The organism is Mucilaginibacter phenanthrenivorans (genome assembly GCF_024721155.1).
In the GTDB taxonomy this organism is placed as follows: domain Bacteria; phylum Bacteroidota; class Bacteroidia; order Sphingobacteriales; family Sphingobacteriaceae; genus Mucilaginibacter; species Mucilaginibacter phenanthrenivorans.
In genome coordinates this window covers 634388-749730 of record NZ_JAHVAP010000005.1, presented here as the reverse complement: position 1 = coordinate 749730, position 115343 = coordinate 634388, and the positions used below count along the sequence as shown (strand labels likewise).

The window sequence follows — 115343 nt, the reverse complement described above, 5'->3', positions numbered from 1 at the left end:
CAGCGACGAACGTCAGTGGACATGGATGGACGAGGGTTTAAACTCCTTTGTTGAATACCTTACCGAAGAGCTTTGGGATAACAAATATCCAAGTAAAAAAGGTGCTGCCTATACAATTGTTGACTACATGAAGCTGCCTAAAAATGAGCTGGAGCCAATCATGACCAACTCTGAAAACATTGTGCGCTTTGGCCCGAATGCTTATACCAAGCCGGCAACGGCTTTGAATATCCTGCGCGAAACCATTATGGGCCGGCAGTTATTTGACTATGCATTTAAGGAATACGCAAGACGCTGGGAATTTAAGCACCCAACCCCGGCCGATTTCTTCCGCACCATGGGCGATGCCAGCGGCGAAAACCTGGATTGGTTTTGGAGAGGCTGGTTCTACGGCACAGAAGCCTGCGATATTTCACTTGATTCTGTAAAGGTGGCCAAGGCTGACCTTGATGGAAAAATGCCCGACTTTAACAGGCGTTCGGCAAGGAAAGTAGATGCTCCGTCCCTTAATACATTCGACGATATCTCCAAAATTCGTAACCGCGAAGATAAAGGCATTAAATTTTATGTAGAGAAGGATACCGCGGTACATGATTTTTATTACAAATATGATCGCGGATTGGCTGCTGTTGATACCATTAAATTTAACAACATGACCAAGGAACTGGCAACCCCGCAACGCAGCGCAACTGCCGAAGCTATGACCGACGAGGATAAAACCAAGTATGCCGGTAAATATTTCTACCAGCTTGATTTTAGTAATAAAGGTGGTTTAGTGATGCCGATCATCGTTGAGTTTACCTTCGCCGATGGCACCAAATCAATCGACCGGATCCCGGCACAAATCTGGAGGCTAAACGAAAAGCATGTATCTAAATTTTATGTACAGGATAAGGAAGTAGCCTCTATTAAGTTAGACCCGATGCGCGAAACAGCGGATATTGACGAAAGCAATAATTACTGGGGCAAAATGCCAGAACCATCAAAATTCTCTATCTTTAAACAAAAAGTTAATGCAGCAGCAGCAAGAGGCCAGTCGGTGGGTGTAAACCCTATGCAGGTTTCAGGCGGTAAATAAAGATCAAACAACAAACCAAAATCTATTTACAAGATCCGTTAATCATGAAGATGGTTAACGGATTTTTTTGTGACTTTCTTTCCCAGATCGTCATTGCGAGGAACGAAGCAATCTCTGCACATGCCAATCAAGAAGCAATAGTATTTTGGTAATCGTTCAGCGGCTGGAAGTACACATCACCATAAAGGTTCGTTGATTGTCCTTCGTAGAGGTTGCTTCGTTCCTCGCAATGACGCGGTGGAAATTAATCTATGAGAAGATTCTCCAAATACTTATACCCGCTTCCAGTATTAATCATCAATACCGTTTCTCCGGATTGGATCCATTTACTGGACTTTAACTTTTTAAAGGCTTGCCAAAGAGCGGCGCCTTCAGGTGCTATCAGCATACCCTCGTTGCGTGCTATTTCTTTTACGGCAGCGTTCATTTCAGCATCATTGATGGTAAGTGCGGCTCCGTTACTGTCGCGTAATACCTTCAGGATCTGTTTATCCGCATAGGGTTTTGGTACCCGCAGGCCGTTGGCTATGGTGAAACCGCCGTCGGTAAATTCAGAAATCTGCTGGCCGGAATTGAACGCGCTAACTATCCCGTTACAGCTTTCAGATTGTACGGCAACCATGCGCGGGCGTTTGCTGCCGATCCATCCTAACTGTTCCATTTCGTCAAATGCCTTCCACATGCCAATCAGGCCGGTGCCGCCGCCGGTTGGATATAAGATAACATCCGGCAGCTGCCAGTTAAACTGCTCTGCAATTTCATAGCCCATGGTCTTCTTTCCCTCGAGCCGGTAAGGTTCCTTTAAGGTTGATACCTGGAACCAGTTGTTTAGCAAAGCCTGCTCGTTAACCAGCCGGCCGCAATCGCTGATGTTGCCATCAATCTCAATAAGTTCCGCGCAATACAGCCGACATTCATCCTTAAAAACCTGTGGGGTTTGTATCGGCATATATACAATTGCCTTGATATCCGCCCTGGCCGCATATGCAGCCAAAGCGCCGCCCGCATTACCTGCGGTGGGCGTGGCGATGGTATCAATACCTAGTTCCTTTGCTTTTGATACAGCGGCGCTTAACCCCCTTGCTTTAAATGACCCGGTCGGGTTGCCGGACTCATCCTTCCAAAAAACCGCATTATCGCCAATAAACTGCTTCAGGTTTTCAATTGGGATTATGGGTGTGAAGCCTTCGCCAAGCGTAACGATGTTCCGCTCGTCGATAACCGGCAACAACTCCTTATACCGCCACATGGTAGCGGGGCGGGTTGATAAAATTGCTTTATCCAGGCCTCCGGATAGGTCATATTTTGCAAACAATGTTGATTTACAGGCCTCGTTAACACAAACCGTATTTATAACCGCAGCATTATGTATGGTACCGCATTCGGGGCACGTTAAATTTAATAGGAGGGAGTGGGTTCCCGTTTCAATGTCACTGAGCATTTTCTGTAGATTAGAGAGTTAAGGATCAAGAAATTAAGAGCCAGGAATCAAGAGGCAAGAATCAGAAAATCTGAAATTGCTGAACTTTTAAATCCCTAATTCGATTTCTCAATGCTTATTTGTTATTACTTAAGAAGTCATAAAGTCGTTGCCTCATCCTTTTATCTTGATTCCTGGCTCTTGAATTCTTGCTTCTATTTTGAGGCGAAAATATCACCCGGATTCCAGGTCGGCCTTGCTTCATCCTGCGCCACCAGGTAGCCTATTATGAAGTTGAGCTGTGCGTATTTTTTACCGGCGGCAAAATCAAAAATGCCGTTAATGTCATCCTGCGGTTTGTGGTAGTATTTTGCGCGCCATTTTGCCACAAACTCGTTCAGGTTATTTTTACCATCGGCAGTTTTGCTGCCGTATTTGATGTGCAGGGCGGGGATGCCGTTCACCACAAAGCTGTATTGATCACTTCGGGTAAAGCGGGCCTGTTTTGGTTCGGGGTCGGGCTCTACACCAAGGCCTAAATATCCTGCTGCTTCATCGACCTGTTTGGAAAGGGACGAATGCTCGGCGCCCAAAGCTGTGACAGAAAGCAACGGTGCGATAATGGTTGGCATGTCGGTATTCACATCCGCTACGATGCTTTTAACAGGCACGGTTGGGTGCGATGCAAAATAGCCGGAGCCAAGGTCGCCCAGTTCTTCGCCTGTTAACAATACAGTAAGGATTGAACGTTTTGGTTTTTGTTTGATGCCCTGGTAAATTTTGGCGATGGCTAAAACGCTGGCCACGCCTGATGCGTTATCGTGGGCTCCATTATAAATGGAATCGCCCTCAACCGGCTTGCCGATACCGAGGTGGTCCAAATGCGCGCTGTGCACGATGTATTCGTTTTTTAGTTTTGGGTCTGATCCTTCAATTTTACCGATGACGTTGTAACTCAAAATATCCTGGTAAGTTGACGTGTAAGCAATATTTGCTGTGGAATTTATAGTGAACGATGCAGGTGTGCCACCTTTCAGTTGAGCTAAAAGCGCAGGCATAGTTTTGCCGGATTGTTGCAACAAAGTATTAAACACTGAATAGCTAAACATCCCCAGCACCTTTACCTGGTCGGAATAATAGATTCCCGAAATGGCAACCTTTCCATCTCTTCCGATAACGCTGTATGAGCCACCTTTTGTGTTACGCATCTTTGCTGTTGAGTCGGTTGAGCAAATAATAACACCAACAGCGCCATGGTCGGCTGCGGATTTCAATATAGTGGATGGGCTCATGGTATGTGCCGAAACGGAAGACGAGAATTTGTCGGGAGCGCCGCGCACAACCAGCACAATTTTTCCCTTAACGTCAAGTCCGGCATAATCATCATAACCAACAGATGGTTCACTTGTACCATAGCCGGCAAACGCCAATTGGCCGTTTACAGTAACGTTGGCTATGGATGGATTTGGAAATACAGTATAATCAACACCAATTTTAAGAGCCGGGTTAGTCCCGGTTATTGAAACGGTGGCGTCCTTCAAAAATGCTTTGCGAAATTTTACTTCTTGTAACCATGTGCCGTTTTCACCGGCAGGTTTTACACCAACGCCTTTTAAACGACTAACAACGTAATCAACAGCCATTTGGTAACCCTCGGTTCCGGGTCCGCGGCCTTTTAGTTTGTCATCAGCCAGGTAGGCAATATCCGCCTTAAATTGTGCAGTATCAACTTTGCTTAATGAAGCTTCGACTTCGGGGCTTAATTTTACTTGAGCAAATCCTGAACAGGAAAGCAAGGTGAGCGCAGCAAACAAAAGGGTTTTGGCTGGTTTAATTCTTATCATAGAAGGTCAGTTATAAACTAAACCGACAAGTTATTAACTAAGTAGCTTAACTGCAAGTTATTAATAAGATTGTGACAACCAGGATTAATGGATTTGAAGGATTTAAGGGATCCCTTAAGGATATTTTGAAGATAGCATCCTTAAAAATCCCTCAAATCCATTAATCTGGTCTACTATTGACCCTTGGTTTTCCAGTACATATAAGCAATGCCGCCCACAACCATAATAGCCAATACGATAAGCCCAACTTTGCCCTTACGTTTATCCTGCTTCATAAGCCATGCTAAAAGCGCAACAAAAGGAAGTACAATAATGATCCAGAAGATAAGTGATGGTATGTTCATTTGGTTAAGTCCATAGTCGATGGTCCATAGTCCATAGACTGTATTATTAATATGAAATATAATAGTTATGGACTATGGTCCATGGTCTATCGACAATTCTCACATCGGCATCCTGGCCAGCGGCGTTACTTCCTGCCCTACAAATTCTCCCTTTAAATATTTATAATATCCGGCTATGGCAATCATGGCTGCATTGTCGGTACAATATTCCATTTTCGGGATGAAGCAGCGCCAGCCATTTTTTTCGCCCATTGCTAATAGTCCCTGGCGCAAACCAGTATTGGCTGATACGCCTCCGGCTAAGGCAATATCTTTTATTCCGTATTCCTTAGCTGCCTTTTGCAGTTTGTTTAATAAAACGGTCGCAATCCGTTTTTCAACTGATGCGCAGATATCATTCAAATTTTGCTGGATAAAATCAGGGTTTGCGGCAACGTTATCCCTTATAAAATAAAGAATGGATGTTTTTAACCCGCTAAAACTGAAATCAAAATTTGGAATTTGCGGCTCAGGAAACTTATAAGCATCAGCATTTCCCAAACGCGCATATTTATCAATTAACGGACCGCCGGGATATGGTAATCCTAAAATTTTGCTGGTTTTATCCATGGCTTCGCCGGCAGCATCGTCAAGCGTTTGGCCAATTACTTCCATATCAAAATAATCCTTCACCAGGACTATTTGCGTGTGGCCACCCGATACCGTCAAGCACAAAAACGGGAACGATGGTTTATTATCGCCGATAAAATGTGCCAGCACATGCGCCTGCATGTGGTTTATATCAATAAGCGGGATGTTTTTTGCCAGTGCAAAGGCTTTGGCAAATGATACACCTACCAGTAATGATCCTAAAAGGCCTGGTCCGCGTGTAAAAGCTACGGCATCCACAGCATTTTTGTTTACTTTTGCGTTCAACAGCGCTTGTTGAACCGCAGGAACAATATTTTGCTGATGAACCCTTGAGGCAAGCTCCGGCACAACGCCTCCATATGCCTCATGGATGGTTTGATTGGCAATTACATTGCTCAGGACCACCCCGTCCACACAAACTGAAGCAGAGGTTTCATCACATGAAGATTCGATTCCTAGTATTACGGGCACGTGTTATTAATTAGTGAATGACTGATTTAGTGAATGGGCGATTTGATAGGTTGATTTATTATACCATATGCTAAACCTTAAGATGCAAACGGTGTTTAATAATCACTAATTCGCTAACTCACTAATTCAAAATTAATTCTAAAAGGCAAAGTTATTAAAAAAGTACTCAAAATAGCGCTTAGTATAGTATTGGTTATCTTGTTGATCTTCAGCATTCTGTTGTTGGTGTTTCAATATAAGCCGGTACAAACATGGGCAGCAAAAAAAGCTACTGCGTACTTGTCAGAGAAATTAGGGACTAAGGTGGGCATCGCCGGGTTGTATATCCAGCCTTTTACCTCGATAGAGCTTGACAGCTTGTATGTATTGGATAAACAAAAGGATACGCTGTTAAGCACACCCAAACTGGAGGTTAATCTGAGTGGTTTTTCTTTAATCAGCAGCATCAGGAATAAGGTGATTGATTTTAAGCTGATCGAGCTAAACAACGGCTCGGCCTACCTTAAGAAACAAAGCGACAGTACGTCCAACCTACAATTTATTATCGACAAGCTTAGCGGCCCGCCGGATACTACAAAGAGTACACCATGGCAGGTAAAGTTCGAAAAGATCGCCATCAATAATTTTCATTTCCGTTTTAAGAACATGCTGGTTGATACCCTGATAAAGGGGATAAACTTTGATGATCTGGACGTTAGGAAATTTAGCGCTGTAATTAAGAATATGGATTTGGTTAACCACCTTTTTAAAGGGAATGTGACCAATCTAACGCTGCAAGAAAAAAGTGGGTTCTACCTCAAAAAATTTAATGCAGATGCTACTATTGATTCTAACCAGATCCTCGCGCAAAACCTTTTTGTATTAACCAATCATTCCAGCCTGAAAAATTATTTCAGGATGAAGTTTAAAAGTTTTGATGATGTGGGTGCTCATATCGAGGACAAGGTTTTTATGGATGGCGACTTTAAATCGTCAAAGATTTCATCGACAGACATTGCCTATTTTACCAACGGGCTGGAAAATGTAAGGTTTGATTTGGGAGTTGATGGCCGGATAAATGGATTTGTAAATAACCTTAGGGCAAAAAACCTTACGATAACCGGTGCCAAAGCCACTTATATAAGAGGTGATTTTAACCTGAAGGGGCTGCCCGATTGGGATAATACCTTCCTTGAGTTAAATTTCGACCAGATTGCGACTAATAAAGCCGACCTGGATTTTCTGTATAGTAATTTCGTTGGAAAACGTTACGCTAAGGTACCTGATATCATATCCAAATTCGGCAACGTTAATTTTTCGGGCAGGTTTACAGGGCTGCAAAATGATTTTGTGGCTTACGGAACTTTTAAAACAAAACTCGGTCGTTTTGACTCAGATATTAACCTGAAAATTAACAAGGCCGGGATCCCCTCATATAGCGGTAAGCTGACTACCTATGCATTTAATATTGGCGATTTGCTGGACGAAGAAACGCTTGGACGGGTTACTATGAATGCCAATGTTAGGGGCAGCGGCGATGAACTCAAAAATCTAAATGAAAATATTGATGCCAAAATAAGTGAGCTGAACTTTAAAGGCTACAATTACCATAATTTGGCACTAAACGGCAGCTTTATTAAGCAGGTTGCAAGCGCTAAGCTGTCGGTAAACGACAAGAAAATTAAACTTAACGGAACTGGCAGCGTCGATTTAAACCCCGTCTTACCGATTTACAGCTTTAACGGGAATATTGATAATGCTCATTTGCGTGATCTAAAGCTTATTAATGATACCGTAACATTAACCACCCAGGTTAACGTCAACTTTTCAGGTACAAGTTTGGCCAATATGACAGGCAAAGCTGAACTACGGAAAATAAGGGTTGTTGATCCAAGAAATAATTATGTGGTTGACTCTTTATATGTATCTGCGACGGGGAAAGGAAATCAACGCGCCATCAACCTTAAATCAGACGTTGCCGACGGTTACATAAAGGGGAGCTATGACCTCGCTACTTTGCCATCCTACTTTAAAACCATCGCAAAAAAATACATCCCCTCTTTAAAAACAGAGATAGTAACGCCCAGGCCCCAGGATTTTTCATTTAACCTTACGCTTAAAAACGTCGATCCGCTGCTCGCTATTTTTGAGCCTGATCTAAAAATTCCCGACCAGGGCACGTTTGTTGGCGAGTTCAATTCAGAAAAGAAAACCGCAACGCTTAATGCCTACATCAAAACCATTAAATATCAAAAAATGGTTTTTCATGATTTTATTATTGATGAAGGCACCGAAGACAAATTCCTGGACTTAAACCTTTCGTTAAGTAAGGTTAATATTACCGATAGTTTGTTTATAAAAAATATAACCATCAGTAATTTTATAAAGAATGACAGCCTTAATTTCAACGTCAAGTTATCAGATAAGGACGCTGTAAACCAGTTAGATCTATATGGCCTGGTTAAGTTTGGCCGCGATACAACAGCACAGCTGCACCTCCTGCCGTCTGACGTAATATTGGAGCATCAAAACTGGAAAATCCTTGAAAAGGTAAATATTAAGTTTTTAAATGGTAAAACCCAGGTGCAAGGATTTGAGTTATCGAACGGACAGCAGAAGGTTAAGATTGACGGCTTTATTTCGGATAACCCGGCTGATAAACTTAAGCTTACGTTCCAGAAGTTCAGTATGGCTACTTTGGACCAGCTTACCAAAACAGCGGGCATCCGGTTAAAGGGACACCTTAATGGCGATGTCAACCTAACATCTATTATGAAAACGCCGGGCATTGATGCCAAATTGGGGATCGACTCGCTGGCGATGAATAAAACACTGGTAGGGGACGTTAAAATTGAATCGACCCTGGGGAATGACCGTAAGCAGGCAGATGTAAAAATAAACATCACAAACAAGGGCCTTGAAACCATGAACCTTGCGGGTGTTTATCAAATTGGGCACGGTATAGAGGACAACCTGGACTTCGATGTAAAAATGAACCAAACCGAGGCTATAATTTTTGAGCCTTTTATTAAGGATCTTGTTTCAAATGTTAAGGGCACTGTATCCAGTAATTTAAAGCTATCCGGGCCGGTGTCAAAGCCTAAGCTTAATGGTAGTATTATGTTGAATAACACAGGCGTTACTGTAAATTATTTAAAAACGCCCTTTACTGTGTCAGATACGTTAGAAGTGAACAATAGTGTAGTTAAGGTCAACAATATGATCCTTAGGGATTTCAAACATGGTACAGGAGCTGTAAACGGGACGATTGATTTAAATGACCTGGCGAACCCTGATATTGAAGTAGATTTGGACGCGAAAAACCTGATGGCACTTAACACAACGTTTAAGGATAATCACGTGTATTATGGAACGGCTTACGGAACCGGAAGGTTTAGCTTTCACGGGCCGGTTGACAATATGAAAATTGATATTAAGGCCAGCACCGAAGCCGGAACCATATTCAATATCCCGCTAAACACGTCAATGACGGTTAGCGATTACGACTTTATAAAATTTGTTAGCCATAACGATACTACTAAGGCAGCGCCCCGCTCCCTGGCGTTTAATGGGGTTACCTTAAATTTTGACCTGACTGTTGACGAAAAAACAGTGGTTAAGATCACTACTGATTATGGTGTGCTGGAAGGAAGCGGGCAGGCGAAGGATTTAACATTGAAAATAAACAGCCTCGGCGATTTCGAAATGTTTGGGGGCTTCCTGATTACATCGGGTAAGTTTGAGTTCACAGCAAAGAATTTTATCAGTAAAAACTTTACTGTAAACCAGGGCGGAACCATCCGCTGGACAGGTAACCCGTCAAATGCCTCCATCAACCTGAATGCTATTTATGAAGTGCGTGCTGATATTCAGCCGTTGTACCAGGCCGCTGGTTCGCAGTCGCCGAAGGGTAGATCGCTTGAATTGGTGCAGGCGGAGTTGATCCTCACCAAATCACTGTTACAGCCGAACATCGATTTCGATTTTAACTTCCCGCTCGATCCGTCAATAAAGGATGATCTAAGTACCTATCTTTCTGACAATAATAACCGTAACCAGCAGGCTTTGAGTATTATCGTACGCCGTAATTTTTCGAGCGGGGCCAATAGCAACCTGACCAACCAGGTAGTGGGCACAGCAGGAGAGGCGATAAGCGAGTTTGCGTTTAATAAGCTGAACAGCCTGATATCGCAATCAAACATTAAAAACCTCGACTTAAACATCCGGTCGTTTAATGACCTTGGGATTTCTTATAGGGTACAGAATCGCCTGATCCTTACCGGCAGTTTATTTAATAACTCAACTGCAAGCAGTAATGACCTGTTTCAAAATAACACCAGCTTGTTCAATTCGAATTTTAGCCAGCTCACCAAGGATTTTGAGGCCCAATACCTGATCCGTAAGGATGGTAACCTGAGCGCAAAATATTCATACCGGGTTTTAAACAGTACTACATTAAATACCATTAGCGGCGACTTAACCGAACAGTATGTAAATGGTATAGGTTTAGTTTACCAGCGCGACTTTGACACCTTTGGCGAATTCATCAGGAATATCTTTAGGAGCCAGGTTAGGAAGCAGCCGGTTAAGCCAAGTCCTATCCCAGCAACCAACCCAACGCCGGCAGCTGTAGCGCCCAAGCCCGACGAGGATGAAGATCAATGATCGCGCATAATGGTATGATTCATTTTGTCTCTTTTTGTCCGCAGGTAAAATTCGTTATGGGGGTTTGATGCAATTTCGATCGGTACATTCTCAACCACTTCAAGGCCATAGCCGATAAGGCCCGCACGCTTTTTAGGATTATTGCTCATCAGGCGCATTTTCGAAACGCCAAGGCTCCGCAATATCTGTGCACCAACACCATAGTCGCGCTGGTCCATATCGAAGCCCAGCTCAAGGTTGGCTTCAACTGTGTCCATACCGTTCTCCTGTAAGTGGTAGGCTTTAAGCTTATTGATAAGCCCAATGCCGCGGCCTTCCTGGTTCATGTATACAATTACGCCTTTGCCTTCCTTGTCTATCATTTCCATAGCTTTTTGCAGCTGTGGACCGCAATCGCAGCGGCATGAGCCAAAAATATCGCCCGTAACGCATGAGCTGTGCACACGCACTAATATTGGCTCATCGGGTTCCCAGCTGCCCTTTACAAGCGCCAGGTGGTTCTCACCTGTATTTGCCTGCGTATAGGCTATCATATCAAAATCGCCGTATTTTGTTGGCATTTTTACAGAAACATCTTTGTGTACTAATGATTCGGTAGCCAGCCTGTATGCAATCAGATCTTTTATCGAAATAATTTTCAGGTCGAATTCCTTAGCCATCACCAATAATTCGGGCAGGCGGGCCATTTCGCCATCCTCCTTCATTATTTCGCAGATCACACCGGCAGGCTCAAATCCTGCTAAAACAGCAAGGTCGATAGCTGCCTCGGTGTGCCCGGTGCGGCGCAGCACGCCGCCATCCTTCGCTATCAGCGGGAATATGTGGCCTGGGCGTCCCAAATCTTCAGGTTTAGTACTTGGATCAATTAAGGCAAGGGTTGTCCTCGAACGGTCAGACGCAGAAATACCTGTGGTGCAACCAGCTAACAGATCGACAGAAACAGTAAAGTTGGTTTCGTGCGAGGTAGTATTGTGGCTAACCATTGGCTCCAGCTCAAGTTCCCTTGCGCGCTTTTTGGTAATTGGCGCACAAACCAGCCCGCGGCCGTGGCGCACCATAAAGTTTATGGTTTCGGGGGTGGCATTATGTGCGGCTGTTAAAAAGTCGCCCTCATTTTCACGATCCTCATCATCAACAACTATAATGGTTTTTCCGTCCTTTATAGCTTCTATCGCTTCGTCTATTGTGTTTAACATGTATGCTGCTTAATTGGGGATAAAATATGCTGCGAATTAATTCTTACCCCCGTTTTTTTAATTCTATACAAATTTAAATGATAATAAGATCATTCAGGTCTTTGCTGTGTAAATTAGTACGTTGGATCAGGCAATTGGTTGCCTGTGGTGTGCCTTTCTAATAAGTAATCCGGCTATGAACTATGAACCATCAACTATGAACCGACGACAGCCTTCTTCTTAAACAACCTGGCAAAAAAGCGCTTATACAGTTCCATATCAAATATTACGGAATCGGTAGCAGCTTTATAAGAGAGGAACATGCCTATGGGAGTTATGATAACGATAGCTATCCATGAGCCGATAACAGGCGATAGGTCCCCATCTTTAACAGACTTTTCGCCAATAGTGGATATGATATAGAATATCAGGAAGAATGCAACTGAAACCACTACCGGCAGGCCCAGGCCCCCTTTCCTGATAATGGCACCAAGCGGCGCCCCAATTAAAAACAACGCAATACAAGCGGCCGAAAGAGTGAATTTTTTCTGGTACTCCAGCTTGGCCCTGCGCACGTTTTTGCGAAGCTCGGCATCCCTGTCGGCACGGTTCTTTAGCAGGTCCTGGATAGATTTGGCTTCGCTTGTAGCATTTGCAATTGCGGCCACTTGCTCATAATCCCTTAAGCCTGTAAGGGGAGCCCCTGCAATCACCGGCTTCGTATTTTTTTTACTCTTATCACTTACGGCCTGTGTAGTGAAGTATTTTATATAGGCGGATATCAGCTTAAAGTTCTCCCGGGCGCCACTATCAATCTGCCTGCTTGTAAGTCCCTGGTTGTCTTTTAACTGCCCCAGGTCCATCATCTGGTAGGCTGATTTAAATTCGGCTTCATCCGTACGTTTCATTTTAAGACCCGAAATATCAAACTTTTGTTCAGTGGCCTTAAACCGGTAACGGATCAGCTTTTGGCGAAAGTTAAAATTATTTTCACCCTTATCTTCCCAATATTTTACGCCATCGGTGAGCTTTAGCACCAGGAACTCGCCATTGGGCGTCCGGTACATTTTGCCCGACTTTGCAATTAAAACCTCGGTGTTGGTTTGGGCTGCATTTTTGTTATAGATCATAATATCGTGCAGGGTTTGCCCGTCGGGGTCTTTCCGGTTTACCCTGATGGTGTACCCCGGGAAGCTATTGCTGAAAACTCCTTCTGGCAAAAAATTAGCCGACTTTTGCTGCCGGGCATCATATAACAACGAGAAATACTTAAGATTGGCAATCGGCAGCATATAATCCGAAAACAGGAATGCGGCAATGCTTAAAACCGAGATCACAACCAGCATTGGGTACATAGCGCGCCGTAATGAAATGCCTGCGGCCTTAATAGCTACCAGTTCATAATTTTCGCCCAGGGCGCCGTAGGTCATGATGGAGGATAGCAACACAGACAGGGGCAGTGCCATGGCCACGTTGGTTGCAGAAGCGTACATCATCAGCTCGAGGATAACATACCACTCAAAGCCTTTGCCGATCAGATCGTCGATGTACTTGAATAAAAATAACATCAACAACACGAACATCACTATCAGGAAGGTGACAATAAAAGGCCTGATAAAGGATTTTAGTACTAAAAGATGTATTTTCTTCATTAATGCAACCTGTTTGGCTAAAACGCTGTCCCCAAATAAATTGAACGGGGCACCGTCATGTGCTATTTCGCTCTAATAACGGCACATGTGGCGTTTACCATACAAAAGTAGAATAATTAAATTTCTTTATGCGCCTAAGGTACTGATGAGGTATTTTATCTGGTTATCCCAGATCAGCTTACGCTCGGCCAGGGTATCGTCTGTAGCGAAGTCGGTTATGCTGAGGGCGACATCGCTGGTAAGCTCATCCTGGATGATTTCCATCTCAAAATAGTACGATGGATCATCGTCGACCCATCTGAAGCGCACCAATTTGTTTTCTTTTACGGCAATCAGCTTGGCAGTTTGCTGCTCATCATCCCAGGTAAAGGTATAAACCTGGTCGCGCACGCTTACGTCATCGGCAAACCATTGCGTGAGGCCATTGGGTTCATTTAGAAAGCTATACAGTATCCGCGGAGATGATTTTATTTCATACTCGATATTAAATTTCTTCTTTTCAGACATTTGGGTTTATAATTGAAATACCAGTAAAGCTGTAAATGTTAACATTTTTTCTAAAGAAAGCGAATTTCTGCTATATTTGCAAACCTTTTTCGGAACCATCAATAATAATAACCCGGCGGGGTAGCTCAGATGGTTAGAGCGCAGGATTCATAACCCTGAGGTCGGCAGTTCGATCCTGCTCCCCGCTACATTAAATAGAAAGCTTTAAGTCGAAAGATTTGAGGCTTTTTTGTTGCGGTAATATTAGTTCATTTTGCTCGAGCGTGGGCACTTGCAATTGTGTCTTGGTTAAACGTGGACGCTTAGCTGGGTGGGAATCGGAGAATCCAAACTTATCTTTTATTTCGATAGGCTTAATTGTGATTACTGTGCGGCCAGGTAAATCTGGAATTCAGAGCCTTTTCCTAACTCACTCTTCAGCACGATTTTTCCGCCTGAATTGGTTACTATTTCCTTAACAAGGTATAACCCGATACCCGAACCTTCAACAGTATTTCCTACCCGGTTATACTTAGCAAAAACATCCTTATGTTTACCTTCCGCTATGCCAATACCATTGTCCCTTACGCTGATCACGACATGTTTTTTCTCCTTTTTCGTGCTTATTGTTATTTCTGGAGTGCAACCGGGCGAATGAAACTTAATGGCATTATTTACCAGGTTATAAACAATGCTCCTGAGTTTTCTCCGGGAAAACAATACCTGGGACACTTTGATGTTGGTGTTGATTACAGCGCCTGATTCCATGATCGTTCCGGCCAGGGTAAGACGGACGTCTTCCAGGACATTTTCAAAATCTAACAGCTCTTCCTCTGCTTTGTATTTATGCTTCAATTTGCCGGCATCCGTAAGCTCTGTTATAATGACCTGCATTTTTTTAACGGAACTTTCTAAAATTCCGAAAAACATAAAAAATGCTTTGGACTTATCGGTAGAAACCTTTTTGAGCTGATTGATCGTCAGCAGCAAACTGGTTAACGGGCCTTTAATATCGTGAGATATGGTATCCAGCAATGTTTCATGATCAGCTATGAGCATTTCCTGGTCAACCAGGTCTTTGATCCGCGCTGTTATTTCAACAAACGTGATGATTACGCCATTCGTTTTTTTAGTTTTCGTAATAACATAGGGTATAATGTTCATCTGATACCACCTCAGATCAGTTGTCTGGATCTCTTTTTCAAGGATCTCATTGCTGGTGATAACCTGTTCAATATTCTCCACTATGGTAGGGAAGCGAAAATTATCTTTAATGTCGTCGATGTTTCTTCCCACGTCATCAGTTTTCAGGGAGAACTGTTTCATGGCTGGGGGGGTGAATTTTCTTAAAATCAGGTTACTATCTACAAATAATTGCGGAATGATCGTATTTCTGAAATAATTCTCCAACTCATCATTGAGCTTAATGAGTTTTTTAATTTTTTGATCTTGATTAATCATACTATTGATATTAGTCGGAAACAGAAATATAACTTCCTAATCCATTCAATATGCTAACCCGGGCATATGCAACAGATGGCGGAAGTCAATATATCAGCTACTCACTACTTTTTGTAACGCTCTATAGTATCAACAGACCGCATTTGCGCCCTGTTGGGATCCTCACCTGCATCCCGGAAGGCCCGGCGCTGACGCAGCAGGTCCCAATACTGGTCAAGTTCAGATTTAACGGTGTGCATGTCTTCAATATCCTGATCAGTGGGTTCAGGCTTGCTGTATAAATGCTCTTCCTTTTCCGTAAGCTGCCTTATATGATCAATAACAGAATTATCTTCCCTTTTTTCTTCCATGATATTTTTATTTTTAAACATTGCCTTAAAGGCGGTTAATTTCTGTTTGTTCGTTTTGCGGACCGCGCGTCTCCTAACTGCATTTTTCAACCAGGAAGTCGTGGAGGTATTGTTCAAGTAAGTCAGTATTGTATTCGGTAATATCACCGTTATTTGATAGCTCTATCTCATTCTCATTAACAATAATGGTAAATACCGTGCCCTCAATAATTTCCGGGAAGTAAACATTGATCACGTCATACACGTGGGCGTATTCTATGCTCAGGCTGGAATCCAGTTTATTATTGATCTCATTGGCGAAGTCACTTTTCAAAATATGGAAAAGTGCTTCTGCACTTACAGGACGTACATTTTTAATAGTTGTCATTTTGTTTTGAATTATTTTACGGAGGTGGTTATGTAAACGCCTGAGCCCTACATGAAAATGAGCCGGATAAGTTGATAAAGAGTCTTAAGCGATTCGCTAATAGGCAGGAGTTGTACAGGTATAACAACTATAAGGAGATTTGTTTGATCGTGACGTGATTATATTTAGCGGGGACGCTTAACGGGCAGGTGTAAAATAATTTAAATGAGGGCAGGCCCCAATTGAAACCTATACGTATGATGATAAAAAAACGCCATTTAATAATGTGGTGGGCCTGCCGCCATTATTTTCACCTATACTTAACGACAATGAGCATGGGTACCCGGATGCATTCCTCCATAACCGGGTTCATCTTTCCTATAGCACTGCACCACAGTTACCCGGCGATACTTACACCAATCAGTATGACAGCGATGGCTACCCGGTTTCCGCAGATTTTAAATCCAATGAGGTAGGGAATTTAACTATTCAGTACTTTTATTATAATCATTAGGAGATTGCTTCTCGCTGTTGGATAGCGTGTCGCTTAACCGGGCGGGATTTACGGAAGCAGAGCGGATTTTTTGTTTCCAGACAGCAGAATGCTTGTTATATTTAGGTCGAAGTTGCTAAACTTCGACCAGTGAGGTACCAACATGGTCGTGAAGAAAACTCGTCGCCGTCACTGCTATTGGCGCGACTTTTTCTTTTTGAAGATACTGTTGAGGTGCCTGGTATAGGACAGTTGTAGATCCACTGATGCCAGGCTATATCGCTGATCGTAGGCATAAATCGTTTTATTGTTGATCAACATCAGGAAACAGACTGACCAATCCGGCTTTTGATAAACTGAACTACCCCGTAAAAAGGCTGTCGGATATATCTTAGTTTTCCCGCCCCCCGACAACTCGGGTTCATCTTCCGCATTCGCGCCTAATTTCAACATTCCCGATAATAACCAACGGTCATTAATAACCCAGGAATAGCCATATCCCACATTAACGCCAACCTGGAAATTCCGGATGGACTGGTTTCCGGGGATTGACATGCTGCTATCCAGCCCTAGCCGGTATAAATATGCACCCCCTCCTAAGATAAAACTGCCGGCAGATTGAAATTGTATTTCGCTTTGTTCATAAGCCGCCCTGCCTGAGAATTTATTCCCGTTAAAAATATAAGATCCTTCTGCGCCGATCTGCGTAAATGACAGATTAGGATAAACGAAGATTCCATGTGATATATCATTGTCATAAAAGCCTTTATATTTCTGAAGAAACAGATCCAGCATCAAATGAGTCCCATAATTATGAACCTGAAGGTCAGTGATATTGGTTTTGCCATACTCCGCCCCTTTCAACGGTACCAGCCCGACATCATAAAGTGCGTTAATTACCGTATTTTTTATGGCGATACCTACACCGACATTGAGCTGATTATTGGGCGAAAAAGTTTTCCCGCCCACGGCGAACGGCAGGGTATTGTCAGCTACATAGCCTGTCAACAATATCTTTTGGCTATAACTTTTAATATAGGATGTATCCCTCGCCGCAGTCTGCGCCCGGGATTCATAATTACAAACAATAAGAATAAATAATGCGAAACAGCTAAACTTCATAATTCATGCTGAAAAGTTACGCAAACTTGTTGGAGACCTTACGTCAAAAATATCGAAAACATTCTATCGTTTAAAAGGCGTTAAAATTTATATTGCAACAATGTAAAAAAACAACAGCCCTGATGAAATATGACTATTAAGCTGTAACTTTTAAAAAAAGCATGATGATAACATCCCAGTGAAAATAACCAGTTTGTTGCTTACAGCTTAGCTATTGACTTTGATCCACTCGTTTAATTTCAGGACATCCGCCTGTTGAACAAAAACTTTGGCCATGAGTATCCCCTTTACTTCGTCGTCCCTGTCTCCGCAGCAATCTTCCAGAATGGTGATCCGGTAGTCCTTATCAGCAGCTTCCCGCAGCGTTGATAAGACCACGCCGCTGGCCGCCATTCCGGTTAATATTAAATGCTGAATACCTTGTGCTCTCAAAATAACTTCCAGGTCACTTCCGGTAAAGGCACTGACACGACGCTTAACAACAATGATCTCATTAGTCGCTGGTGCCAGATCAGGATGTACCTTCAACATTTCCTCCATGTTAATCCCGGAAGATCTTTCCCTCATACCGCCAAACATTTTATTCCGGGTGCTGATCTCCGGAGCGCCTGTCCGGAAGCCCACCACCACATAGATGACCGGTATATTATTGTTCCGGGCGTGAGTAACGGCAGTAGCGATATTGCTTAGCAGTGGTTTCGGATCAGCAAGGCCGGCCAATACAGCTGCCTGCATGTCCATAACCAAAAGCGCGGTGTTTTGTTGCATAACGAATAGCCTTTAGTTATTCCCTTAAAAGGAACTGTGCAAAACTAACGGATTATAGGGTATTGATAGTGGGACAAAAGTCTCAAAATTGCTTTCTTGCCCGTATACGGCTAAGTGTCCTGCGGTTCATCCCCAGGAAAGAGGCAAGGTTGGAGAGCGGGATGCGCTGTAATAACTCGGGATTATTTCGCTCGATATACTGGTAACGCTCGGCCGGAGTGTACATTTTAAAGAGGTTACTATGCGCACTTTGGTCGAGCAACATACGGTTTAATAATCCCCTCCCAAAAACCATAATCCCGGGATCAGCGTAGCAAAGCGCCGTCAATGTTTCCCGGTTTAAAATCCAGATTTCGCTTTTTTCTCCTGCCGCTATAGTGAATTCCGATGGAATACCTTCTTTGCCGTTTTTATGATCTGAAGTGACGGTACCTTCCAAATGGAAGTGTATATTAATTTCCACGCCTGCTTTATTATAATAAGTTCTCAGATAACCACTTTCTACGAAATAGAAAGCGGTACAGATCTCTCCTGCGTTTAAAACAGCGGCACCTTTTTGTACAGCTTTATACTCAAAATGGCTCAGCAAGGTAGCGGTACTTTCCGGTGAATGGGGAATCAGGCGGCCAAGATATCCAAGCAGTTGCGCATTTGTCATCCCCCAAAATTACAAAATAAAGCCCCAGAATCGCTTTTGTTAAGCCAGGGCTATCAGTTCTTTACCGGATATGCCACACCTGATTGAACCCAGTTCGTCAATTATAAACCTATTGCCGTATAAGACCCCCGATATATCCAGTAAGGAGCTTGGTATCGACCTGCAAAAAAAAAATGGACCAGGCGTCAATGCAATTATGGAGTAATATAATGGGACAGGTAGCCGACTAGCTAATCAACAACAGCTTTAAAATACAAATTTGCATTATAAAGTGGCCCGCTTCGTTAGCAAAGCGGGCCACTTTCTGCGGGCCACAAGCCGGGAGACTTGCGGTGGCAAAGTTAAAAGGGAGACTTATCCTGATTAATTATTAGTTATAACTAACCGAATAACTGTTACAGGTAAAATTTAAGCCACTCCCGTTGTTTCCGTATGATGAAGTAATTTCGAAACCGAACTGAACATTGCCTAAGGTAATATTACCAAACCATCCCTGGTTTTTTATCCACGTTTCTATAGCCTTAACATCAACCGTTCCTGAATTGGTATTGCTGGTGCGTAAAAACGAATAAACATTGTTGTAGCCGTTGTTACCCCTGTAAACGTTCCAGGTATGGCCGCCAACGCTTACATTGGTGTAAACAGGTACTGCATTACCATTGGCGTTATAATTGTACGATATGGGTTTAACATTGCCGCTGCCGTTGGCACTGCCTGTGTAATTTAACCAAAGCATGGTTTCGTTTTGATTGCCGCTATCCCATATATCGTAAGCCGCTTCCCAGGCTCCGCTACCAGGTATGGTAAAATTAAAGCTGCTGGTGCATGAATTAAGGCTGCTTAACGTTACGCCAACATATTTTGATGAATTAGGATACGATTTAATGCCACCGGTATTTGGATGATTAGCCCATACACCCCAATTACTGTAAGAGTTAGCCCATATACTCTGCGCCCCGGCCCCGGAGCCCCAAATGTCATTGTTAAGGGTGTACCCGCCGTTGGACCACGACCCATATTGGGCGCTCGATGACCAGTTTGCCTTTACTTCGGGATCGGTGCTTTGTGGCTTACCTGAACTTTTTTTGCAGGCAAAAGCCATGCATGACATTGCCAATAGCAATAATGCTTGTTGTTTAATTCCCATGATTTTAATTTAAGGTTAATATTGGATTTATAAGCAAATGTATTTGCGCGCATTAACGCAGCATGGCTCGTTTAACTATGTTTATGGCTACAAATGTTAACTATTGCTTGTAACCATTATTGCCGGTATGTTTTATTAGAATTTTAATGTTTATTTGGATTTTAATAAAATGTTTGGATCATCCGGATGATGAATAGGTACCATTTTTATCCTGTTAAGCTTTTAAGCTTTGCTGTGCTTTCCTGCATTTTTATTCTCTATTCGTGCAAAAAAGATCAGGCAGGAAAAAGTGGCAAAATCGAGTTGTCAATGCTGGATTCTGTAAACAAGCTTCGAAGCCGTGGATGTAAATGCGGGCAGGATTCTATGCCACCCGTAAAAAAACTGACATGGAACAGCGTACTTGCTACCGCCGCGCAAGCGCATGCTACCGACATGTATACCAATAACTACTTCAGCCACATTTCGCCGGCGGGGACTTCGCCCATACAAAGGGCGATCAGCATCGGTTATACCGGGCAGTACGTAGGCGAAAATATTGCTGAAGGATATGCCACAATAGGAGATGTAATGCTTGCCTGGGAAAAAAGTGACGACCATTGCAAGGCTATGATGGATCCACTTTACATAGAAATGGGCGCCTATAGCTATAACGGGTATTGGGTGCAGGAATTTGGCCATTAAGCGATAGGTAGCGACAATCTAATCAACAACAGCTTTAAAATACAAATTTTACATTATAAAGTGGCCCGCTTCGTTAGCAAAGCGGGCTGCCTGTTTGCGGAACAAGAGCCGGAAGGCCGCGGTAGCGGAAAATCGCTTGCAGCAGCAAAGGGTGGAGTTTTGTTTACAGACAAGCAGAATACTTGTTATATTTTAGGTCGAAGTTGTGAAACTTCGACCAGTGGCGGGCATTCTGAAAAGTTAGACTCATTTAAACCTTTTGAAATAGCCATGTTTATTTTAGATATTGTCGTGGGAGTAATCTTAGTTTTGGTTCAAATAAAATTTGGAATATGAATTGGAAAACAATTGTTTAATAATGATTAATCTATAACTAATAATTAAATTGTGACAAAAATATGACATTTAAGATGGTTAGACTTAATTACATTAGTAACTTAATCCTACTCCGTATTCACACATGAAAGCAAATCGTCCTGTATCCATTTTTTCAAGAGGCACTGTTGTAATAGCTATACTCTTTATCGTCTGTATCATTAACAGCTGCAAACGCGACAGTAAAAGCGCTTCGCTGTTGCCAAGCGACATTGCCCAGGCCAAGGCGTGGTATGAAAGCTCGTACCCCTCGTCTGTTCCTACTAGCGGCTCGCTGGTTACCCAAAGCCTCAATGACAGCCGCGATTTAAGCAAGCTGATCAAGCCTGACTGGCAGCATGCCGAAAGTTATATTGCCGGCAATAAAAACGTAATTGAAATCCCGGTTGATCTTGCTACAAAATTCAGCTCAACGGTTAAAATTGGCAACAAAACCTTAAATAAAGCCTATAGCCGCAGCTATTACCTGCTGCTCAACGACGGTAAAAAATATGAGGCGTATATTTTAACAATCTTTGCAGATTCGGCCTACGTAAAGAATGACCTAAGCAAATTAGCTCATAACACTTACCGAAAACAGGATGCTGATTTTAGTGGTTTAGCGATATATTTTACGCCGAAAGGGGATTACTTAGGCGGCTACGCCTACAAAAACGGGCAGTTAGTTACACCCGCAACAACAACGCAGCAAACAGGTGGACAAAAGACACAAAGCGTTAGTAACGGAAATTTAAAGCCAGACGATATTGTGGAGACTTGCGAAGACTGGTACCAACAAGTAACGATTTATTACACGGATGGCACCTCGACCGTTGGCCCCTGGACATTCTGGGGCACTGTCTGTACCAGCAGTGTTAATGGAGGTAGTGGCAGCGGTACCAGTGGCGGCGGTACCAGTACCGGCGGCGGCGGCGGCGGTGGCGGCGGTGGCACATCTTCATCAACCCCACCTCCCCCTTGTCCCCCAGGCACTACAATAGGCATTCCGACAACTTCGCCTTGCGTTATGCCGCCATCAACAATTGACGCTATTAATAGCGGCAAGTTAAAAGTAGATTATATGCCACTTCCCGGCACATCAACACCCTGCTCTGTAAATACACCGCCGGTTCCATGCTTTACAATTAAACTAGACAGTCTAAAAAAACATTTTCCTTGTGCTGTCGCCTTGATAATTAATACTTTGTGTCAAATTGGCACCTATTCAGACTTAACGAAGGTTTTTACTACTTCAAAGAGACCGGATCTTACTTGGCAAGACGGTAATCTGGCCTGGAATAGCTATAGTCCCTTGGGGGGCAATAATTCTTATATGCTTGGACAAACAGCTGAAGACCCAGCATCAGGCATAGGCCAATCAATGATAATAACGCTTAATACCAATATGCTAAAAAATAGCTCCCAATTATTGATTGCGGCGACAGCTATACACGAGACGCTACACGCTTATATAAACTATAGCGTTAATACTGCAATGGACGGACTAAAAAATGGCTACAAGACAGGAGATTCTTGGCTATACGGACTTGACACCTGGATTTTCCTAAATGGCCTTCCTCCTAATTATTCAAGCCATCTTGCAATGATGACCGATTATTTTGATAAAGCGGTTGGCGCGTTAAAGACTTGGGATAACGGCGCTCATACTGACTTAGAATATGCAAGCGCAATGCTGTATGGCCTAACTACGTCTGATAGTAGCGCTACGGCCGCGGAAACTGCGAGCTTGCAGGCGGCAGCCGCCTCGATAAAAACGAAATATGGGATTACAGATGCCCAACTTAATACGTTTTATATAAATAACTTAACCGTTACTGGCAGCGCGACCGGAGCTTTAGGGAAATTGCCAACTAGCGGATGTAATCCATAAATCATGAAAAAAATACTTTTTATGCTGCTGCTGTTCCCAGTCGTCCAAGGCTTCGCACAGAAAACACAAAACACCAATCCTGTATATTATTTGTTAGATACAGCGAATACCCCGAGAAATGACAGAATGTGGAAGTTAACTACCGACGGTCGGTATAAATACTTTGCTATTCAATGTCCCTGTCTTGAAAATCACGGAAAGCCGACGTTTTTTTATGACGCTGTAAACAAAGATAACGCTGCACGGATTAATAAAAAAGAACTGCGGGTCATAAAATTAGCAAACCTTGATACGCTCATAGCACTGGCAAGGCAGATCGAGCGCAATAATTATGCGAGGGATTTTCCTATTTATTTAATTGAACCCCGTGGGGAGGGATATATTAAGCATGAAATGAGCTTTATGAATCCGACTGTACAAATAAGCGCCCTTCCGGATGTCCTGCCTTCTAAGCATGACAATAGCGCTTTTGAGGTACGGGGGTTAATAGAAGCTGATTCAAAGGATTTAGGCAACTATATCAACAAGTCAGTAATTACAGCTGGTAAGGTTGTGAGCTTCAGGATAGTTGAAGCCAACAAATTAGAGACATTGCTCATAGGTGCGGATTACCCTAATCAGGATTTTACAATTTTAATTAAGGGGAAAAATCTTAACAATTTTAATCCGGTAGCGTTTTACAAAGGAAGACGGCTGCGAGTGGTTGGAAAAGTGATCGAGTACGAGGGAAAGCCGGGCATTGAATTAAGTAATGAAAGTGAAATACAATTTTTGCCCCGAATTAAAAACTGATTGGTAGTATATGGCTTCGATGTATATAAAGTTGCCAATCAGTGGCTGTCTATTTGACCGGGTACGTATGAGAAAACTACCGGGTAGGCATATATAACCCCACGTTGTTCTAAACCTCTTGCTTGGACTGTAGAAACCTTCGGTTTAAGATAACCTATCTGTTGCATTTACAATCGCCTTCAAATCCTCTAAAAATTCGACATTTCGCGCGTTCCCTCTACATTTAAATAGAAAGCCTCAAGTCGAAAGATTTGAGGCTTTTTTGTTTTTTAGCATCTATTAATTTTACGTGAGTGTACATATTCACAAGTGTTTTTCTGTTAAGCATGGATGCTTAACAGGCGTTTTTTTTGTTTACAGGCAAGCAGAATGCTTGTTATATTTTAGGTCGAAGTTGCCAAACTTTGACCAGTGAGGTTATTGGGTGCAGGAATTTGGCCATTAAGCGATAGGTAGCGACAACCTAATCAACAACAGCTTTAAAATACAAATTATGCATTATAAAGTAGCCCGCTTCGTTAGCAAAGCGGGCTACCCGTTTGCGGAACAAAAGCCGGAAGGCTTGCGGTATCGGAAAATCACTTGCAGCAGCAGAGTGCGGCTTTTTTGTTTACAGATAAGCAGAATGCTTGTTATATTTTTTAGGTCGAAGTTGTTAAACTTCGACCAGTGAGAGATTTTTTATTGGATTATATTTTTTACTTTTCCTGCAAATAATACGTTATGGAATTTCTAAAAAAGATATTTGGTCAAAATAAAGATGAGCAATTGATTTATAAAGAGATAATTGAAAAAGCAGTAGATATTTGTTTTTTGAACTATCAAGATCCGGACAGAATTGCAGATGAAATTGAAAAACTTACAGATAACAAAAATGATGCTTTAATGCTTTATTTATTTATTCCTCATGTATTTTGTCGAATATTTCTACCTGAGATTCAATATTCTAAGTTTTATATTATTGTAAACAAAGATGAGCAAGATAAACAAGTTAATTTTTCAGACTCTATCTTATTTAATGAAATGCTTACCGTAATAAATAACAACTGGGACAGTTATGTTGGCAGAGATATCATGAAAACTTTATTTCATAGTGGCGATTTTAGAGCCGCAAATCAAATGCTTGGAAAAGGCTCGAAACTTGAGAATCTTAAAGCAATACCTCCAAGAATCACAGACAGAGATAGTATTTAATTAAACGTTATCTTTAATGATCCAAATTTTGGCCAAAATAGATAATTCTTCCATAAAATAGTTCGAGAATTGTCCAGTAACGGCTACAACTTAATAGAAAGTCTTAAGTCGAAAGATTTGAGGCTTTTTTGTTGCGGTGATACCCATTTATTTCTCGCGAGTGTGGACACTCACAATTGTTTTTCGTTTAAGCATGGATGCTTAATCGGGTGTTTTTTTTGTTCACAGACAAGCAGAATGCTTGTTATATTTTAGGTCGAAGTTGTTAAACTTCGACCAGTGAGGGTAATAATTAAAAACAAAATATGATATACGCCAAAAAATGCGGTAGGCAATTATAAATTCATCTTTTTTTAAAACCGTTCTGCTGGAATTAAATACTCCTTAAATGTAAAATTGAAATCGTCTATTTGCTGGTGGTTTAAAATGATTTCACTGCAAGGATAGGCGGCGTATTTTAATGCTTCAGGTAGCACCAAAAAGAATCGGTACATAAGGACGGCATTCAAGTATAAATATTTATCGACTGCTTCTGGAGTTAAAACAATGTTTAAACCAACCCCATCAGTTGCAGCGCTGCAACTGATTAGGCCATTAACTTCTGCATTTTCATTACCATAATATTGGCGTATAGCATTGAATAGGGCTGTTAAAATATAATAAGAACCTTCATTACTTCCGGTTCGGCATAATTCCGAATAATACTTAAAAAGTTGGTGTACAAAATCCCCTGCAGGGCCACTTAAATTTTCTGTCAGGTCTTTTACATATTCATCATTTGCTCTTTTCAATTCATAATTATGCGCCAAATGAAAGTCGTCAAAACATAAATTAATGACGTGAAAAGGGGATTTATTTTTCCATTGACCAATCGTAAAATCCTGCAACAGAATCGTTCTGCTTTTCAATTCTTTGCAAGTTTCAAAAGTGGCAGTCAAATAGGGCGGCAGGTATTCGTTGTCATTTACAGGTCTGTATGGAAGGCAACCATAAAACATAGGTTCATACCAAACATTGAATTTGCCGGGAGCAATAAGCTTGGGATAGGTCTTATTATAGGAGATTCGTGATTGGGAATCAAATAGTTCATTAGGCCTGTTCGTTTGTGCTCTGAAAATATCAGAACCGTTTAGTTCATTATATAACAGGGGTACAGCGTCAATGATATCATAGAATATACTGAACGCCTGTTCATAATTATCATTGTTAGCAGGTTTATCCAACAATAGTTGTAGGGTCTCGAACCGCTCCTGAAATTTTGAGAGATCACGATTCAAATAAGCATCCAGGCCCCTTTGTTTAAAAAGAGCCATTTGCAATTGTTTGTTTTCCGAACTCTGTATTTCTTCCATTAATAGTAGCGGACTTGAAAGGGTTTTAATTTTTTTCATTCAGGAAAAACGGCAGCTTGCTGGCCTCGTTAGTTTGTGCCTAAACGCCCGAAATAATAATGTGAATCATGTACCCTATGAATGATCAATTCCCCTCGCTGCCGTAAGCCTCCCCCCAGCTGCCGCAAATGTTTTGTAGCTGCCGCATAGCGCGTCGTTTGTGGCCCGCTGACAGTTAACAAAGCGATAGGTAATTGACAAGCCAATTCAACAACAGATTAAAAATACAAATTTTGCATTGTAAAGTAGCCGGCTTCGTTAGCAAAGTTTTTGAAATAATAAACTTCCTCATTTGGCATGCAAGCTATTCATTGATATTCATTTAACAATGTTTATCTTCATTGCTGTTATGAAACGTTGCCTTATCGTCCTGATCTTTTTTTTCGGCTTGTTAAACATGGTTTGTGGGCAGTCGCGCAATGCAACTGTTGATAGCCTTGTTAAATATGGCGTTATAACTGCGAAGCAGCGGCCAACGTTACTAAAGGAGTTTAAATATGGCGGACACTCCTCTGATCGTGTTGCAATTCTCGCAGGTATGGAAAGCATCATGATGCAAAAAACATTTCATATAAATCCTCATAAAACGGGAATTATGCTTTCGTATGGTGAAAGCCATCTCAATAAAAAAAGTCAGGATAGCATTAATACGACACTTCGTAATTTGTTGGAGAAAATTAAGAAGGCGGGCTTACTAACTGATAGGGTATATACCTACACACAAAAAGCAATAGACAGTGGCCACTATGTGGCTGAACTGCAAATGATCGGCACTTTGACAGAAATGAGTTCACGTTTGGAGCAGCTTGCGCCAAATAAATTACTGCCGGTTGTGCAAGACTTGCACACAAGTGGGGTTATTGGTGATTCGTCTTTTGTACGGTTGGGGAACGATATCAGGGATGGTAAAATAGAGTCGTCATTTCAGTTAAATGATTATTGCAAGTTGGATAGGGTATTTGACCTGGCAAAATACCCCGACGACCCGGATGTTTGGCTCGAGCAGATACATCGCGATATGGCATCAATGGTGCCCAGTCTTAATTTTACCAATTTTAGCTATACAACAATACCGGATACTTCATTTTCTATACCCGGAGTCCGGTTCAAGGTCAGTTTAGTTTGCAAGGGGCAAATTTATAAACATACCAGCCTCGCATTTAATAACTACAAAAACAAGCAGGGAAAAATTAGCCCTAAGGACATTTTTATCGAGGACTTCGACCGCATATTCAATAAGGTTTTAACAGATCAGCATTCACCGCTCAGACTGCACAGTGTCATGTTTGGTCCTGGCACCACCACAGATGATCATTTTCGCCACTTTGCCCTTATTGCACTAACAGCAGAGCAAACGGAAGTATTCATGAAGGAGCCCAATTTTTTTTATATGTCTGTAAGCATGGACGGCTATGATAGTACGCTAACATCGGCAAAGGTAGATAGCACCATAGTAGAATGGCGGAAAATTGGACTTTTCGCACATCTTTCAAACGCAGAAATCAGCACGGCAATCGACAATGCTGAGGCCGACAATCTATTTTCTATCAATAAATTGCTGGTCAATTTCCCCGGAGTAATTTATCCTTTAGATTCAAGTTTAATTAGCCCGCATTATCCTTATGTCAATTTATTAAGCCATCTGGCCAGAATCACCCATGGCGCATTTGCTCCGACAAAAATCAACCAGAGAAAAATAAATCACAGCATAAAATTACAATATTTATCCAAGGGTAAAATTCATTCGCATCTGTTCCACACGGCATATGGGTGGCTTGATGCTGGCTTTCCGGCGTTCATGAAGGGATTAGCCAAGGAAAATGGTTTACCGGGAAAATTCTACCAGATTAAAGACTCTAACGATGTAATTTACCTGACCACACAACAGTATGACTACGCCGTCACCCATAATTTACTGGATTTGGGTCGACAATAATTAAGGTGCGTATTTTAATGTTACTAATTAACTAACAAACAATATATTAAGCAAAAGGTTGTCCAAATAGTAACCAATAACTTCTCTAAAAAATTGTCATGAAAAATTTTGCCATAATAGCCATCCTCCTCATCTCAACCCTCTGCCACGCCCAGAGCAAAATAGACACAACCGGCTCAAAAATTTCTCCTGCCGATGCCCAAAGCATACTGGATCACCATAATAAGATACGCAAAGAAGTAGGGTCACCGCCCCTCACCTGGAGCACCCAACTTGCAGCCTACGCCCAGCAATGGGCCGACCATTTAGCCAGCACCAATACATTTTCGCACCGCCCCGATAACAAAAACGGCGAGAATATTTTTATGGGCAGCAGCGGCTACACCGCTTTGAACGCCTCCGAGAACTGGTACAGCGAAATAAAGGCTTATAAATACGAAAAATTTACAGGCAAAGGTGGCACGGGCCATTACACGCAAATGGTCTGGAAAAACACAACGCAAATTGGTGTTGGCGTGGCAATTGCCGCCAATGGCGATATCTACGTGGTGGCTAATTACTCACCTCCGGGTAATTATATCGGGGAACTGCCATATTAATTTGGGAATTGTTTGAGGTCTTGTCCTGAAATAGGTTTATACAAAAATGAAACATTCTAATAATCAGCATGTTTCATAGTGTTCCACGTGTTCCGTGCGGAAAAATGGAACGCTTTTGCTGCCGCTCCCCTTACTTTTTCTTCCGTTTCTCCAGCATATCCGCGATGCTGATGGATGAGCATTCAGCAATCAGGGCGGTTAAAATCGCGGGCGGAAACTCCTCCTCACTCGTAAAATTGATACACCCCTTCTGAATTTTGGCGTTGGGTAACAGGCCCGCGTATTTGGAATGAAGGGGCGTGTTCATATAAATGGGCATGCAATGCAGCGACATATAGTTTTTGACGCTGGCCAGCCCGTATTTCATGTAACAGCGTTCTTCATACAGGATCATTTCCTTGCCCATCATCGGTTTTATCACCGGGGTCACGGTCGGGTCGTTGGCCAGGATTGCTTCGTGGAAGGTTGTTAAGGTGGCCTGCCTTTCCGCCGGCGCAGTGCTGATGAATTCGGTTATGGTCATGGGTTTATTTTATCGGTTATTGATTCCCGAATATAGTTAAAAAAGCCGGAAGCAGGCCATCCGGCAATGCGATCCGGATCTGCCTGCTCCCCGTTTCACTTAATTACCATAACCTTCAAAAACGTAGCCTTTATACAAGTAGCGCCGTCAGTATCGCTCGTGTTTTGACTTTTGAACAACCTTTCCAGTTCCTGCTGCAGTTCCTGGCTTTTATTATTTTTTTCGGCCGCTTCAAAAGCATTCATAGTAGGCCCGTAGTAATTTTTAAACACCTGGACAAACTCAGCGGGCTTATAAGGCGCTTTAAAAGTGAAGGTTTCTCTGGCGAAGGAAATGTTTTCCTTCCTGACGCCGGTGGCTGTAAAACGTTCTGCCACGTTTTCCTCAATACCCCATAGCATCGGGCTGACAAAGCCCTCGGGTGGCGGCGGCACATAGGCCGAACTAATTTTGAGTATTTGTGCCACCAGCGTCGGGTCTCCGGGTATCCAGTTGCCCATAATAATTTTGCCGCCAGGACGGGTAACGCGTACTATTTCCTTAGCAACGTCAAACGGTTTTGGTGCGAACATGGCGCCAAATATGCTGACCACCAGGTCGAAAGAACTATCCTTCAACTCATGAAGGTCGGTTGCATCGCCTTCATAGAATTTACATTTGGTTAGCCCCTCAGTTTTTGCCCGTGCATTTCCTGCTTCAACCAGGTTAGCAGCAATATCAACACCTGTAACGTCTGCGCCAAGCCTGGCTTCCGGGATGGCGGTTGTGCCGTCGCCGCAGCCGAGGTCAAGTACCCTAAGGCCTTGGGTTATTCCCAATTTACCAACCAGCTCCTCACCGCTTTCGCGCATTGTTGCTGCAATTTGGGTGAAGTCACCCTTTTCCCATAGTGCTTTGTTTGGATTCATGTATTTAATGATTTAAACTTTTGATTGCCATTCTGTTCGTTTTATCATGTCAAAATTAAGTGTGCAGGACAAGAAAAATTTGTCTAAAAAGTCCAGAATAGTGACTTTAAAGTCCAAAATGATTAACTTTAGTTTTTAGCTGTTTAATGATCAATTTGTACGAAAGTGTGCTGCAGCACCCGAATTATCACCGTCAGTTTAGCTGCAATGAATCGCTGATCACCGTGTTTAGCTGCCCGGCCGAAGCGCGCCTGATGAAGAACAAATTTTCGGCGCTTTGGACGCAGTACAATTATCTCTTTTATGTGGTGGAGGGCAGGAAGATCTGGCATACGTCTGAAGGTTCTTATGACATTGGTACCGGCAGTTGCGTATTCGTCCGGAAGGGGGCATTTGTACTGGAGCAATTTTTCGATGTAGGTTTTTGCCTTGTTTTGTTCTTTATACCCGATGACTTTATTTGCCAAACCCTTGGCGAAAAATTCAGCGCGCCAGTTAAGTACGCTGGGTACAGGCAAGTGATCACCTTAAACTCCAGCGAAACCCTGGCAGGTTTCTTTCTTTCTATGGCGTCATATTTCAGTGAAGCCAGGGAACCCGCTCAATCTTTATTGGAATTAAAGTTTAAGGAATTGATCCTGACCATAGCAGATAACCCTGGCAATGTTGAGCTGCTGTCCTACTTTTGCTCACTGGTGAATGAGCCTGGCACGTTAGCCCTGGAAAGAATAATGACGGATAATTACCGTTATAATCTAAAACTGGAGCAGTTCGCCCAATTGAGCAACCGTAGTCTTTCTGCATTTAAAAGAGATTTTCAAACTATATTTCACACCACACCGGGGAAATGGCTATTGGAAAAGCGTTTATTATATGGTAAAAGCCTATTAAGCATTCGTAGCAAAAAACCGATCAGCGAAATAGCTTTTGAAAGTGGTTTTGAAACAGTCGCCCACTTCAGCAGGTCATTTAAACAGCGGTTTGGTATAACGCCGTCGTCAATGAACAATTATGATATAGAGGTGTAGGTTCGAGGCCAGCTCCCCGCTAAACCCCTGTAAACCCTATTTTTAACTATGGCGCAGGCTAGATGTTGCCGCCCGTCTAAATCGGCCTGTTGCTTAAAGTGACCTGCCTCAACAGATTAAATGATGCTGGTCATTTGCCTGCAAATTGTCGTTTGTACCTTTAGAACGGAATTAATTAGCATAAACGGTTGATTTTTAAAATATGTGGTGGCAATATCTTTTGGTTTTTATCGGTTCGTTTCTGTTTGATGTAGTGCCTTTCCCGCTTCCACCGGCTTTTACTATCATGGTATTTCTGCAAATCGCCTTTGGTTTAAATATTTGGTGGGTTATTGTTATCGGCGTTGCAGGGTCAATTGTCGGGAGGTATTTGCTTGCATTATATATCCCGTTTTTGGCGGATAGAATATTCAGGAAATCAAAAAATGAAGATGTTCAATTTCTTGGGGATCAAATGCGGGAAAAGGGATGGAAGGGCCAGGTAGCAATCCTTGCGTATACCTTGTTGCCCCTGCCCACTACGCCTTTGTTCCTGGCAAGTGGAATGGCAAAAATAAACATGTCTTATATAATGCCTGTTTTTTTTGTCGGTAAGTTTACAAGCGATGCCATTAGTGTACACCTGGGAAAATATGTTTCGACGAACGCTGAAAGCATAATCGCCGGAGGGTTTTCCTGGAAGTCTGTTTCCAGTTTGATAGTAGGCCTGATTTTTCTGTCTGCCATTTTATTTATCGATTGGCGCTCATTGATACAAAAGAAAAAATTTGTGTTGAATTTTATGATATGGAAGAAAAGGTATGCCGTTGGCGATGCGCATCCAATCAACGAAAATGCCTAAATCTTCCTGCCTGAGCCTTTTCAAGGTAGCTGCCGAGGAATCGAACCCTTCTGTAAAATAGTTCGAAAACTGGCAGGTATGGGCTACTAAACAACCCTAACGCTAAAATGCTTCTTTTTTTATCGCTTGTAAGGTGAATGTGCTACCTTTAAAAATGCATCACCAGGAATTTACCCCTCCGGAAGAGCTCCGTGATACCATAAAGTGTTTTTGGTATAACAGGAGAGAAGTTGGAGAAGCAGCATCAAGTTTTGAGGTACAGCCTGATGGCTACGCTGAAATTATCTTTCATTTCGGAAACGGCTGCAGTATTTATACCAATGAAACCCTGCAGCCATTGCCATCGCCGTTTATGATGGGGCTGCTCAATCAGCCTGCTGTTTTTTACACAAAGGGACGTTTGGAGATCCTTGGCGTCAGGTGCTTCCCATGGACTGTATTCGATTTGCTCGGACTGCAGCCCGGTAAGGATGGCGTACGCACCTTTGAACACCCTATTGCCCGGCTGCAACCCGCGCTGAGTAATTGTATCGAAGCAGGCAGGGTAGATGAAGCGCTGGATGTGGTAAAGCAATATTCCCTGGAGGCGCGGTCGGGGATTACTGCCGACAGTATGCTATTCAAAGCGGGAGTTGCAATGAGGGCGGCAAACGGTACTATGCCGGTAAGCCAGGTAGCGGAGGCGGCTCATGCCACGGTCCGTACACTGGAAAGGAACTTCAAGCAGTCGTCCGGCTATACGGTTAAGGACGTGTCGGGCCTGATCCGCTTTGAGCAGGTGCGAAACCAATTATGGCTTGATCCTAATACCAATCTTGCTGGCCTGGCTCATGAACTTGGCTATACTGATCAATCCCATCTGAGCAGGGAGTTCAAACGCTACAGCGGCACTACGCCGGCAGCATTCGCACGGGAGGCTAAGAAGCGGAAGCCTGTTTTAAGCGAGGATTTTGTCGCGTTTGTACAATCCTAGCGCAGCAGTATTCCGGAATTTTGTGCTTTCAATCATTCTATATGAAAGCAACACTTAAAAACAATAAATCCGAACAAGATCATACTATTTACGATGTAATTATTGCCGGCGCAGGGCCTGTAGGCCTGTTCCTCGCCTGTGAGCTTGCACTGGCAAAATGTTCAGTACTTGTGCTGGAAAAGGCCGAGGACCCGCATTCACCATTGAAGCAGCTTCCTTTCGGGATCCGCGGACTTTCGGCTCCAACTATCGAAACGCTTTATCGCCGCGGGTTGCTGGAGCAACTGGAGATACATAAGCGCCTTAAAAATCCACACCAAAATGTTGTACAGGGGCCTCGCCGGCAGGTGGGCCACTTTGCCGGCATTCCATTTCTTGAAGGTAATATTGATACCTCGCAATGGACCTATCGCCTGCCAGGCTCTACCGAAACCAGTTTGATTTCTGAAATGGAGGAGCTTGAAACGGTGCTAGCCCGCCGCGCTGAAGCCCTGGGGGTAGTAATCAGGCGTGGGCTTGCCATTGCCGGCTTCCATCAAACTGCGGACGGGGTAACAGTTCAGTCGGGCGAGCAATCTTTTAAAGGCAAATACCTCGTGGGCTGCGATGGCAGCCGGAGTGTTGTTCGCAAGGCAGGCGGTTTTGAATTTGCCGGTACCGAGCCTGAATTTACCGGCTATACTACCCGGGTTGACATTGTCGACCCGGAGAAGCTAAGCCCTGGCCGAAACGTAACAGCAGCGGGTATGTACCTGCAATCGCAGCCAGGCTATGTGGTGATCCAGGATTTCGATGGCGGGGCATTTCATGGTTCAGACAGGCCAATTACGCTCGAACATGTGCAGGAGGTGCTGCGCCGCGTCTCGAACACCGATGTTGCCATCAGCGCCCTGCATATTGCAACTACCTGGACTGACAGGGCACGACAGGCCACAACCTACCGCAACGGACGGGTGCTTTTAGCCGGCGATGCTGCACACATTCATGCGCCGCTGGGCGGACAGGGGCTTAACCTCGGGCTGGGCGATGCCATGAATCTTGGCTGGAAGCTTGCGGCAACCATCCAAAATAAAGCGCCGGAATGCTTGCTTGATAGTTACTATGACGAACGATACCCAATTGGTGAACAAGTGTTGGATTGGTCGCGCGCCCAGGTTGCGATCATGAAGCCGAACTCCGATGCCCGCGCGCTGAATTCAATCATCCGCGACCTTATGGACACACGCGATGGTGCTACTTATTTTGCAGGGCGGGTATGGGGTGTTAACTCAAAATATGATCTTGGCAGCAACCAACCTTTAGCAGGCCGCAGCGTTCCCAATTTTGAATTGGAGGATGGTACGAAGATTGGCGAACTGATGCGCGATGGTCGGGGAGTTCTGCTTGATTTTGGCAGGAACGCTTCTCTTAAAACTTTGGCGGGAGAATATGGCGATCAAATCAAGTATGTTTCGGGCAGTGCGAAGGAGCAATTAGGTTTGAGCGCCGTACTGATCCGCCCTGATGGGATTATCGCCTGGGCCTCTGACAACAATCTGGATTGCAGCGAACTTCGAAAGGCTGCCGATAGCTGGTTTGTTTGTAATTGAGGGATCGGGCAAAAAACTGAAGGTCAGATCAGGTTGACTAATGTCGGCTATTGTAAAAAACCTTTAACTATTTATTGAATGGAGTTTTTCGCTAAACAAACTTTTGTAAATTAGTTTTGCGGCATCCGGATGGGCGGCAAATCAAATGAAGATCAAAATCACAGCAAAATTAATTCTGGCTATAATAGTATTGTCGATAGCTATATTAATTGGAATTGTTTACTTATTCGGGATCTTAATAAAGTCATTAAGTACGACATGGGTCACTATCATATTTATTACCATGATGGTCACCGCCCTTGTATACGACCTGGTTATTAAAAAGCGAAAATCGACAGAACAACAGGATTTTTTAAACGAGACCGAACATCTTTTGGGTGATAGTTATGCTGAATTCATAGCATTTAAAAATCTGTATGCCCGTAATCTAAAGGCTTTTCGGATACAAAATGATGAATTGATAAAAAGCAATAACCAGTTTGATTTTAAAGATCTGAAACCGATAGAGATCTTATACCTTTTTGCGTCTTCCAAAAACCTTGTTTATATGACAGACTGGAAGGGAGAAGAAAACGAATATGAAATAGAAGCCTTTCTAGAAACACTATTGAAAAAGCCGGTATGGAAAAATGCAGCAGCTTTTCGTAATAACTTAAGTAATAAAAAACTGCGGGATGAGCAATTTATAATTGGCCTGCTGAAATCACTTGATAAGGATCTGCAAACAATTGATCAACGGCTGATCTTTCTCGATTTAGGTTGGGATGCTTATGTTTATATGTGTATAAATACCAAAGCTTATAACCAGGTAATGAATAAAGCACCAAAATTTCTTCATGGTGTAGGAAAGTTACGCTGATAAAATTGGAAAAGTGAAGTCTCTGCCAGGAGGAAAGCTTAAAATGGCCGGAGCTTAAGTGTGTAACATAGCCTCAATATTACACTCTAAATAGCAACTCAATTTTTAAATTGTAAAATGCTTCAGCCGCTGGCATCAACCTATTTTACAAGGCAACCCGAATTTAGATTTAAACTAAGCTCGGTATTAATATTTATCCCATTAGCGGCAGTTGCCTGGGGGATAAATATTTTAGGGCAGGTAACATTTTCCTCTCAAAATCTTATCCCATATTTAGTTCGCATAACAGTAACGCTGACAGCCGACCTGGCTTTGATTTATGTTAGTTCCCGTTTACTAAAACAAAATGGCCTGCCTGGAAAGGCGTTGGGATTATCTACCACTAAAGAAACAATTCCAGGGATACTTGGCGGAGCACTCATCGGCACGGTAGTGATGTTTTGTATTGCCGGCTTGTTATTTATATATGCCCCTTATCATTTTGTGCCCGGTCAAATTGGGGCTGGTCGGGTTTTGCAGGAGAGCGTTTCTTACTTGTCAGGCAATACGTTAGAGGAATTAATGTTCAGAGGTTTTCTCTTCATCATATGCTGCCAGCTGGCTGATTGGCGTAAGGCAGCTTTGATAATGGCATTACCGTTTGGCTTATTTCACCTGCAAGGCATTGGAATTAATCTTTATGGTTTAAAAATGGTTACGACAACAGCTTGTTATTCTCTTGTATTTTGCCTGTCGTTCGTGCTTTTTCGCTCCATGTGGGCCGCAATAAGCGTACATGTGATATCAAATATCTTATTACATACAATTACAGGTTTGGATGGAGCGAACAGGGCGCTGCTTAAGCCAGTACCCGATAAAAATTGGACAGGAACCTATGACGTTGGGCTATGGATCGCAGTATTAAGCACCCTGTTTATTTCAGGTATATTGTTCCTGCTGATCCTGTTCTTCAATAAAAGATATAAGTTGAAGAACTGAGACTTTGTAATTGAAAAATCGCCATATCACGTACTTATAACTCAGCGGGCATACTGCCTTGGCCTCCCATGTTCATCATAAACGAAATTGCGCCGGGCGAGTGTAGCAATTCTCCTGAATCGAGCGACTCCTGTGCTGCCTCGGTGGCCCTTGCCCGCATTGCTGTTTCATAAGCCGCAATTGCCGATTGCAAATCGTCAAAACCTGCACCTGTAAGGCATTCAGACAATTCCAGCGCATCCAGCATAGCCATATTAACTCCCTCACCGGCAAAAGGAGGCATCAAGTGAGCGGCATCGCCAAGCAGGGTTAAATTGGGTAGAGGTTCCCATGTTTGATCCAAAGGCATGCAATATATAGGACGCGTTACGAAAGGGACGGCAGCATTTTCAAATAACTCCTGCCATATTGCATCCCAGCCATCATATTCGGTTTTAAACCAATCCAACACCAGGGCTTTATTGCTAAAATCTATCCCGCTTTTTTTGGGCCAGCCCTCACCGGCTTTAAAACTGGTATAAAAAACCAGGCTACCGTCGCCTTTAGAACTTACAATCAGGGTTTTGCTATCGCCAAAGGCAAAGATCTTTCCACCTCTCAGTAACTTGTGCATCCGCGGGCTTGCCGTTTCTGAGTTGTATACCGAAGCTTCAACCACCATAATACCGGAATAAAAAGGTTTTATAGGTGTTACATATGGCCGGAGCTTTGAGTTGGCCCCATCCGCAGCGATAACAAGATCGGCAAATGCCGTAGTGCCGTTTTTAAACCTGAGTTTCCAGCCACGGTCCTGCTGCGACAGGGTATCAAAATTGCAATCCCAGGTAACAGTACCGGGTTGTAATGATTCCAGCAGAATCTTTTGTAAGGGTCCCCTGTCAATTTCCGGTCGACCAATTTCTTCTTCCGGTGTTGGCTGATCTTCAGCTATTATAGTAGCATACTTATCGATAATGCGCACGAGTTCGGCACCCGGCCTGTAATTTGCCAAAAACGCAGCTATCAACCCGGCTTCGCGGAGCGCCTTTAAACCTGATTCATCGTGCAAATCAAGCGTTGCGCCTTGTGCCCTGGCGTCTTTATGCAAATCCCGTTCATAAACCTTTACGTCGGCGCCGTTCATCTGCAAAAGTCTTGCAAGGGTTAATCCACCGGGCCCACCACCAACGATTGCTATTTTTTTATTTTCAATTAAGCTCATACGCTATTATATTATCATGTTACCGGTAAGACGATTGAGAAAGAAAATAATTTGAAGATATTTTATCGCATTTGTGCACCCTAAAGCTAACGGCCGGTCTGCTTACGGATCCGGCTGAGCGATTGCGGCGTAATTTGAAGGTAGGAGGCAATGTATTGCAGCGGAACACTTAGCGCCAGGTCCGGGTACCTTTTTACAAATTCATCGTACTTCTGCCGGGCAGTTCCGAAACTTAAAAACTCATTGTCCCTGATCTTATTGATAAGGGCAGCCTCCGTAAGCATTTTGGTTAGCAGGAATAATTTTGGCACTTCTTCAGTTAATCGGTTCCAGCCATTGCGATTAATAGTTAACAAACGGGCTTCGGTAACTGCCTGTATTCCTGATGGCGCGGGGTTGTTATCGTAGAAGCTTTCAAACTCCATTAAAAATTGATTTTTCCGCATAAAGTACTTCGTGGCTTCTTCAAGCTCATTCCCGGGGATATATACCCGGACTACGCCGCTGTCAACAAAGCCAAGCTTATCGGCAATATCGCCGGGCTTATAAAAATGTTCACCCGCTTTTAATACTTTAACTTCGAACGCAACGGTTATGCGTTCAATTTCATCAGCATTTAAAATGCCGCCAAACGTTAAAGCCTTGGCCAGGTTATCCATACTGCAAGCTATCGATTATTTTACTAATCCCAAACTGATCAGGCTCTCTGTGCAGGAAAGTACTGCTTCCCGATTGTCTATTGGCTGCCAATGCAGTATTCTTTTTGCCTTGCTGTTATCCACCTTTCTTTGGTGACCAAGGTCGAGCAATACCGGCTGCAAGGTTTTGTCGAACAAGGCAAACAGCCTGGTCAGGAAGTTTGGCAATATCATTTTAGGGATTTTCCTTTCGGGATATTTTTCTTTTAGGATAGTCGAAACCTCCTTAAAGGTCATGTAGCCTGCCGAGCTGATAAAACGCTCGTTTGCCGCTTCAGGAACTTCCATCGCCAAAATAAGCGACTCTGCTACCGAGCGGACATCAACCAAATCAAAACCGATATTCGGCAAGGCTGGAATACTACCGTCTAACATTTTTAGCACGATGTTGGCCGACGTTCCAAAATCCTCCTCCAGCACAGGGCCGAGGATAGCGCCCGGTAATACAGTTACCAGTTCCATGCCGCTTTTGTCTGATTGAATAAAGTCCCATGCTGCCTTTTCAGCAATAGTTTTGCTGCGCAAATAAGGAGTTGTGTCTTTTGAAATGCTGGTATCCGTCCATGTTCCTTCGTTGAAGGTGCCGCTTTGTTTTCCTTTTTTCTTGCCGTATAGTACAGCGCCTGATGATGATGTCAATACCACCCGCTTTACTTTATTAGCCGACGCCGCTTTTAGGATATTCAATACGCCATTTTTTGCGGGGAGGATCAGCTCATCTTCATGTTTTGGTAAGGTACGGGGAAAGGGCGAGGCAATATGCTGAACGTAATCCATTCCTTTGGTTAATTGCAGCCAGGCCGCTTCGTCAGAAAGTTCTGCCTGTGCAAAGCTTAAATTATCTGCGTTTTTGGTGTGAGCAGCTATGATCTTCCTGATTTCATAGGCCCGTTTTAAATCGCGCAGGGTACCGGTTACCAGGTAGCCTTTTTCCAAAAGCTGGATTGCAGTATGCGAACCCAGGAAACCGGAAATGCCGGTCAGTAACACTTTCTCTTTCATCATACAAAGGTAGATGGGTGTTTTCAGACCATCGCTTAACAAATGGTAAGAAAAATTCTTTCGGGCATTTTTAGCAGATGATTATAAATCATTTGCTAAATCGATTTTTCTTGCTAAATTTCACCTCCGAAACTATTGCCAATTAATCCTGATAATGAAACACTTTTTTACGCTCCTATTAGCCCTTGCCGGCTTGTTGCCGGTAAAAAATAATTATGCCCAATCCCTGGCCTCGAATGCGGACCGTCCCTGGAATTCCGATTGGATCTCCTCGCCTCATGATAACGGGCTGGAATACGGGGTTTATTATTTTCGGAAGAATCTTGACCTGGCGGCAAAGCCTGCAAGTTTTGTCATTCATGTTTCGGCAGATAACCGATATAAACTGTTTGTTAATGGCTCCCTGGTGTCACTTGGCCCGGCCCGCGGGGATACTTATTACTGGAATTACGAAACGGTGGACCTTGCGCCATACTTGGTCACCGGAAAAAATACAATAGCTGCCCTTGTTTGGAACGAGGCGCAATACCGCCCCGAGGCACAGATCAGCGTACGCACCGGGTTTATTATCCAGGGCAATTCGCCTGCCGAAGAAGTGCTGAACACCAATACAAGCTGGAAATGCATGCGCGATATGGGGCATCAGCCAGTCCCCGGATTTTTCTTTGCGGCCAGTAAAGGCGAAATGGTTGATATGAACCTGGCCGTTAAAGGAGATTGGACGGCCACAAATTATGATGATACCACCTGGCCATTTGCAGGCAAGATAATGGGCGGCACCCTTAAAGGCATGGCCTGGGGGATCGACTGGGCATTGGTGCCTTCCACCTTGCCGCCAAGGGAAATGACCTATCAGCGCATTCCTAAATTACGCAGCGCAACGAATGTTAATGTGCCTGCTGCATTTCCGCAAACCAAGACATCTGTAACTATCCCGGCCAATACGATGGCCGTTATATTGCTCGATCAAACCTTCGAGACAAATGCCTATGTAACCCTGAATTTTAGCGGTGGCAAGGATGCCGGGATTTCCTTAGGGTATTCAGAAGTGCTTTTCGATAAAGGCAGCAGGGGTACCAGGAAAAGCAACCGTAATGATGTTGACGGCAAAGACTTTATCGGGCGGATAGATAGCCTGCTCTCAAACGGAAGCAGTGGACAATCATTTACAACGCTTAACTTTCGCACTTTCCGATATCTCAGGCTGATAGTAAAAACAAAAGATGAGCCGCTGGTGATAGACGACCTGTATGGAACGTTCACCGGCTATCCATTTAAACAGGCCGCGGTATTTAATACGGATAATGCGGAGATTAAGCAGATCCTGGATATTGGCTGGCGTACGGCAAGGCTTAACGCATGGGAAACCTACACAGATTGCCCTTATTACGAGCAGTTGCAATACATTGGCGATACCCGCATTCAGGCTTTGATCTCTTATTATAACAGCAGTGATGACAGGCTGGCGCGTAACGCTCTTACAGAGATCGATCATTCCCGTTTGGCGGAGGGCGTTACCCGGAGCTGTTACCCAACCAAGGGCACGCAGATCATTTCCACGTTTTCTTTATGGTATATCTGCATGTTGCATGACTACTGGATGTACAAGCCCGACGGCGATTTTATTAAAGATAAGCTGGTTGGCGAAAGAACCATCCTTGATTTTTTCAGCAAATACCAGCAGCCTGATGGCTCATTAAAAAACACGCCTTATTGGGCATTTGTTGACTGGGCAGGAAATATGAGCGGCGATGTGAAAGGCAAAGACGGCAGCGCGGCCATCTACGACCTGCAACTGCTTTGGGCCTACCAATGGGCGGCAGAAATGGAAGCTAAAATCGGCCTGCAGGATTATGCAAATATCTACAATCGAAAGGCTGCGCAATTAAAGGCCACCATCCAGCGGAAATATTGGGACCCTGTTAAAAAGTTGTATGCCGATACCAGGGAGAAAACCGGTTATTCGCAGCATGTGAATTCGCTGGCGATCCTTACCGGTATGGTAAACACGGTGGATATGCCGGCCATGGCGAATTTGCTGCTGAGCGACAAAAGCTTAACCCAATGCACCGTTTACTTTCAATATTATTTAAACCAGGCTTTGATAAAGGCAGGTAAGGGAAATGACTATATGAACTGGCTGGGTATTTACCGCGAAAACATCGCCATGGGCATGACCACCTGGGCCGAGGACTCGAGCTTGAAAACGGTACGCTCTGAATGCCACGCCTGGGGCGCCAGTCCGAATATTGAATTTTACAGGACCGTATTAGGAATAGACAGCTACGCCCCCGGATTTAAGAAGGTAAAAATTGAGCCGCATTTGGGAACAATGACCAAGGCAAGCGGCGAAATTCCTCACCCGGATGGCAAGGTTGCGGTAAGTTACTTGCTAACAGGCAGTAAGTGGAAGATCAATATCAATCTGCCGCTGAAAACAACCGGAATATTAGTATGGAAAACCAAAACATACCTGCTTAAGGCCGGTGATAATTCGTTTGTGATTTAGAATTTACATGAGATAGTTCAAATAATCCAAGGCTACTGCAGTTGCTTTAAATGACAGCCTCGACAATGTTTATAAAACTTGAACTAAATGGTTTTGATTTAGTTCAAAGATATTCGGAGCAAATTATGTGAGCAGTGGCTGGTGCGATTCCCGCCTCGGGGCGGGGAAGGGTGGGGTTTCTCGAACTAGAATACCATTGATAATCAAGCGTAAAGCATAGCGCAGAAACCCCTCCCTTCGCCCTCCCAAGGGAGGGAATCGCACTTTCCCGCGCTTTTTTTCAAGCTTTCCGAATATTTATGAGGTTTAATCCAATTGAATTCACAAGCAGAATACTTGCGATAACCCCGGGTCGACGATATAATTTCGGCTTTGGCTTGATCTTCAATCCCGACGATAAAGATTGCTTATTTATGAGAATTGGCTAGCTATCTGAATAAAGATTTCCCTAAATTTGAGTTATAGCCAAATCCAATTAAACTATAATAATTATGGAAAACAACACAGATCACACTACCAAGTTATCTCATCTTAATGATCCGGCCAATGCAGCTAAATGTCCCTTTTTAAATGGATCGTTAAAACAAACTGCAGGCGGCGGCACCAGGAACCGCGACTGGTGGCCTAATCAATTAAAATTGAATATTCTCCGTCAAAATTCCTCACTATCCAACCCAATGGGTGAGGAATTCAACTATGCTGAGGAGTTTAAAAGTCTTGATCTGAATGCGGTAAAAAATGATATTTTTGAGTTGATGACCACATCGCAGGCTTGGTGGCCGGCAGATTACGGGCATTATGGTCCGTTCTTTATCCGTATGGCCTGGCACAGCGCAGGTACTTACCGCGTTTCCGACGGACGCGGCGGGGCCGGCTTCGGAACCCAACGCTTTGCACCGCTTAACAGCTGGCCCGACAATGCGAACCTGGACAAGGCACGTCTGTTGCTTTGGCCGATCAAAAAAAAATATGGCAAGAAAATTTCGTGGGCGGATCTGATGATCCTTACCGGGAACTGCGCGCTTGAGTCGATGGGCTTTGAGACATTTGGTTTTGCCGGCGGACGTGCGGATGTCTGGGAACCTGCTGAAGATATATACTGGGGCTCTGAAAAAGAATGGCTGGGCGATAGCCGCTATACCGAAAATCGTGAACTGGAGAACCCGCTTGGTGCTGTGCAGATGGGTTTGATCTACGTTAACCCGGAAGGCCCCAACGGAAACCCTGATCCGCTTGGATCAGCCCATGACATCCGCGAAACTTTTGGCCGGATGGCAATGAATGATGAGGAAACAGTTGCACTAATTGCCGGCGGGCATACCTTCGGTAAGACCCATGGTGCTGCCGACCCCGGCAAATACGTCGCTCACGAACCTGCAGCCGCAGGCATCGAAGAGCAGGGCCTGGGCTGGAAAAATACATTTGGCAGCGGCAATGCGGGTGATACGATCACAAGCGGACTAGAAGGCGCATGGACCACCACGCCGACAAAGTGGAGCAATAATTACTTTGAAAACCTGTTCGGCTTCGAATGGGAGTTGACCAAAGGATCGGGTGGGGCGCACCAATGGAAGCCAAAGGACAATGCCGGCGCAGGTACTATTCCCGATGCGCATGACCTGGCGAAACGCCACGCGCCATTTATGCTTACCTCTGATATTGCATTACGTGCAGATCCAATCTACGAACAAATATCAAGACGATTTTTTGAAAAACCGGATCAGTTTGCCGACGCTTTTGCCCGTGCCTGGTTCAAGCTTACACATCGCGATATGGGACCGCGTGCCCGTTACCTTGGTCCGGAAGTTCCAGCTGAGGAATTGATCTGGCAGGATCCTATTCCAGCTGTAACACATCAATTGATAGATGATAATGATATCGCTGCGCTAAAAGGTAAGATCCTGGGCTCCGGCCTTTCCGTATCGGAACTGGTATCAACCGCATGGGCTTCGGCATCAACATTCCGTGGTTCAGATAAACGCGGTGGCGCCAACGGCGCCCGCATTCGACTGGCGCCGCAAAAAGATTGGGAGGTTAACAATCCGGCACAACTGGCTAAGGTTCTGTCAACACTTGAGGGTATTCAGAACGAATTTAATAGCGCTCAATCCGGTGGTAAAAAGGTCTCTATAGCTGACTTGATAGTCTTAGGCGGAAGTGCAGCCGTTGAGCAAGCTGCAAAGGATGTCGGTTTTGATGTGAAAGTTGGTTTCACGCCGGGACGTGCAGACGCGTCGCAGGAACAAACTGATGTGGAGTCATTCGAGGTATTGGAGCCTAATGCAGACGGGTTCCGCAATTATTTAAAGGGCCATCATACCGCATCGGCGGAGGGAATGCTTATTGATAAGGCACAACTTTTAACGCTAACCGCGCCTGAACTAACTGTTTTGGTTGGTGGCATGCGTGCGCTGAACACCAACTTCAACCAGTCTAAATACGGGATCTTTACCAAACGCCCGGGAGCGCTCACCAACGATTTCTTTACCAACCTGATTGATTTTAGCATAAAGTGGAATACTACATCCGATACGCAGGAGGTTTTTGAGGGGCATGATCGTATTACAGGTGAACTCAAATGGACCGGTACCCGTGTCGACCTGATCTTTGGTTCCAACTCGGAGCTTCGGGCCATTGCCGAAGTATATGCCTGTGAGGATTCGCAGGAGAAGTTTGTAAACGATTTTGTTGCAGCGTGGGTTAAGGTAATGAACCTCGACCGCTTCGACCTGGTTTGATTTTCAAAACGATAATTATTCAGCTTTTAGCAACAAAGCCACTCCGAAAGGAGTGGCTTTGTTGCTTTGTTTAAGATGGATTACCTCTTATTTATGATTTAATAAACTCCAAAAGATCCTTATTGATGGTTGCTGCCTCCGTGGCCGGCATTCCATGCGGGAAACCCGGGTACGAGATCAATTTTCCATGTTTTAATAACTTTATGGCTTTTGCTCCCGAAATAGGGAATGGTACGATCTGGTCGTCCTCTCCATGCAGAACAAGTACGGGAATGTCTACACTTTTTAGGTCTTCCGTAAAATCTGTTTCAGAGAAGGCTTTAATCCCGTCATGATGTGCCTTTACGCCGCCCATCATTCCCTGGCGCCACCAGTTATCCCTGATGCCCTGCGAAATTTTTGCACCTTCGCGGTTATAGCCATAAAACGGGATGGTAAAATCCTCAAAGTATTGTGCCCTGTTAAATGCAGTGCCCTCACGGATCTCATCAAAGATAGCTATTGGAACACCGTCGGGATTTGTTTCAGATTGTACCATGATCGGCGTAACTGCGCTGATCAGCACAACTTTGGCTACGCGGCCTTTTCCAAGGTTAGCCGCATAATGGATGGCTTCGCCGCCGCCTGTCGAGTGGCCAATATGAATGGCATCCTTCAGATCAAGTGCCTCGGTTACCGCAGCAACATCAGCTGCGTAGGTATCCATATCGTGTCCATCTGATGTTTGGCTTGAGCGCCCGTGCCCGCGGCGGTCGTGCGCGATAACCCGGTAGCCCTGTTTAACGAAGAACATCATCTGCCCATCCCAATCGTCGCCGGATAAGGGCCAGCCATGATGAAAGAAAAGTGGTTGTCCTGTTCCCCAGTCCTTGTAATAAATTTCGGTTCCGTCTTTTACTGTAATTTTACTCATTGTTTTTCATTTTGGTGATTAAGAAATTTGGAAAATTGTGTTTCGAATGGAGAAATTGCAGGTGCAATAATTCTCGGATCCGATTTGCAATGGCCTGCTACTTTGTCTGGCTGACGAATGCGTGACCAAGGCTAAGCCAATGCGGTTAAAAACCTAAAATTAGAAATTTAAAGCTAAATTAGATAGCCGGACATTCAAAAAATCGCCCGAAATTTTATCAACCTTTGTTAAGCGTTATCTTTATATTTACGGGAATGCATACCCTGGCCGTTGTTCCTAAATTCTTACAGAAACATTAACCCTTGATTATTAACCATAACACTTAAATGCAATATCTGCAGTTTATGAGATCTAAATCTTTGCTGATCCTGGTGGTTTTGTTTTGGACATGCGCCGTTTTTTCGCAGTCGGTAAAACCTGTCGTTGATTTTTCAAAAGCAGATACCCTTGCAATGACCGTAAAATACCAGGATGATATTTACCGGCTCACCAAAGAGCTTACAAATCCATTCCCGGAGGAAATGCTTAAAGTAAGGGCGATTTTTAGATGGATCACAGAAAATATCAGCTACGACTTTAAATTCTATAATAAATACCCTTACAAAGGAAAGGAACCCAAAACATACACCTGCAAAGATGATGGCGAGGATTGCGACATCAAAAGAAAAGTATGGGAAACCGGCTATATCAATAAAGTATTAGATAAGAAGAAGGCTGTTTGCGAGGGCTATGCAATGCTTTTTAAAAAGATGTGCGAGATTGCCGGAATTGAGGCGGAAATGATACCGGGATATATAAGAACAGAATACTACCAGGTTGGCACTGTGGGAACGCTTGATCATGCATGGAACGCGGTAAAGATAAACGGGAATTATTACTTGTTGGATGCTACCTGGGCAGCGGGCGGCTGCGCTAAGAACGATGATGAAAAGCTAATATCTTTTCGCAAGCAGTTTGACGATTACTACTGGCTCACACCCGCTGATGAATTTGCGAGAAATCATTTTCCGGAAGATGCCAAATGGGTATTGCTTCCGCATTATACGAAGGAAAATTTTTCATCGAACCCATATTACAGCGCGGATGAAATAGCGAATATCAAACTGATAACGCCACCGTCGGGGGTTATTACACCAAAAAGAGGCGACACCATCCATTTTAAACTTAAGTACGCCGGGGATTTTCACGACTTGCAAATTAATTCAAATGCGTTCCGTAACCCCGAGATCTGGTACTGGGATTATATAACTAAAAGGAAAAGGGCACGACGCCAGGATACTTTAGCGATTAAGAAACAACAATATGTTAAATACAAGCAGAGGAACGACATCTACGAGTTTGATTATGTAGTTAAGGATCATACGCTTGAATATCTTGAAATCGCCCTCAATCACCGGCAAGTGATGCGGTTTAAAGTAAACGTATCCAGGTAAGGCTTCCTTAAGTTTTGTATATATGGTGCCTGCAATCGTCAGTTTTAAAGATAACTAGGTTTCGACTACAACAACAGCAGATTAGGCTACGCCTGCCTATATAATACAGCGCACCTTTGTTATATAATTAAAACATCGAAAAATGAAAATCATATTAACAGGTTCGTTAGGACATATTGGTAAACCACTAACAGAAGAATTAGTGCAAAAGGGGCATGCGGTTACCGTTATCAGCAGTAATCCTGCAAGGCAAAATGAGATTGAGGCATTAGGCGCAACTGCCGCCATTGGTTCGGTAGAAGACGCGGCTTTTCTTACAGCTATTTTTACCGGAGCAGATGCCGTTTACACCATGGTGCCGCCGGCTAACTTTTTTGATAAAAATCTCGACCTGGCGGCACATTGTCAAAAACTAGCTGATAACTATGCTGAGGCTATTATAAAATCCGGAATAAAGCGGGTAGTTCACCTGAGCAGCATTGGCGCTCATTTAGAAAAAGGATCGGGCCTTATTTTATTGCATCGTGCAGTTGAAGTTACGCTTGATAAACTATCGGGTGTTGACATTACGTTTATGCGCCCGGTCGGTTTTTATTACAATTTGTTGGGCTTTATACCCGTTATAAAAAATGCAGGTATAATTGCGTCGAATTATGGCGCGGACGATAACCTGGTTTGGGTATCACCCATAGATATAGCCGAAGCTGTTGCAGAAGAACTGGAAACGCCGCTTAACGGCAGAAAAATACGTTATGTAGCTAGTGATGAAATTACGGGCAACGAAACCGCGACGATATTAGGCGAAGCCATTGGCGTGCCCGACTTGAAATGGGTCCTTATTTCTGATGAGCAACTACAGAGCAATTTGGAAACTGCAGGCTTAAACCCGGCCATCGCCGCTGGATTGGTTGAAATGTTTGCAAGCCAGCATAAAGGGCTATTAAACGAAGACTATTACCGTAACAGGCCCGCCGAATTAGGAAAAGTAAAAACGACAGATTTTGCAAAGGAATTTGCTGCTGTATACAATCAAAAATAAGTATATTGTGATATGGCCAGCATGCAACCTCTCCGGATAAAAACGATAAGCGAATACCACCGGGTTATGGGTCTTCCCAAGCCTGAGCATCCGCTAATCAGCGTGATAAATTTTGAATCGATAAAATATATGCCGTTCGAGGAGTCGATAAGCGTGGTGTTTGATTTTTATTCCATTTCGCTTAAGCGTGATTTTAATGGACGATTTAAATATGGCCAGCAGCAATATGATTTTGACGAGGGGCTTATGTTTTTCATTTCTCCGGGCCAGGTTTTTGGTATTGGGATTGAAAAAGGCGTGGCCTTAACGCACACGGGATGGATGCTGCTTATCCATCCCGATTTTTTCTGGAACACGCATTTGGCCAAAACCATAAAGCAGTACGAGTATTTCAATTATTCGGTGCATGAGGCATTGTATCTTTCGGAAAAGGAAGAGACAATAATTACAGGCATGATGCAAAATATGGAGCAGGAATATCGCTCAAACATCGATAAGTTCAGCCAGGATATTATTATTGCCCAGTTGGAGCTGCTGCTTAATTATGCCGACCGGTTTTATAACCGCCAGTTTATAACAAGAAAAATAACCAACTATCATATCCTGGATCGTTTGGAAGACATCCTTGCGGAATATTTCAGCAGCGATACGTTAATAAGTAAGGGGTTACCCACCGTACAATATGTGGCCGACATGTTAAATGTATCACCCGGTTATTTAAGCGGATTGCTTAAAACATTAACCGGCCAGAGCACACAGCAGCACATTCACGATAAATTGATGGAAAAAGCAAAGGAAAAACTGTCTACCACGGGTTTATCTGTAAGTGAAATAGCATATGAGCTGGGCTTTGAACACCCTCAGTCGTTCAGTAAGCTATTCAAGATAAAAACCAATCTTTCGCCTTTGGCGTTCAGGCAATCCTTTAATTAAGCGAGCGTTTCCCGATGAAATATTCCGGATTTTGCGCTGCAATGGTCAGTCAATATGCAATGATCCTACTGAAATTAACAGGCGGCGCACATTTTTTAATCATCCAATTTCTCCACAAACTGTTTTCATTAGTTATTACACTGTTTGTTGGTTTCGTCAATTTAAACAATTGTTAATTTAACACTAAGCAAGTCCAAAAAATCGGTTTTTACTTAGGCAATTCGATTTAGCTAAGTATTTACCAATATCACTCCTTTGCCCAAATCCGCTCGCTGATTTACTGAATGTTAACACTTAATATCCACAATTATTAATAACTAAAGATACTTTGTAAATTTTTTTATAAAGTATTTGAATTGTAACATTTATTTTACTAAGTTTGATACTGACCAAATCATAATTCGAATAGTTGATGGAACTTAAAACTAAAAGCTTAAAAGGTGGGCAATTGAAGAACATGATTGTTAAGCGTCTTTATTTCGATAAAGCCTTATCATGTGCCGACCTAAGCGAACTTTTAGAAAAAAGTATCCCTTCCATATCGAAGGCAGTTAGTGAGTTGATTGATGAGGGTTTTGTGGTTGAACAGGGTTTTGCCCCCTCGAGTGGCGGGCGCAGGCCTTTAATATATGCCTTAAAACAGGAGGCCATGTATACTCTTACTGTGGCTATGGACCAGCTTTCCATGCGTATTCAAATGGTCGACCTGTTAAACAACCCGGTTTCTGAAGAGGTGATGACAGAGCTCAGGCTGCTAAACAATCCGAACGCTTTGTCGGCGCTGATTGAAAACATTAACGACTATATAATAAGTACCGGCATTCCGAAGGATAAAATTACCGGTGTTGGAATCGGGATGCCCGGATTTGTTGATACTGTTAAGGGTGTTAACCATACCTACCTTGATTCCGGCGGGGAAAGCATCACGCATCTTATCGCCATGAAAACGGGTATCCCAGCCTATATTGATAACGACTCGAGCCTTATTGCCCTTGCGGAACAAAAATTCGGCATTGCCAGGGCGCAGCGGGATGTTATGGTAATAAACCTGGGCTGGGGTATTGGCCTGGGCATGATAGTTAATGGCGAGATCTACCGCGGGAATAACGGTTTTGCCGGGGAGTTCAGCCATATCCCATTGTCTGAGGACGGTGCACTTTGTATCTGCGGAAAACGAGGGTGCCTGGAGGCGGAGGCATCAATGCTGGTTGTTGCCGAAAAGGCGATAAAGGGCATAAAAAAGGGGCACGTATCCAGTCTGAAGGCTGCTGATAAATACCAGGCGAGGCAGGTTGGCGACGCCATTATGGCAGCGGCCAATATGGGCGATCAGTTTGCTATTGAGTTGTTATCAGACGCCGGATATAAAATCGGTAAGGCACTTGCCATCCTGATCCATATCATGAACCCGGCAAGCATCGTACTGAGCGGCAGGGGAGCTATAATAGCGAAAATTCTGCTGGCGCCCATACAGCAGGCGCTCAATAAATATTGCATTCCGCGTTTGGCCAATGGCACGGAGTTGCTGATATCAGACCTGGGCTTTAATGCAGAGCTGACCGGCGCTGCTGTATTAGTTATGGGAAATTTCGACAAAGACACAAAAAACCATTTAATCACCTCAAATCAATAAAATATGGAAAAAACCAACTAGCAACTAAAAACCCAACTCAACAACTTATTTACAACTTAACTAAACTCAAACTTAGATGAAAAAAATATTACCGTTAATTTTACTATTGCCTTGCGTTGCATTGGGAGCTGGTAGCTTCACAAAGGCCAACAGCAGGGCCGCCATCAAAAAGAATGGCACAAGCCACAGTATTAGCACCGTGGCCCAAATTAAGGGAACCGTAAAGGACGGCGCCGGAATGCCTGTACCGGGCGTAAGTGTCGGCATCAAGGGTACATCCCGCGGAACGCAGACGGATGCGAACGGAGCGTTTACGCTTGAGGCTGCACCCGGCGAAGTATTGGTGTTCAGCGCCATTGGTTACATAAAACAAGAGGTAACTATAGGCAGCAGTGCAGTGTACACGATAACCCTGGTAGGTGATTCAAAAAGCCTTAATGAAGTTGTAGTAACAGCTTTGGGTGTTAAAAGAGAAAAGAAATCCTTAACCTATGCTTCCCAGCAGATAGGGGGGGATGAATTAAGAAAAGCGGCCAACACCAATTTTGTGGATGCCCTTAGCGGCAAGGCGGCCGGCCTTGATATCAAAATCAGCAACTCAGGTGCGGGCGGCTCTACTAAAGCGGTACTAAGAGGGAATAAATCTTTGATTGGGTTAAGCGAGGCCCTTTATGTAATAGATGGTATTCCAATGGTAAACAACAAAACGGCGCAGCCCGGTTCTTATGGTGGAACAGATGGCGGGGATGGTCTTTCAACAATCAATCCTGCCGATATTGAAAGTATCAGCATTTTAAGAGGGGGCAGCGCTTCCATTCTTTATGGCAGCCAGGGCGCCAATGGCGTAATATTAATTACCACTAAAAAAGGAAAAGCCGGTAAAGTATCTGTAGACTTTAACTCCAGTTCTATTTTCGATAAGGTATCAGGGCTTCCTGATTTTCAATATCGTTATGGCACAACAGGTGGAGATTACAGCTGGACACCTACCGGACAAACTGTTGTTAAATCAGATAGTTATCAAAAAAACTATATTAAAGACTTCTTCCAGACAGGTACTACTTTTACTAATTCAATAGCAATCCATGGAGGAACAGACAAAACAACCGTCTATTTTTCTTACGCAAATACGTCGGCAAGAGGTATCGTTCCAACAAATACTTATGATAAAAACAATTTTTCGTTCAACCAGAGTACTAAATTGTTAAATGACAAGCTTACTATAAGTTCCAATGTCATGCTCTCTGCCGAAAAATCTAAAAACCGCCCGGGGGCCGGTTACTATAACAACCCGCTCACAGGTTTGTATTTGTTTGCAAGGGATCGGAACTTTGACACCTACAAGCAAAACTACCAGGTATTTGACACCACCAGGAATATGTATAAAATGAACTGGTACTCCACTGAAGAAAAACAAAACAACCCTTACTGGGAAATTTATAATGATTCTAAACTGGAAACGTCAAAACGGGTGATTGCCAACGTGAAACTCGCCTATGAAATTGCGACGAATCTGAAGTTTGAAGTAAGAGGCAATATTGATTACAATGATATTCTGAGAGATTTCCGTTATGCCGCAGACGGCAACTCAGTAAGTGTTAGCCCCAATGGAACCTGGAATTATACGAAATACACAGATCAGGCACTGTATACAGATGGTATCCTGACGTATAACAAAACATTTGGAACAATTAGTTTAAATGCATTGGCTGGCGTTAGCTACCAGAAAAATACATTTAATGATGGTATGAATTTTAACAATGGTACGGTATCATTACAATACCCCAACTTTTTCTCTTTTGCCAATCTTCCTTATAACGTAGTGTTCAACAGTACCATCAATCGGACGTTGAAACAGGGTGCTTTTGCAAACGCGACAGTAGGATATAAAAACTTTTTATTCGCTGATCTTGCTGTACGTAATGACTGGGCCTCCACCCTTGCTCTTACTGGAAATCAGTCTTATCTGTATCCTTCCTTTGGGCTTACTGCAATTATTAACCAGATGGTGCAATTGCCAACAGTAATTTCATTTTTTAAAGTGAGAGCAGCGTTGTCTCAAACCGCAAATGACGTGCCGTTTAACGTGGTAAATCCATTGAATAGCATTGGTGGTGCAGGTGGCCCAGATGGTATTGGAGGTATCAACAGGAATACCCAGGTACCTTTCACTAACCTAAAACCAGAGAAGATTGTAAGTCATGAATATGGTACAGAAATCAGATTTTTCCATGATAGACTTGGATTGGATTTTACTTATTATAAAGATATTAGTACCAATCAGTTCCTTACCCTGGCGGCGCCTTCTGGTTCGGGCTATACAACTTACTATGTTAACGCAGGAAAGATTGACAACCATGGATTTGAATTTACTTTGACTGCGGATCCTATCCGCTCCCAGGAATTTAGCTGGAAGACTGCGTTCAACGGTTCCCAAAACAAAAATAAAATTGTTGAATTAATTGCATCCAATCCAAACTACCAGGTAGGTGGAGATGATGAAGGTTTTGCCTCAATTATTAAAGCAGGTGGTTCTTTCAACGATGTGTATATCTACAAATTTGCAAGAAACGATGCCGGTGCAATTATATTGGATGCCAGCGGGGTTCCAACCAAAGCGGCTACACAGACAAAAGTAGGAAATGTTAACCCTGATTTCCTGCTTGGATGGAACAACAGTTTTACCTACAATAATTTCTTTGCCAGCTTTCTTATCAATGGAAAATTTGGGGGCGTTGCATTCTCAAAAACAGAGGCATTCCTTGACTCCTATGGTGTAAGTGAAAGAACAGCAGCAGCAAGAGATAAAGGTAGCGTGGCCATCAATGCCGTTAGTTCTACAGGAACAGCTGTTACATCAATCGATCCATATACGTATTATTCAGCGATTGGTGACAGGAATAAAATCATGGAGCCTTATATATACTCCAGAACGAATGTAAGATTAGGTCAATTGGTATTTGGCTATACTTTCAAGTCTAAAGGTGAAAACCCCCTTTTCAAAGATGCGTCTGTGTCTTTAGTAGGTAGGAATTTATTCTTCTTATATAAAAAGGCTCCTTACGATCCTGAACAAGCCATGAGCACAAACAACTCCATGCAGTCCAATGATGTATTTGGCTTACCTGCTACAAGATCGTTTGGATTTAACGTTAAGTTTACATTTTAAAAAAAATTGTTATGAAACAGATAATTATTGCGCTAATATGTTTGATTATGCTCGGGTCGTGCACAAAGGATTTTGTTAAAACAAACCAGGACCCCAATCAAATTTCCGACGAGTTGCTTAAACAGGATTTTAACCTAGTAGGCTCACCGTTTTCGGGTATGATATTCAACTTGAACGGTCACCAGATTGAAGAGGATTTATGTTATGATTCTTGGATGGGATATATGGCTACGGGTACCGATTTTGTGGGCAATGTAAATAACACTACCTATTATATACGTTGGAACGTATATTGGGACCGCGTATATGGTAGTGTAATGTCTCCGGCAAAACAAGTCATCAAATTGGCCAAGGACAATAAATTGCCCCTTTTTGCCACTTGGGCTAAGCTTGTAGATATTTTGGCCACGTCTAAACTAGCGGCTATCCACGGGCCTATTATTTATTCCAATTATGGCAGCACTGCTAACTCTATTTTGTATGATAAAGAATCTGATTTGTACAACCTTTATTTTAAACAACTCGATTCCATTCAAACAGATTTTGGTGCAAATAAAACATACGCAGGTTTTGCAAAATTTGATCCTACCGCCTATAAAGGGAGTATCCCTGAATGGATGAAAGTGGTAAATTCTTTAAGATTGAGACTGGCTATGCGTTTGTCAAAAGTTGACCCGGCAACGGCCAAAACCCAGGGTGAAAAAGCATTGGCTGATCCAGCCGGATTAATAACTACCAATGCGGACAATTTTACCAATTCCTTATTGGGAAATATTATGCCCGTTGCCCAGATTTGTTACCAGTGGGACGATACCCGTATGGGTGGGGTAATGGAATCATTTATGGTTGGTTTAAATGATGGCAGGATTTCGAAATATTTTGCTCCCTTAGGTGACCCAAGTTTGGCAGCTGATCATCCGGCTACTCCCTATAAAGGCATCCGCAATGGAGCTTACATTAAAGCAAAAGCCGATCATATTCCTTTCTCTAAGGTATCCAACGATTTTAATAGTGTAACAACCAGAAGGGATTTTACTGCAGCGGAAGTGTCATTTCTTAAAGCTGAGGCAGGACTTAGAGGCTGGGCCGGAGCAGGTGATCCGAAGACTAATTATGAAGATGGCGTAAGATTATCTTTTGCAGATTGGGGAGCTCCTGGTGTAGATGCTTACCTGGCAGACAATACAAGTAAACCTCTTAGCTATACAGATCCTGTTGACGCACGGAATAATTTTACTACACGTTCTACGATTACGGTAGCATGGAATGCTGCTGATAATAATGAGTTGAAACTGGAGAAGATTATTACCCAGAAGTACCTCGCTGCATTTACACAAACGCTGGAAGCATGGGTTGACTTCAGAAGAACTGGCTATCCTAAAATTCCGCATGTAGCCAAGAATGACAGCAGCCCTGATTGGGGTGTTATCCCAGCTGATCAGTGGATCAAAAGAATGCCTTTTGTGACTTCTGAAAGAACGGGTAATACAGCGGCTGTTGCAGATGCCGTATCAAAAATGGGCGCAGGTGCAAAAGATGATATCGCAACCCGCCTATGGTGGGACACTGGTAATGCTTCAAATTTCTAATAGTTAATTGTTAAGCGTAAACCAGGATATCGGTTTACGGAATAAGTAGAGAGGCTGCCTCAAAAAGGGCAGCCTCTTTCTGTTTTTCAATTAATTGTTTATACATTCATCCCGGTTATAATATTTAATATCATGAAGCACGAAGATGTAGTTGCAGCCCTGAGGGTAATAGCAGAAAAGGGAATGGCGATCAATATCACCAAGGAGGATTTAAAGGATTTGCAAACGTATAATTTAATAGACGTTGCTAAGGGCGCAGAAAATGAGCGATCACCCGCCTGTGTATTAACCAAAAAAGGCAAGGTGATGCTCAAAGCAAATTCAAAAAATTTAAGTGCCGAGTAAAACCTTTATTTACCACTTTTCTAATCCTAACAATTTTTTTCCTAAAGGCGATAACTCAGCATAGCATAGCTACTCCAGGGGTTAATTCGCCCTTATGCCATGTGGCTGCACTAATAAATAACAGGCCCGGCTTGACATTTAAACAGCCAGCCTGTACCTTTGCGGCGCATGTTAAAAACGGTAACGGCATATTTTCTTATCTTCTCGCTATTTGCGGTCAGCTTCTCGCGCTTCTTTGTTTACGCGGGCTTTGAGCTGAATAAGAAGTACATTGCATCCGCCCTTTGCGAAAACCGCGACAAGCCCTGGATGCATTGCAACGGAAAATGCTATTTTATAAAAAAGATAAAACAAGCGCAGGAAAACGAGCGCCGGGAAGCTGCAAGAGATGGCCTTTGTCGCCTTGAAGTATCGTTTTTCCAGGAACCATTTAAGCTGGTTTTTATCGAGCCTGTCTCTTTAAAAGAAAACAAATCTGATTTTCCGCAATATTCTTACCAATATAGCAATCATTATATTGATGCCATCTTCCGTCCGCCTAAAACAGTAGCGTAAATTTCTTTTCCTCAAATTTCATTAACAGCCGGTTGTTCGTGCTGTTGATGCAGTGCTTTGTATTGTTTAAGCAATGGAGCGCCAAATTTATTCACGCTTTTATTTTTGTTATGTTTCGGCAGGCAATCATATATCTTTTAATTTTTTCTACGCTGTCGGTTAATTTCTCGCGCTACTTTGTGTACGCTGGTTTTGAGCTGAACAGGAATTACATTGCGTCCACTCTCTGCGAAAACAGGGATAAGCCCTGGCTGCATTGTAATGGTAAATGCTACTTTATAAAAAAGATAAAGCAGGCGCAGGAAAATGAAAGGCGGGAGGCAGCCAAAGACGGGCTCAGCCGCCTTGAAGTATCTTTTTTCCAGGAGCCTTTTAAATTACGCTTTATCGAACCCGTTACTTTACCGGATGCCAAAAATCCGTTCCCAAACTACTCGTATTATTATACAAGCCACTATATCGAGGCTGTTTTTCGTCCGCCTAGGTCATTAGCCTAATGCTATCTGCCCGCTTATCTTCTTTGCTGGTAGAGGATTCTCATTGTCAATTTTTTATCCAATGGTTTCAATAATACCCGTTGATCCACATTTTTAATTTATCACCATCTGTAAAAAGTGCGTGATAACAGGCTTTTGCCTTATATATATTTTATCTAAATGAATACGTTTAAACTAAAATTAACAATGCTTTCTGCCATTATTTTTTTAACGGTGCAGGCCGCAATGGCACAACATATTTTTAAGGGCCGGGTAATTGATAACGTTACCCACGAGCCGGTAGAAGCCGTGTCTGTTTATGCAGGTGTAAAATCAACTGCCACTAACGCATCGGGTAATTTCCAGATTGATGTAACTACAGATACTGCAACCCTAATAATATACCATATCGGCTATCAAAAAAAATCAGTCCGTATAAACATTAGGGAGCGAGTAGTTATCGGCCTTGATCGCGGAGCTATTAGCCTTAACGAAGTGAAGATCACTCCGCATTTAAGCGCCAATCCATTTTATACCCTAAGTGCTTTAGACCTCAGCATCAGGCCGGTTAACTCTTCACAGGACCTGATGCGCCTGGTACCGGGTTTGTTTATCGCCCAGCACATGGGCGGTGGTAAGGCCGAGCAGATTTTTGTGCGTGGCTTTGATGCCGATCATGGGACGGATTTTAATGTTTCGGTTGATGGAATGCCGGTGAATATGGTGTCGCACATCCACGGGCAGGGGTATGCCGATCTGCATTTCATGATCCCGGAAATTGTATCAACCTGCGATTTTGGCAAGGGGCCATATTATACCGATAAAGGTGATTTTACTACTGCCGGTTATTTAAATTACACCACTAAAGATGCAGTGGACCGGAGCATGATCAGCCTGGAAGGCGGACAGTTTCACAGCTACAGGGTTGCCGGAGTAATCGATTTGTTAAGCGCCAAAGCGAAACAAAATGGAGAGAATGCTTATATAGCCGGGGAATACAATTATACCAATGGTCCATTTCAATTGGCGGAGCATTACAAACGTTTTAACCTGTTTGGTAAATACACCAAACAGCTTGGGCAAAACAACAAGCTTTCACTAAGTGCATCAACCTTCAGCACCAGTTGGATCCCGTCAGGAGAGATCCCGGAACGCGCCGTAGCTGCCGGAACCACAGCTATTGATGATAACGGCAATGCTGTTAAACTGCCTGCTGCTGCCAATATCATCAATCGTTTCGGCACTATTGATAGTATGCAGAACGGAAAGAGTACGCGGGTTAATGCGATCGCTAAACTTTCATCCGATCTAAAAAATAACTGGTCGCTGGAAAATCAATTGTATTACACCCATTATACTTTTAAGCTGCATGTAAACACTACCTTTTTTGCTGATGACAATGAAAACGGGGATGAAAGGTATCAGAATGAAACCCGCGATATGTTTGGTTATAACGGCAAGATCAGTAAGCGCAGCTACCTGGGCAATTCCACGCTAATATCAACTGCAGGCATCGGTGACAGGATGGACAGAACCTACGGCAATATCTATACCGGGGTTACACAAACCTATCAACCTTTGGAAGTAATCAGCGAAGGCGATGTTAAGGAGAATAACGCAAACGCGTATCTGGATGAAACACTGGAAACCGGGAAATGGCTGTTAAATGCCGGAGCAAGGATTGATTACCTGCACTTTAATTTTCACGACTCGACCCAAAACAAGGCAGTAATAAGTCCGAAGATCAACGTTCAATATACAGCTAACGAGCAGATCCAGTTCTACCTGAAGGCAGGCAAAGGATTTCACTCCAATGATGCCCGTGCGGTTATCGGCAATAATGGCCTGCAAATTTTACCCGCCGCTTATGGAGCCGACCTGGGCTTAAACTGGAAACCTGTTCCGCGTTTGTATTTGAATGCCGCTGTTTGGTATTTATACCTGCAACAGGAATTTGTTTATACCGATGACGGTACCATTGAACCAGGCGGCAAAACCCGCAGGGAAGGCGTTGACTTTTCGGCACGCTATCAATTAGCCAAATGGCTGTTTGCTGACCTGAACATTAACCTGGCAAAGCCCCGTTTAGTGGGCGAAGCAAATGGCGAAAATTACCTGCCGCTTGCTCCAACCTTTACAAGTACCGGTGGACTTGATTTTAAATTCAAAAATGGCATCAATGGTGGCATCAGCTATCGCTACATGCACAAACGCCCGGGTAACGAAAACTACACCTTAACTGCAGATGGCTATTACGTTACAGACCTTAAGGTGAACTACACCCAAAAGCGGTACGAATTAGGCTTATCGATAGAAAACCTTTTCAACACCAAATGGAATGAATTTGAAGCGGAGGAGGTAACCCAACTACGCAATGAGTCAGCCCCGGTTGACCAGATGAGCTTTACACCGGGAACACCGTTTTATGCGAAGTTGAGGGTGGCGTTGTTTTTTTAAAAAAATAAAATAATAAAACTTGTCATTGCGAGCGACAGCGCGGCAACCTCGTAGCTATACAGAGCCAATAGAAGAGTGTGAAACTTGCATGGCGATAGGGATAGCGACGAGGTTGCTTCGTCGTTCCTCCTCGCAATGACATGATTTTTAAATTGCTAGCTGTTTATTACTTATGATAATGCGTAGTAGTCTTGGTGTTCACCAAATCATCAACCAACAAAAGCTTGCCACTGTAAGTATCGTTTGATGCTGTTATTTTACCCTCCAGCATGCTTTGGCCGGTGCATGCCGGGTTATTGCCTTTGCCCAGCGGCCATGTGCCCTGGGTATCGGTAATGTTTATACCCGCCTGTTCGGCCATTTCCAAACCGAAATCGGTGCAGTTTGTATGGCTAAGCTGGTATTTTTTATGGTCGTATTTTTTAATGACAGCCAGCATTTTGTTAAACTTCCTCTTTGAAATAAACGTACCTGAAACCTCATCCCAGCTATGCCGGGCGTCATCTTTAAAGGTAGATGGCGACGATGGGAACAGGGGAGTAGCAGCCAGCGGAAAACTCTTTTTAGGATAAAAACCAAATGAACGGCTCACTATTGTACTATCGGTATTATATTTTATCAGCGTGATAAAGGTGTGCCCAACATTGTTCAGTACGTATACTTTACGCTTACCGGAAACCGGCTGCCGAACATGGATCATCATTGCATAGGCCGCCGCCTTTTTGCCGTCGTCAAAAGGGTTTGAAATTTCCTCGCTCTTTATACGCGGCGATTTTATTTCAGCATCGCCATTGTATGAAAGACTATCCTTACTAACAAGACTGATATCTGAACTATGGATCGACATGATCTTCATAGCTATGCTGTCATCAACAATAGAAGTATCGCGTTGCCGGTTAATATCTACCATTAATTGCCTGCCATCCATCGATGCCATTACGAGCGGTGCTGCTTTTGCCGTGTCATTTTTAGCCTCGATAGTGAGCGTTTTAAAATAGCATTTCATTGCCAGCGGGTATAACCTTAGTTTGGTAAACGCTACGGCTAGCTTATAATAAAACCGCTGCCCACGCTTTTTATGTTTGGAGCTAATTGTTGCCTGTTGTTCCTCATTTAAAAGAGTGGTTAGATACTTACGTTCGGTAACAGGATCGTTAAGTTTTGCATGTTGCAGTTCAAGCTTTAAGCTGTCTTTAATCCTTTCTGCTACGGAATCACTAAACCTGTTTTGATGAATTATAGGTTGTGACAATGTGCGAACACTATCCTGGCCGTAACTTGTGCTAACTAATAATAAAAATAAAGGTATTGTCAACAGGAATCGCCTGCGGCTAAAATAATTGTTGTGAGTTGAAGATGTTATCAGCCAGTGAAAACTAATGTTAAAATTGCGCATTTAGGTATTTGAAAAAATGAAAAACGTTGAACTGACGAAATTTAGTATAAATGGGTAGCTTATTTAACTTATGTTAACAACAACACCTGCATCTAAATAAATAACCGTTGAGATGGTTTTTCATAGCCACAAATCTACAAATTGAAAATTAATCTACAAATTTAGTCGTCTTTATTGGGCTAAGGTCTCCGGATTGTTACTTTTGTATGATGAAAAATTATGCATTGGTAACCGGGGCAAGCAAGGGGATAGGTCGCGAGATTGCCCTTCAATTGGCTCAGCGCGGCTACCCGCTTTTGCTGGTATCGCGTAACGCCGGTGAACTTTCAGCGCTTGCGGCTTTAGTTGATAAGGAACATCAGGTAAAAGCACTATGGCTGGCTGTTGATTTGTCGGAACCTGGTGCTACACAAAAGGTTGCCGACTGGTGTGTAACCGAATCTTTTAAAATTGAGGTACTGATCAATAATGCGGGGTACGGCCTTTGGGGCGATTTTGACAAGATTGAGCTAAAAAATCAATTGAACATGATCAACCTGAATATAAATGCACTGGTTGCTTTAACTTCACTTTTGCTGCCGATATTAAAGCAATCGCCGCAGGCTTATATCTTAAATGTAGCAAGTACGGCGGCTTACCAGGCCATTCCAACGCTGGCCGTTTATGCTGCTACCAAATCGTTTGTGTTGTCTTTCAGCCGGGCATTAAATTTTGAATTGACGGGTAGTAATGTTTCCGTAAGTTGCCTGAGCCCGGGCCCTACCGATACCGGCTTTGCACAGCGCGCCGGAATGGATGCATTGAAGGAACTGGCAGATAAATTTAATATGTCGCCGGCGCTGGTGGCTCAAATAGCCGTTAAGGGCTTGTTTAACAAGAGGATCGAGATCATTCCCGGCTTTTTAAATGCCGCAGGGGCAAGGCTTGTATCATTCGTCCCCAAAAGGCTCATCGAAAAAACAATCGGCAACCTTTACAAGGTGCCTGGAAAATAAATTTATTTTTTTTCAAAAATATTTGGATGATAAAAAATAATATCTACCTTTGAATTGTCTATTAAATCTATAGATATTATATACATTGAAAATAAAACAACATATCGCCATCCTATCCATGCGAATGCCTAACCAAAAGGCATTATGTTGTAGCTGTTGTTGCTAATTCTGCTGCACTCATTTCAATCCATTTAACGGCACACGGGCTAACCCGCTGTCACTTTTCCGCAACAAGTTTTAATTATACTCTTATAATGTCATCATATAAAAAATTCACATTAGGTGAACATCTTACAAGCGAACAACAGTTATTTTTTAACGAACATGGTTTTATTCACTTTAAAAATTTCATCAAACCTCAAACTGTACAAAATATTATTGATGCCTCGAAACAGGTACAGCAGCAATGGCTAAAAAATGTGGTAAGCAAAGTAAACGGCGTACCCATTAAATATGGAAAGGACCTTGATGGCAGCGACATTGTACAGCGTTTCGCATTCATCAACCAGCATCATGACCTGTTTTCGGGTTTGGCTGACGATCCACGTTTTGAAACCCTGTTACAACTGATTGGACCGGGTGCAAGGTTAGGCACAAGTGAAAAGGACGGCATGGTGCTTAATCACTATGTAAACAGTTCACAAAGCGCTTTTACAAAAATGGGCTGGCATACAGATGGGCTGCGCGATATTTTTCATGGCTCGCGGCTAAACCCAATGCTTAATGTTGGCATCCATTTGAATACCCTGCAACCGGAGCACGGAGGCCTGCGCGTACTGCCCGGGACACACCGCCAAAGCCTTTACCAAATGCTGTTCCGGAAAAAATATTTCCTGGATAATAATGCGGACGAACGGGAAGTGGCCATTATCCCCGAAGCTGGAGATCTGACCATTCACGATGGCCGTTTATGGCACCGGGTAGCACAATCAACCGTTATTGGCGAGCAAAGCAGGCGGAGGGTGATCTATATACCAATAATAGCAGGCAAGTTTGAACCTAAGCACGCCAGCAGCCCTACCGTTTTTTATCAAAAATTTGCAGGCTTAGTAAAATAAAGATATGTTGATCACGTTGATAGTTGTTTATATAACCCGCAGGATCAGAGCGGCAAGGGTTCAGCGGGCCGGGGTTGTTTTATTGCCGATTAAGCAGTAAAGTAATCCTAATGTTAAATAAATAACAATAAAAAGATTATTTTGTTAAACATTATGTAACTGTCGTTTAAACATGTATATTTGTCCCAGTAAAATGCAACAGCTGATCCGGCAGCGAATAAATGGTTCGATTCCATACTTGCAGCTCTTCTCATAATTTAGGTTTATAATTGGTTAGAATGCGCTCCTGCCCATCAGGAGCGCTTCTTGTTTCTATAGGTTTTTGATCCCTGTAAATCACCATACCAATAAACTACTTTACTATTGTATTGCATCTTTCGGACTTTTCGTCTTTCGGACTTCCAACAAAAAATTCTTACATTTCCTGTAACCATTTTATTTTACCGGAGTATCTAACTAAAATTACCATAATTAACTGAACAGATTGAATTCGTTGGCCGACAATACAATCATGCTGAAGGTGAAAGCCGGAGACCTGGACAAAATGGCGCTGCTGTTTGAGCGGTACCACAGGCCGCTGTATGGCTTTTTATTTCACATGACGTATCAACGGGAAACGAGTGAGGATCTGGTTCAGCAGGTTTTTTATAAGATGCTAAAGTACCGGGAAACTTTTACTGCTACGGGCGAATTTGTGCACTGGATGTATTCCATCGCCCGCAATACGTTGAAGGACCAGGGGAAAAGTTTAAAGCAACGGGTAAAGCATGAAAATACGGATGATCTGGCGGAAAGATTGTCCGGCGGCTTAACTCCCGAAGAGCACCTGGAGAAAAAACAGGCAAAGCTTGGCCTTTATAAGGCGATGGAAAAGTTGAGCGACAGCCACCGCGAGGTACTTACGCTGTGCAAGTTCCAGGAGCTGAAATACCAGGAGATTGCGCAAATCCTGGATATTTCGGAGATAGCCGTAAAGACAAGGGCGCACCGGGCCATGCAGGAGTTGAAAAGTATTTATGAAAATACAGAACGCTAAAACAGGAAAAAGATGAAATGTGAGCAATATGAGGAGCTGTTTGCCGGCTGGTTAAATAATGAATTAAAACCGGCCGAAAAGGAAATGCTGGAGCAGCATTTAACGGGCTGCCCTGCCTGCCGGGCGGAGCTGGCGAGTATGCAGCAGCTTTGGGCCATGATGGATGAGGTTGAGGTGCCTGAACCATCTGCCAATATGAAAACCGATTTCAGCGCGATGCTGAATGATTTTAAAACGGCAGAAGCAAATAAAAAAGGAACAACGACAGGAATTAAGGAACAGTTAAGCTGGCTGTGGGATTGGAAGCAAAAGTGGTCGCTGGCATTTAACCTGGCGCTGATTGCAATCAGTTTTGGCTGTGGTTACCTGGTTTTTAATTTAGCAGGAAACAGCAAACAGGATCAGCAAATGGCGGCGTTAACCTCGCAGGTGCATGAGCTTAAGCAAACCATGATGCTGGCGCTGCTGGAGAATCCGTCTGCATCTGAACGGATGCGCGGAGTAAGCTATACCGGCGAGATAAAGCATGCCGATAAGGAAGTGATAGACGCCTTACTATCTACCTTAAATAACGATCCGAATGTGAATGTGCGGTTAAGTACGCTTGAGGCATTAACGCACCTGGCAAGCCACCCGGAAGTTAGGGCGGGTTTGGTTCAATCCATCACCTTACAGGATTCGCCTTTAATGCAATCGGCTATTGCAGATGTGATGTTGAAGTTGCAGGAAAGGCGGTCGGTAAAGTCATTCAGGGAATTGTTGAAACAGAAGAACCTGGACCACGGCGTTCGGGATAAGATAAAGGAAACCATAACACAACTTATTTAAAAAGACATTATGAAAAAGTTATTAATCCCTGTTTTAGCAGGAGTTGGGCTTTGCCTTGCCCAAATTACCGCACATGCGCAAGAATATAAAACGCACATCAGCAAGGAGTTTACGGCAAAAAAGGCAGTTGCGATCTGTAACCTCGATGGTTCGATCAGGGTAGAAGGTTATGCGGGCGATAAGGTGATCATCGAGATAGATGAAACCATTACTGCGGATGATCAGAAAACAGTTGAGGAGGGCAAAAGGGATTTTAAACTCGGCTTTGATCAGAAGGGTGACAGTGTTATAGCCTATACCGCTTACCCATACGATACCCGACCGCACCGAAACTGGAACAGGGGAAATAATGATAACCATATTGAATACCAGGTTAAGCTGCAATACACAGTTAAGGTTCCAAACCAGGTTGATCTGTATGCTTCTACGGTAAATGAGGGCGATATTTTTGTGAAGAACGTTTACGGCGTACTAAAAATTAATAATGTAAATGGCGGGATAGAAATTGCAAATGCAAAGGGCACTACAAGTGCACACACAGTAAACGGACCGGTTACGGTTACGTATTTGCGGAACCCGCCAGAGGCATCGTCATATTATTCGGTTAACGGCGAATTGAATGTCACCTACCCGCAGGATCTCTCGGCCGATGTGCAATTTAAAAGTATGAACGGCGAATTTTTTACCGACTTCTCCAATGCGGAGGTACTGCCAAGCAGGGTAAGTAAAACCGAAACCAAAAGCGGCAGCGGCACCACATATAAGTTGAGCAAGGCTTCAGATATACGTTTCGGATCAGGCGGTAAAACGTTCAAGTTTGAAACTTTAAACGGAAATATTTATATTAAAAAACAAAAACAATCAAGATAAGATGAAAGCGATAAAAATAACAATAGCACTGATAGCAGTAATGCTTATAAATACCAACCTGTGGGCACAAGCAGGCGGCGAACAAATGGTTGTTCCGCTTAGCCAGCCCGGTAAGCCGTATAAACTTGACGTGAGTTTGATTGACGGAGCAATAACCGTAACGGGCTATGAAGGAAAGGATATCATCATAACCGTGCTTGAAAAAGAGGACAAAAGGGGTAAAGTGAAGACACATGATGGTATGCATTCATTATCATCGGGTGCCAGGGCAGAGATCCAGGCTGAAGAAAATAATAATAAAGTTACCGTAAGCGGCGAGGCCGGAAAAAGAACAAACCTGTCGATAAAAATCCCTCAAAATGATGTTACGCTAAAACTTGGAACCGTGAATGATGGCGATATAGTTGTAAGTAACATAAATGGTGAGCTTGAAATAACCAATGTTAATGGCGCGATTAAGGCTACCAGCGTATCCGGCTCAGTCGTGGCCAATACGGTCAACGGCAACGTAATAGTAACCTTTAGAAGTATCGACCCCAAAGCGCCTATGGCTTTTACAACGCTTAACGGCAATGTGGACGTCACGTTCCCGGCCAGCCTTAAAGCCAACGTTAAACTGAAATCAGACCGCGGGGAGATCTATACTGATTTTGATGTGGCAACTGAACAGCATAAACCAACGGTAACCCATACAAACGGCAGCAAGGGCGGCATGTACAGTGTGAAAATAGAGGATTGGGTATACGGCAAAATTGATGGCGGCGGCCCCGAGATGATGATGAAGAATATGAACGGTAATATCTATATCCGGAAGGCGAAATAGGTAAATGGTAAGCTTAATTATCAACCATACATAAAACGTGAAAAAGCTTATTTTAGTAATTGTCGTGCTAAGCCAGGCAACGTGCATCGCCTTTGCTCAGGATAGCCAAAAAATCGATACCATTGTTGACCATGCGGCGCGTGATTTTATAAAAGGTAATTTGTGGATTGGGTTTTCTGCCGGAGTTATTAAGGATGGTAAAACATATCAATATAACTACGGCAGTATTAAAAAAGATGAAAACCAAAAACCAACCGGACAAACGCTATATGAAATTGGCTCAATAACCAAAACATTCGGGAGCCTTTTGCTGGCTCATGCAGTATTGGAGAAAAGGGTAAAACTGGACGATGACATCCGTAAGTACCTGAAGGGAAATTACCCCAATCTTGAATATAAAGGGAAACCAATTCAACTGCTTCACCTCGTAAATCTTACTTCGCGTCTGCCTGATAATTTGCCTGATAAGCCAGACGCATTTAAGAATCTAAGCCCGGATTCCATGTCTTTCGCCATGGCCAAGCTGCACAACGGTTACACAAAGGAAAACCTGCTGGCAGATTTGCACAAAGCCAAAGTGGATACTGTTCCGGGAATAATTCCGGCGCACTCTAATGTAGCAGCTCAGCTACTGGGCATAATCCTGGAAAATATCTATCAAAAACCTTACGAGGAATTGCTAAGGGAATACGTTACCGGGCCGCTTAAAATGGACCATACTTTTATGACAGTCCCGGCAGATAAAGCAGGTCTTTTAGCTACAGCCTATAACGACAAAGGGATGGCTATGCCGTATATTCCGAAAGATGCGTGGGCTGCCGGTGGTTTACATTCGAGCATAGATGATATGATAAAATATATAAGATTTCAGCTTGATGAAAAGGATCCTGCAGTAAAAATGACGCATCAACCTGTATGGGGAGATGTGAATACTTTTGCGCTTGGACTAAACTGGTTCATTAATAAAACGGGAGACGGAAAGCTAACCATCCACGATGACGGAACCACCCTGGGCTTTACCACCTATTTTATGCTTTACCCCGAAATGAATTTTGGAGTGGTTTTATTGGTGAATCAATTTTCTCAAACTGCAAATAATGATCTCGGTAAGATAGCTGAAAAAATCTTCAACGAAAATTATTATACTCCGGCGCAGATTGCATCTGATGGATTTGGCTTTTCACCTGCAATAAATCAACTGCTGGCCGAATTGGAGAAAAGAGGTTTTGATAAGGCCATTGAAATAGTTGGCGAACTAAAGAAAGATAACCCCGGTTTTAGCCTGGTAGAAAATGATGTGAATAACTGGGCATATAAACTTGCAGGAAAAGGTAAAAAAGAGCAGGCTTTGCAGATCTTTAAGTTAAATGTTAGCCTTTACCCCGAAAGCTATAACACCTATGACAGCCTTGCCGAAGCTTATGAAAATATGGGGGATAAGGAACTTGCCATTAAAAACTTCAAACGTTCGTTGGAGTTAAACCCTAAAAATACAAATGGTACAGAACATTTGAAGCACCTGGAGGAATGAATAAGCAAGCTTTGACAACTTTCTGAAAGTTGTCAAAGCTTTGCCATTTCGTAAATTAAAAAGGATTATAGCCGCTTAATATGTTAATCAGTCGATTGTTAATTAGGGTGCTGAGTGTGCCATTAATATAGCTGATCCAAATTGCTTCGGGCTCATCATAGGGCGTAGCTTCATAAAGGTCAGGATCGTCTTTTCCTTCATCGAGATATACAAATAAAAACTTATCTCCACCGTACATATCTACTGCGAAAAAAGGCCTGGAAATTTGTCTGTCGTTATCTGCTAATAGGCTTTCCCGCACCCACTCCTGTAATTCATTTTGTGAATCGTTAGGCCCATAGTCTAAAACATAACAATTTTGTCCTGCTATGTATAAAAGTTCTCTCAGCACAGTAGGGAAAGGCCTGCCACCATTGTAGCTTGCCTCCAAAGCTATTATTTGATCCATTGACAATGGTTCAAGTTTCCTAGCGACACTCGAAAGCGTTGACGTAACAGTTAGATTGTTACTGAGTTGAGTTAAATATTTGATATTCATTTTTATTGAATAATTTAACTTTGACTACCTCTTAAAGGTTATCCAATCTTTTTCCGCTAATATTTTACTGTACTACAGGGAACGATGAGATCCTTAACCTTGCCCCACCCATAGGCACCAGTGTAATACTTGTTTTTGGCTCTTCGGTTTTAACCGGGCTAACCGGTAACAATCCGCATAGTCCGTATTGATCTATCTTCCAATCCGGGATTTGTTTGCCTTTTGCTAATAACCTTATGGGTGCATTGTCGTTAGTGAACGGGTTGCCATCAGCAGGCCATGCTCTTTTCTCCACCCTAAATGACTCGGCAGGATCTGTCTTATTCAGTAACAGGCCATAGTTCCATGCAGATGCCGGGTAGATCTCAAACACGGGCCATTTCGCAGGGTCGGCAGTTGGCTGCCATTTGGCATCGGCCACTGCTATGTCCTTACTATTGGTGCTCTTTACATATTTCTCATCAATTTTTAACGAGAAGGTAAGCGGGCCATAGTTTACACTTACGCTGTTTTTGTTCTTTTCCCATTCACGGGTTTGGATCTTCATTGGCAGCTGCAAGGTAATGCGGTCACCGTTTTTCCATTTGTTGTTCAATTTAATATATTCACCGCCTTGCGCATCAACCGTAATAGATTTGCCATTCACCTCTACCATTGCACCATTACACCATGCCGGAATACGTAAGTAGATAGGAAATGAATTAGCACCGTCGGTTGTTACTTTCATATCGATCTGGTCGTCAAAGGGGTATTTAGTTGTTGTTTCAATGGTTACATGTTTGCCATTGCCTGCCTTTGCGGTAACTGAGCCCTCTGAAAATAGTTGGGCTGCAAGGCCGTTATCCGGTGTTGCCATCCAGCTGTTTTCGGCGTAGTAAACCCAACCGGCCGAGTGGTTATGCTGGCAGCAGCGGCTGCTGAACGGGTTCATATTCAGAAATGGTCCGTCGTTGTCAATACCTGGTGCGTGATTTTTGCTGTCGCTTACCACCATGTTAGGTGCTGTTAAGTAACGCAGGCCCCGGTAATCGGGGGTAAATGCAGCCGGGAAGGTATTGAAAGCTACATCTTCGCAGTTATCAGCCCAAAAGGTATCGCCGGTGTATTGCAATAAAAACTCATCCGAGGTCATTTGTTCAACCATGCCGCAGGTTTCAACTGCCTGGCGCGGGTCATCATAACCCTTGCGTGCATTTTCATCAGCGCCAAACATCCCGCCCGGCACCTGTCCATAAATATCACGGACCAGTTTAAAGTCGTTATAAGTAGCTTGCAGGTCTGCCGGGTTTTTGCTCTGCATCCAGAAAGTTGCCGGTTCGCGGAACGATTCAGCAACGTTTACATTATGCCAGTTGGGCAGGTTATTTGCCTGACGCCAATTGGCGGTGTTTTTATCGATTTTTGTGGCAAGGTCGAGCAGCCATTTTTCGCCGGTACGATTGTACAACCAGTAAACGCTGATGAGGTTATCGCCGCCACGGCTGTTCTCCCAGTAATCTTTCAAAAACAGGTTATCCGGAACGTTCAGCTCATATTTAAAATAGGAGTTCATCAGCTTAATCACACGCGGATCGTTCGAGTATTCGTAATATGATTGCAGGCACCAAAGCATCGGCATATTGCCCCAAAGGTCACGCCTGCCCGGTTTTGTTTCATTTGCCGGGCCAAAATCGCCGTTGGCACGTTGGTTTTTCAAAACCGCTTCGATCCAGAATTTTGTTTCCTTCAGCATTTTTGGATCGCGCAGCATATATGCCATGTCGCCATACCCTTTAAGCCAGTAAGGGAGTTCCTCCCAGCCGTATTTTCCCTTGCCGGTTTTACTGTTCCAGGCGTTATCGGTTTTGGTAAGCCACACGCTGATTTCGCCCAGGTTACCGGTAAGGCCGTCGCGTTGTAGTTCCAGCTGTTTTTTTAACCAGCCGCCGGGCTTTATAGCAGTAACCGGCAGTTTTATAAAATATTGCTGTTTTAACGGCGATTTGTTTGATACATAATAGCTGTTATGTCCACTGTTATCAATTTGTTTCACAGTCGTTGCCGATTGTGCGAACGACTGATTATTAACTGTAGCTAAAAATGTAAAACAGGCTAAAGCAATGGTTTTAACACCAGGAGAGACTTCGCTTTTCATTAATTTTCGGTTATGTATGAACTTCAAATCTAAATAAACAACTGTCTATTCAACAATGTATTTTTAAGATTATTGTACGGATAAATGCCAGTCAGGTCTATTAACCTAGATCCTCATATAGATACTTCACCCTTACATTTAACAGGTTTACCTTAAATTTTGAAACCCGCAGCTATAATTTGAGTAAGTTTATGCTGTAGATAATTCAAACACAATGAACATCCACCGAATATTAACTATTACCTTGTTACTGCTTTGCTGTGGCAGGCTATGTGCTCAAAATAATTTCAAAAAGCTTGATGCCTGGATTGATGACAATGCAGCCGAAATGGGCGGCCGGGCCATTTTAATGATCTATAAAGATGGTAAAGTTGTTTATACGCATTCGGCAGGCAACATGAACCTGAAGCAAAAAATGGCAACAAGGTTTATTGCTAAACGCCAGGGAAAAACCGCCGATATGGATGACTATACTCCATCAACACGGTTGAATATTGCCAGCTGCAGCAAATGGTACAGTGCGGCGCTTGTAATGACGTTTGTTGACGAGGGTAAATTAAAGCTAACAGATACCGTGGGCAAATATCTGCCGGTATTATCTCAACATGGTAAGGGCGGGATCACCATTAGTGAATGCCTGTCGCACCTTACCGGCATCCAGGCGCCTGAATTAAAGGAAAACATAAAGGATGTTGTTAATGCAAATAGTATGGATGAAGTTATGGAAGCCATTGCCAAAATGCCGATGGAGGGAGAACCCGGCAAAACATTCCACTACAGCAATACAGGTTTACAAATTGCCGGAGCGGTGTTGGAAAAGATTAGCGGGAAGAGTTTTGAAACCCTGTTTGCCGAAAGGATTGCCGGGCCACTGAATATGAAAAATACAGATTTTGGAAAAAAGAAGGTTGCCCTGCCAGCGGGCGGGGCCCTAAGCACACCCGAGGACTATCTTAATTTTTTGGTGATGATAATGAATACGGGTGTGTTTAATAATAAAAGGATCCTCAGCGAAAAAAGCATTGCCCAAATGCAGGTAAACCGGCTTACGCCGGATGTGAAAATTGCCTACTCGCCCGCCGAGGCACATGGCCTGGGCTATGGTTACGGCGAATGGACCATGGGTAACAATATAGTTAGCAGCCCGGGCTTATTCGGCAGCTTTCCGTGGGTAAACAACGATAAAAAGTATTGCGGCTTTTTGATGACCTTCTACATAAAAAATACGGGGCGCAATGAGCGTTATTTTGATTTGATGAAGCTGGCGGATGAGGCAGTAGCCCAGCGATAAATTAAAGCCTGCAATTTTTTGTTGAATGAAATAATTACATTTATTGTAATATTCATTATCATCAAAATTTTCATTACGAATGGAACAGCCTGCAAACCAAAGCCGTAAAGCAATCGCTTATTTTCTATTGATCAATTTTGCTATAAGCGCTATTTATTATTTCTTAGTGATTCATACCGGGAAACTCGGCAGTGGATTTGGCATGTACGTTACCGGCCTAATGTGGACACCAGCAATATCGGCATTTATAACCTGCCTAATTCTAAAACGAAAAATCAGCAGCCTGGCCTGGGGCTGGAATAAATCGCGCTACCAGCTATGGGCGTACCTCGTTCCCCTAATATACAGTGCGGTTGCCTATTTAGTGGTTTGGATTGCAGGCTGGGGTAGATTTTACAACACCGCAGCTGTTACCCAAATTGCAAAGGCATTCGGCTGGGACCATTTACCTAATGGCCTGGTGATATTACTTTATTTTATTTTTACCGCGATAATAGGCATGGTGGCAAGCTTATCAACAGGGCTGGGCGAGGAGATTGGCTGGCGGGGATTTTTAGTCCCTGAGTTGTATAAAACAGCCAGCTATACCAAAACGTCACTAATTGTTGGCTTTATATGGGCATTCTGGCATTTTCCGATATTGATATATGCTGATTATAACAGTGGTACACCAGCCTGGTTCGGCCTTACCTGCTTTACGGTTATGGTAGTAAGCATAAGCTTTGTTTTTACCTGGTTTAGGTTAAAATCAGGTAGCCTATGGACAGCAGCCATTCTTCACGCGAGTCATAACCTGTTTATCCAAAACTTTTTTACACCGCTCACAAAGGATACCGGTCATACTAAATATTTTATTGATGAGTTTGGCGCGGTGCTGCCGGTAATATGCCTGATCACAGCAATATATTTTTGGACAAGGCGGGGCGAATTGAAACAATCAGCCGATAGCGACGTGACGGCGCTTGCGGAAGGTGCTCCGGCGATTGCTTAATAACTATATCAAATTATTACTCACCGCAACCTTTATTAAAGCCGCCGTATTTTTCACTTTGTATTTAGATAGCATGTTTTTGCGGTGAAAATCGATAGTGGTAACATCTACGAAAAGGGTTTCCGCAATTTGCGGGTTGGTGTAACCATCGGCAATTAGTTCCAGGACTTCGCGCTCACGGCGGGTTAGTGGCGGGAGATCGTCGGTTTCGGGTTTGCGTAATGCTACCGAGGCTGAGCGACTGAAATAAGTTTTGCCCTTCGCCACTGTTCTTACGGCCTCTAAGATCTCTTGCCGCGATACATCCTTTAAAACATAGCCACTGGCGCCGCTTTCAACCATTTTACGGATAATCCCCGGTTGATTGTTTATACTCAGGGCAATGACCACTATTGCCGGATATTTATCCTTTACCAGTTTGCACAGCTCAATACCGGTTGTGTCGGGCAGGTTAACGTCCATTAGTATTACATCAGGCTGATGGCTTTTTAAAACCTGCATCAGATTTTCGCCGCTGGCGCAGGTAGCCATACAGCACATATCAGGCTCGGCGGTGATGAACGCCTTCACACCTTCAGTAACTAAGCAGTGGTCCTCGACCTGGATTATGTTTATCATGTTACACGGGTAATTGAATAAGTATTGAAGTTCCTTTGCCCCGTTCCGACTTAACATCTATATTCCCCTTCAAAAAGTCAACACGGCTCTTTAAATTTTTATATCCCATTCCGTCAGCAAACGATAAATTCGCCAGCTCAAAACCTTTACCATCATCCTCAACGGTTATTCCCAATATATTTTCCTTAAGCGTTATTTGAACAATGGCTGTTTTTGCCGAAGCATGCTTAACCGCATTGTTTATTAACTCCTGCACAATACGGTACACTGCAATCTTCACAGCCTCTTCGGCAACGAGTTTATCGATATCAAAACTTTGATAAATTACCTTTAACGCGCCGCTATTGGTAACCTGGTGACAATAATCCTCAATAGCTCCGTCCAGGCTAAGTTTAAGCAGGCTTTCGGGCATCATGTTGTGTGCCACCCGCCTTAGCTCAGAAATAGATTGGTCGAGCATGTTCATTGTTTTTTCGAAGGCGGCAGCGTTGTCTGCACTAATAATCATGTTTTGTTTCATACTGCTTAAAGAATATTTAGTACCTGTTAATATTCCGCCAAGCCCATCATGAAGATCCTTGGCAAGGCGGCTGCGTTCAGCCTCCTGCCCTTCCATCAGGGCCTGTGTCAATAATAGTTCCTTTTCTCTTTCCAGTGTCTGGATCTGTTGCTCCTTTAGTTCCCGTTCCGAAATCAGCAACCGCTCCTTGCGGATGCTGTTATTACGTACAAGCCAGCCTATAATTAATAATACCACCAGGGCACAGGTTAATACCACTATGTAAATGGTGCGCGTTTGCAGGGTAAGCTCCCTGATCTTTTTTTCCTTGTTCAGGTTGCTGATCTCGGCCTCTTTTTTTGATACGTTGTATTTGGCTTCCAGTTCCTGGCTATTTTTCAGCATCTGGTCCGAATGTAATTTAGCCCGTAATGAGTCTTCCAATGCCCGGTTATTCTGGTAGCCAGCTATATTACCGGTAAGTAATTCTACATCGCCGAGCTTGCTGTAAACTTTTTGATCGATCCTAACGCCTTTGTATTGATTGGAGATAGCCAATGATTTTTTTAGGTGATCTTTCGCCGAGGGGTAGTTCTTCTTATTAAAGTCGTATAAAGCATAAAAATATTCTGCATCAGCAAGCACCCTGCCATTCCCCGTATCTTTGCACAACCGTACAATTTCATCTGTGTAATTTTTTAATTCGTCGTACCTGTTCTGCAGCACAAAAATATTGTTGTACCCCACCAGTACGCTTAATAGTGATATTTTGTCATTTATCTTTTCGCTTACTGCCTTGGCCTCCTTCAATAATGCGAGTGCTTTATTTAATTTCCCCATGTTTGTATATACCGCACTCACGTTTAACAAAGCCTCTTGAAGTGCGTAGGTGTTATTTATGGACCGGCTAACTTCAATGGCCTTTAAGCCATATTCCAATGCCTTTTCGGGGGAATGCCCGACAGAAAAAAAGATCCCCAATACGTTGGCGTAAACTGCCGCAAGGTGTTTTTTATCGTTGAGCCTTTCATAAGCCGCAATCGACTTTAGATAGCAGGCGTATGCCTGGTCGATATTTGAAAGATCGGTATAGCTCCCGGCAAGGTTATTATAAGCAGCGCCTATAAAATGATCGTTTTTGCTTTTATCAGCAAGCGCTACAGCTTTAAGCGACATATCTAACGCTTCGTAATGCATCCCCCTGAAAGAAAGGATGTCGCCGTAACAGGCATAGTACTTTATTAACCCCGGCGTGCTTTTTAGCTTGACCGCAATTTTATAAGCCAGATTATAATAGTACAATGCTGAATCGGGTTTATTGCCCGAGTAAACGTTATAGCCCAGGCCCATAAGGGCCATCATTTTTGTGCTGTCGTCCATCGCGTTTTTTACCGCTTTAAAATATTTTGATTTATCGGCTGCATTCATATCCTGGCCAACACCCTTAAAGGATATCGCCATTGTAAGCATCAGCAGCAAAAACAGGTACCTCATTTATTACTATATATTATATATATGTCGCAATGTAAAAATGAGATTTATTTTCTCAGAAAAAAACTCCCTTTTTAGGGAGTATACTCTTGACCGTCAACAAAATACTTTTGGATTATAATAAGTATTAAAAACATTCACCAGTTATTTAAAACAAAAAAATATCATGAAGTATTTTAAAATCCTACTTGCCACAATTGCCCTTGGCGCTTTGAGCCAGGTAGGGCATGCACAGATCTTAAAACCCGGAGAGGTGGCCAAAGAGGCCGGCACCAGTGAGGTTAATCATACAGAAACAAGCACCATTGATAATGGCGTAAGCCAGGCTGCCGGTGCTATTAAAGGATTATTTAAAAAGAAGAAAAAAGCTGATCCTGCACCTGCCGCAGCGCCGGCCAGTGCCCCGGTAGGTTTGCCGCCGCCAACGTCACCGGCCATGGGATCACAAACAGGCGGCCCTATATCTGCCTATAATAATTACGATTTTGTACCCGGCGACCAGATTGTGTTTGATGACAGCTTTGCCGATGACCAGAACGGCGAGTTCCCGGCGCACTGGAACCTTGGAGCGGGCCAGGCTGTGGTAAACACGATAGCCGGCAGGCCGGCATTTTTATTAACGGATGGTAACTATGCACATGTTAGCCCGTTAATTAAATCTCCATCTTACCTCGGCGATGCCTTTACTATTGAGTTTGATGAATATAACAGTGGCGGATATAGCCCCAAATTATATTTCTATAGCAGTAACGCCAATGCAACTGCTGCATCAAGCGACCAGGCCAATGTAACTTTCGGAACAGATGTAATTTCGGTTATAAATAAAACGACCGGCCTTGATTTATCAGGCACAATTCCTGCAGATATTGTTGGTGAAAAGTACCTGAATAAATGGCATCACATAGCTATTGCATACCGCAACAATCAGATAAAGGTATATCTTGATCAATACCGCGTTGCGGTTGCGCCAAACCTGGGCACTAAGCCTCATGCATTTGACATTGAGGGTATTGGTGATCCAAACCATCCTATCATAATTTCCAATGTGCGTGTTGCCAATGGTGGCGGCATGAATATGCTTGGCAAAAAGTTTACCGATGCAAAAATAATTACCCATGGGATAAACTTTGATATTGACAAAGCCACCATAAAGCCTGAAAGCATGGGTACCCTTAATATGATAGTTGGTGTGCTAAAGGATAATCCCGACTTGAAATTTGAGGTAGATGGCCACACCGATAATTCAGGCACGGCTGCTCATAATGCAACACTTTCGCAACAACGCGCCGACGCAGTTAAGGCACAGCTGACAAGCATGGGCGTTGACGCAAGCCGGCTTACTACCAAAGGCTTTGGCGACACCAAACCAATCAGCGATAATGTTAGCCCTGAAGGCAAGGCCAATAACCGCAGGGTTGAATTTGTAAAAATGTAATAATCTGGAAATCAATAAAAATTAAAATCACCCAAAAACAACTACCATGAAAAAGAGAGTAATTTATTTAATTATGGTCGCGGCGTCAGCATTTGCTTATTCGTCGTGCAAAACTTCAAGCGACCCTACGCCTGCCAAACCAACGTATAAGTTTACGGTTAACGGAACTACCTACACAGAAACCGCGGGAGCTGACTCAGCTACTTCAATATCAGGCGAAGTAAAAAACCTGAATGCGCTGGGCATAACCGGTCAATCGGCAGACAAATCGGCGCAGGCAGCTATTATATTTTTCTGGAAAGGCACCGCGAGGCCCAAAGCCGGTACTTACACAGTAGTTGGCGATGTTTCTAAAATGACCGCCGGGCAGGTAGGCGCTTTGGTAATTGACAAGGTAACGGTAGCCAAGCAAGGCTTGTATGGCACTACCGGCTTAGACGGTACATCAATAACCGTGGTCGTAAGCGCGGCAGGCAAAATTTCAGTCACGATGCCATCAATCGTTATCAAAGGGACAAACTTTGATAACACAGATCCGAAAAACACGGTAACTACTGACGTTACCGGTACCATATCCGGATCAGGGGGCGAATAAGCAAACCCGATAACAAACCCATGCTTCGCACGGCATAAAAAATTAACAAACCACAGGCCGGGAACCCTATAACCGGCCTGTTTAAACCCTAACGAGAAATGAAAAAGATGTTTTTTTTAATCAGCATGAGTATGCTGGTTTACTGCAGTGTAACTGCACAGCCCGCCACCTTCGCCATAACCGATAAACAGCCCGCGCTGGTTGATGGCCTTGAATTGGGCTACACCATCAAGTCAACCGAAGTTAAAGCCGTTAGTAATAAAGGCGATTTTAGCCGCTATTCGGTAAGCTTTTATGTTCGTAACACCACCAATCAGGGTAAAATAATGCTTTATAAACAGGGTTGGAACATACTGAACAACGTATCGGACCAATTGGCCCAGTTCAATTGTTTAAACGCAACCGGCGCAAGGCTCACATCAAAGGAAGCCATTATTAATGCCGAGGCCTGCAATGTACTGGCGTTAGTTGACAATAAATGCGACCCCAAAAGCAATAAGCAGGAGAAACAATTTGTGCAGATAGGCTACTGGATTAAACCCGGCCAAACCATAAGCACCAGCGCAATTTTAATTACGCCTTTAAATACGCTGCCTGATATGCAGGTAACTTACCTGGCAAGCCAGCTAACACCACTTGCTTCGGCATCAATTGGCGGCCCGCAACTGGTGCCCGTGGCAGGCGGCCAATACAACCAACCGCCGCCGCCCCAGCAACAACCGGCAGACGGGCTTGAATTTGTAAAGCTTAAGAACAACTTTAACAATATGTACCTGAATAACCAGCAGGGCCCACCGCAGGCAACAAATATTGATGCCGGTTGGTGGAGCGCGCAATGGCAGGTACTTGATATCCCCAACAGCCATTACGTTAGCATAAAAAACAGGTGGAAGGAAAATTATCTGTTGGTTGACCAGCGCGGCTACGTTACGTTTACCGACAATTACGCCGACCGTGCAGGGTATTGGACCATGGAAACCACAAACGATCAGAATGTATACCGTTTCCGTAACCTGATGACGGGGGGGTACCTGTGTATTGCCGCCAATGGTGTATTGATCCAATCGAAAACGCCTATTAATAATTTTTGCTCGGGCTGGCTCTTGGAGCAACCGTGATAAATTCTTCAGAACCAAATTGACAAGATTTTAGGCGTGCTGTAAACAGTGCCGGTATTAACGCAGGGTGTTGTTTTTATACGCTGATTAATATATAAACCTACAACAATGAAAAAAGTAATTTATACCTTGGTGTTCCTGGCTGTAGCCAATATGGCATCGGCACAGCTGTTTAACAAATTGAAAAATAAGTTGACCGGCGGCGCAGCACAAAGCGCAAAGAGCCAGGTAACAGGACAGGCCGCGCCCAGTACCTCGACTGCACCTGATGGGACTGCTATCAAGTATACCGACCCTGCCAAGTTTGGTACCATTTTGATGAACTTCTCCCAACAACGCCGCAATGCCAGCCCTGACGGATTTGATATATGGTTTCGGTCGGTTGAAGTAGTGAACAACCAGATTGTTGCCAAAATAGCCGATTATAATATGGCGATGTACAGCTATAAAGGTGGTGTGCTGCAGCAAACGGGCGAAACGCCTGATATGAGCATCCGTAATTCATTAAAAAATGGCAGCGAATGGGAGCAAAGAAGTATAGACTTTACGCAAACTGACCAGGGCCATGCAATAATGAAGGATGGACGCAGTGTATCATCTGGTATGATCCCGGGTAAGGCAGATCAGTCGATGACATTTAACGGGAAAGGACTAGGAGGTTTCGCCATGTTCCAGGTGGCCCATAACGCCGACTCGAGCGTTATTGCTGTATCCGGTGCGAGTTTTACAGGCGGAATGAACTATCATTTAGTTTCGTCAAGCGGATTAAAGGTGCAATTGCCAAAGCTTGCCGGCACAATGCCAATGATAAGCCCCGACGGTAAATCGGTTGGTGCTTTTTCACCCACTGAGATGGTAGTTTACATGAATAACGGGGCAAAGCAGCCTGTTAAGAATACAACGAACAACCAAATGTGGCTGCGCAATACCGGGAATGTTTTTTATGTGCCCAGTTCAAAAGTGCTGGAAAGAAATGGCGCTTTGTTTTACAACGGCTTTAATAATCCCATAGACCTGAAATTACTCTTTTTAAATGCCAATGAAACAGGCATGGCCTGGGAAGGTTACCGCGGCTTGTATTTTTCTGACGGTACCGTTTTTGAAAACGCATCATCGCCTACGAAGGTAGTAATCGACAATAAGGAGGTGATAGTTTTTTTAGATGTTGATCTTTCTAACGGCAACTTATACCTGTGTAAGCATGATTTGTAGCGAACCCAATACCCATGGAGATTGCATTTAAAATAAATGCGGCTTTTCCATAGCGATGGGTTTTAAACCCATCGCTATAACCAACACTGTATTAAAAGTAATTGATTAAGATTTCATCCCGATAGTTAAAATAAATCTATCAAAAACATGAAAAATAAATTTTACCTGGTAGCGCTGCTGTTAGTAGTGGCTGCCACACATGCCCAAACCGTACCATTGCCGCCATTTATAAAATGGGATAATAATAATGCGCCCGGTTGTAAAAATGTATTTGTCACTAAGGACAGCATTACCATGGCGGTGAAAAATAAATGTGTGAGCGAAGGCGTACTTGCCAACTGGCGGCCATCAGTTGGCGTAAGCAATGACCACCTGCATTTTGCCATTCCCGCGAACGGAAGCATCCAGCTTACCATTACCTACAAGTTTAAAGCACAGGGCGGCGATGTGCTATCGTTTTACGGCACGTTTGAGCCTGAAAGTGATAACAGCGATATCGCATTCAGCCGGTCATTGCAAATAAAAAGCGGTGACAAAAGCCTGCCCGAAGCCGGGGGCTATACCCAGGCAGTATTGCTGGTAAATTTTAGCAATGAAAGCGATAAGCCTGTGTGGAATGCCCTTGCCGCACTAAAAGGCTCAATGAACTTTAATTTTAATGTTACCTCAGATGGTGGCGAAACCCACCAGGGCAGCTATGCGGTGATTAGGGAAGTTAAGCTCGAAGTAAAATAAACAAACCATGAAAAAATATTTTAGCATCGTAGTATTTATACTATTATCCGCAAAACTGTTTGCGCAATATCCACCTGACCTGGTACAGGCGATGAGAGGTGGAAGATTCTCGTTAGAAGCCGATAAATCAATTTTGTCGGCCGGTGAGGTTGCTCAACTAAATGTAAATGTCTTTATCCCGCCCGCGGTTGATAGCCACACGGGCGAAGCAACAACTGATGGCCGGGATGTTCACGCATCTGACGCGGCACGTACCCTTGCCAATGCCGGAATGACTTTTGTTTACCACGCGCAAAACTGGAAGATAATACAAGGCGGCGGTTCGATTGACATTACTGATGAGTTTAACATAAGATACACAGCGCCGTCGCAAGCCCCCCGGGATAACACGATTGTGATATCGGTAGACCTGATCCCAACAGGGCACGACATGCCAAAGGTAGTATTGCTGAAGACTTTGTATTTTGAGGATGGTGATAACATATTTGCCTTTAATGTACCTGCATCAGGCATTAACGATGCCCGCTACAGTCAAAAAACCACCGGCGCTAGAGCGTCTGCTACAAACCCATCAACTGTTGCAGCCGTCGACCCTGCCATACTGGCCCGTATCCCAGCTGCTGACCGGGCAAGGCTGCTGGCCAAAAAAAGCCAGGTTGATGCGGCCTTACAATCCAGTGATGTAAACCTGGTGAGCCTTACAAGTAATGCAAATGCTATTTTCGACCCTGCAAATAACGTAACCGTAATAAAGTTTATAGGCCTTGGGCGCGATATGGGCCCGGGCAGCCACACGTCTGCCGGCAATGGTATAATGATGATCACTTATACCGGCGGGTTGACTAAAGGGGTGCATCCTTTTAACGGTAAGTCAAATGCGATATATTTTACCCCTGATATACGGCCGAGCGTAAAGATTTGCGCATGTTCAATGCAGGGAAATCAAAGCCTTCAAAAATTGCATTGCGGCGGCACCCTTACCATTACCAGCATGGATGGCGACTTTATTACAGGCACCATCAGCTCAACCATATGGAACAACAAGACCGGCCAGGATAAAACCTTTAACCGCGGCACCGTATACGGCGTGTTTAAAATAAGGAAAGCATATCAAGATTATCACAGATGAAAAAAATCCCTTTACTCATACTTTTTGCTTGCTTCGCTTTATGCCTGCAGGCACAGAAAAAAGACACAAAGCCAGGTTTTCGGAAACAAACCCCTGCAGAAACAGCATTTTTAAACAACCTGCACCAGGCATTATATTCATCAGTCCCACATACTTACAAGGACTGGAAGACTGCTCCGGAAAATAGTTTTGATGCTATAAAATATTGGTGCGACATCCCAACTCAATGGCACGATTGCACTGCCGACATTCCAACCAGCATTGGCCATGGCGACCCATGGGCGTTGAACTGGCAGGTAGATTTTACCATGCCTGAAGACCAAAGCAGCGGCCTGATGATGGCTGCCATGAAAGGGATAACGGATTATACAAATGGCCGGCAGGTGGCAACCTGCCTTAAAGCGACCAACAAAAGTAAGCTGGAAATTTATGTGTTCGCCAATATTTCATCGGGTGTAACGGGTGCGTTCCCCTTATCTTATTGCGGTAAAACGCCTCCGGTAACTATCTCATTACCGGTATCGGCAACACTTGCAGTAAAGGGCATCCGGTCTGTTGAGTGCCCTATAACGGATGGAGGCCGTGTAAGTCTTTCGGGGAATTATTATGATAACGCGGTAGTATTCCTGGGTAAACCGGTAACCAACAAGGCAACCTCGGCGGGTGACGACGGGCTTACTACAACCCGCTATGCAATAGGGTTCGACAAAACCCGCATAGGTAAGCTGGTGGTTCAAAATATAGTAGTAACATTTAAGGGCGATTCAGCAGATATTGACGAAGCCATAAAGCTGGTTGACTGGAAGAAATTAAGCGACCTGATTGAAAAATAATAATTAATAGTATGGTAATTGATTATCAGTTACTTACGTAAGTCTTAATTTGTTAAAATTGCAAGTATTTGATAATCAAAGTGTTTCACTTTGTTCCGGGTGTTCCATGTGTAAAAATGGAACGCTTTGCCGGCGTGGATACAAAATTTGCGCTTACTGGCTTAAGAAACTCGATTAGGGAGTGCGTTTCGGGCGTGCGGACCGGGGCGATCCCGGTCTGCCCGATTCGCTAATTGCTTCTGAATGTGATTAAGTAACCTATAAATCAATCAATAAAGAGAGCCATGCGCAGGTACATCCTTGTGATATCATTAATGCTTTTAAGCTTGTTTTCATTTGCCCAAAATGCAGATGATGCGGAGTTTCAGCGCATAATGCAAGCCTATAAGGAAAAGATAAAGCATGTGCGTACCCCGCAGGAGGGGATAGCTTTGTTAAACGAGATGCAGGCCAAGCAAAAGGAATATTTGGCCAAAAAGCTGGATACTGTAACAAAAATAAAAAACCGGATAGGGTATGACCAGGCTGTAACAGCACTTGGAGCATTGAAAACCAAACAAGGTAACGCCAGGTATGAGAATAACCCCTTGTACACAAAGTGCAAGGTTGAGATGACCTATAATTACACCCAGGACGACCGCAGCAATGGCGATACGGGTTACGCTACTTTTAAAGGAAACGGGCAATGTTCGGTAAAATTGACTACCTATTTGTTTAAATACCTTGGCAAGATTGTATTGGAAACGCCGCCTAGCGCTATTGTGAACAAGGCAGTTAGCGGAAGCGTAACTTCCACCGGGCACGATATTAACACAGGCGGCTCGTATACTTATAATGAAAGCGCTTCAGCCATTGATGGTCCGGTGCTGGGTATTTCGCTTAATTATGAAAGCCCGACACATTGGAGTGCTGCCGCAAAAGTTATATTTAAAGGAACCCATACCGATAACCTCGGCGCATCGCTGATTGATACGCCGGACGTGCATCCGTCTGCTACCAATGATAATGGCAAACTTGTAATGCAAGGGAATAATATTACCATCACCTGCAACTATAACGAAAATACCAGGACAGGCACCGGTAAACATATACAAACACACAGTTTCACCGGTACGCTCACCATCAGGATCTCGCCTGCAAATGATGACAAATACATAGCCTATTTTGAGCCGGTTGGTGGTCAGCAGGTATATGAGCAATGGATGCCGGAGGGTTACCGATCCACCGTTGGTCCGCATGGGAATTACATAGACATAAAAATAAAAGTAGAAAGCCGTACGCAGCAGGGGCAAGACTTTACAAACCAAATAACCCACATAAGCTGGGAGTTGCCAACTGATGAGGTGAGCCGCGTGCCAGGTTATGCAAGCAATGCCCCAAGCGAAAGTGAAGAAAAATACAACAGCCCGCAGGCAGGCGACCCGATAAGCCGGCTTGCGGATATGCAGTTGCAGCTAATTAGTGATCAGCCTGATACTGCGATAGAAAATCTGCAGGCAACCTCAACGGTCAATAACAATTATACCATCCGGGTCTATTCGTTTGATTGGGGTGGATATGCCAAGCTGGTGGCCCATGTAACACTTACGGACGGCACTGTAATTGACGCGAAGGAGCGCACATCCGGAAGCGAGTTCCTGCTTTTACCAAAGCGCGATGGAAACTCAAAAGTGGCAACCTGGTTTAAAACAAAATACCATTGCCTTGACAAGAACGACCTTGCAGATGATGAAAAAATGGGCGGTGATGACAGTTATCCCGGTGATGGCTTTACGCTTTACGAAGAATACCGGGGCTTCATAGAAAATAAAAAGCACATAAACGGCGACCCAAAGGTTAAGGATGTAATGGTGTATAATGGCATTAATACCGACCGAAGCAGGGATGCCATGGCTATGTATGAAAATGCCTTGAAGGGTGCTGGTACGGTTAGCCTTGTTAAAACGCATAACCGGTTTTTGCATAGCGAGTTTGGCATAGTTGAAACGAACATGGAAGAGGGGGCAGGCGACCTTGCTGTTGAGAAAGGTGTTACCCCCATCGACGAAAATAAATTCCTGAACTTTAACTACTTGCCCGAATTGCACAGCGTTAATCAACACGGAATTGCTTTATACCACGCATCAAATTCACGCGATTCACAGGCTGCAACTAAAATTCCGCGGCAACTGGGCACCCCGAAAAACTTCTACTTTATTTATGTTGCTACAAACCTCAGCCCCGCACCCGGGGCATTTGCAGAAGTAAGGGCCAATGTTGACAGAACAGGAAAGACAACTATTGATCCGAACGGAAGCCAGATAATCAGGACGGATGAATACGCGGTAACTATTGCCCATGAAATGCTGCATGATTCGCACATATATCATCATGGCGACAATGGTGAGTACAATGGCTTAAACCGTTCGACGTTTACGCCGGCCGATAATAATTTCTGGCTGGTGAATGGCACAAACAGGGTAAAACTTTTTTGGGAAGGAAGCAGCCATACACAAATCCTTACCAACGACCAGACTTTTAAAACCATGCTGGCCGTATCGGGTAATGGCTTGATCATCGGTACACGGCATGGCTCGTTCAGCGGGAACGAAGACTGTATTATGCGCTACGATAATGCCCTGGCCTATTGCGAATCGAAAACCAGCACCGAAATTTTTGTGATCAACACTTCGGCCCCTTATGCAGAGCGGACCGGCACACACCTATGTACATCGGGAGATGGAACGGGTGTTAACAACGAGCAGGGGCGGCCTAACAGGTACGGAAATGCTGCAGAGGGCAGAGGTAATTGTATCCATCAATTTTGTATCAACGATAAATATGCATTATAAACCAATACCAGCATCATGAAAAATATTATTTGTGTAATGAAATTACTTGCGTTGCTTTTAATGATCAGCCTAACAGCACAGGCACAAACACCTACCGATGAGCAAGCAAAGGAAATGGCCCGCAAAATGATGACCATGACGCCGCAGCAAATGATGAAATTTCGCGACTCATTGATGAAAGCAGTAATGAAGCACGAGGCAAGGGTAATTCCCAATGGCGACCAGCTGCTGATTCAGCATCATTATGATACTACGCACACTTCGGTTCACTTTTACTATTCCAGAACAGTCTCGGAAACGCATACTAACGGGGGGACATCAGGGCAATCAACTTATTTATGTGTTGGAAAATCGGCCAGGGCGCCGATGATATATGAAGCGAACGGGCACACCATAGTGAAATGTGCGATGAATCCGGCAGGCGCAAATACCGACGAGATAGATAAGATGGTCAACAACATCAACAAAGACAAAAAGTACATGACTACCGATCAGGCCACCAAGGGCCAGGATGTCGCCGCTCAAATGGCATTTTCGTCTATGGCAGTCAATGATAACTCGATTACCGGTTCAGCCAGCGAAAACAGCCACTATAGCGGAGCAGGGGGAAATACGATTATCGTTACACAGCCGCCTATAATAAACATGGGCTTTTCGTTTACATACGACCCGGTGCAGGTAATATCCACTGTAGGTGTGGGCGCTACCATAAATATTCACACTTACAGCGCCGATGACAAAGGCAACCACAGTGATACCAAAGGCACTACCGGTTTAGGCATGGATGCCATGACCGACCCTCATTTTGCGAAGATGGTAGGTTTGGCCACTCCACCTGCCACTAACCCCGACGATGCTTATATACACGTTGACAAAACAGCATACGGTTTTAAGATAAGTTATTACAAACATCAATATCTGCGCGAGCAGAATGCAAACATTACTGAAACCCTTACAGCAGATATTGGCGGGCCTGACCAACAATATGAGGCCGTGTTAAAGCCAATGCCCAGGAGCAAATACGAAACATGGTTGCCAAAGGGGCCCAAAGTTGATGGCAGCGACGATACAAAAGGGGATGACAGCTCAAAATTTTATGTAGAAGTACACGACAAAAACAACCCCAATATACTTTACCCGGGAAATTTTACTGTACGTTATGCGTTAAAAAACATAACCCATTACAAAGGCTTTAATAGCAATTATCCGCTTGAAGGCGCTGATGATAAGGCTGATTTGAAAATATCTGATAGTACAAAATATTTCTGGTTAAACGCCTTTGACCCAAGCAAATGCACCGACAGTGTTGCCACCTCGGTGATAAATAATGGCAGCCTGGCCATTGTGCAAATAACCTGTATGGATTACGGGGCCTGGGCCAGGTTAACGGCGGAAGTTACACTCGATAATGGCGACGTGATAAACGCGAGCCCTTATTATGATAAAAACAAAACCTACATTACCATTCCGTATGATAAGGACGACAATAAAATTGCCGACTACTGGGAAGAACATGAGCATATTTTGGGCTACGGCTATGGCCCGAATTGGGACAGAGACTTAACACCCGATAACGGTAACCTTGGTGATAACATTCCATTAATAGACGAGTATCGGGGGTTTTTGACAGAGGATGACGACTTTAAACCGGTTTACAGCCAGCTATCGCCCCAGGTTAAGGAGCTTTTTACCATAGGGCTTGCGGATATGACCGGTTTTGGCGCAACATATAAGGCAGCCATAAGGGCAGGTGCGCTGGGATATGGAAAGGTGACAAATGTAAAAGTGTACCATTTCAGCAATTCAAAATACGGACGTCTCGAAAATTCAATAATGAATTCAACTTACGGGCGGTGGGTGAACTTTAACAGCCCTACCAACAAGCATTTACATGGTATTGCCATATATGCCGACGATAACCTGGCCGTACGGGACGACCAGAAAAAAGCGCTGGCTACCACAATTCCGTTGATAGGGGTTGACGCAGGGAGTCGCGGTAATGGTGCGTTTGTGCCGGATGAAGTAAAGGAAATTCACTTATGGACCAACTACATCGTTAACGTGCAGCCTTTTAAACCCAGTGAATTTTTGCCTGGTCAGCATCCGGTCGACGAAGCTTTTACGCGAAGAATGGCAACCGCTATGGCAGCTACGAACGCCGAATTTCACGTTAATATCGATGTGAACCACGCATCGCCGGTTGTAGCCCAATACTACGATGACAATATAACCCGCCTGATAACATTTACGATAGCGCATGAGCTTTGTCATGCCACCCATATTCATCACCACCATATTGCTGATATGAATACTGATGAATTCGCATTTTATAAAGGGGTAGGCAATTGCCTGATCCGGTATTGGGGCGATAGCGACTTTATGCCGAATTGCGCAACCTGGCGGCAGATGTATATTTTTGGTTTTTGGAACCCGGCAACTATGCTTGCACCCGGAGGCCAGCCCATGGTGCTATGCACTAGCCAGGACGATTGTTTTCACCAAATGAAGCTGACAACGAATTAATGAGGGAGTCTGTAGTCTATAGTCTTGAGTCGAAAGTCAAAATTATGGCATGTCTTCTCTCACGACTTTGTACTCCTGACTCAGGACTTCGGACTCAAGACTCCCGACTCCCGACTACTTCTTCGTCCCTGTTACATTTAAAAAGATAATACTCTTATGCGGGATGCCAAGCGTTTTGCCGGGTGTTACATCAAGGTACAATTTCAGGTAGCCATCTGTAATTCCCTTCATGGCATTGTCAGACGACTCCTTGTATTCAGGCATAGTAGCGAGCAATGATTTGCGGAAGGTTATAACCCCCTGGTCGTCAACAAAAGCGGTATAGGAGTAGTAAAAATCAGTATAAGCCTTGTGAATGGTTACCTCGTATGTTGGCGAAAGATAATCGTCATACTCCATTCCTCCATTTACATCGTCGGGCGGTGTAACCAGTTTTTTTACACTGATAAGTTTGCTTTTGGGCGTTAAAATTGCGGGTTGAGTTCCGGCAAATGCGCTATCGGCAATTTTGGCAGCCAGCGCGGCTTTTGCCTTTATGTATAACGTGTCCTTACGGCTGGGTTTCCATATGGTAGCCGGGTCAGCCTTGAGTACATTTTTAATATAATCGTTAGTGTAAAAGGTCATGAACACATGCGATTTTTCCTCCTGGATGATGTTTTTATGTACATGCAACACCATGAACTGGATGCTGTCCTTTTTGATATATCTTAACTTAAGCCAGGCCCAAGCCACGTTGTATACGGAGTCGTGATCAAATATTACCGGTGTGTTCAGGAACCTTTTCTTTTTTGGGCTGTATATATTTACCGAATCTGTTGAGGGAAAGGAAATGCGCCATTCCGGGACCAATTGATAACCTACCGGGCTAAAGGAAAGCCCGTTATCAAAAGTGCGCTTAACTTCGGTGTATTTTATCCCAAGGATGCTTTTCAATAACGCCTTTGATTTTATGGCGTCTTCCTTTCTTTTTTCCTCAAACTGCACCCGTTCCGGCACATGTTGAATACAGGAAGTAAACAACAAAGCGCAAATGAACAAAGTATATAAATTTGAGGAAGCTTTCTTAAAGGCGGATGTATTCATATTTAAATTCACAGGGGCATTTTTGCCGCTAAAATAACGATTTTGGTTGATTGAGCCGGTAATTAACTATCTCATTAGTTGTTTCTCAACAGTTAAACTGTAAACTATTATGGGAAGTAATGATAGAAGGGCTGCGATTGTTAAGAATGTATCTAAATTAAACGTAATCAACTTATTACCGGGTTAAACTGATATATTAATAATGCTTAATTGTTTATTTTATAAATTTATATTTTAATTTTGTTAACATTGATTCCCGATTAATTGTTTAATAATACTATTGTTTGCCCCGGAATGAAAGCGGTTTTGAAGCGAATTATGCAAATACTGGCGATTGGAGCGGGTATGCCGTTTTTTTCGCCGGCACTCGCACAGCCGAAGCGTCCGGTTCCGGTTGTTAAGCGCCCGGTTGCTGTTGTTAAACATGTAGCCCCTGTAACCCCGCAGCTGGCCGAATTTAACCACCTTGCTGCTCAGGCAGATGTTATTTTTACATTTCCAAGGGGATTTAAGGAAATCCCGGCTCCTGATAACGACTACTTTTCGTTTGATTATGCAATGACTATCCCCGGTAAGGATTTTGAGATCTGGTTTACAGTAAAATCACAAAAAGAAAATTGGGCCAGCTATGAAAAATCGAAAAATGCTCCAAATGCTGAACTCGCTAATCCTGACTCAACCTATGTGTCATTAGCCGATGCACACGCAGCGGCATTTACCGGCGAAACGAAATATTTTGTAAAAAATATCCCTCCGGAAGTATTGGCAAGATATAATGCCGACGCAGGAAAATCATACCTCCTAACGCTGCTCGATCTGCCCGCAACCAAACGCTACAAATATGCCCTGCTGATCACTCTTCAAAAAGACCATACCGGGATAATTATGGCTGTTTGCTTTACTAATGACAAAGGCCCGGAATTCTTTAAAAATATTGACAGGGCAAGTAACTGCTTAAAGTTTAAGCCGCAAGGTTAACAATGTTGATAAGTTAAAACATTCCCCTGATAACTTCTGCGGCGAAGTGTTATTTTTGCCATACGGACATGTTATGTTTTGCGACAAACTGTTCACCCTTTTCCCTTAATTTAATTGTACAAAATTTAAATGGCTGAAGCTGTAAATTATAGTGATGATAGTATCCGTTCGCTGGATTGGAAAGAGCATATCCGCTTACGGCCCGGGATGTATATTGGTAAGCTTGGTGACGGCTCGGCTTATGACGATGGTGTGTACGTTTTGCTGAAGGAGATCGTTGACAACTCGATAGATGAGTTTGTAATGGGTGCCGGCAGGACGATAGAGATCACAATGAGTGATCATAAGGTTTCTGTGCGTGATTATGGTCGTGGTATTCCATTAGGAAAGGTGATCGATTGCGTATCCAAGATAAATACCGGCGGTAAGTACGACAGTAAGGCATTCCAAAAATCGGTAGGTTTAAACGGGGTAGGTACAAAAGCAGTTAACGCGCTTTCAAACTCGTTCATCGTACAATCATACCGCGATGGACGTACAAAGCTGGCTGAATTTGCAAAGGGTGAACTGGTGCGGGATGAGCCTGAAAAGGAAACATCACAGCGTAATGGCACTGCGATAAACTTCTTGCCTGATGATACCATTTTCAGGCATTACCGTTTTATCCCGGAATTTGTCGACAGCATGATCTGGAACTATGTGTTCCTGAACTCGGGCCTTACCATAAACTTTAATAACCAAAAATATTTTTCGGAACGTGGCCTCTACGATCTGCTTACAAAAAACACCGACGTTGAAACACTGCGCTATCCGATCATTCACCTGAAAGGGGAGGATATTGAAATAGCGATGACCCACGGCCAGCAATACGGCGAGGAGTATTATTCGTTTGTTAACGGCCAAAACACCACGCAAGGCGGAACACACCAGGCCGCTTTTCGTGAAGCCGTGGTAAAAACCATTCGCGAGTTTTATAAAAAGGAATTTGACGCGTCGGACATCCGCGCATCAATTGTTGCTGCTGTTGCCATTAAGGTGCAGGAGCCTGTATTTGAATCGCAGACAAAAACAAAGCTGGGCTCGCAAAATATTGGTCCGGAAGGGCCATCAGTGCGGGCTTTTATTGGGGATTTTATAAAACGGGAGCTCGATAATTACCTCCATAAAAACCCGTCAACCGCAGATGCTTTGCTGAAACGCATCATGCAGTCAGAACGGGAGCGTAAGGATATCGCCGGCATTAAAAAATTAGCCAACGAGCGTGCTAAGAAGGCATCGCTGCATAACCGCAAGCTGCGCGATTGCAAGGCTCATTTTGACGAACCCCATGAACGTAAGCAGGAAACTACGCTCTTTATCACAGAAGGTGATTCGGCCAGCGGATCGATCACCAAATCGCGTGACGTAATGACGCAGGCCGTGTTCAGCTTGAAAGGTAAGCCGCTTAACTGTTTCGGCCTAACCAAAAAAGTGGTCTATGAAAACGAAGAATTCAACTTATTGCAGCATGCGCTGAATATTGAGGATGGGCTGGATGATCTCCGCTACAATAACATTGTGATAGCCACCGATGCTGATGTGGACGGGATGCACATTCGCCTGTTGCTAATGACTTTTTTCCTGCAATTCTTCCCCGACCTGGTAAAGGCCGGGCATGTGTTCATATTGCAAACCCCGTTGTTCCGTGTGCGTAATAAAAAGGAAACTATTTATTGTTACAGCGACGAGGAACGCCGCAATGCCATTGCCAAATTAGGTGTCAAGCCAGAAATAACCCGGTTTAAAGGTTTGGGCGAGATCTCGCCTGATGAGTTCGGTTTATTTATAGGCAAGGATATCCGCCTTGATCCTGTTATATTGAAGGATGCCAATATAAAGGCCCTGCTTGAATATTTTATGGGTAAAAATACACCTGCCCGCCAGATGCATATCATCAACAACCTAAGAGTTGAAAAGGATGATGAAAGCATTAACCCGCTGGTTGCGGAGGATGTTGATAGCATTGAATTGCCGGTTGCTGTTTAAACTAAGATTCTTTGGATTTTTAGGATAGCAGGATCGTATCAGCACAGGTAGCTTTGACAACTTTTTAAAAGTTGTCAAAGCTTAAATCCAATAAAATTAATCATGAAAATTCTTTAAATCCCGAAATCGTGTCGTATATTGTATCCCCTTGTTTTTTCAGGGATCAAAAAATGACAGATCACGAAATAAAAATAAACTTTAAAGAGTACAATTCCCTTACCGAACTTAACCAAACCGACCAGGCGCTTTGCCACGAAGCGGTAAAGGCAATGGCTGGATCTCACTCGCCATATTCAAAATTCAGGGTAGGCGCGGCGTTGAGGTTACAAAGCGGAAAAATAATATATGGCAGCAACCAGGAGAATGTTGCCTATCCATCCGGTCTCTGTGCCGAGCGGGTCGCCTTATTTAATTGGGGCGCCAATCATTCCGACGATCCCATCGAAGCAATGGCCGTAACCGCGAGTACCGACGAATTTGAACTTTTGCAGCCTGTTACCTCATGCGGCTCATGCCTGCAGGTTTTGGCCGAATATGAAAAAAAGCAAAACAAGCCGGTAGAAATTATCTTATTCTGTAATAACGGCCCGGTTTGGGTAATGAACGGCGTTGAAAGTTTTTTGCCATTCCTGTTTTTTGAAAACAGGTTAAACGTTGAGGCAAAGTAACAGATGTGTGATCAACCGGCGAAAGTGTGGTAAATTGTTTAGGTTCGGGTTACCGATTATGAAAGCAAAAATATTATTACTCTTTTTAGGCATCGCCCTAAGCACCCAATTGCATGCGCAAACCGGGTTTCCGTTTGATAACGAGATCCGGGCATTCAAACACCAAGATAGCCTGAATTTCCCGCCTAAAAATGGAATTCTGTTTATCGGCAGTTCTTCTATCCGCAAATGGACCGACCTTGAAAAACGCTTTCCTAACGAACCAATTATCAGGCGTGGTGTTGGTGGTTGTGAACTTTGGCAGATAGTGAATTATTACACGCCATACATTTTGTTCCCATATCAGCCACGAAAGATTTTTATTTATGCAGGCGAGAACGATATCGCCGCAGGTAAAACAGGCAAGTTTGTATTTGAGGAATTTGAGAAGCTTTGGGAAATGATCAACAAAAAGCTGCCTAATACAACCGTATATTTTATGTCAGTTAAGCCAAGCCCAAGCCGGGCAAAGTTTTTTGGTGAGGTTGAAATTGCCAACAAGCTGATAAAAAATTACCTCGCCAATAAACCGAATAGCACTTTTATTGATGTGAGTACAACAATATTGAAACGGAATACAGCAGTTTCCGATTCTTCCTTATTTGAATCAGACTTGTTGCACCTTAACAGCAAAGGGTATGATAGGTGGCAGGAGGTACTGGAGCCGTATGTGAGGTAGAGATTAGTTAACTAGAGACCAGAGATTAGTTGAGAAACTTCGGATGAGTCACATCAAATAAAAAAGGCTCCCACCACGGAGCCTTTTTCTAACAAACTATTTAACTAAACCTAAAAATTTTCTTATCTAAAAACGCTGTACACATTGGTAATTTTCCAGCCGTTGCCGGTATTTGCAATGGTTACATAGTTATTGCGCACAAAATTGTCATATTTCATGGCAACCTTTACAATGGTTACGTTGGCAGTGCTTTCAACAATTGATGTGCTTGTAGTGCAGGCTTGCTCGATGTTTTTATTGCTGTTTAAAAATTCAAGCATTTCCTTTTTTCCGTAGCTAAGTACAGTTTTGCCACGCAGCATGCTGAACTCAGCCGACTTATCTAAAACATCGTTAAGTCCGGCTACTTTGCCACGGGTCATGGCGTCAACAAACGTATTGATCGCGTAGTTTACGTTTGATTTGTCGTCGTTGATATTATTTGCTTTTGCTGCGCCGCATACCACCAGTAGGGCTAAGCCGAGTACGATTGATTTTAAAGTTTTCATATTGTTGTGATTTATTTTTGTTTTCGTATTTGAATATAAGACAGCGCAACTATTTGATTAGTTACAACACAAATTAGTTTTAACAAACATTTAACAATTTGGCTTATTTTTGTTAATGTGGGCATTAAAAAGGCGGTTTTTGTTATCCGGACTCGCGGCTTAAAGGCTTATCATTAAAGATCTTTTAAAGCACTATGGTATCGTACAACACTATTATTCTTCAATTTGGGGAACAAGGCGAAAAAACCGGCTGGCGATACATTGTGGTACCTGTAGATATTGCTCAACAATTGAAACCTGGCTGTAAAAAATCGTTCAGGGTTAAGGGCTCATTTGATAATTTCCCAATAAAAGGTGTGGCATTGCTGCCGATGGGAGAGGGCGAGTTTATTATCCCGCTTAAGGCAGAAATAAGGAAGGCATTACATAAGAACAGCGGCGCAATGTTACAAGTGAGCCTGGAAGAGGACCTGGATTATAAAGTTGAAATTCCGGATGACCTTAAAGAGTGTTTTGATTTTGAACCGGAAGCCTTTGCGTTTTTTAATAAGCTGCCGAAATCACACCGCGACTACTACATTAAATGGATAGAAGGAGCCAAAACAAATGAAACCCGGGCTAAACGCATCATAAATACCGTTAATGCCATGCTGCGCCAGTGGGACTATGGGAAAATGATGCGGGAGATGAAGAAGGAAAGGGAAAGTTAATATTAGCAGTGGCTTTGGTCCGTTAACTTTTTAAACAACTCAACATCATCCACATTCATCAAAATGGTGCTGAATTCTTTGCTTGCACCGTAAAGTTTATCAACCAATACCGGCTCCTTAAATTTAATAAGCATATTGCCACTGTTTTTGGTAATACCGCCTTTAAGATAGCTTTCAGTTGAATGATAGTCGTAGCCTATTTTTTCTACCGAATTTATATTGCCGATAGTGGTAATAGTTCTCCAGCGTAATCCTGTGCGCAATACCAGTTGGTCGTTATTGATCAATACTTTTCGTTTAAGAATTGCAGACAAATCGGCAATAAATAAAATAAGTGTATAAAGAGACAGTACAGTTACTATGACAGCGGCTGTATTGCTCCATTTTCTCAATAGAAAATGAAAGGCCACAATCTCAACTATCATGGCGAATATAAATATGCACCACAACGGAACGTAGCCAAACTCTTTGTGTGTACTAATTGTGTCGCCGCCCACGAACGCAGATTTTTCCTTTTTCCAAAACAACAGGCCATATCTTAATACGGCTAATTCAGATGCTACCACTTTCACTCCCAATGATTCACCGATAACATCCGCCATTGCGCTGCGTAAGTTATAGATCGGGTCGGCAAAAACTGCCCGATGAGCTTTGTAGGCGTTGTTTAGCTTGTTGAATTTAGTTATGGCGTAAATTATAAAAGCCAGTTCGGCCACGGCGGTTAGCTTGCGTACTTGTAAAATATAGTCCCGCTGATGTTGCGGCAATACAAGGTAAGCTACTCCGCAACATAAGCTTATAACCAGCATTAATTTTTTAGGTGATATTTTTAGCGGGCGGATGATTATAAAATAATAAAGCGCCGGGAATGTGATTACAAAATCAGCCAGCAGCCCATCGGCAATCTTATCCTTCACTGCTATCGGGACAAGATGAAGCATCAGCATTCCTCCAAAAAATATCAGTAATGCAATGGTTGATATAATTATGATATTCCTGGTGGGCTTGGCTAAGGCGACTGTCATGATTTGAAATTTTATAAAGGTAACGAATGTTTTGAATGCCGTAAATAGGTAATGGAGGCACGTGGCCAATATAAGACGGATAATTCTTCGCTAACATCCAACTAAAAAGAAATTGTTGTGCCTGATGATAAATTGATGGAAGAAAGAGATGTAAGAGGGGCAGACTGGGAAAAATAGCTTGTTTGTTTTTTAACACAGAGATACGGAGGAGGCACGGAGATAACAGAGATTGATTGTTTGAGATAAAACGAGAGATATTAGTGTTTTTAAACCAGTGTCCTCTGTGAAGTTCTTTGTGTCTCTGTGTTAAAAAAACGCTATCAAATATTTTCATAAATATAAATTCTCCTATCTTTATTCATCGCAAACCAAAAATCACAATAAATAAAATGCAAATTGAAAACGATTTAGCAACCGAGGTTATGGGTGCGTCAATAACCGTTCACAAAGCGCTGGGACCCGGGCTGCTGGAATCTGCTTATAAAGAATGTTTATTTTATGAGTTATATAAAAAGGGCTTATATGTAGAAAAAGAAAAGCCGTTACCATTGGTTTATGAAGAAATTAGAATGGACTGCGGGTATAGGCTGGATATTGTGGTTGAGAATAAACTGATAGTAGAGATTAAAGCAGTTGAAAGTTTAGCTGATATTCATTTGGCACAAGTGTTAACCTATTTAAAAGTTTCAGGGTGCAAATTGGGGTTGTTAATAAACTTTAATGTCTTGATGCTAAAAGACGGTATCCGACGGGTAATTAAAACTTAAATTTCATCACGCAAAGACTCAGTGCCCTCTGCGCCTCCTCCGTATCTCTGCGTTAAAAATAACCATGGGATAAGAATGTTGAAAGTTAGTAATGTGTTAAAAAATCAGCTGCCTCAAAATCCGCACATCTGCACATAATCTATATCTTTACCCATCCAAAATTTTTCAGCTAATAATGAGTGAAGATTTAAGCAACGACGAGATACCTGCTAATAACGACGAAAAATTACACAACATTACCTCACTCGACGGGCTGTACGAAAACTGGTTCCTGGATTATGCGTCCTATGTGATCCTGGACCGTGCCGTTCCGCATATAAATGATGGTTTAAAGCCTGTTCAGCGCCGTATTTTGCACTCCCTAAAGGAGATGGACGACGGGCGTTTCAACAAGGCTGCCAACGTTATTGGTAACACCATGAAGTACCACCCGCATGGTGACGCTTCCATTGGGGATGCCATGGTACAGATAGGCCAGAAAAACCTGTTAATTGATTGCCAGGGAAACTGGGGCGACCCGGTAACCGGCGACTCGGCCGCTGCGCCGCGTTATATTGAGGCCCGTCTTTCAAAATTTGCACTCGAAGTTGTTTTTAACCCTGATACCACCGATTGGCAGGCCAGTTATGACGGCCGTAACCGCGAACCGATCACGTTACCTGTTAAATTCCCTTTGCTGCTTGCACAGGGTGCCGACGGTATTGCCGTGGGTTTGGCTACCAAGATTTTGCCGCATAATTTTATCGAGCTAATAGATGCTTCGATAGAAGTATTGAAGGGCAACCTGCCCAACCTGATGCCGGACTTCCCGACAGGCGGAATGGCTGATGCTACGTTGTACAATGATGGTCAGCGTGGTGGTAAGGTGCGCATCCGTGCAAAGATCGTGGAGCGCGATAAAAAGACGCTGGCTATAACTGAAATTCCGTTCAGCACAACTACCGGCGGCTTAATGGAAAGCATTGTTGCAGCCAATGAAAAGGGTAAGATCAAGATCAAAAAAATTGAGGATAACACATCCAGCAGCGTAGAGATCGTGGTGCATTTAGCGCCGGGAATCTCGCCTGATGTTACCATCGATGCCTTGTATGCCTTTACTGATTGTGAAGTTTCCATCTCGCCAAATACCTGCGTAATTCAGCACGATAAGCCGCGCTTTATGAGCGTGAACGACATGCTGACCGAGAGTACGCATTACACCCGCCAGCTGCTTAAAATGGAGCTGGAGATCAGGCTGAAGGAATTGATGGAAAAGATCTTCTTTAGCTCACTTCTTAAGATCTTTATCCAGGAAGGGATGTACAAGCATCCTGACTATGAAACATCCAGCAATTTTGAAATGGTGCTCGAGGTGTTGAACCGCTTATTCGAGCCGTTTTTCCCGATGTTTTATCGCGCGATATTACCGGAAGATTATAAGAAGCTGATCGACAAGCCAATGAGCAGCATCACCCGTTTCGACGTAAAGAAAACGGATGAGCAGATCAAAGGACTTGAAGCCGAAATAAAGGAAGTAAAACATCACCTTAAACACCTTACCGATTATACCATTGCCTGGTTCCAGAAACTGAAGGATAAATATGGAAAGGATCGCGGCCGTAAAACTGAGCTGCGCACATTTGATAAGGTAGAAGCGGCGCAAGTAGCATTAGCTAACGCGAAATTATATGTTAACCGTGTGGATGGGTTTATCGGTACGGGACTAAAGAAGGATGAATTTGTAACCGACTGCTCGGATATAGACGAGATCATCGTGTTCCGCGAGGATGGCCGTTGTTTGATCACCAAGGTTCAGGATAAGGTTTTTGTGGGTAAGGAAATTATCCATGTAGCTGTATTTAAAAAGAACGACGAACGCACCGTTTATAACATGATCTACAAGGACGGGCAAAGCGGGGTAAGCTATATCAAGCGTTTCTCGGTTGTAGGCGTTACCCGCGATAAGGAATACGATTTAACCAAAGGCACAAAAGGCACCCGTGTATTATACTTCAGCGCCAACCCGAATGGCGAGGCAGAAATTGTTAACGTACAATTAAAGCCGCACAGCAAGCTGAAGAAGCTTCAGTTTGACGAGGACTTTGCTGCGCTTGCGATAAAAGGCCGTGGTTCCATGGGTAACATCATCACCAAATACCCGGTTAAAAAGATCATCCTGAAAAGTAAGGGTGTATCAACGCTTGCAGGACGAAAGATCTGGTATGATGATATTTTAAAACGACTGAATGCCGACGGTCGCGGTAAGTACCTTGGGGAATTTGATGGCGACGATAAGATCCTGACCGTGATGAGCAACGGCGTTTATGAACTGACCAGCTTTGACCTGAACAATCACTTTGACGATAAGATGATCGTGATCGAGAAATACGATCCCGCCAAAGTTTATTCAGTTATCCATATCGATGGCAAATCGAAAAACTACATGGTGAAACGGTTTGTGTTCGATAGCCTTGTGATTGGTAAGCAGGTCAGCATCATTAGCGATGAGGCTGGGTCAAAATTGGTGATGATCTCGGGTGCGGATCAGCCGGTTATCAGTATGACGATATTGAAGGGCAAAGAACAAACGCCGGAAACATCTGAGGTTGATCTTTCAACAGTTATTGACGTTAAGGGGATGAAGGCAATGGGTAACCGTTTGTCGCAAAGCCCGGTGAAATCTGTTGAGCTGATTGCTGAAAATAATATAGAACCAGAGGAAGTGATCGCTGATGAAGCAGATAGCATAGATGATGAAATTGATGTAGCTGAGGTAGAAGAAATGCCGGAGGCTGAAGTTAAAAAGCCTGAAGCAGAAGCGCCAGCGACTGCTCCTGAAAAGCCGGTAGAAATTAAACCGGAACCACCGGTTGAGATACCAGAGCCACTGGCTGAATCGTCTCCTAAACCGGTTGAAACACCACCGAAAAAGATTGATTTTGAAATCACCAATCCCGATGACATAGAGATTGACGACAAAGGGCAATTGGGCCTATTTTAATTTAATACAAAAAATGTCATTGCGAGGAGGAACGACGAAGCAATCTCGTCGCCGTGCGTATTCGCTATGCATTAGCGCCATATATACCGACGAGGTTGCCACGCTGCGCTCGCAATGACATTTTTTGAAGAAAACTATTTTTAGCCTACCTGTTATAATTCCTTTTCTTAGCATACGCTGCAATTTTTGCACCTGCATCAGCATCCAGCAAGATTTCGCAATTTGGGTGCAACTGCACCACCGAGGCCGGGATATCAATACTTACCGGGCCGAGGATTGCCTGTTCGATAATATCCGCCTTATGAGAACCCTTGGCTATCAGGATCAATTTGCGGGTGTGCATAATGTTTTTTACCCCACGGGTTAATCCGCCTAAAACAGTTTCGGGTGGCACCTGTGTTTCGCGGCGTACACGGGCCTCGAAGTCGGGATCCATTGGCGATACCCACGTTTCGCTTTCGAAAGGCGTACCGGGCTGGTTAATGCCTATGTGGCCATTGCTGCCGATGCCCAGCATCTGCAGGTCAGCACCACCGCGTTCGGCGAGGCGTTTTTCAAACAGGACGCTTTCCGCCTCAAAATCATCAGACAAGGTTGGCGGCATAATAAAATTTTCATCGGAGATGCCAAGCGGACCGGCGATCTGGTTCAAGATCATGGTGTAACAACTCCCGGCATATTCGCGCGAAAGGTTGGTAAGCTCATCCACATTAAACAGCGTGATATCCGAAACATCAAACGGGTATTGCTTGAAAATATCCGACACAATGCGGTGCATCTCAATGGTAGTTTGCCCGGTTGAGAGGCCGATCACAGAGGTACGTTTTTCCAGCATCTGCGCAATAATGCGCCAGGCTGCGGTGGTATCAAATTCCTGTTCGTTTTTGGTAATGGTTATTTTCATTATAGATCTTTTAGCTGTTCCGTAAAAAATTGTCCGATGGCCGTCGATGCTTCGGTTTCGTCATCACCATCAATAATAACGGTAACGGTTTCGCCACCCTTTATGGTGAGCGATAAAATGTTTAGCATGCTGTTGAGCTTAATAGTCTTCTCGCCTTTTTGCAGGCTGATGGTTGACTTGAAACTTTTGGCAAGCCTTATCAATGTAGTTGCCGGCCGGGCGTGTAAGCCCTGCGGTGCGAGGATGATATAGTTGTTTGTTATCATTTGTATTCATTCATATATTAATATCAAACCCTGTCATTGCGAGGAACGAAGCAACCTCGTAGCTATACAGAGCGAATATGAAAGTATAGACTTTGCAAGTTGACCATGCATTGCTACGAGGTTGCTTCGTCGCTCCTTCTACCCATGACAAGTTATTTTCAACTTGGGTGGGGTGTCACTCTGAGGCACTCGAAGAGCGATGTGCGCAGAGGCCAATCTGCGTGCTAAGCATGGTGCAGAGGCCTTTGCCCGCATGCTTCGAGTGCCTCAGCATGACATCCCTTTCTTGTCATTTCACCTTCGCAATCCAGCGGATTTTAGTTCTCGCACTGACAAGAGCTTTTTATTCGTCCGCCGTTATCCCTTTCAAATACCCCAAAATATCCTCCGAGCTATCCATCTCCATTACATTTTTATATATCTGTTTTGCCTTTAGCTCGCTGTTATTTATGATGATGCTTTTTATCGCCGGAATAGAAGCGGCGCTCATAGAAAACTCCTTTAAACCCATTCCCAGCAACAGTAAAGTTGCCAGTGGATCGGAAGCCATTTCACCGCACATGCCTACGTGGATGCCATGTTTCTCGCCCTGCTCGATCACAAAACTAATGAGCCTTAATACGCCCGGATTAAAAGGATCATACAGGTGAGTGATTTGCTCATTCATCCTGTCGACTGCCAATGTATACTGGCAAAGATCATTGGTGCCGATGCTGAAAAAATCAACCTCCTTGGCCAGCAGATCAGCGGTTATGGCAGCTGATGGGATCTCGATCATGATGCCCACCTTCATAGCGGGATTAAATGAAATACTTTCCGAAAGCAACTCTGCCTTTGCCTCACCCAAAATGCTTTTCGCCGATCTGATCTCCTGGATATTGGAGATCATCGGGAACATGATCTTCAGATCACCAAAAACAGATGCCCGCAAAATGGCTTTAAGCTGGGTAATGAAAAGGTCCTTCCTATCTAAACAGATCCTTATCGCGCGGTACCCTAAAAAAGGGTTAAGTTCGGCAGGTAAATTAAAATAAGGCAATTGTTTATCGCCCCCAATATCGATAGTACGGACGATCACCGGTTTCCCTTTTGCTTGCAACGCCGCTTTTTTATAAAATTCAAATTGCTCATCTTCCGTCGGGAAGTTGTCCCGGTTCATGAATAGCAATTCAGTACGGAGTAGGCCAACGCTCTCTCCGCCATTATCAAAAACGTCTTCCAGATCTTCCGCCCCGGAGATATTTGCTGATAACATTACCTGCATGCCATCGGTTGTTACAGCGGGCTCATCCCTTAATGCTTTTAACGTTTCAGCATGCTGACGATAGGCATTCCTTTTTGCAGTATACTCATCAATTAATTCCTGGCCTGGATTGATTAAAACTAAACCTTGTGATCCATCTAAAATAATAACATCATTGTTTTTTATGCTGATCAGATCGGCACCGCAACCAACAACAGCCGGGATGCCCTTTGATTTGGCAATGATTGCGGCATGTGATGTTTTGCTGCCCATTTGTGTGGCAAATCCGGTAACCCGGCTTACATCCATGGTAATGGTATCCGATGGTGATAAGTCTTCCGCTATGATGATGGTATCCGGTTCAAATACCTGGTTTCCGGAAGTTTGTCCGTTAAGATTTTTCAGGATGCGGTTGCCGATATCCCGTATATCTACAGCCCGGGCACGCATATATTCGTCATCCATATTTTCAAAAAGCTGGACAAACACGTCTACAACTTCTAAAAGAGCATCGTTAGGGTTTTTATATTCGATCTCAATCTTTTCAACTACACCATCCCGTATTTCCGGGTCGCTTAGTAATTCAATTTGAGTTTCGAGTATGGCAAGGTCTTCGTCAGAAAGGGTATTGCTTTTAATAGCTTCAATTTCGTTAACCGAATTGGTTATTGCGTCATCGAACTGCTCAACAGCTGCGGCTATTTCTTCGGGCGTAGTTAGCAAAATACAGGTTAGCGCAGCTTTCTTTTTTTGTAATAAAAAAGCCTTGCCAATTGATATTCCCGGTGAAACGCCAATCCCCTTCATCTTTACTTAAGCAAATAAATGGATCATACTGCCGATAAAACCAAGCGCCAGCAAGCCCAGCAGCAGGTGCGTTGTTTTGGCGCCGTTCTTAACAAAATAATACACCAAAAAGGTTAGGCCCAAAGGGATAATTGCAGGTACTACCTGGTCCAATACGCTTTGGATAGTAACTTCCGATTTATCAGACCCGATACTTATTGGCGTGGTGATTGACATTAAGGTTGCCGGCATTGCACCAACTACCATCAGGCCTAATATCGAAGCGCCTTTGGTCAGCCGGTCCATCACGTTATTTTTGGCGAGATTTTGCAGGAATTTAGTACCGGCACGATATCCGATAAAAGTTAGGTTATAACGCAGTACCAGGTGTGGTACGTTAAATATCAGCAGGAACAAAATTGGTCCCATGATATTTCCCTTTATGGCAAGCGAAGTACCAACCCCTGCGGCGATCACCTTAAAGGTGCCCCAAAACAGGGAATCGAACACCCCGGCCAACGGCCCCATCAAGCCCAGTTTTACCGAGCTGATAGATTCTGCATCAAATTCCACGTCGTTGCTGTTTTGCTCTTCCATAGCAGCGGTAATGCCTAAAATGAGCGTTGAGCCATACGGACTTGTATTAAAGAATTGCAAATGCCTTTTCAGCGCTTTGGCCATTGCTTCTTTGGTGGTGTAAAGCCTCTTTAAAACCGGGATAATGGCAAATGCAAAGCCTGTGTTTTGCCAGGTCTCGAAGTTGAAGTTTGCCTCTAGCGCCATTGACCGTAAAAAAACATTGCGGATGTCGCCTTTGCTCAGCTTTTGCGATGGCGTAACCTCTTCCTTAATTTCATCAAAGTCGCTATCATCATCTGTTTTTGGCGTAACCTGGGTTACTATCAAAGCAATTACCACCCCCAAACCACCGATGGCGATAACCGGTAATTTTAAATAAGCAGCCAGCATAAATCCAAGGAAAAAATACGGCGCTACTGTTTTATTGAACATCAGGTGCATCAGCAATGCAAAGCCAAGCGCGGGCAGCATATTCCCGGCAACCTGTAATCCGGTTTGTACCCATGCAGGTATCAGGTCGAGGAAATCCTTCATAACCGTACCTCCCAACAGCAGGGCCAGCAGCACGATGATACCCATTAGTATAGGCCGCAAAATACCGGAGAGGATATGTAAACGCTGAATGCCATTGAAATCGCCGGCATCGGCGTATTGATTAAATTTTTTATTGATCACTGCTCTGAACACGAAGAGGCTGCTGATGAGCATTTCAGCAAGGATAGAAACCGGCACAGCAATAGCCAGCGCGATGGCCGGCCCTTTGCCGGATATAATGGCGAAGGCAGTACCCAATACGCCGCCGGTAATAACATCGGGCGGAATGGCTGCACCGACCTTTATGTTACCCATAAATATCAGCTCCAATGTAGCGCCAATGATCACGCCCTGGTAAAGATCACCCAACACCAAACCAACCAGCGGCCCGAGCACCAGCGGCCTGCTCAGCAGCGTAGTTCCCAAAAAGTCCTCGGAATGGCCAAACATGGCAATAAGCGCAATAAGCAGGTAGGAGATTGACATTTATCGTTCTTTTATTTTTATTAGTATAGAGTCAAGAATCAAGAGCCAGGAATCAAGATTTTAAAAGCTTGATTGTCTTTTTTTTCTTCTTGGTTCTTGACTCTGGATTCTTGGCTCCCTCTCAAATCAGGCTGGCCACCATTTGTTTCGTATCCGTCGGAACCTGCCTTAGTTCAAGCTCGATGCCTTTGTTTAAAAGTTCTCTTATCAGAATAACGTCTTCATCATTAACGGCAACCGCTTTGGAGATTAACCGGGTTCCATCGATCATCCGTAATCCTCCAAAGTTCACTGATTTGATCTCTTCAACTTCGTTAACCAAAGCATAGGCGTCCTTTACGCTGTTGATGATCAGCAGGATCTTCATGTTCCGGCTTTTCTCGTCATTTAAAAAAGTGGCAGCATCAGCCAGCGATTTTATCAAAAGCTTGGTACCGGCCGGCTTGGCCAGGCCGAGGGTCATCTTTAAAAATTCATCGTTAGCCACTTTATCGTTAGCTATCAAAAGGCAATTAACACCCAACGCAGGCGTCCAGGTAAATGCAACCTGGCCATGCACTAATCTGTCGTCAATTCGTGTAAGCTTAATCATTCGGGTGTTCTCGTTGTGCGGTAATTAGTTTATTTACGTATGTCATTTGTTCCCTAGCATTTGCAATGGCCAAAGTAATTACTTCCTCAACCGGTGTTTCGGCATCAGCCATTAACACTTCTATCAGCAGGGGCAGGTTAAAGCCCGACACGATATAGACGTTTGATCTTAACGCATGTTGCAGCACCTGGTTGGTGATACTTCCGCCCAAAATATCGCAGAATACCACCAGTTCATCGTTTTCGCCTATTTGCTTCATCACCTCATTGATTTGGGATTCTACAGATACAGCTTCATCAACGTAAGCCTGGATCAAAAAGACATGATCTGTGGCTCCTATAATTATATCAAGCGATGATTTTACGCCTGCGGCAAACGTGCCATGCGTGGCAATCAGGAACTTTCTTGTTTTCTCACTTTTCTCCATCAGGAATTAGTAGCATTTAATAAGTAAATTGGCATTACAATATATGCATTTTTACGTTCTGCAATAATCAGTCAAAGTTTATTCAAATACTATTTTTAAGGCACTACAATACCACTACTATAGATTTTAGTATAAAATCAGGGTAAGACTTTGTCATTCTGAGCGACAGCGAAGAACTGTCTCTTGAGCTTTAGCGAAAAATCTTTATTGACTGATAAGTCTTCGCCATACTTGTCCTGCGTTCATACCCCTGAGAAGATCCTTCGCTGTCGCTCAGAATGACAAAGGATTTAGCGCTCTGCATAGTTTTTACAACTATTTCCCAACCGTAGTGCTAATGTAGTGCCTTAAAAATCCTTGCAGAAAATGTAATACATTAGCTTTGGACATCGGGATGCAGCCAACATCTGTCTATCATATAAACGCTTTCATCTAAAATAATATTTATGGTTTTATCAAACTTGAAAAAACGGCTTCTTTATATATTATTATGCACGCCGTTTTTTCTGCATGCGCAATCGGTTAAAATAGTTACCAATCATGTGGGCTACGAGGAGAGCAAAGCCAAGCATGCGGTGATTGTTGAGGAAAGCAAACTGGACATCAATTCATTTAACTTAATTGATGCTGCTACAGGTGCAAGTGTACTTAGCGGTAAACCTATATTTAGCGGTCCGGTTAGCAAATGGAAAAATTTCCAATTCTGGACCATTGATTTTAGCAGCTTTACCACGCCCGGCACTTACAGACTTCAAATAGCATCGCCAAAAGGCCCTATAACTTCCTATCCTTTTGTCATCGATAAAAACGTTTTGGAGAAGGCTACCATATCCGATGTGGTGTATTATTTTAAAGGCCAGCGCAGCTCTGGTTTGCTGGACAAGGCCGATCATCATTTACTGTTATCGGGAAAAACAACTGATACCATCGACGCGCATGGCGGCTGGTACGATGCAACCGGCGATTATGGCAAACACCTTTCTCACCTTTCATTTTCCAATTACTTTAACCCGCAGCAAATTTCGCTGACCGACTGGAGCCTGTTTAAAACATACGAGCTTTTAAATGCAAGGCCCGGAACCGATTTCCGCCAGTTTAATCGCAGGATTTTGGATGAGGCAATGTATGGCGCTGATTATTTAGTAAGGATGCAGGCTAAGGGCGGTTCGTTCTATCGTTCGGTGGGCGCTCCCGGTCCGGGTAAATTGCCTAAGGATAGGATGATCCCTGCCGAAGAGGGGAGCTACCGGATAAAGAAAACAAAGGATCAGACCATCAATAAATCCACTACCGAAAAAGACTGGCGGCTTTACCAGTCGAGCTACCGCTCAGGTAGCGGAATGGCGATCGCTGCTTTGGCAATGGCGTCCGCTTACCCCGTAAGCGGCGAGTTCAGCAATGCCGATTATCTAAAGGCAGCAGAAAATGCTTTTGCTTTTTTAGAAAAGGACAACGAGAAAATGGATTACGACCACAAGGAAAACATGCTGGACGATTATTGCGCCCTGAATGCAGCTACCGAGCTTTATAAAGTAACCAAAAAAGATGTATACAAAGCCGCAGCCGCCAAAAGAGCCGCCAGTATCATGGCAAGATTAACCAGATGGAAAAACTATAAAAATTATTTCAGGGTTGATGACAAAGACAGGCCTTTCTTTCATCCATCAGATGCAGGTTTGCCTTTGGTAAGCCTGTTGTATTATTATCCATACGCTACTGCTGATGAGCAGGCGGCTATTAAAAAGACCACTAAGGAATCGATGGAATTTGAGTTTGCCATAACCAAAGAGGTAAATAATCCATTTGGATACAGTCGCCAGTTAGTGCAGGATACTTTGGGCAATCGCCGCAGCACATTCTTCTTTCCGCATGGCAGCGACGCTTCCCCATGGTGGCAGGGCGAAAATGCAAGGCTTGGTTCGGTGGCCGCTGCCGCAAGAATGGCCGCCAATATATTTAAAGACGACAAGCCCTTTCATGACCAGTTGGATGGCTTTGCGTTGGATCAATTAAACTGGATCCTCGGTTTAAATCCGTTCGACAGCTGCATGTTGCAGGGAACAGGACATAACAATCCGGCATATGGTTTTTTCGGCACGTTTGAATATACCAATGCGCCAGGCGGAATTGTAAACGGCATTACCTCGGGGTTTGATAACGAGGATGATATAGATTATAATATTCCTTACGCGGTGTCTGGCAGAGATTCCGACTGGCGCTGGGCCGAGCAATGGCTGCCGCACACGGCCTGGTACTTACTGGCGGTTTCAATAAACGACTAACATTAAACCAATGAAAAAGAATATAGTAAGTTTAATTTTCCTGTTTTTGCTTTGCAATCTTGTTTTTTCACAAGACAAGCACAAAATGTTGGCGATTGGTGATACTGCCCCCGATTTTAGTCTGCCCGGAATAGATGGTAAAACCTACACCCTGCAATCGTTTAAAAATGCAAAGGTGCTGGTGATCGTTTTTATGTGTAATCATTGCCCGACTTCGCAAGCATATGAAGACAGGGTTATAAAAATGACCAGCGACTATGCATCAAAAGGTGTTAGCATTGTTGCCATTAACCCCAATAATCCGGCAGGACTACGGTTAGATGAATTGGGTTACAGCGATCTTAGCGACTCGTTCGCGGATATGAAGACCCGCGCCAAAAACATGAAGTTTAATTTCCCTTACCTATATGATGGCGAAACGGAAGTAACATCCAACAAATACGGCCCGGTTGCAACGCCGCACATTTTTGTGTTTGATAAGGACAGGAAGTTACGCTACAATGGCCGCATTGATGATATGGAAAATCCTGCAAAAACACCGCACTCACTGGATGCTAGGAATGCTATTGACGCTGTTTTAACGGGTAAGGAAATTGCCGTGCCGGTTACCAAAACATTTGGCTGTTCCATAAAGTGGGCGGAAAAAAGTGTGTGGCTGGAAAAAGCGCAAACTGAGTGGGCAAAGGAGCCTGTTAAGCTGGGCACGCTAAGCGCCAACGGCATAAAGGAAGTAATAAAAAACCATACCGATAAATTAAGACTGATCAATCTGTGGGCCACCTGGTGCGGGCCGTGCGTTGCGGAGTTTAGCGACCTGGTTACCCTTAATCACACCTACCGCGATCGCGGCCTGGAGTTCGTGAGCATCAGTGCCGATGACCCGGTGAATAAGGATAAGGCATTGAAGTTTTTGCAGCGTAAACAGGCGTCGGGGTTAAATTATATCTATACCGGTGATGATAAATATAAGATGATAGAGGCGGTTGATCCCAAATGGGATGGTGCGTTGCCGTATACGCTTTTGGTTGATCCTGATGGTAAAATTGTTTACTCGCACCAGGGAGCCATAGACGCCGAAGAACTAAGAAAAATAATTTTTGATGACCCGATGATGGGCAGGATTTATAAAGAGCCAGTTGCGAAACCGTGAGGTGGTTTGAAGCGGTTTATATCGTTTGCAAATTGGGTGCTCCGTAGGAGCTACCTCTTTGTAGCATTTTTAAACAATAGAATATTGCTCCGTAGGTGCAACCCTTAAGGTGCATGGCGACGATCCAAGGTGTAAAAGGGCAGCCTCTACGAGGCACAAGACGGGGGCGGTTATATTTCTACAAAGAGGTAGCTCCTACGGAGCAGATAATCGTGATGGGCGGGTGTTGACGATTGGAAAGTGAATAACGAATGAACTTATACTAATCAGCAAAAATAAAATGATCAAATCATTGAGAAGGACTTCGGCATCAGCTTTAATTATCCTTGCATTTTTTAGCTTAAATGCGAATGCCCAGGCTATTAAATTCAAGGTATTAGTTTTAGCCTCCCAAGCCAAAGACCACTGGAAAAGTATTTCGGCGGGGAAGGAGTTTTTTGAAAAACTTGGTAAAGAAAACCACTTCGCTGTTGATTTTACAGATGATACCAGCAAGATCAATGATGCCAATTTAGCCAAATACCAGGTATTCGTGATGTTTCATTTGGCACCGTTTGATATGTCGGCAAGCCAGCAGGCGGCTTTGCAAAAATTTGTAGAACAGGGCAAGGGTTGGGTTGGCGTTCACGCCGCCGGACTAACCGGCAAGGAATTTTTAGGGCCGAATTCAAAGGCCGCTTACTGGCAATGGTTTGAGGGGTTGATGGGTAACGTAACATACTCGCCGCACCCGGCATTCCAGGATGGGATGGTAGTAGTAGAAGACCATGATCATCCGGGTACAAAAAACCTCCCTGCAAAATTCTGGCTGGCAGACGAATGGTACGAGTGGAATAAAAGTCCGCGGGGTAATGTGCGGGTTTTAGCGACAGTTGATGAATCGACCTACAAACAAAATAAACCAATGGGCGATCATCCCATGATATGGACCAATGAAAATTTTCGCCGAATGATCTATATCTGTATCGGCCATTCACCAACCTCATTGGTAAATCCAAACTACGTAATACTTATGCGGGACGCCATTTTGTGGGCGGCGTCGAAATAAAATCGACCTAAAAAAAGAGAAATGAAAAGAATAACCCTAATAGTTGGATTGTGCTTATTGAGTATGGTAAGCGCGTTGGCACAAAAAGCACCCCGCTTTAAAGTGATAGCTCTTTATGAAAATGGCGGGCACCATATTGAATACTCAAAACGGGCGAAGATCTGGCTGGATAAGCTGGCTGCCGACAGCAACTTCACCATCGACTACATCCAGAATACGGATAAGATTGACGATGCTTTTTTAGCAAACTACCAACTCTTCATCCAATTGGATTACGCACCGTACGGATGGAAGCCAAAAGCAGTTGCCGCTTTTCAAAACTACATAGAGCAAGGCAAAGGCGGCTGGATCGGCTTTCACCATGCTACTTTGCTGGGCGAGTTTGATGGCTACCCGATGTGGGACTGGTTCAGCAAATTTATGGGCAATACCCGCTATAAAAATTACATAGCGACGTTTGTAAAAGCTACAGTAAACGTGGAAGATAAAGCGAGCCCGGTTATGAAAGGGGTGTCGCCATCTTTCATGGTAGAGAAGGAAGAGTTTTATACGTACGAAAAAAGCATGCGCGATAACGTACATGTGCTGGCTTCCGTGGATGAATCAACCTACGTGCCGAACTCTGATATTAAAATGGGCGATCACCCGGTTGTATGGACAAACCCTAACTACAAAGCACGCAATATTTACATTTTTATGGGACACTCACCTGTCCTTTTTGAAAGTAAGGATTATACGACCTTGTTCAGTAACGCCATTTTTTGGGCAGCAGGGAAGAGGTAGGGAGGAAGTCCGAAGGTCCGGGAAGCCAGTAAAGTCTGAAAGCTTAAAAAGAGATCATGATAAAGAAAATAATTATAGCCCTAAGCCTGCTGCCTTGTTTTTGTATCGCGCAAAGCGATACAAAAATGGTGGTAATGCAGATGCAGAATGGAAAGATCTATTTTGATAATGCTTACTCACTTAACGTATCGCTTAAAAAAGATGAGCTGTTTAACCGTGCCGCCAATTGGCTTAAAGGGGCCTTTCAATACCCTGATAAAAGCATTGACGTTACCGATAGTAAGAAGGGCGAGGTTGCCGGGACAGGCGTATTCAAGATCATCACCAGCGAAGCCGGGCACTATTACTGGCTGAAGTTTACTGTGAATATCGTGGTACACAACGCCACTTATGAGCTTAAGTTGCACGATTTTTATGAAAAACCAATAGAACCTGGTATCTCCAACGAGTATTCAAAAATAGAATACCGCTGGTGGGATTACCGGCAGGGCAAACCATGGAGCCCGGAGGACAAGCCTTTATTTGAGGGGATGAGTAAGGATTTGAATGAGATGATGGCATCGCTGCAGGCGGCAATGAGCAAATAAAACCATAACCAATGAAAAGAAATTTACTAAAGGCGGTCTTAAGCTTCGCACTAATCTTAACACTGCAAACCATATCGTTTGCCCAGGCACCAAAGTTCCGGGTGCTGGCGCTTTACTCCACCAATGTGGAATCGGACCATGTGGATTTTGCAATGCAGGCCATGAAGTTTTACGGAAAGTTTGCTGCGAAAAAGGGTTTTGGCTTTGACACTACCTCGCATTGGGATGACCTGAATGATGAAAAATTAAAAAGCTACCAGGTGGTGGTGTGGCTGAATGAGTTTCCGCACAACAACCAACAACGTGATGCCTTCGAAAAGTTTATGACGAATGGCGGGGCGTGGCTGGGTTTCCATGTATCCGGATATAACGACAGGTACACCAAATGGACCTGGTTCGTAAATTTTTTAGGGGCCACATTTTACAACAACAACTGGCCGCCGCTGCCAGCCAAAATGATAGTGGATGATAACACGCACCCGGTAACCAAACGCATGCCCAAAACCTACATAGCACCGATATGCGAATGGTATGGCTGGAAACCCAATCCGCGGGATAACAAGGACGTTAAGGTGCTGGTTACGTTATCGCCAGAAAACTATCCGCTGGGCAAAAAGGATATCATTACCAGCGGGGATATCCCCGTTGTGTGGATTAACACCAAATACAAAATGCTGTATATGAATATGGGGCATGGTGATAAGAATTTTGAATCTGACACGCAGAATATGATGTTTGAAGATGCCATTATGTGGCTAGGCGGGAAGGAATAATACTAATAACAAATACTTGTCATTGCGAACGATAGCGCGGCAACCTCGTCGCCGTGCATATTCGCCCTGTGTGCGACGAGGTTGCTTCGTCGTTCCTCCTCGCAATGACAATGTTGTATAATTAGATTGTTTGTTAATGCAATGTTTAAGAGCCGGTTATCCTAAAGTTTGAGAAGAAACTTGTTAAGATCACTCTTTAAACAAAATAGCAATGACAAAAACATGTTTACTTTACACCCTTTTACTGCTGGCGCTGTTGGCGGGACAATCCTGTACACAAAAAGTTGATGACGACAGTCCAACTTATCCACTCGACCCATTAACGGCAACCGAAATGAAGAAGGTTGTCCAGATTTTAAAGGACAGCAAAACTACCACCGGCAAGGATATTTTTAACATCATCAACCTGAAGGAGCCGCCTAAAGCCGAGGTATTGGCTTATAAACCGGGCAAACCTTTCAGGCGGGAAGCATTTACCAGTTTTTATGATTATGCAAAAAATGGTGTAACCGAAGCTGTTATTGATTTGAACGCCGGCAAGGTTATCTCTGTAAAAAACATTCCCAATGTAATAGGGATGGGATTGGAAGCGGATTCGGTTGCCAATGCCATTGTAAAGAAGGATGCCGGTTGGGTAGCAGCACTAAAAAAACGCGGCATTTCTATTGACTCTGTCAAGCATAGAAGCATTTTTACCGGCGATATAGGTATCGCCCCCATCGGCCACCGCGAGCAATTGGTTATTGCCCGGCGCAAAAAGAACAACGTGGACATTGAGGGATTGATGGCCTATACAGACTTCACTACAGGTAAAATTCTAAAAATAGTCGATGAAGGCAATAGCTTCAGCGCCGCGGTCGACTTAAATTATTTTAAGAAAGATTCTGTACGGGAGCTTAATAAGAGCACAAAGGCGCTCATCATCACTCAGCCCGATGGACATACGTTCGATATAAAAGGCCATGAAATTACCTGGCAAAACTGGAAGTTGCGTTACGGCGTGGATAACCGCGAGGGGCTGGTGATCTATGATGTAAAATATAATGATAAAGGCAAAGAGCGCTCCATCATGTATCGCGGCTCGATGCCCGAAATGGTGGTGCCTTATGGATCGCCCGACCTGTTCCAGGCATCCTATAATTTTTTTGATGCGGGAGAATATCGCCTTGGCCAGGGTGTTGCGCAATCTATGAGTCCGGGTGCGGACGCTCCTGAAAATGCAGAATACACGCCAGCAATTTTACACCGGGAAAACGGAACACCCTTCCAGATTGACAGGGCAGTGGCCATTTTCGAGGAGTATGGCGGTACGCTTTGGCGCCATAGCACCGTATCGCGCAGGGCGACCAACCTCGCCATAAAATACTACACCATGATAGAGAATTATGATTATGCCTTCACCTGGCGCTTTAAGGAAGATGGCACCATTGATGTCGACGTGGAGCTTACCGGTATAGTTGAGGTAAAGGGCGTTCACCGCGTCAACGAAATGGATAAGCCGGATAAAGACGACCTATCCTATAACGGGCATTCATTCGGCACGTTAGTTCATAAACATGTAGAGGCTATCAATCACCAGCACTTTTTTGTGTTCAGGATGGACCTGGATATCGACGGCGCAAAGCATAACAGCGTTATGGAAATGAACTCCAAGCTGGTGCCACCGGGTAAGGATAATCCTTATGGTAACGCCTTTTATGTTGATGGTACTCAGTTTAAAACCGAGTTGGAAGCACAGCGCGATGTGGATTACCTGAGCGCCCGCAACTGGCACATTTACAACAATATGGAGATGAATGATTACGGCCAGCATGTTGGCTATATGCTAATGCCCGGTGCACAGGCCAAAACATTTGTTCCAGAAGGTTCATTGCTGCGAAAGAAGGCTGGGTTTTTAAACCACCAGTTTTGGGTCACACAATATGCCGAAAATGAAGAATATCCCGCCGGCAGGTATCCGGCAAGTAATAAAGTTTATGACGGCCTGTCGGAGTGGACGGCAAAGAACCGCGCCATCGATAATAATGATATCGTGGTTTGGTATGTGGCAGGGATAACGCACATTGTAAGGCCGGAGGAATGGCCGATCATGTCTGTACATCACATGGGCTTTTCGCTAATGCCATTCGGGTTCTTTTCAAGCAATCCAACCATCAACAATACCAATCCTGATTTTATAAAAAAGCAGTTTAAAGATGTGCAGCTAAAGCAGGAGGGATCTGATATTGAGCATGAGTAGTAGCAACTAACAACAAGATCGTCATTGCGAGGCTGGTTGCTCGCACCCGGCTTCGAAGCAATCTCTAAACTATGCAGGTATCGGAGTAAAAAGCTATGTGTTTACCAAACAGCGGCTGTGAGGTCTGCGGAAATCATAAAGGTTCGTTGCTTGTCCTGTGCAGAGTTTGCTTCGTTCCTCGCAATGACGACGTTTTGAGTTGTTATATTTTTAATTTGTTATCTCAATCAAAAAATCATACAGATGCACTTCTGTAGAAAGGCCTAATTTTTTGCGCACCCGGTACCTGCTGATCTCGACGCCTTTAAGCGAGATATTGAGCAGCTGGGCTATTTCCTTGGATGTGAGGTTGAGCCGTAAATAGGCGCACAGCTTTAAATCTGTTGAGCTGAGGCCGGGGAACTTTGTTTTCATGGTGCTCAGGAAATTGTTATGCACCTGGTCGAAATACATGGCGAAATGGTTCCAGTCGTCATCTTTTTTATCGGTATCGCTCAGCATCCTGAAAACACTGCGGAACTGGTATGCCGGATCGGGGATGTTTAGTTTTTTGGTGAGCACCATTAATTCATCCTTGATGTTAAGCAGTAAACGGCCTCTGTCGACCAGGTGCATGGTCAGTGTCGCCAGTTCCTTATTTTTATAGTTGAGCTCGGTTTCAAGGTTCTCATTTTTTAGGGCGATGATCTCTTTGTCGCTCCTGTCAAGCTCAAGGCTGTGGAGGTATTGCAGTCGACGCTGTTCATCATCGTGCATTTTTTGTTGCAGCTCAAACTTACGGTGCTGCGCCTTAGCCGCCCAGATAATTATCCCGGCAATGATCAGGGCATAAAAGAAATAAGCCCAGGGAGTTTGGTACGATGCCGGTTCTACCTTAAAAGTATAATTTACCGGAGCCGAGGCGTTACCAAGGTTGTTGCGGGTTGTTACTGAAAATGTATAAGTTCCATATGGCAAATTGGTATAGTCCTTTTCTGTTTTTGCTGACCATTTAGACCACTCCTTGTCAAAGCCTATCAGCTTATAACTGAATTCCTCATTACCTTTTTGCGCGAACAAGGTTGACGAATATTCAAAGTGGAACGAGTTCCAGTGATTGGTAAGCTTTGGCGTTTGATTGAGATACTGGACGTTGGCAACCTTATTATTCTTCATGAAATACCCGCCGAAAATAAGGCTGTCTTTTTCAGCAATTGTTTTAACGGTGGTTAGCAAAACGTTCAGCTTATTTTCAGTGGCAACGTATTGGCGATAGTTTAAATGATAAATGCCATTTGTTGACCCGACAAAAACATTTTCGGCATCGTAAGGATAAATAAACCCTGAACCC

The 115343-nt window shown here is 43.7% G+C and carries 96 protein-coding genes and 1 tRNA gene (2 of these 97 running past the window's edge); 61 read left to right on the top strand and 36 right to left on the bottom strand.

Translation table 11 applies throughout. From position 1 onward, the window contains the following. On the top strand, positions 1 to 1078 hold the 3' portion of the coding sequence (locus tag KXD93_RS15290; RefSeq protein WP_258138052.1) for a M1 family metallopeptidase. The gene continues 1319 nt to the left of window position 1, outside the view; the window shows 1078 of its 2397 coding nt (coding positions 1320-2397); its start codon lies beyond the left edge, outside the window; its stop codon occupies positions 1076 to 1078. A gap of 244 nt (positions 1079 to 1322) precedes the next feature. Here the strand turns inward: KXD93_RS15290 and KXD93_RS15285 are convergent, their stop codons facing one another. From KXD93_RS15285 to tsaD, 4 genes are all read right to left on the bottom strand, one after another. Beyond that, entirely contained in the window at positions 1323 to 2519 is a 1197-nt protein-coding gene (locus KXD93_RS15285) for a threonine synthase (RefSeq protein WP_258138051.1), read from the bottom strand. Positions 2520 to 2713: 194 nt separating this feature from the next. Then, complete coding sequence (locus tag KXD93_RS15280) at positions 2714 to 4342, bottom strand: M28 family peptidase (RefSeq protein ID WP_258138050.1); 1629 nt, start codon at positions 4340 to 4342, stop codon at positions 2714 to 2716. A 173-nt stretch (positions 4343 to 4515) separates the two neighbouring features. Beyond that, positions 4516 to 4686, bottom strand: coding sequence for a hypothetical protein (locus tag KXD93_RS15275; protein WP_258138048.1), 171 nt, complete (start codon positions 4684 to 4686; stop codon positions 4516 to 4518). Between the two features lie 99 nt (positions 4687 to 4785). Further along, positions 4786 to 5787, bottom strand: a complete 1002-nt coding sequence (gene tsaD / locus KXD93_RS15270; RefSeq protein ID WP_258138047.1) for a tRNA (adenosine(37)-N6)-threonylcarbamoyltransferase complex transferase subunit TsaD — start codon at positions 5785 to 5787, stop codon at positions 4786 to 4788. Between the two features lie 201 nt (positions 5788 to 5988). Between tsaD and KXD93_RS15265 the strand changes: the two genes are divergently transcribed. Next, positions 5989 to 10431: a translocation/assembly module TamB domain-containing protein gene (locus KXD93_RS15265; protein ID WP_258138046.1), complete on the top strand. Its 4443-nt coding sequence runs from the start codon at positions 5989 to 5991 to the stop codon at positions 10429 to 10431. On the opposite strand, the gene KXD93_RS15260 is transcribed toward KXD93_RS15265, so the two are convergent. The 3 genes from KXD93_RS15260 to KXD93_RS15250 all read right to left on the bottom strand — a co-directional run bounded on the left by KXD93_RS15260 (position 10425) and on the right by KXD93_RS15250 (position 13765). Next, complete coding sequence (locus tag KXD93_RS15260; RefSeq protein WP_258138045.1) at positions 10425 to 11627, bottom strand: bifunctional 3,4-dihydroxy-2-butanone-4-phosphate synthase/GTP cyclohydrolase II; 1203 nt, start codon at positions 11625 to 11627, stop codon at positions 10425 to 10427. The genes KXD93_RS15265 and KXD93_RS15260 overlap by 7 nt on opposite strands. Positions 11628 to 11821: 194 nt before the next feature. Further along, positions 11822 to 13258 (bottom strand): LptF/LptG family permease, encoded by a 1437-nt coding sequence (locus tag KXD93_RS15255; RefSeq protein ID WP_258138044.1) that lies wholly within the window; start codon positions 13256 to 13258, stop codon positions 11822 to 11824. 126 nt (positions 13259 to 13384) lie between these two features. Beyond that, a complete protein-coding gene (locus tag KXD93_RS15250; protein ID WP_258138043.1) occupies positions 13385 to 13765 on the bottom strand; it encodes an START-like domain-containing protein in 381 nt (126 codons plus the stop codon). Positions 13766 to 13879: 114 nt separating this feature from the next. On the opposite strand from KXD93_RS15250, the gene KXD93_RS15245 reads away from it, so the two are divergent. Next, positions 13880 to 13953: transfer RNA gene (locus tag KXD93_RS15245), tRNA-Met, on the top strand. 175 nt (positions 13954 to 14128) lie between these two features. Here KXD93_RS15245 and KXD93_RS15240 read toward each other — a convergent pair. From KXD93_RS15240 to KXD93_RS15230, 3 genes are all read right to left on the bottom strand, one after another. Continuing rightward, positions 14129 to 15205, bottom strand: a complete 1077-nt coding sequence (locus tag KXD93_RS15240) for a sensor histidine kinase (RefSeq protein WP_258138042.1) — start codon at positions 15203 to 15205, stop codon at positions 14129 to 14131. A 104-nt stretch (positions 15206 to 15309) separates the two neighbouring features. Next, positions 15310 to 15555, bottom strand: a complete 246-nt coding sequence (locus tag KXD93_RS15235; protein WP_258138040.1) for a DUF2630 family protein — start codon at positions 15553 to 15555, stop codon at positions 15310 to 15312. Between the two features lie 73 nt (positions 15556 to 15628). Further along, complete coding sequence (locus tag KXD93_RS15230; protein ID WP_258138039.1) at positions 15629 to 15922, bottom strand: hypothetical protein; 294 nt, start codon at positions 15920 to 15922, stop codon at positions 15629 to 15631. Between the two features lie 265 nt (positions 15923 to 16187). On the opposite strand from KXD93_RS15230, the gene KXD93_RS15225 reads away from it, so the two are divergent. Then, positions 16188 to 16415: a hypothetical protein gene (locus KXD93_RS15225; RefSeq protein ID WP_258138037.1), complete on the top strand. Its 228-nt coding sequence runs from the start codon at positions 16188 to 16190 to the stop codon at positions 16413 to 16415. Between the two features lie 174 nt (positions 16416 to 16589). On the opposite strand, the gene KXD93_RS15220 is transcribed toward KXD93_RS15225, so the two are convergent. The 4 genes from KXD93_RS15220 to KXD93_RS15205 all read right to left on the bottom strand — a co-directional run bounded on the left by KXD93_RS15220 (position 16590) and on the right by KXD93_RS15205 (position 20089). After that, entirely contained in the window at positions 16590 to 17516 is a 927-nt protein-coding gene (locus tag KXD93_RS15220; protein ID WP_258138035.1) for a DUF4421 family protein, read from the bottom strand. Between the two features lie 207 nt (positions 17517 to 17723). Then, on the bottom strand, positions 17724 to 18284 hold the full coding sequence (locus KXD93_RS15215; protein WP_258138034.1) for a cysteine hydrolase family protein: 561 nt from the start codon (positions 18282 to 18284) through the stop codon (positions 17724 to 17726). An 82-nt stretch (positions 18285 to 18366) separates the two neighbouring features. Continuing rightward, positions 18367 to 18942, bottom strand: a complete 576-nt coding sequence (locus KXD93_RS15210; protein WP_258138031.1) for a Crp/Fnr family transcriptional regulator — start codon at positions 18940 to 18942, stop codon at positions 18367 to 18369. A gap of 370 nt (positions 18943 to 19312) precedes the next feature. Further along, positions 19313 to 20089, bottom strand: coding sequence for a GH12 family glycosyl hydrolase domain-containing protein (locus KXD93_RS15205; protein WP_258138030.1), 777 nt, complete (start codon positions 20087 to 20089; stop codon positions 19313 to 19315). A gap of 186 nt (positions 20090 to 20275) precedes the next feature. Between KXD93_RS15205 and KXD93_RS15200 the strand changes: the two genes are divergently transcribed. The 5 genes from KXD93_RS15200 to KXD93_RS15180 all read left to right on the top strand — a co-directional run bounded on the left by KXD93_RS15200 (position 20276) and on the right by KXD93_RS15180 (position 25004). Beyond that, entirely contained in the window at positions 20276 to 20773 is a 498-nt protein-coding gene (locus KXD93_RS15200; protein WP_258138028.1) for a CAP domain-containing protein, read from the top strand. Positions 20774 to 20833: 60 nt separating this feature from the next. Beyond that, positions 20834 to 21109, top strand: a complete 276-nt coding sequence (locus KXD93_RS15195) for a hypothetical protein (RefSeq protein ID WP_258138027.1) — start codon at positions 20834 to 20836, stop codon at positions 21107 to 21109. A 124-nt stretch (positions 21110 to 21233) separates the two neighbouring features. Next, on the top strand, positions 21234 to 23018 hold the full coding sequence (locus KXD93_RS15190) for a hypothetical protein (protein WP_258138026.1): 1785 nt from the start codon (positions 21234 to 21236) through the stop codon (positions 23016 to 23018). A gap of 3 nt (positions 23019 to 23021) precedes the next feature. After that, positions 23022 to 23810 (top strand): hypothetical protein, encoded by a 789-nt coding sequence (locus tag KXD93_RS15185; RefSeq protein WP_258138024.1) that lies wholly within the window; start codon positions 23022 to 23024, stop codon positions 23808 to 23810. Positions 23811 to 24533: 723 nt separating this feature from the next. Further along, a complete protein-coding gene (locus tag KXD93_RS15180) occupies positions 24534 to 25004 on the top strand; it encodes a hypothetical protein (RefSeq protein WP_258138023.1) in 471 nt (156 codons plus the stop codon). Positions 25005 to 25357: 353 nt separating this feature from the next. Here the strand turns inward: KXD93_RS15180 and KXD93_RS15175 are convergent, their stop codons facing one another. Continuing rightward, complete coding sequence (locus KXD93_RS15175; RefSeq protein WP_258138022.1) at positions 25358 to 26395, bottom strand: hypothetical protein; 1038 nt, start codon at positions 26393 to 26395, stop codon at positions 25358 to 25360. A 349-nt stretch (positions 26396 to 26744) separates the two neighbouring features. Here KXD93_RS15175 and KXD93_RS15170 point away from each other — a divergent pair, with 349 nt between their 5' ends. Continuing rightward, complete coding sequence (locus KXD93_RS15170) at positions 26745 to 28331, top strand: hypothetical protein (RefSeq protein ID WP_258138021.1); 1587 nt, start codon at positions 26745 to 26747, stop codon at positions 28329 to 28331. A 98-nt stretch (positions 28332 to 28429) separates the two neighbouring features. Next, positions 28430 to 28930 carry a CAP family protein gene (locus KXD93_RS15165; protein ID WP_258138020.1) on the top strand — a complete coding sequence of 167 codons (501 nt, stop codon included), beginning with the start codon at positions 28430 to 28432 and terminating at the stop codon, positions 28928 to 28930. A 130-nt stretch (positions 28931 to 29060) separates the two neighbouring features. Here KXD93_RS15165 and KXD93_RS15160 read toward each other — a convergent pair whose 3' ends face one another. Together KXD93_RS15160 and KXD93_RS15155 are read right to left on the bottom strand one after the other, a co-directional pair. Further along, positions 29061 to 29453, bottom strand: a complete 393-nt coding sequence (locus tag KXD93_RS15160; protein WP_258138019.1) for a DUF1801 domain-containing protein — start codon at positions 29451 to 29453, stop codon at positions 29061 to 29063. 95 nt (positions 29454 to 29548) lie between these two features. Beyond that, a complete protein-coding gene (locus KXD93_RS15155; RefSeq protein WP_258138018.1) occupies positions 29549 to 30361 on the bottom strand; it encodes a class I SAM-dependent methyltransferase in 813 nt (270 codons plus the stop codon). A 146-nt stretch (positions 30362 to 30507) separates the two neighbouring features. Here KXD93_RS15155 and KXD93_RS15150 point away from each other — a divergent pair, with 146 nt between their 5' ends. The 6 genes from KXD93_RS15150 (at position 30508) to KXD93_RS15125 (ending at position 36629) form a co-directional block, all read left to right on the top strand. Beyond that, positions 30508 to 31389, top strand: coding sequence for a helix-turn-helix domain-containing protein (locus tag KXD93_RS15150; protein ID WP_258138017.1), 882 nt, complete (start codon positions 30508 to 30510; stop codon positions 31387 to 31389). 202 nt (positions 31390 to 31591) lie between these two features. Further along, on the top strand, positions 31592 to 32230 hold the full coding sequence (locus KXD93_RS15145; RefSeq protein WP_258138016.1) for a hypothetical protein: 639 nt from the start codon (positions 31592 to 31594) through the stop codon (positions 32228 to 32230). A gap of 154 nt (positions 32231 to 32384) precedes the next feature. Then, positions 32385 to 33203, top strand: a complete 819-nt coding sequence (locus tag KXD93_RS15140) for a helix-turn-helix domain-containing protein (RefSeq protein WP_258138015.1) — start codon at positions 32385 to 32387, stop codon at positions 33201 to 33203. A gap of 41 nt (positions 33204 to 33244) precedes the next feature. Beyond that, entirely contained in the window at positions 33245 to 34792 is a 1548-nt protein-coding gene (locus tag KXD93_RS15135) for an FAD-dependent monooxygenase (protein WP_258138014.1), read from the top strand. Positions 34793 to 34937: 145 nt separating this feature from the next. Continuing rightward, the gene (locus tag KXD93_RS15130; RefSeq protein WP_258138013.1) at positions 34938 to 35651 is read left to right on the top strand and encodes a DUF6630 family protein; all 714 of its coding nucleotides are present in this window, start codon (positions 34938 to 34940) and stop codon (positions 35649 to 35651) included. Positions 35652 to 35768: 117 nt separating this feature from the next. After that, on the top strand, positions 35769 to 36629 hold the full coding sequence (locus tag KXD93_RS15125; protein WP_258138011.1) for a CPBP family intramembrane glutamic endopeptidase: 861 nt from the start codon (positions 35769 to 35771) through the stop codon (positions 36627 to 36629). A 34-nt stretch (positions 36630 to 36663) separates the two neighbouring features. Here KXD93_RS15125 and KXD93_RS15120 read toward each other — a convergent pair whose 3' ends face one another. From KXD93_RS15120 to KXD93_RS15110, 3 genes are all read right to left on the bottom strand, one after another. Continuing rightward, complete coding sequence (locus KXD93_RS15120) at positions 36664 to 37830, bottom strand: FAD-dependent oxidoreductase (RefSeq protein WP_258138010.1); 1167 nt, start codon at positions 37828 to 37830, stop codon at positions 36664 to 36666. A gap of 86 nt (positions 37831 to 37916) precedes the next feature. Further along, positions 37917 to 38489 (bottom strand): Crp/Fnr family transcriptional regulator, encoded by a 573-nt coding sequence (locus KXD93_RS15115; RefSeq protein ID WP_258138009.1) that lies wholly within the window; start codon positions 38487 to 38489, stop codon positions 37917 to 37919. Positions 38490 to 38504: 15 nt separating this feature from the next. Beyond that, positions 38505 to 39533 carry an SDR family oxidoreductase gene (locus KXD93_RS15110; protein WP_258138008.1) on the bottom strand — a complete coding sequence of 343 codons (1029 nt, stop codon included), beginning with the start codon at positions 39531 to 39533 and terminating at the stop codon, positions 38505 to 38507. A gap of 151 nt (positions 39534 to 39684) precedes the next feature. On the opposite strand from KXD93_RS15110, the gene KXD93_RS15105 reads away from it, so the two are divergent. Together KXD93_RS15105 and katG are read left to right on the top strand one after the other, a co-directional pair. Beyond that, complete coding sequence (locus KXD93_RS15105; RefSeq protein ID WP_258138007.1) at positions 39685 to 42039, top strand: alpha-L-rhamnosidase-related protein; 2355 nt, start codon at positions 39685 to 39687, stop codon at positions 42037 to 42039. Positions 42040 to 42530: 491 nt separating this feature from the next. Next, positions 42531 to 44777, top strand: a complete 2247-nt coding sequence (gene katG, locus KXD93_RS15100; RefSeq protein WP_258138006.1) for a catalase/peroxidase HPI — start codon at positions 42531 to 42533, stop codon at positions 44775 to 44777. A gap of 91 nt (positions 44778 to 44868) precedes the next feature. Here katG and KXD93_RS15095 read toward each other — a convergent pair whose 3' ends face one another. After that, positions 44869 to 45690, bottom strand: a complete 822-nt coding sequence (locus KXD93_RS15095) for an alpha/beta fold hydrolase (RefSeq protein WP_258138005.1) — start codon at positions 45688 to 45690, stop codon at positions 44869 to 44871. A gap of 344 nt (positions 45691 to 46034) precedes the next feature. Here KXD93_RS15095 and KXD93_RS15090 point away from each other — a divergent pair, with 344 nt between their 5' ends. The 10 genes from KXD93_RS15090 to KXD93_RS15045 all read left to right on the top strand — a co-directional run bounded on the left by KXD93_RS15090 (position 46035) and on the right by KXD93_RS15045 (position 59319). After that, positions 46035 to 47123, top strand: coding sequence for a transglutaminase domain-containing protein (locus KXD93_RS15090; RefSeq protein ID WP_258138004.1), 1089 nt, complete (start codon positions 46035 to 46037; stop codon positions 47121 to 47123). 142 nt (positions 47124 to 47265) lie between these two features. Next, positions 47266 to 48162: an NAD(P)H-binding protein gene (locus tag KXD93_RS15085; protein ID WP_258138003.1), complete on the top strand. Its 897-nt coding sequence runs from the start codon at positions 47266 to 47268 to the stop codon at positions 48160 to 48162. 12 nt (positions 48163 to 48174) lie between these two features. After that, complete coding sequence (locus tag KXD93_RS15080; protein ID WP_258138002.1) at positions 48175 to 49095, top strand: AraC family transcriptional regulator; 921 nt, start codon at positions 48175 to 48177, stop codon at positions 49093 to 49095. A 412-nt stretch (positions 49096 to 49507) separates the two neighbouring features. Continuing rightward, positions 49508 to 50728: an ROK family protein gene (locus tag KXD93_RS15075; RefSeq protein WP_258138001.1), complete on the top strand. Its 1221-nt coding sequence runs from the start codon at positions 49508 to 49510 to the stop codon at positions 50726 to 50728. 76 nt (positions 50729 to 50804) lie between these two features. Further along, on the top strand, positions 50805 to 53897 hold the full coding sequence (locus KXD93_RS15070; RefSeq protein ID WP_258138000.1) for a SusC/RagA family TonB-linked outer membrane protein: 3093 nt from the start codon (positions 50805 to 50807) through the stop codon (positions 53895 to 53897). A gap of 11 nt (positions 53898 to 53908) precedes the next feature. Further along, positions 53909 to 55486, top strand: a complete 1578-nt coding sequence (locus KXD93_RS15065; RefSeq protein WP_258137999.1) for a SusD/RagB family nutrient-binding outer membrane lipoprotein — start codon at positions 53909 to 53911, stop codon at positions 55484 to 55486. A gap of 132 nt (positions 55487 to 55618) precedes the next feature. Continuing rightward, a complete protein-coding gene (locus KXD93_RS15060; RefSeq protein ID WP_258137998.1) occupies positions 55619 to 55831 on the top strand; it encodes a hypothetical protein in 213 nt (70 codons plus the stop codon). 168 nt (positions 55832 to 55999) lie between these two features. Next, positions 56000 to 56386, top strand: a complete 387-nt coding sequence (locus KXD93_RS15055) for a hypothetical protein (protein WP_258137996.1) — start codon at positions 56000 to 56002, stop codon at positions 56384 to 56386. Positions 56387 to 56496: 110 nt separating this feature from the next. Further along, entirely contained in the window at positions 56497 to 56883 is a 387-nt protein-coding gene (locus KXD93_RS15050; RefSeq protein WP_258137995.1) for a hypothetical protein, read from the top strand. Between the two features lie 159 nt (positions 56884 to 57042). After that, entirely contained in the window at positions 57043 to 59319 is a 2277-nt protein-coding gene (locus KXD93_RS15045; RefSeq protein ID WP_258137994.1) for a TonB-dependent receptor, read from the top strand. 166 nt (positions 59320 to 59485) lie between these two features. On the opposite strand, the gene KXD93_RS15040 is transcribed toward KXD93_RS15045, so the two are convergent. Beyond that, on the bottom strand, positions 59486 to 60715 hold the full coding sequence (locus KXD93_RS15040; RefSeq protein ID WP_258137992.1) for a hypothetical protein: 1230 nt from the start codon (positions 60713 to 60715) through the stop codon (positions 59486 to 59488). A 206-nt stretch (positions 60716 to 60921) separates the two neighbouring features. Here KXD93_RS15040 and KXD93_RS15035 point away from each other — a divergent pair, with 206 nt between their 5' ends. The 7 genes from KXD93_RS15035 to KXD93_RS15005 all read left to right on the top strand — a co-directional run bounded on the left by KXD93_RS15035 (position 60922) and on the right by KXD93_RS15005 (position 67856). Continuing rightward, on the top strand, positions 60922 to 61710 hold the full coding sequence (locus tag KXD93_RS15035) for an SDR family NAD(P)-dependent oxidoreductase (RefSeq protein WP_258137991.1): 789 nt from the start codon (positions 60922 to 60924) through the stop codon (positions 61708 to 61710). A gap of 254 nt (positions 61711 to 61964) precedes the next feature. After that, positions 61965 to 62768 carry a phytanoyl-CoA dioxygenase family protein gene (locus tag KXD93_RS15030; protein WP_258137990.1) on the top strand — a complete coding sequence of 268 codons (804 nt, stop codon included), beginning with the start codon at positions 61965 to 61967 and terminating at the stop codon, positions 62766 to 62768. Between the two features lie 511 nt (positions 62769 to 63279). Then, the gene (locus KXD93_RS15025; RefSeq protein WP_258137989.1) at positions 63280 to 63804 is read left to right on the top strand and encodes an RNA polymerase sigma factor; all 525 of its coding nucleotides are present in this window, start codon (positions 63280 to 63282) and stop codon (positions 63802 to 63804) included. 12 nt (positions 63805 to 63816) lie between these two features. Beyond that, positions 63817 to 64632, top strand: a complete 816-nt coding sequence (locus KXD93_RS15020) for a zf-HC2 domain-containing protein (protein ID WP_258137988.1) — start codon at positions 63817 to 63819, stop codon at positions 64630 to 64632. Between the two features lie 9 nt (positions 64633 to 64641). Continuing rightward, positions 64642 to 65502, top strand: coding sequence for a DUF4097 family beta strand repeat-containing protein (locus tag KXD93_RS15015; RefSeq protein WP_258137987.1), 861 nt, complete (start codon positions 64642 to 64644; stop codon positions 65500 to 65502). Position 65503: 1 nt separating this feature from the next. Then, entirely contained in the window at positions 65504 to 66325 is an 822-nt protein-coding gene (locus KXD93_RS15010) for a DUF4097 family beta strand repeat-containing protein (RefSeq protein ID WP_258137986.1), read from the top strand. 37 nt (positions 66326 to 66362) lie between these two features. Continuing rightward, positions 66363 to 67856, top strand: a complete 1494-nt coding sequence (locus KXD93_RS15005; RefSeq protein ID WP_258137985.1) for a serine hydrolase — start codon at positions 66363 to 66365, stop codon at positions 67854 to 67856. Between the two features lie 55 nt (positions 67857 to 67911). Here the strand turns inward: KXD93_RS15005 and KXD93_RS15000 are convergent, their stop codons facing one another. Both KXD93_RS15000 and KXD93_RS14995 read right to left on the bottom strand, forming a co-directional pair. Then, the gene (locus KXD93_RS15000; protein ID WP_258137984.1) at positions 67912 to 68304 is read right to left on the bottom strand and encodes a hypothetical protein; all 393 of its coding nucleotides are present in this window, start codon (positions 68302 to 68304) and stop codon (positions 67912 to 67914) included. A gap of 154 nt (positions 68305 to 68458) precedes the next feature. Next, entirely contained in the window at positions 68459 to 70528 is a 2070-nt protein-coding gene (locus tag KXD93_RS14995) for a beta-L-arabinofuranosidase domain-containing protein (protein WP_258137983.1), read from the bottom strand. Between the two features lie 214 nt (positions 70529 to 70742). Here KXD93_RS14995 and KXD93_RS14990 point away from each other — a divergent pair, with 214 nt between their 5' ends. Both KXD93_RS14990 and KXD93_RS14985 read left to right on the top strand, forming a co-directional pair. Next, on the top strand, positions 70743 to 71819 hold the full coding sequence (locus KXD93_RS14990; RefSeq protein ID WP_258137982.1) for a serine hydrolase domain-containing protein: 1077 nt from the start codon (positions 70743 to 70745) through the stop codon (positions 71817 to 71819). A 79-nt stretch (positions 71820 to 71898) separates the two neighbouring features. Then, positions 71899 to 72810: a CPBP family intramembrane glutamic endopeptidase gene (locus tag KXD93_RS14985; RefSeq protein WP_258137981.1), complete on the top strand. Its 912-nt coding sequence runs from the start codon at positions 71899 to 71901 to the stop codon at positions 72808 to 72810. Positions 72811 to 72813: 3 nt separating this feature from the next. Here KXD93_RS14985 and KXD93_RS14980 read toward each other — a convergent pair whose 3' ends face one another. Beyond that, the gene (locus KXD93_RS14980; RefSeq protein WP_258137980.1) at positions 72814 to 73428 is read right to left on the bottom strand and encodes a response regulator; all 615 of its coding nucleotides are present in this window, start codon (positions 73426 to 73428) and stop codon (positions 72814 to 72816) included. Between the two features lies 1 nt (position 73429). Continuing rightward, positions 73430 to 75421, bottom strand: coding sequence for a tetratricopeptide repeat-containing sensor histidine kinase (locus KXD93_RS14975; RefSeq protein WP_258137979.1), 1992 nt, complete (start codon positions 75419 to 75421; stop codon positions 73430 to 73432). Positions 75422 to 75584: 163 nt separating this feature from the next. Between KXD93_RS14975 and KXD93_RS14970 the strand changes: the two genes are divergently transcribed. From KXD93_RS14970 to KXD93_RS14930, 9 genes are all read left to right on the top strand, one after another. Beyond that, positions 75585 to 76853 carry an OmpA family protein gene (locus KXD93_RS14970; RefSeq protein ID WP_258137978.1) on the top strand — a complete coding sequence of 423 codons (1269 nt, stop codon included), beginning with the start codon at positions 75585 to 75587 and terminating at the stop codon, positions 76851 to 76853. 46 nt (positions 76854 to 76899) lie between these two features. Further along, positions 76900 to 77448 carry a hypothetical protein gene (locus tag KXD93_RS14965; RefSeq protein WP_258137977.1) on the top strand — a complete coding sequence of 183 codons (549 nt, stop codon included), beginning with the start codon at positions 76900 to 76902 and terminating at the stop codon, positions 77446 to 77448. A 98-nt stretch (positions 77449 to 77546) separates the two neighbouring features. Beyond that, a complete protein-coding gene (locus KXD93_RS14960; protein ID WP_258137976.1) occupies positions 77547 to 78566 on the top strand; it encodes an RICIN domain-containing protein in 1020 nt (339 codons plus the stop codon). Positions 78567 to 78674: 108 nt separating this feature from the next. Next, positions 78675 to 79778: a hypothetical protein gene (locus tag KXD93_RS14955; RefSeq protein ID WP_258137975.1), complete on the top strand. Its 1104-nt coding sequence runs from the start codon at positions 78675 to 78677 to the stop codon at positions 79776 to 79778. 147 nt (positions 79779 to 79925) lie between these two features. After that, positions 79926 to 80513 carry a hypothetical protein gene (locus tag KXD93_RS14950; RefSeq protein ID WP_258137974.1) on the top strand — a complete coding sequence of 196 codons (588 nt, stop codon included), beginning with the start codon at positions 79926 to 79928 and terminating at the stop codon, positions 80511 to 80513. 7 nt (positions 80514 to 80520) lie between these two features. Next, positions 80521 to 81642, top strand: a complete 1122-nt coding sequence (locus KXD93_RS14945; RefSeq protein ID WP_258137973.1) for a hypothetical protein — start codon at positions 80521 to 80523, stop codon at positions 81640 to 81642. After that, positions 81639 to 82475, top strand: coding sequence for a hypothetical protein (locus KXD93_RS14940; protein ID WP_258137972.1), 837 nt, complete (start codon positions 81639 to 81641; stop codon positions 82473 to 82475). The genes KXD93_RS14945 and KXD93_RS14940 overlap by 4 nt, the downstream gene beginning before the upstream one ends. A gap of 284 nt (positions 82476 to 82759) precedes the next feature. After that, positions 82760 to 85306, top strand: coding sequence for a hypothetical protein (locus KXD93_RS14935; protein ID WP_258137971.1), 2547 nt, complete (start codon positions 82760 to 82762; stop codon positions 85304 to 85306). 15 nt (positions 85307 to 85321) lie between these two features. Then, positions 85322 to 87829, top strand: a complete 2508-nt coding sequence (locus tag KXD93_RS14930; RefSeq protein WP_258137970.1) for a hypothetical protein — start codon at positions 85322 to 85324, stop codon at positions 87827 to 87829. A gap of 114 nt (positions 87830 to 87943) precedes the next feature. On the opposite strand, the gene KXD93_RS14925 is transcribed toward KXD93_RS14930, so the two are convergent. Continuing rightward, entirely contained in the window at positions 87944 to 88915 is a 972-nt protein-coding gene (locus KXD93_RS14925; RefSeq protein ID WP_258137969.1) for a hypothetical protein, read from the bottom strand. Between the two features lie 294 nt (positions 88916 to 89209). On the opposite strand from KXD93_RS14925, the gene KXD93_RS14920 reads away from it, so the two are divergent. From KXD93_RS14920 to KXD93_RS14905, 4 genes are all read left to right on the top strand, one after another. Continuing rightward, positions 89210 to 89893, top strand: coding sequence for a hypothetical protein (locus KXD93_RS14920; protein WP_258137967.1), 684 nt, complete (start codon positions 89210 to 89212; stop codon positions 89891 to 89893). A 129-nt stretch (positions 89894 to 90022) separates the two neighbouring features. Beyond that, on the top strand, positions 90023 to 91918 hold the full coding sequence (locus KXD93_RS14915) for a DNA topoisomerase IV subunit B (RefSeq protein WP_258137966.1): 1896 nt from the start codon (positions 90023 to 90025) through the stop codon (positions 91916 to 91918). A gap of 170 nt (positions 91919 to 92088) precedes the next feature. Further along, on the top strand, positions 92089 to 92586 hold the full coding sequence (locus KXD93_RS14910; RefSeq protein WP_258137965.1) for a cytidine deaminase: 498 nt from the start codon (positions 92089 to 92091) through the stop codon (positions 92584 to 92586). A 58-nt stretch (positions 92587 to 92644) separates the two neighbouring features. Next, the gene (locus KXD93_RS14905; protein WP_258137964.1) at positions 92645 to 93304 is read left to right on the top strand and encodes a GDSL-type esterase/lipase family protein; all 660 of its coding nucleotides are present in this window, start codon (positions 92645 to 92647) and stop codon (positions 93302 to 93304) included. A gap of 122 nt (positions 93305 to 93426) precedes the next feature. Here the strand turns inward: KXD93_RS14905 and KXD93_RS14900 are convergent, their stop codons facing one another. Further along, positions 93427 to 93852 carry a nuclear transport factor 2 family protein gene (locus tag KXD93_RS14900; RefSeq protein WP_258137963.1) on the bottom strand — a complete coding sequence of 142 codons (426 nt, stop codon included), beginning with the start codon at positions 93850 to 93852 and terminating at the stop codon, positions 93427 to 93429. Between the two features lie 194 nt (positions 93853 to 94046). On the opposite strand from KXD93_RS14900, the gene KXD93_RS14895 reads away from it, so the two are divergent. Beyond that, complete coding sequence (locus tag KXD93_RS14895; RefSeq protein WP_258137961.1) at positions 94047 to 94562, top strand: YdeI/OmpD-associated family protein; 516 nt, start codon at positions 94047 to 94049, stop codon at positions 94560 to 94562. A 2-nt stretch (positions 94563 to 94564) separates the two neighbouring features. Here the strand turns inward: KXD93_RS14895 and KXD93_RS14890 are convergent, their stop codons facing one another. Beyond that, positions 94565 to 95587, bottom strand: a complete 1023-nt coding sequence (locus KXD93_RS14890) for a hypothetical protein (RefSeq protein WP_258137959.1) — start codon at positions 95585 to 95587, stop codon at positions 94565 to 94567. 389 nt (positions 95588 to 95976) lie between these two features. Between KXD93_RS14890 and KXD93_RS14885 the strand changes: the two genes are divergently transcribed. Continuing rightward, entirely contained in the window at positions 95977 to 96354 is a 378-nt protein-coding gene (locus KXD93_RS14885; RefSeq protein ID WP_258137958.1) for a GxxExxY protein, read from the top strand. Positions 96355 to 96529: 175 nt separating this feature from the next. Then, positions 96530 to 99334: a DNA gyrase/topoisomerase IV subunit A gene (locus KXD93_RS14880; protein ID WP_258137957.1), complete on the top strand. Its 2805-nt coding sequence runs from the start codon at positions 96530 to 96532 to the stop codon at positions 99332 to 99334. Between the two features lie 145 nt (positions 99335 to 99479). Here KXD93_RS14880 and KXD93_RS14875 read toward each other — a convergent pair whose 3' ends face one another. The 6 genes from KXD93_RS14875 to KXD93_RS14850 form a co-directional block, all read right to left on the bottom strand. Continuing rightward, the gene (locus tag KXD93_RS14875) at positions 99480 to 100238 is read right to left on the bottom strand and encodes a 6-phosphogluconolactonase (protein WP_258137956.1); all 759 of its coding nucleotides are present in this window, start codon (positions 100236 to 100238) and stop codon (positions 99480 to 99482) included. Next, the gene (locus tag KXD93_RS14870) at positions 100238 to 100504 is read right to left on the bottom strand and encodes an HPr family phosphocarrier protein (RefSeq protein WP_258137955.1); all 267 of its coding nucleotides are present in this window, start codon (positions 100502 to 100504) and stop codon (positions 100238 to 100240) included. The genes KXD93_RS14875 and KXD93_RS14870 overlap by 1 nt, the downstream gene beginning before the upstream one ends. A gap of 343 nt (positions 100505 to 100847) precedes the next feature. After that, entirely contained in the window at positions 100848 to 102554 is a 1707-nt protein-coding gene (ptsP, locus tag KXD93_RS14865) for a phosphoenolpyruvate--protein phosphotransferase (RefSeq protein WP_258137954.1), read from the bottom strand. Between the two features lie 6 nt (positions 102555 to 102560). Beyond that, positions 102561 to 104132 carry a PTS system mannose/fructose/sorbose family transporter subunit IID gene (locus KXD93_RS14860; protein ID WP_258137952.1) on the bottom strand — a complete coding sequence of 524 codons (1572 nt, stop codon included), beginning with the start codon at positions 104130 to 104132 and terminating at the stop codon, positions 102561 to 102563. Between the two features lie 121 nt (positions 104133 to 104253). After that, complete coding sequence (locus tag KXD93_RS14855) at positions 104254 to 104724, bottom strand: PTS sugar transporter subunit IIB (protein WP_258137951.1); 471 nt, start codon at positions 104722 to 104724, stop codon at positions 104254 to 104256. Beyond that, positions 104717 to 105151 (bottom strand): PTS sugar transporter subunit IIA, encoded by a 435-nt coding sequence (locus KXD93_RS14850; RefSeq protein ID WP_258137950.1) that lies wholly within the window; start codon positions 105149 to 105151, stop codon positions 104717 to 104719. The genes KXD93_RS14855 and KXD93_RS14850 overlap by 8 nt, the downstream gene beginning before the upstream one ends. 446 nt (positions 105152 to 105597) lie before the next feature. Between KXD93_RS14850 and KXD93_RS14845 the strand changes: the two genes are divergently transcribed. From KXD93_RS14845 to KXD93_RS14815, 7 genes are all read left to right on the top strand, one after another. Then, positions 105598 to 107433, top strand: coding sequence for a glycoside hydrolase family 9 protein (locus tag KXD93_RS14845; RefSeq protein WP_258137949.1), 1836 nt, complete (start codon positions 105598 to 105600; stop codon positions 107431 to 107433). A gap of 10 nt (positions 107434 to 107443) precedes the next feature. Continuing rightward, on the top strand, positions 107444 to 108583 hold the full coding sequence (locus KXD93_RS14840) for a redoxin domain-containing protein (RefSeq protein ID WP_258137948.1): 1140 nt from the start codon (positions 107444 to 107446) through the stop codon (positions 108581 to 108583). 280 nt (positions 108584 to 108863) lie between these two features. Continuing rightward, on the top strand, positions 108864 to 109631 hold the full coding sequence (locus KXD93_RS14835; protein ID WP_258137946.1) for a ThuA domain-containing protein: 768 nt from the start codon (positions 108864 to 108866) through the stop codon (positions 109629 to 109631). A 21-nt stretch (positions 109632 to 109652) separates the two neighbouring features. After that, positions 109653 to 110414, top strand: a complete 762-nt coding sequence (locus tag KXD93_RS14830) for a ThuA domain-containing protein (RefSeq protein ID WP_258137945.1) — start codon at positions 109653 to 109655, stop codon at positions 110412 to 110414. Between the two features lie 56 nt (positions 110415 to 110470). Then, a complete protein-coding gene (locus tag KXD93_RS14825) occupies positions 110471 to 111001 on the top strand; it encodes a DUF4468 domain-containing protein (protein ID WP_258137944.1) in 531 nt (176 codons plus the stop codon). Between the two features lie 11 nt (positions 111002 to 111012). After that, positions 111013 to 111774 carry a ThuA domain-containing protein gene (locus tag KXD93_RS14820; RefSeq protein ID WP_258137942.1) on the top strand — a complete coding sequence of 254 codons (762 nt, stop codon included), beginning with the start codon at positions 111013 to 111015 and terminating at the stop codon, positions 111772 to 111774. A 211-nt stretch (positions 111775 to 111985) separates the two neighbouring features. After that, a complete protein-coding gene (locus KXD93_RS14815; protein WP_258137941.1) occupies positions 111986 to 114013 on the top strand; it encodes a copper amine oxidase in 2028 nt (675 codons plus the stop codon). A gap of 210 nt (positions 114014 to 114223) precedes the next feature. On the opposite strand, the gene KXD93_RS14810 is transcribed toward KXD93_RS14815, so the two are convergent. After that, on the bottom strand, positions 114224 to 115343 hold the final stretch of the coding sequence (locus tag KXD93_RS14810; RefSeq protein ID WP_258137939.1) for a triple tyrosine motif-containing protein. Its footprint extends 1802 nt past the window's final position; the window shows 1120 of its 2922 coding nt (coding positions 1803-2922); the start codon falls outside the window, past its right edge; it ends in the stop codon at positions 114224 to 114226.

Coding starts and splice junctions, on each gene's coding strand:
- KXD93_RS14995 (WP_258137983.1), bottom strand. CDS start 70,528: ATGAAAAGCGAAGTCTCTCCTGGTGTTAAAACCATTGCTTTAGCCTGT.
- KXD93_RS15080 (WP_258138002.1), top strand. CDS start 48,175: ATGGCCAGCATGCAACCTCTCCGGATAAAAACGATAAGCGAATACCAC.
- KXD93_RS14925 (WP_258137969.1), bottom strand. CDS start 88,915: ATGAATACATCCGCCTTTAAGAAAGCTTCCTCAAATTTATATACTTTG.
- KXD93_RS14910 (WP_258137965.1), top strand. CDS start 92,089: ATGACAGATCACGAAATAAAAATAAACTTTAAAGAGTACAATTCCCTT.
- KXD93_RS15210 (WP_258138031.1), bottom strand. CDS start 18,942: ATGACAAATGCGCAACTGCTTGGATATCTTGGCCGCCTGATTCCCCAT.
- KXD93_RS15190 (WP_258138026.1), top strand. CDS start 21,234: ATGAAAGCAAATCGTCCTGTATCCATTTTTTCAAGAGGCACTGTTGTA.
- KXD93_RS15180 (WP_258138023.1), top strand. CDS start 24,534: ATGGAATTTCTAAAAAAGATATTTGGTCAAAATAAAGATGAGCAATTG.
- KXD93_RS15015 (WP_258137987.1), top strand. CDS start 64,642: ATGAAAAAGTTATTAATCCCTGTTTTAGCAGGAGTTGGGCTTTGCCTT.
- KXD93_RS14820 (WP_258137942.1), top strand. CDS start 111,013: ATGAAAAGAAATTTACTAAAGGCGGTCTTAAGCTTCGCACTAATCTTA.
- KXD93_RS14980 (WP_258137980.1), bottom strand. CDS start 73,428: ATGATAAACATAATCCAGGTCGAGGACCACTGCTTAGTTACTGAAGGT.
- KXD93_RS14955 (WP_258137975.1), top strand. CDS start 78,675: ATGAAAAAAGTAATTTATACCTTGGTGTTCCTGGCTGTAGCCAATATG.
- KXD93_RS14850 (WP_258137950.1), bottom strand. CDS start 105,151: ATGGAGAAAAGTGAGAAAACAAGAAAGTTCCTGATTGCCACGCATGGC.
- katG (WP_258138006.1), top strand. CDS start 42,531: ATGGAAAACAACACAGATCACACTACCAAGTTATCTCATCTTAATGAT.
- KXD93_RS15230 (WP_258138039.1), bottom strand. CDS start 15,922: ATGACAACTATTAAAAATGTACGTCCTGTAAGTGCAGAAGCACTTTTC.
- KXD93_RS14890 (WP_258137959.1), bottom strand. CDS start 95,587: ATGACAGTCGCCTTAGCCAAGCCCACCAGGAATATCATAATTATATCA.
- KXD93_RS15105 (WP_258138007.1), top strand. CDS start 39,685: ATGAAACACTTTTTTACGCTCCTATTAGCCCTTGCCGGCTTGTTGCCG.
- KXD93_RS14870 (WP_258137955.1), bottom strand. CDS start 100,504: ATGATAACAAACAACTATATCATCCTCGCACCGCAGGGCTTACACGCC.
- KXD93_RS15035 (WP_258137991.1), top strand. CDS start 60,922: ATGATGAAAAATTATGCATTGGTAACCGGGGCAAGCAAGGGGATAGGT.
- KXD93_RS15000 (WP_258137984.1), bottom strand. CDS start 68,304: ATGGATCAAATAATAGCTTTGGAGGCAAGCTACAATGGTGGCAGGCCT.
- KXD93_RS15120 (WP_258138010.1), bottom strand. CDS start 37,830: ATGAGCTTAATTGAAAATAAAAAAATAGCAATCGTTGGTGGTGGGCCC.
- KXD93_RS15170 (WP_258138021.1), top strand. CDS start 26,745: ATGAAACGTTGCCTTATCGTCCTGATCTTTTTTTTCGGCTTGTTAAAC.
- KXD93_RS15125 (WP_258138011.1), top strand. CDS start 35,769: ATGCTTCAGCCGCTGGCATCAACCTATTTTACAAGGCAACCCGAATTT.
- KXD93_RS14855 (WP_258137951.1), bottom strand. CDS start 104,724: ATGATTAAGCTTACACGAATTGACGACAGATTAGTGCATGGCCAGGTT.
- KXD93_RS14860 (WP_258137952.1), bottom strand. CDS start 104,132: ATGTCAATCTCCTACCTGCTTATTGCGCTTATTGCCATGTTTGGCCAT.
- KXD93_RS15155 (WP_258138018.1), bottom strand. CDS start 30,361: ATGAATCCAAACAAAGCACTATGGGAAAAGGGTGACTTCACCCAAATT.
- KXD93_RS15130 (WP_258138013.1), top strand. CDS start 34,938: ATGAAGATCAAAATCACAGCAAAATTAATTCTGGCTATAATAGTATTG.
- KXD93_RS15140 (WP_258138015.1), top strand. CDS start 32,385: ATGCATCACCAGGAATTTACCCCTCCGGAAGAGCTCCGTGATACCATA.
- KXD93_RS14840 (WP_258137948.1), top strand. CDS start 107,444: ATGAAAAAGAATATAGTAAGTTTAATTTTCCTGTTTTTGCTTTGCAAT.
- KXD93_RS15090 (WP_258138004.1), top strand. CDS start 46,035: ATGAGATCTAAATCTTTGCTGATCCTGGTGGTTTTGTTTTGGACATGC.
- KXD93_RS15220 (WP_258138035.1), bottom strand. CDS start 17,516: ATGAAGTTTAGCTGTTTCGCATTATTTATTCTTATTGTTTGTAATTAT.
- KXD93_RS15050 (WP_258137995.1), top strand. CDS start 56,497: ATGTTTCGGCAGGCAATCATATATCTTTTAATTTTTTCTACGCTGTCG.
- KXD93_RS14900 (WP_258137963.1), bottom strand. CDS start 93,852: ATGAAAACTTTAAAATCAATCGTACTCGGCTTAGCCCTACTGGTGGTA.
- KXD93_RS15020 (WP_258137988.1), top strand. CDS start 63,817: ATGAAATGTGAGCAATATGAGGAGCTGTTTGCCGGCTGGTTAAATAAT.
- KXD93_RS15145 (WP_258138016.1), top strand. CDS start 31,592: ATGTGGTGGCAATATCTTTTGGTTTTTATCGGTTCGTTTCTGTTTGAT.
- KXD93_RS14990 (WP_258137982.1), top strand. CDS start 70,743: ATGAACATCCACCGAATATTAACTATTACCTTGTTACTGCTTTGCTGT.
- KXD93_RS15115 (WP_258138009.1), bottom strand. CDS start 38,489: ATGGATAACCTGGCCAAGGCTTTAACGTTTGGCGGCATTTTAAATGCT.
- KXD93_RS15135 (WP_258138014.1), top strand. CDS start 33,245: ATGAAAGCAACACTTAAAAACAATAAATCCGAACAAGATCATACTATT.
- KXD93_RS14905 (WP_258137964.1), top strand. CDS start 92,645: ATGAAAGCAAAAATATTATTACTCTTTTTAGGCATCGCCCTAAGCACC.
- KXD93_RS15010 (WP_258137986.1), top strand. CDS start 65,504: ATGAAAGCGATAAAAATAACAATAGCACTGATAGCAGTAATGCTTATA.
- KXD93_RS14920 (WP_258137967.1), top strand. CDS start 89,210: ATGAAAGCGGTTTTGAAGCGAATTATGCAAATACTGGCGATTGGAGCG.
- KXD93_RS14825 (WP_258137944.1), top strand. CDS start 110,471: ATGATAAAGAAAATAATTATAGCCCTAAGCCTGCTGCCTTGTTTTTGT.
- KXD93_RS15085 (WP_258138003.1), top strand. CDS start 47,266: ATGAAAATCATATTAACAGGTTCGTTAGGACATATTGGTAAACCACTA.
- KXD93_RS15260 (WP_258138045.1), bottom strand. CDS start 11,627: ATGTTAAACACAATAGACGAAGCGATAGAAGCTATAAAGGACGGAAAA.
- KXD93_RS14975 (WP_258137979.1), bottom strand. CDS start 75,421: ATGAGGTACCTGTTTTTGCTGCTGATGCTTACAATGGCGATATCCTTT.
- KXD93_RS15280 (WP_258138050.1), bottom strand. CDS start 4,342: ATGATAAGAATTAAACCAGCCAAAACCCTTTTGTTTGCTGCGCTCACC.
- KXD93_RS14970 (WP_258137978.1), top strand. CDS start 75,585: ATGAAGTATTTTAAAATCCTACTTGCCACAATTGCCCTTGGCGCTTTG.
- KXD93_RS15025 (WP_258137989.1), top strand. CDS start 63,280: ATGCTGAAGGTGAAAGCCGGAGACCTGGACAAAATGGCGCTGCTGTTT.
- KXD93_RS15060 (WP_258137998.1), top strand. CDS start 55,619: ATGAAGCACGAAGATGTAGTTGCAGCCCTGAGGGTAATAGCAGAAAAG.
- KXD93_RS15235 (WP_258138040.1), bottom strand. CDS start 15,555: ATGGAAGAAAAAAGGGAAGATAATTCTGTTATTGATCATATAAGGCAG.
- KXD93_RS14945 (WP_258137973.1), top strand. CDS start 80,521: ATGAAAAAATATTTTAGCATCGTAGTATTTATACTATTATCCGCAAAA.
- KXD93_RS14845 (WP_258137949.1), top strand. CDS start 105,598: ATGGTTTTATCAAACTTGAAAAAACGGCTTCTTTATATATTATTATGC.
- KXD93_RS14985 (WP_258137981.1), top strand. CDS start 71,899: ATGGAACAGCCTGCAAACCAAAGCCGTAAAGCAATCGCTTATTTTCTA.
- KXD93_RS15110 (WP_258138008.1), bottom strand. CDS start 39,533: ATGATGAAAGAGAAAGTGTTACTGACCGGCATTTCCGGTTTCCTGGGT.
- KXD93_RS15285 (WP_258138051.1), bottom strand. CDS start 2,519: ATGCTCAGTGACATTGAAACGGGAACCCACTCCCTCCTATTAAATTTA.
- KXD93_RS15165 (WP_258138020.1), top strand. CDS start 28,430: ATGAAAAATTTTGCCATAATAGCCATCCTCCTCATCTCAACCCTCTGC.
- KXD93_RS15030 (WP_258137990.1), top strand. CDS start 61,965: ATGTCATCATATAAAAAATTCACATTAGGTGAACATCTTACAAGCGAA.
- KXD93_RS15160 (WP_258138019.1), bottom strand. CDS start 29,453: ATGACCATAACCGAATTCATCAGCACTGCGCCGGCGGAAAGGCAGGCC.
- KXD93_RS15040 (WP_258137992.1), bottom strand. CDS start 60,715: ATGCGCAATTTTAACATTAGTTTTCACTGGCTGATAACATCTTCAACT.
- KXD93_RS14940 (WP_258137972.1), top strand. CDS start 81,639: ATGAAAAAAATCCCTTTACTCATACTTTTTGCTTGCTTCGCTTTATGC.
- KXD93_RS14930 (WP_258137970.1), top strand. CDS start 85,322: ATGAAAAATATTATTTGTGTAATGAAATTACTTGCGTTGCTTTTAATG.
- KXD93_RS14915 (WP_258137966.1), top strand. CDS start 90,023: ATGGCTGAAGCTGTAAATTATAGTGATGATAGTATCCGTTCGCTGGAT.
- KXD93_RS15185 (WP_258138024.1), top strand. CDS start 23,022: ATGAAAAAAATACTTTTTATGCTGCTGCTGTTCCCAGTCGTCCAAGGC.
- KXD93_RS14830 (WP_258137945.1), top strand. CDS start 109,653: ATGAAAAGAATAACCCTAATAGTTGGATTGTGCTTATTGAGTATGGTA.
- KXD93_RS14935 (WP_258137971.1), top strand. CDS start 82,760: ATGCGCAGGTACATCCTTGTGATATCATTAATGCTTTTAAGCTTGTTT.
- KXD93_RS14950 (WP_258137974.1), top strand. CDS start 79,926: ATGAAAAATAAATTTTACCTGGTAGCGCTGCTGTTAGTAGTGGCTGCC.
- KXD93_RS15175 (WP_258138022.1), bottom strand. CDS start 26,395: ATGAAAAAAATTAAAACCCTTTCAAGTCCGCTACTATTAATGGAAGAA.
- KXD93_RS15055 (WP_258137996.1), top strand. CDS start 56,000: ATGTTAAAAACGGTAACGGCATATTTTCTTATCTTCTCGCTATTTGCG.
- KXD93_RS14815 (WP_258137941.1), top strand. CDS start 111,986: ATGACAAAAACATGTTTACTTTACACCCTTTTACTGCTGGCGCTGTTG.
- KXD93_RS15045 (WP_258137994.1), top strand. CDS start 57,043: ATGAATACGTTTAAACTAAAATTAACAATGCTTTCTGCCATTATTTTT.
- KXD93_RS15240 (WP_258138042.1), bottom strand. CDS start 15,205: ATGATTAATCAAGATCAAAAAATTAAAAAACTCATTAAGCTCAATGAT.
- KXD93_RS15250 (WP_258138043.1), bottom strand. CDS start 13,765: ATGTCTGAAAAGAAGAAATTTAATATCGAGTATGAAATAAAATCATCT.
- KXD93_RS14880 (WP_258137957.1), top strand. CDS start 96,530: ATGAGTGAAGATTTAAGCAACGACGAGATACCTGCTAATAACGACGAA.
- KXD93_RS15205 (WP_258138030.1), bottom strand. CDS start 20,089: ATGGGAATTAAACAACAAGCATTATTGCTATTGGCAATGTCATGCATG.
- KXD93_RS14885 (WP_258137958.1), top strand. CDS start 95,977: ATGCAAATTGAAAACGATTTAGCAACCGAGGTTATGGGTGCGTCAATA.
- KXD93_RS14875 (WP_258137956.1), bottom strand. CDS start 100,238: ATGAAAATAACCATTACCAAAAACGAACAGGAATTTGATACCACCGCA.
- KXD93_RS15200 (WP_258138028.1), top strand. CDS start 20,276: ATGATGAATAGGTACCATTTTTATCCTGTTAAGCTTTTAAGCTTTGCT.
- KXD93_RS14835 (WP_258137946.1), top strand. CDS start 108,864: ATGATCAAATCATTGAGAAGGACTTCGGCATCAGCTTTAATTATCCTT.
- KXD93_RS15065 (WP_258137999.1), top strand. CDS start 53,909: ATGAAACAGATAATTATTGCGCTAATATGTTTGATTATGCTCGGGTCG.
- KXD93_RS14960 (WP_258137976.1), top strand. CDS start 77,547: ATGAAAAAGATGTTTTTTTTAATCAGCATGAGTATGCTGGTTTACTGC.
- KXD93_RS14895 (WP_258137961.1), top strand. CDS start 94,047: ATGGTATCGTACAACACTATTATTCTTCAATTTGGGGAACAAGGCGAA.
- KXD93_RS15275 (WP_258138048.1), bottom strand. CDS start 4,686: ATGAACATACCATCACTTATCTTCTGGATCATTATTGTACTTCCTTTT.
- KXD93_RS15150 (WP_258138017.1), top strand. CDS start 30,508: ATGATCAATTTGTACGAAAGTGTGCTGCAGCACCCGAATTATCACCGT.
- KXD93_RS15215 (WP_258138034.1), bottom strand. CDS start 18,284: ATGCAACAAAACACCGCGCTTTTGGTTATGGACATGCAGGCAGCTGTA.
- KXD93_RS15255 (WP_258138044.1), bottom strand. CDS start 13,258: ATGAAGAAAATACATCTTTTAGTACTAAAATCCTTTATCAGGCCTTTT.
- KXD93_RS14965 (WP_258137977.1), top strand. CDS start 76,900: ATGAAAAAGAGAGTAATTTATTTAATTATGGTCGCGGCGTCAGCATTT.
- ptsP (WP_258137954.1), bottom strand. CDS start 102,554: ATGAAGGGGATTGGCGTTTCACCGGGAATATCAATTGGCAAGGCTTTT.
- KXD93_RS15095 (WP_258138005.1), bottom strand. CDS start 45,690: ATGAGTAAAATTACAGTAAAAGACGGAACCGAAATTTATTACAAGGAC.
- KXD93_RS15075 (WP_258138001.1), top strand. CDS start 49,508: ATGGAACTTAAAACTAAAAGCTTAAAAGGTGGGCAATTGAAGAACATG.
- KXD93_RS15070 (WP_258138000.1), top strand. CDS start 50,805: ATGAAAAAAATATTACCGTTAATTTTACTATTGCCTTGCGTTGCATTG.